Here is a 110,205-nt window from a genome sequence, read left to right as displayed (position 1 = left end):
CGATGTCGGTGATCCTCAAGGAGTTGGGGGTCTCGAAGGCTCAGGCGAGGGTGTGGCGTCAGGCTGAGGGACTTAGCCGCGGCAAGCGCCATCGGAGCCTGAATGAGGATAAGTACAAAGATCAATACCAAAAGCTCGTTGCTCTTGTAGAAAGCGGCCAGTCTGCGTATAGCGCACTGAAAGAGACAGGTTTCCCACAGACGGCTTACCGATACCTTGCGCAAGACGGTATTGAACTCGCCAACAACAGTCGCGGTGGAGCCATACAAATTGAGCGGGATCGCATTGCTAAAGCTTTGAAACTTGTTGATGCTGGCAAAAGCTATAAGGAAGTCGGCCAGGTAGTTGATCGTTGCGCTGACACGGTGAGAACGTGGCACCATAATCGCATGTCTGGGCGTTTGGTACTCAATGATCATCCCACTGAATCCGAATCGAAGGTAGGACGCGGAAAGCGTCTTATTCGCCATGACCGGATAGCGATAGCCTATCTGCTGAAGCAGGGCCATTCTCATCGTGAGATTGCAGCCCAGCTTGGCCGGAATCAGTCGACGATTAGTAGAGAAATCGCTCGTGGGATGACTGAGCATGGCTACGATGCCCTCGTGGCGCAAAAGCGGGCTGTAGACCGTTTAGCCAGGCCTAAACCCCGTAAACTCGATACCAACCCGCAGTTGCGTGCCTTTGTCATCGAGGGGTTGAACACGAAGTGGTCACCAGAGCAGATTTCGAACTTTCTTGCCCGCTGCTTCGGTAAAGGTGGGGATATGTCGATTAGTCATGAAACCATCTACCAAGCTCTCTACATCCAAGCTAAAGGTGCCTTGCGCCAGGAGTTGAAGGTAGAAAAAGCCCTGCGTTCTGGGCGTACCGGCCGAAGGCCGCAATCGCGCCTGCCAGCCCGCGGTAATCGAAGCTGGATTGGTGAGGACTACCGCATCAGCAAGCGCCCTGCCAGCGTTGAAGACCGTGCTATTCCAGGGCATTGGGAAGGCGATCTCATCATCGGGCAAGGAGGCACAATGAAGCGTCCTGGGTTTAGTTCCGCTTCTTTTACGCCCCTGTGTTGATGGGCTGGGTGAGATAGTACTCGGTTTCGACTTCTTGTGGGGTGGCGTAGTCCAATGCTTCGTGGAGCCGCTTAGTGTTCCACCAATGCACCCACCGCAAGGTGGCCAGTTCGACTTCTCCGACCGATGTCCACGGGCCTTGGGCATGAATCAGTTCCGCCTTGTAGAGACCGTTGACGGTCTCAGCTAGAGCATTGTCATAAGAATCGCCGACTGTTCCTACACTCGGCCGGATTCCGGAATCCGCGAGAGCGGTGGAATACTTCAGTGACACGTACTGGCTGCCCCGATCACTGTGGTGAATCAGCTGGTTTCCATGGATTCGCCCTGCAGTCGTTAACGCATGCTCCAAAGCCTCCATCGGCAGCGCGTCGGTGCGCATCGTCGAGCGTGTAGCAACACCAACAATTTTTCGACTGTAGACATCCACAACAAACGCGGTGTAGGCGAATCCTGACAGGGTGCGAACGTAGGTAATGTCAGCAACCCACAACCTTCCTGGTGCTTGTGCACGAAAGTTTCGCTGCACTAGGTCTGGGCGATGATCCGGTTTCTTCGGGCTAGTCGTTGTCACGGGGGTTCGTCCACGTCTGCGGCCGGAAACACCAGCTAGCTTCATCAGACGTGCAGTCTTATCGCGACCAATATGAAAGCCTTCACGGTTCATCGCGTGCCACATTTTGCGGATACCGTAAACCGAGAAATTCTGCGCATGCACACGCTGTATCTCTGGGATGAGAAGGCTATCGCTTAAGGCCCTTGCACTGGGAACACGTGTGGTGGCTTTGCGGTAGCCGCGTGAAGTAATGAATCCACGATCTGCTTGTTTAAGGACTCGGCAGATGGCCTCGACCCCAAACTGATCCTTATACGCGTCGATGTAAGAGATCATTTGGTCGTGGGTCGGTCGAGTTCCGCTGCGAAAAAAGCCGAAGCAGTCTTAAGAATCCCGTTTGCTCGTTTCAGCTCACGGTTTTCGCGGCGCAGACGCTTGAGCTCTTCTTCCATTGTTTCGCCGCCTGAAGCGCCAGAGTCATCACGTACTGAAGCGCTGTCACGATACCAAGCCCGCAACGTGTGGTGAGATACTCCAAGCAGCTCACCGACCTCCGTGTAGGCGCGTTGCAGTGAGCAGGACTCCAAGCGGACCATTTCGATGATCTGATGGACCGCCTTCTCCTTGAACTCGGCGGAATACTTTCTAGGCATAGTTCAATCCTTCCTTAGCTGAGGTAGGAACTAAACCCAGAACGCTTCACAACGGCCCTTGTGACCTGCGTGGAACGCAGTACGCGCTACACCATGATCCGCAAACTTGATGTGCATGATTCCGCCACGACTGTCGATAAGTTAATCGAGATGTTTACTGGCAAAATACGCAACATCACCAAAACACTGACCTGGGACCAAGGTGTGGAACTAGCCCAGGTAGACAGGCTGAGCATCGAGCGTGGGCTCGCAGTCTATTTCTGCGATCCGCACTCACCCTGGCAGCGGCCTACCAATGAAAACACCAACGGGCTAGTCCGAGACTTCCTACCAAAAGGAAGCGACTTTAGTACCCTGACCGATAAGGGCGTTCAACACATTCAAGACCTACTCAACGGGCGCCCCAGAAAAGTCCTCAACTGGTACACACCAGAAGAGAAAATCCAAGAACTATTCAAGTGATGCATCCACCACTTGAAACCGCCTGAATCAGAAGCGATAACTTTGGCAGCAATGGCAGTTGCTCAGCACTCAGTGGTGAACCGTGTTACCTTGGAGCTTAACGGGGGAAATGACATGAAACACGGCATTGTGCGCGATCTGTCTAAAGGTGCGCTTGCAACTCGCGTGCGCCGAGGAGAGGTAACGCGACTGGCCAAGGGGCTCTATGTCTGGGGCAGGCCCGAGCCATTAGAACTATTGAAGCTGTTACAGGAGCACCGGCCATTCCTTAAGGCGACAGGAACAACGGCTGCGCAGGTGCTCCTTGGCGAGCCTGTCACTTTTCCGCTGAGGCTAGCCAGCGTGGAGAGAATGCCGGCATCAACTTTTTATGTGCACTCGCGGGTGAGCATCGAAAGTTTTGTTACCTCGTCTGGGATCCGGATTCTTAATCCTCTTGTCGCTATGAAGTCAGTTAGTCCTGAACTGGGGATTCGCGTGTTTGAGTCCATCTATTCCTCGAAGGCAGGACGTGCTCGCTTGGATAGTCACCGCGAAGCGCTCAAAGTTGTCCCCGTTGCCAGTCAGCGCATGCTGGAGCAAGCTGCGTTGTTCACAGATTCTGGTGCGGAGGTCAAGGTGGCAAGAGGCTTGAAAAGGCGCGGGCTCAAGGTCGAGTGCAACGTTGTTATCGGTCACTACACTTGGGACATCGTGCTCCCAGAGCTCAAGGTCGCGGTAGAAATCAACGGGATGAAATTCCATTCCCAGCAAGCGTCATGGTTGCGGGACCATTGGAAGAACAACGAGGGCGCACTGATTGGGTGGTTAACGCTGCGCTACACAGGTCATTGCGTGGCTCATCATCTGGACTATGTCATCGACCAGATAGCTAATGCCAGGAATCCGGACTTTGAGAAGCGCTACTTCAAATTTATTGGTTTCTGGCATGAGGGCGTGCTGCCTCCTAAACCAAAGCCATGGGAATACAGCGAGCACTTCGGGTATTTACCGCCCGACTTGCCTGAGCCGCCCGATTACCCGCAACCGCCAGACTTTCCGGAGCCACCCAACTGCCCTAGGTGACGAAGTTATTGCCAGATCTTGAGGCGTAGGCGAGAACTTTGTCAGGACGGGCAGTGTGAAGCGTGAGCCCGGCAGTTGAACCCGAAAGCGGGTCGCGGGCGCTAGGCAGCAACCAGCCCCTCAACAATGAGCGCCAAGGCCGCGCTGATCGCCACGACGAGGACGATGCGGTTGAGCACCTTGGCGTTGATGAAACGGTTGAGGTAGCCGGCGGCGATGAGGCCCACGATGGCTACCGGCAGGTAGGCCGCGGCGGCGGTGAGCTGTACGCTAGTGATTTGCCCTCTCAAGCCCAAGATTGCCAGCGAGATGGTGCAACCGATGATGAAGGTGCCCGACAGCGTGCCGCGTATGCGGGCTGGGTCGTAGCCTTTAAGCACCAGCGCCATGGGCGGTCCACCGATGGACGTCGACGTGCCCAGAAACCCGGAAGCAGCACCCGCGACAGCAATGTTGGCGGTGGTGCGCTTGGGAGACCAGCCGAGGCTGGACAAGGTCATGGCAAAGATGACGGCGCAGCCGATGAAAAGGGAGAGCCCGCGGTGGGAGAGGGAAGCAATCGCCCACGCACCCGCGAGCGAGCCGGGAATGCGCGCGATGGAGGAAATGGCCACAATGTCCCACGACACTGCCGAGCGCGCTTTGAGCATCGTCGTGGTGGAAATGACAAAAGCCAGCAGGAGGATGAGCGTGGGAACAAGCTCCGGCTTAATCAGCGCCAAGATCGGGGTGGCGATGGTGCCTAGGCCGAATCCGATGGTTCCTTGGCAGATTGTGCCCACGAGGATGAGCAGGCCGATGAAGACGTAGAGCCAGCTGAACATTGCTCTACTATCTCACGACAAGCTTTAGGAGCGGACGGTGACCTTCTCGTTGTCTGCGATGTCCTCCAAGCGGTCGGCCGAGCACAGGCCCGCCACAATGACGGCGGAGCCGCCCGCAGCCAGTGGTTCGAGGACGGCCCGCTGGAAGGAAGCGCTGTCCGTCCAACCCTGTGAAAGCACGCGCTCAGCGCCCAACTCGGTGGGGAAAAGCTCCGGTAGTGGGGTAGTGGTGCCATAGAAGTGATCGCCATAGAAGCGCACGGTGGGGCCGAAGTCGATGGTGCCCAGCGGCAGCTCGCCGCCGCTTTCGACAACGCCGCGGCCAAAAGGATCCTGCGTGACGAGAACCGTGTCGACCAGTGGGGCCGATGCAGAGCCGGTGCCCGCGTCCGCCGCAGCCTTGAGGTAGGCCTCCGGAGAGGTGAACACCACGGCGATATCGTCGGCGTGCGGCTCTGTAGCGGCCGCACCGTCGGTTATGTCGAAGGAGATGCCCGTGGCTAGAGCCCCAAGTGCAATGACGGCCGCCTGCCAGGACACCGGAAGGTCGATGAGGATGCGGGAATCCGTGTCTGGTTCGAGGTCGAGCTCTTCCAGCAGCATGTTGGCGATCTTGGAGGTCCAGTTCTCCAGTGTTTGCGCCGAGAAGTCCATGCGGGTGCCGTCAGATTCGTTATAAACACTGAGGCGGGGAGCGGAGGCATCGGCGGACAGGAGATGCTGAAGGAGTTCCATGTCCGCCCATCGTAGGTGGCGGGCGCCAAGCCCGCCACGGCGCTCTTAATTCACGCAGCGCGGGCCATCGCCGCCCGCGTCGATCTCAGGCGAAACCTCCGCGGTACCAAAGTCATCGCCCGGGGTGCCGACCTGCTGGGTGTCGCCGCCTTGGTCGGGCTCCGCAGCAGCCTCTTCTTCCTGCGCGGAGTCATCCTTCGGGCCGGAGTAGTCATCCGTAGCCACCACGATGAAGGTATCCGGCTCGAGCTCTTCGTTGGCCGTGACCGGCAGGCCACCGAGCTGCTCGGCTAGGGCTAGGGCGCGCTCGTCGTTGGCATCTGCGGCAACAATCTGCGATTCGGTGTATAGACCCGACTGCGCGTTGGCGGTGCGCTCAACGGTGTAGCCCACGTTCTTCAACCAGGCGCCGATTCCACCGGCCATGCCGTCGACGGTGCCAGCGTTGAGGACGTGCAGGTTGAGGTCCTCCGCCACGGGTTTCTCGCCTTCCTCGGCAGCCTTGTCGGTGGCGGCGTCTTCGGACTTCTCGTCCTCCTCAGCCTTCTCCTGGGACTTGGCCAAATCATCCATGAAGCGGTGTACCTCCGCGGTATCGATGGTCACCACCGATTCGCCGTAGTCGCCCACGCCGGTAATGGAGGTCACCGGGATCGTTGTAAACGTCACGTTGCCGCCGGCTAGCCCGGCCAGCTGGGTGACAAAGCCCATGATGTCCCAACCGTCGTCGATGACTACGGAGCGCTCCACGGCATCAGCAATCTTGTTGAGCTTGCCCGGAGAGGTCAACGTGCCCGAATCCAGCACCTTCGACGTCAGCGATGCCATGTAGGCCTGCTGGCGCACGATGCGGTCAAGGTCACCGCGCGGTAGCTCATAGCGCTGGCGCACGAAGGACAGGCCCTCGGAGCCCTGCAAGGTTTGGCGCCCAGCCGGGAATTTAGCGCCCGACATCGGATCATCGACGGCGTCGTTGAGGCAGACGTCGACGCCCCCGACGGCGTCGGTAAGCAGCACGAAGCCCAAGAGGCCCACCTCAGCATAGTGGTCGACGTTGACATCGGTGAGCTTGTGCACCATCGAAATGAGACCAGCGCGGCCGGCCTCGGTGCTCTCCTTCTCCATCTCCTTTTCGGTGTGGGGCGGCTTCTCACCAGCTGCTTCGGCTTCCGCGTTTTCCTGTTGCAGCTGTTCCATCTTGTCTGCTTTGTGCAGGGCAAAGATGGCGTTGATTTTGGTGTTTCCGAAGTCCTCGTCGTGGACGTAGGTGTCGCGCGGGATGGATACTGCAGTAGCTCGCGAGCCATCGTTGGGGATGCGGATCACCATGATGGTGTCGGTGTTTTCCTCGCCCTCATCCACACCGGCATGCAGGTCCGCCAGCTCCTGTTCGGAAAGCGGATTCCCCTTGGCATCCGTGCGAGAGTCCTTGCCCACGAGCAAGATATCTACCGCGCCATCGAGACCGTTGTCCTTAAAACCGCCCTGATTGCCGAGTGCCAGATTGGAGGCAGAGGAGATGTCATTTCCTAGTTTTCCCACGGTGAAGTAGCCCACGCCGGAGAGCACCAGGACGACAGCAGACAGGAACGCGACGACGGCTTTCACCGGCGTCGATCCTCGTTGGGCGGTGGGCGCGGACTGCGAGGGCGCGGCCTGGATATGGCGGGCGGCGCGCGGGGAGTTCGGGGAAGTCACGGGACTAGTTTAGGTGAGCTCGCTGCAAAAACGTGAAGCAGTGTCGCGGGCGCGTGCGCACGCTGGCGTTGGGTACGCTCAAATTCATCGTGAAGAATATACAGAAACCCCTGGCCGTGGTCACCGTGACCTTTTCCCCTGGCCGTTACCTCAGCGATTTCTTGTCATCGCTGCGCTTGGCGACGTCCCTGCCTACCCTCACCATCCTCGCCGATAACGGCTCGACCGATGGGGTGCCGGAAGCTGCCGCGCGGGAGCACGCGGACGTGGAATTCCTCGATACTGGGGGAAACCTTGGCTATGGCGCCGGAATGAATGCCGGCGCGCGTTTCGCTAGAGCGAAAGGCGTCGATGAAGAGTTCTTTCTCATTGCTAACCCGGATGTGACGTTTAGCGAAGGCTCCCTGGATGAGCTGATCGCGTGCGCGCGCCGCCACCCGGATGCCGCGGCGGTAGGCCCGCGCATCGTGGAGCCGGATGGCAGTAACTACCCCTCGGCGCGCGCCGTACCGACGCTGCTCACGGGTATCGGCCACGCGCTGTTCGGAACTATTTGGCCGTCCAATCCGTGGTCGCGCGCCTATCGCGATGACGCCGATATGGACAGCGAGCGCCCGGCAGGTTGGCTGTCTGGTTCCTGCCTTCTGGTGCGGTGGGAGGCCTTCGAGCAGATTGGTGGCTTTGATGAGCGCTACTTCATGTACTTGGAGGACGTGGACTTAGGGGACCGCTTCACTCGCGCCGGCTGGCGCAACATCCTGTGCCCGACGGCGGTGATTACCCACGCCAAAGGCCACTCGACGAAAGCGCATCGCGGCGCGATGCTGCGCGCCCACCACGATTCGGCTTACCGCTTCCAAGCGGATAGGCACCCGCACTGGTACCAGGCGCCGCTGCGCGCGGCCTTGTGGTTGGGGCTGCGGGTGCGCGGGCTGATTTTAAGCGCGTGCCGCGACGGCTCCTGAGTCAGGCGCGCCTATACACTAACGGTGACTTATCTGAAAGAGATTAAGGAACGATATGACTGAATCAGCGCCCCAGTGGGGATCGACGGCCGATGCCGTCATTCTAGTGGGAGGTCGCGGCACCCGCCTGCGCCCGCTGACGATTGGCACGCCGAAGCCGATGTTGCCCACGGCCAACTACCCATTCCTCCAGCACCTGCTCGCCCGTATCAAGGAAGCCGGGATTGAGCACGTGGTGCTCTCCACTTCTTATAAGGCGGAGGTCTTTGAGGAGTACTTCGGGGATGGCTCCGATCTGGGCCTGGAAATTGAGTACGTGGTGGAGGAGACCGCGCTGGGTACCGGCGGCGGTATCCGCAACGTCTATGACAAGCTGCGCCAGGACACGGTCATGGTGTTCAACGGCGACGTTTTGTCCGGCATGGATCTCAACGGCATCCTCGATACGCATCATTCCAAGGACGCCGACGTGACGATGCACCTGCTCAACGTCGCTGATCCCCGTGCCTTTGGCTGCGTTCCTACCGATTCCGAGGGCCGAGTAACGGCCTTCTTGGAAAAGACCGAGGATCCGCCGACGAACCAGATCAACGCCGGTTGCTACGTGTTCAAGAAGGATGTCATCGAGACGATTCCGGCTGGCCGCGTGGTCTCCGTGGAGCGCGAGACCTTCCCGCAGCTGCTGGAGTCCGGCCGCCTGGTGGTAGGCCACGTGGATAACTCCTACTGGCGCGATATGGGCCGCCCGGATGATTTCGTCCGCGGCTCCTCCGACTTGGTGCGCGGTATCGCGCATTCGCCGCTGCTGGTGGGGCGCACGGGTGAGTCCGTGGTGGATGAGTCTGCGGGTATCGCCGGTGGCGTCCTGCTGCTGTCCGGCACGGCCGTGGGCCGCGGTTCCGTAATTGGGGCGGGCTGCCGCTTGGACGGCACGGTGGTCTTCGATGGCGTCACTATCGAGCCGGGCGCCATCATTAACAACTCCATCATTGCCTCGGGCGCGCACATTGGTGCCAACGCACACATCGACAACTGCGTCATCGGCGAAGGCGCCACCATCGGCGCGCGTTGCGAACTGCAGGGCGGCATGCGCGTCTTCCCAGGTGTCAGCATTCCGGACGCCGGCGTGCGTTTTAGCTCGGATGCCTAAACACCTCAGCTAGCTGGGGCAAAGCCAGGGGATAGGCACAGGTCTTGGCGCTGGGAAGTTATCTTCCCGGCGCCTCTTTTCATGCCGTGACGCATGGTTTTTATGGTGCGAATGAGATCCATGTGTTTTGCCCGACTGGGTGGCGACACGCCGAAGAAACCTTGGAATTGTTCACAGGGTCGGGGGTGGCCACTACATGTAGTACCCCCAATGATCACCCCTTAACTAGGAGATCTGTGACTGATGTGAAAGTTGGGGATGCTGTACAGCGTTTTCGCTGGAGCCCAACAAAAATCTTCCGCGACAGGTTGACGATATTTAGTGATCCGGTGTGAAATGACATCAGTGTAATCAACGGCACGGCGGGCGCGGCACCGAGAAATTGTTTCGGTGTAGGGTCGGTGCCACTGAATCAAGAGAGAAACGACCTCGGAGAAAGGAAGCGGCGTGGACAATACAACGAATAACAGCGCTATTCTCCGTGGCGGTGCTGCTGCAGAGATGTCGCTCGATGAACTCTTTGGTGCCGTCGAGCAGGAGTGGCAAGACCAGGCGCTGTGCGCCCAGACGGACCCGGAAGCTTTCTTCCCAGAAAAGGGAGGATCGACGCGCGAGGCTAAGCGCATTTGCCAGGCCTGTGCAGTGCGGGATGAATGCCTCGAATATGCTTTGGAGCACGATGAGCGCTTTGGAATTTGGGGCGGCTTGTCAGACCGTGAGCGCCGCCGATTAAAGCGTGAGATCGGTTAAGCGCAGCGGATCTAGTAGTGCAGCGTCATCGCTCCCCCTATCGTTTGGGCCCTCAGTCCCAGCGGTGAGGGGGAGCGATGGGTTTTCAGGAGTGGTTTACCAGGTAAAGCGCGGATCGATGTCTCCGGGATCGACGTTCAGGTAATTGGCCACTAGTGCGGTAAGCACGGTCGATAGCAGTTCCTCGCGCTCCTGTGCCGACTGCACGCGCTCCTCAATGGGCATGCGGAAAATGACCAGGCGGGCGCGCGTAGGCTGACCGGCGGAATCCACGCCCGCAGGCACGATGCGCCCTAGTGGAACGGGGCCGTCGGCGATGATCTCATCCGGCATGACCGTCATGTCTACCGACAGGCGCATCCGGGGCACGGTATCAACGGCAAGGTCGAGCCCGGTGAGCTGTTCAGTAAAGGCGTTATGGATGGGGGCGTAGGCCTCGAGCACCGCCATATCGAAGCGCTCGGCGCTGCTGCGATAGCGCGGCGTGTTGTGTGGCAGCAGCGGCCCACGTGCACCGCGGCCGTGGCGGTGGCGGGCCGGGCGGATATGCGGGCGGGGCGTGCTCATGCGGCTTAGTTTAGGCCGGGCTGAAGGAGGGTTGTGGCGAGGCGCGCCGCGTTGGACTATCTAAATCTCAAGTTAGGGTTTAGACTTGGGCGCGTGACTAGCTCTCGCCATTGCTCCCGCCCCGGCTGCGGCCGTCCCGCCGTGGCGACGTTGACCTATGCCTACGCGCAGCAAACCGCCGTCGTGGGTCCGCTCTCCGAAGAAACCGATCCCCACGCTTGGGACCTGTGCGAAAAGCACAGCGCCCGCATCACGGCCCCGCAAGGCTGGGAGATGGTGCGTGTTGACCGCATCGAGCTTGATGAGGATGATGACCTCACTGCGCTCGCCGAAGCCGTCCGGGAGGCCGGGCGCGTGACCACTGGCCTGGTTGATGATTCCACGGCCGGCTCCGGTGCCGATCCCATTGACTACTCCGCTACCTTCGACGGCGCCGATCCGCGTAACTCAAACCATCCTGTGTTCCGGACCCGCCGCGTCCACGACGCCCGCCAGCGCCGCCGCGCACACCTGACGGTGGTGCCGGACGCCGAGTAGCCCGTCGGACGCGGATCACCGCGTCCGACCGGGGTATGCTTGTGGGCTATGCGAACTCGTGAACAGCTCAATGCAGTGATCAAGGCCTATGACGTCCGTGGCGTCGTGGGTGAGGACATCGACGAAACCCTCGTGCGCGATACTGGCGCGGCCTACGCCGCCATCCTCCGCGGGGAAGGGGAGACCACCGTGGCGGTGGGCCACGATATGCGTCCGTCCTCCCCGCAGCTGGCCGCCGCTTTTGCGGAGGGCGCTGCCGCGCAGGGCCTCAATGTCATCCAGCTCGGCCTGACGTCGACCGATGAGCTGTATTTTGCTGCTGGCCACCTGAATTGTGCGGGCGCTATGTTCACCGCATCCCACAACCCAGCTAAGTACAACGGCATCAAGCTGTGCCGCGCGGGCGCTGTTCCGGTGGGCCAGGAGACCGGCCTGGAGCAGATTAAGGACATGCTGATCGACGGCACCCCGGCCTTCGACGGCGAGCCAGGCACCGTGACTGAGCGCGAGGTGCTCGGTGATTATGCCGACTTCCTGCGCGGCTTGGTGCCGCTGGAGAATTCTCGCCCGCTCGTCGTCGCGGTGGATGCCGCGAACGGCATGGGCGGCCACACCGTCCCGGCGGTCTTCGAGGGGCTGCCTTTCGACGTGCGTGACCTCTACTTCGAACTGGACGGTACCTTCCCTAACCACGAGGCCAACCCGCTGGATCCGAAGAACCTGGTGGACCTGCAGAAGTTCACCGTTGAGCAGAAGGCGGATATTGGCCTGGCTTTCGACGGTGATGCCGACCGCTGCTTCGTGGTGGACGAGAAGGGCCAGCCGGTGCCGCCGTCCGCCATCTGTGCGCTGGTGGCGGAGCGCTACCTGGACAAGTTCCCCGGTGCCACCGTCATCCATAACCTGATTACTTCGAAGACGGTTCCGGAGCTCATCGCTGAGAAGGGCGGCAAGGCCGTGCGCACCCGCGTGGGCCATTCCTTCATCAAGGCCCAGATGGCCAAGGAGAAGGCGGTCTTTGGTGGCGAGCACTCCGCGCACTACTACTTCCAGGAGTTCTGGAATGCGGACTCCGGCATGCTCGCTGCCATGCACGTACTGGCTGCTCTGGGTGAGCAGGACAAGCCACTGAGCGAGCTCATGGCGCAGTACTCACGCTACGAGGCCTCGGGGGAGATCAACTCCACCGTGGATGACCAGAAGGCTACAACGCAGCGCGTGCTCGATGAGTTGGCGGACAAGATTGAGTCCGTCGACGAACTCGATGGCGTGACCGTACAGCTGAAGGGCACCGACGCGTGGTTCAACGTCCGCGCCTCCAACACTGAGCCGCTGCTGCGCCTCAACGTTGAGGCCAAGACCGCTGACGAGGTACAGGCCATCGTCGACGAGGTCCTCGCCATTATCCGCGCCTAGTGTGAAGGCACGTGCCTTCACACGAATTCCTTGAAGAAAAACTGCCCTATCTGACGATCTTCCCCGCGTTCATTGCGGCGGGAGCGATAACTTCGTCAGATAGGGCAGTTTTAATTTGGGTCGAGCCGGCTTAGCCGCGCGAGTGGTTGACCATCTCTTCCCACTCGACGAACTTCTTGCGCTCGCGGCCCTCGGCCTCACCCAGTGCGCGCTCGGCGGCGTCGAGCTTCTTCCAGCCCTCCCAGGTCAGGTGCTCCAGCCCCTTGGACTCGAAGAGCTCGACGATGTCCTCGTCACGGGAGTGGGAGAGGTTGCCTGCTTCGGCGTCGGCAAGCAGCATGCCGATGGTCTCGGTGGCATCGGACTTGGTGTTGCCGATAAGCCCCACCGGGCCGCGCTTGATCCAGCCGGTGGTGTACAGGCCCGGCACGACCTCACCGTCGAGGTCAACCACGTGGCCGCCGTCGTTGTTGATGACGTTCTTCTGCTTATTGAAGGGGACACCCTCAATGGCATCGGAGCGGTAGCCCACAGCCAGGTAGACGGCCTGAGCCGGCCACTCGGTGAACTTGCCGGTGCCGGAGACGGAACCATCGCCGTTGAGTGCGGTGCGCTCGGTCTTCACGGCAGTCACCTTGCCGTTTTCGCCGATGAACTCCACCGGCTGCTCGAAGAGGTGGATCTGCAGGGTGTGCGGGGCGTCCTTCGGCTCGCGGATGGCGTAGCCTTCCAGGGTCTGGCACACCAGGTCGCAGGACTTGGCCTCTTCGCGGGCCTTGAGGGAGGCTTCGTCGTAGTCGATATCCTCCGGGTCCACCACCACGTTGATGGTCGGGGAGTGGTCGAGCTCCTTGAGCTCCAGCGGGGTGAACTTGGCCTGAGCCGGGCCGCGGCGGCCGAAGACGCGGACGGTGGTGGCCTGGTTCTTGGCCAGGGACTCGTAGACGTTGTCGGGAATCTCGGTGGATTCCTTGAGTTCATCGCCGGTCTTGGCCAGGATGCGGGCCACGTCGAGGCCGACGTTGCCCACGCCGATCACCGCGACGTCAGTGGCGGAGAGATCCCAGGAGCGCTCAAAGCGCGGGTTGCCGTCGTAGAAGCCGACGAATTCGCCGGCACCATGAATGCCCTCTAGATCGGAGCCCGGGATGTTCATACCCAAGTCGCCGACTGCGCCGGTGGCGAAGACGATGGCGTCGTAGTACTCCTCGAGCTCGGACACGGTGACATCGCGGCCCACGTTGATGTTGGACAGGAGGCGAATCTGCTCGGTGTCGAGCACACGGTGCAGGGAGTTGATGATTCCCTTAATGCGCGGGTGGTCCGGAGCCACGCCGTAGCGGATGAGCCCGAAGGGAGCGGGCATCTGCTCGATGAGATCGATCTGAACGTTGCCGCCGGTTTTCTTCACCAGGATGTCGGAGGCGTAGATGCCGGCTGGGCCGGCGCCGATGACGGCTACTTTCAGGGGCTGCTGGGTCATGATGGCCTTTCGGAATGTTGTGGTAACTAACGAAAGCTTAGGTTTAAAACAAGCGTGGGTTTCATTGAACCGGCTTGTCTGCTGTAGGGCAACTAGGCCTAATTACATTCGGAGAACATTGTGGCATAAACCCAGCGTGCTTTGCATATTCGGAAGAAAATAAAAAAGACCGCTTTGTCTGTTTTAGCTAGACCGGTAGGTTTTCACTATCCGACGAAAGGCAGCAAACATGACCACCGCGACGAAGCGGCCACCCCGCGCGAAGAAGCCGGAAGGCCAGTGGAAGATCGATGGCACCGCCCCGCTGAACTCCGACGAGGAGATCAAGCAGGCCGACGATGCCCTGGCCGTGCGCCAGCGCGTTATCGATATCTATTCCAAGCAGGGATTTTCTTCCATCCCCGCCGAGGATCTCGCTCCCCGTTTCAAGTGGCTGGGCCTGTACACCCAGCGCAACCAGAACCTGGGCGGGGAGATGACCTCCAAGCTCAGCAATACCGAGCTGCAGGATGAGTACTTCATGATGCGCGTGCGCTTCGACGGAGGCCGCGCGGATCCCGCCAAACTGCGCGCGGTAGGAGAGATTAGCCGCGATTATGCCCGTTCCACCGCGGACTTTACGGACCGCCAGAACATCCAGCTGCACTGGATCCAGATTGAGGATGTCCCCGCGATCTGGGAGAAGCTGCGCTCCGTCGGGCTCGATACTCTGCTGGGCTGCGGTGACGTGCCCCGCGTCATCCTGGGCTCACCGGTAGCGGGTGTGGCGGCTGACGAGATTATCGATGCCACCCCAGCCATCGAGGAGATTAAGAACAACTACCTCCCGCGCGAGGAGTTCCACAACCTCCCGCGCAAGTTTAAGACCGCCATTTCTGGCAACTCCCGGCAGGACGTGACGCACGAAATCCAGGACATCGCTTTTGTTGGCACCGAGCACCCTGAGTACGGGCCCGGCTTCGACTGCCTCGTGGGCGGTGGCCTGTCCACCAACCCGATGCTCTCGCAATCCCTCGGCGCATGGATCCCGCTCGAGCGCGTGCCGGAGGTATGGGCCGGTGTGGCGCGCATCTTCCGCGACTATGGCTTCCGCCGCAACCGCAACCGCGCGCGCCTTAAGTTCCTCGTAGCGCAGTGGGGCATCGAGAAGTTCCGAAAGGTATTGGAAGAGGAATACCTCGACGCGCCGCTTCTCGACGGCCTCCCGCTCCCCATCGCACCCGGCAACCGCGATCACGTGGGCGTGCACCGCCAGCAGGACGGCAAGTTCTACGTCGGCGTGAAACCCACCGTGGGGCATGCCACCGGCGAGCAGCTCATCGCCATCGCCGACGTGGCCGAGAAATTCGGAATCACTCGCATCCGCACGACCCCGATGAAGGAGCTGCTCTTCCTCGACGTAGAAGAAGAGGATATCCCCGCCCTGTCCCGTGCCTTGGATGAGACGGGCCTGTACTCCCAGCCCTCGGAGTTTCGCCGCGGCGTCATCTCCTGCACCGGCCTGGAATTTTGTAAGCTCGCGCACGTGACCACCAAGGCCCGCGCCATCGAGCTCGTCGACATCCTGGAAGATACCCTCGGCGATCTCGACGTCCCCCTGTCCGTCGCCCTCAACGGCTGCCCCAACGCCTGCGCACGCTCGCAGGTATCGGATATTGGCCTCAAGGGACAGATTGTCACTGATGCTGACGGCAACCGCGTCGAAGGATTCCAGGTCCACCTAGGCGGCGCCCTCGGCCTATCCCCGGACTGGGGCCGCAAGTTGCGCGGACACAAGGTGGTGGCCGATGAAGTGCCCGACTACGTCATCCGCTTGGTCAATAAATATAAGGAGCAGCGCGAAGACGGCGAACAGTTCCGCCACTGGGTCCTGCGCGCGGACGAGGAGGACCTGCAGTGAATTTCCGCCGCCAGCCCAACCCCAACCGCAACCACCCAGCCTTTTGTCCCTACTGCGCCGGAACAAACCTGTTTCCCGATGAGGAAGATGATTTTGCCTGGAAGTGCGAAGAATGCCTCCGCATCTTTTCCGTACGCTTCCACGGCCAAGACGATGCCCCCGTAGCGCCTGCGCCGGCGGTCTCCTCCACGGAGGCGCTGCAGCGCTCTCTCGCTCGCCGCGGCCACTCCACCGCGAAAGCTCACACTTGAGGAAGCACACCATGACCGCCCCGACCGCTACTACTGCTTTACTAACCCTGTCTCACGGCTCACGCCACCCCGAGGCCGCAGCGAACGTTATGGCCCTGACCCACGCCGCTGGCGAGCTAGCCGGGGTGCCGGCTACCGCCGCACACTTGGAATTCAATGACCCGCCGCTCGATGAGGCGGCGCGCAGCCTAGCAGCGCAAGGGGTACGCGAGGCGGTCGTTGTGCCTCTGCTCTTTACCGAGGGCTACCACCAGCGCATCGATGTTCCTGCAGCTTTGGCCCAGGCCTCTGCGGCGTCCGGAGTGCGCCTTCACCAAGCCCGTGGCCTCGGTACCGGCGAGGACATGGCGCGTCTGTTGGCTAAGCGCGTTCCGGAGGGGACAGATACCGTTGTGCTCTATTCTGTCGGCTCCTCCGATGAGCGTGCCAACGCTGACGTCGCGGATCTAGCACGACGCGTCGGTGAGCTCACCGGCTGCACAGCGAAGGTTGCCTACGCCACGCGTGGTGAGCGCGAGCCCGTTGGCTCAGATGGCAATCAGGAGGTCGTCGTGCCACTCTTTGTGAGCCCCGGCCTGCTCTTAGATCGCCTCGACGAGGATGCAGGGCACAGGGGCGGGGAGTCCCGGCAGGTTCTCCCTCCGCTGGGTGAGGCGCTCGCCGGCATTGTTTCCCACCGTTATGCGGAGGTGGCCCATGCGTAGCCTCATCCTCATCGCGATTGCGGGTGCTGCCGCGCAGCTTGTCGACGGCGGCATCGGCATGGGCTTCGGCGTCACTTCCACCACCATCCTGCTGCTGGCGGGTTTGGGACCGGCGACGGCCTCCGCCGTGGTGCACACCTCGGAGCTAGGCACCACCTTGGTCTCGGGAATCAGCCACTGGCGTTTTGGCAACGTGCATTGGCCCACGGTGCTCAAGCTCGGCGTGCCGGGAGGTTTGTCGGCCTTCATTGGAGCGACGGTTCTGTCTAACCTCTCGCTCGAGGCTGCCGCGCCCGTGACCTCCGCTATTCTCGTGGTCCTCGGCATCAACCTAGTCTGGCGCTTCTCACGCCCACGGATCAGTACATCGCAGGAGACCCGACAGCACTCCACTCCTTTTCTCGCGGGGCTCGGCGTGGTGGGAGGCTTCGTCGATGCTTCGGGCGGCGGTGGCTGGGGCCCGATTTCCACCTCGACGCTCATGGCGGTCGGCCGCGAGCAGCCGCGGCGCATCGTCGGCACCGTCAACACCGCAGAATTCCTCGTCACTTTTGGCGCCACGGCGGGCTTCATCGTTGGCCTCTGGGAGGAGATCGTGGCTAACGCTGCCGCGGTTGTAGCGTTGCTTATCGGTGGGATGATCACCGCACCGATTGCGGCGTGGCTCATCTCCCGCATTAACCCCACGCTCCTTGGAGGCTTCGTGGGCACGGCTATCGTGACGCTCAACATTCCGAAGGCCCTAGGGTGGGCGCTGGCGCATCAGCAGATCCTTCTTCTGCAGGTCGCTGCGCTGGTCCTCGGTGTTGCTCTCACGGTCTGGGCGAACCAGCGCCGGGCCCAGTCTGCACAGAGCTCGGAGGGGGATGCTGCTTCGCAGCAACGCGGTGGCAGCCGTGTCGTTGAAACGACGGAGCCGACCGGCCGCGAGGGCTCCGAAGCTGGCAGCTCTTCGGAATCGGAGGAAGAGCGCGTCGGAGTTGAGTAGAACTCGGGGCTAGAGCCCAGCAACCTCACCGATGACGATGACCGCCGGGGGAGCCACCGAGTGCTCCTCCATGGTGGCCCCCAGCTCCGCGAGCTCGCAGCTGAAGGCCCGCTCACCATCGAGGGAGCCTTCCTGGATGATGCGCACGGGGGTGTGGGGGGAGAGGGAGGCGTCGATCAGCGCGGCGGCGATGGCGGCCGCGTTCTTGACACCCATAATGACGGATAAGGTAGCCCCGGAACGTGCCAGCGCTGCCCAATCCACCAAGGACTTGGGGTGGCCTGGCGGCAGGTGCCCGGAGACCACAGTGAAGGCATGGACCACCCCACGGTGGGTCACCGGCGTTCCCGCCAGGGCGGGCACCGCGACGGCCGAGGTCACCCCGGGGACGACCTCCACCGGGATGCCCGCTTCGGTAAGCGCCGTGAGCTCCTCGAAGCCACGCCCAAACACGTACGGGTCCCCGCCCTTGAGGCGGACCACGCGGCGCCCCTGGCGGGCATTCTCCACGAGGATCTCGTTGATACGCTCCTGGGCTACTTGGGCGCGGTAGGGGATCTTGGAGACGTCGATGAGCTCCTTGGCGTCAATATCGCACAGCTTATCCAGCTGGGCGGTGGGGCCGAGGTGATCGGCCACGATGACCTCGGCTTCCTGCAGCGCGCGCATGCCGCGCACGGTGATGAGATCCCACGCGCCTGGGCCGCCGCCGACAAGGACTACCGGATGAATGCTCATGGCCACTCATCCTAGCTATGCTCGGGCCTATGACTTCCTATGACCCCGAAACCGTGGGCTTCTTTGACATCGCCCACGAAGGCGCCCAAGCGCGCGTGGTGGCTGCATCCGTGCCGGAGCTTGCTCGCGTGCTGGGCGGACTCCGTCCGCGAAGCCTCGTCATCCTTGCCGCCGACCAAGTTTCCCGCGCTGCCGCTCACGTTGCTGTGGGCCTAGCCGAGCCCGCTGAGGTTCCCATCATGGTCAGCGAATCGCTGCCGCGCTTTACTGGTGCCCTCGACGTCGTGGTGGTGGCGGGGGATAGCCCGTGGGCGGAGCGCGCGCTGCATACTGCTGCGCGCCGGGGTGCCACGACCGTCCTCCTCAACGAGATCGAGGACGCGCCCGAAGACACCATCGTCATCGACAACCTACCCACCGCCGAAGGGATTTCCCCGGTGCGCATGATTACAGCTGTGCACGCGGTGTACGCGGTGCTGAGCGAAGACCCAGTTCTCGTTTCTCGTCGCGTGGAGGACGTCGCCGATGCCGTGGACCGTGAGCTGGAAGCGCTGTCCCCGCAGCGCGATTCCACGACGAACCCTGGGCGCGCGTTGCGTGAATTCGCAGAGGGCGGACGAGTCATCCACAGCTGTGGGCCCGATCCTTATGCGCTGTCAGAAGAGCGCACGCGCGTACACCTCGGCGCGCTTGTTGCCCGCATGGCCGGCGCGTTGTGGGCGGCCCACGGTCTGGGCGGGACCGTTGTTGATGCGGAAGGCTTAGGGCCAATCTTGCAGACCGCTCCGACGGACATCTTTTATGACCCGTTTGAATCGGAAGAGCCTTTGGTACCCTTGAGAGTTGTTTTATGGGGACAGGAAGAGGCGAACCTTCCCCACTCTTTCGCAGCAGCGAGCGCCGATACCTCCTGTGGGGAATTGGCCCGCGCGCTGCAGCTGATTACGCGCAGTTATGCCGCGACCGCCTACGACGTGAAATAGAAACAGAGGAAGTCAATGAAGTTGCTCACCAGCGCTGCCCGCAACTACTCGTGGGGCTCGCGCACGCTGATTCCGACGCTGCTCGGCGAGCCCGAGGCTCAAAGCCCGGTTGCTGAGCTGTGGTTTGGTGCGCACCCGGCGGATCCCTCAACGATTGAGGGAGAAAAGCTGGATGAGATCATCGCGGCGGATCCGCAAGGCCAGCTGGGGCAGCGGGTGGCTGACAAGTATGGCGCCGGCCTTCCCTTCTTGCTGAAGATTTTGGCGGCTGCAGAGCCGCTGTCGCTGCAGGCGCACCCTTCGAAGCAGCAGGCCGAGGAAGGTTTCGCCCGCGAGAACGCGGCGGGAATCGACCTCACGGCGTCAAACCGCAACTACAAGGATGACAACCACAAGCCAGAGCTCATCGTGGCGCTCACGGAGTTCTACGCCATGGCGGGTTTCCGTCCGCTAGCGCAGACCCGCAGCCTCTTTGCGGCCTTGGACTGCGAAGAACTGGCTCACTACGAGGGCATGCTCGACACCGATCCTGCCGCTGAAGGCGACAGCCTCCGCGCGCTGTTTACCACGTGGATTACGATCCCGGGTGCCAAGCGCAAGGAGCTGATCAGCGCGGTGGTAGCGGCGGGCGAGCGCCTGCGCGGCAACCAGGCGGGCGAGCCGTGGATGGCCACCGTGATGGCAACCGTGGCCAAGCTCAACGAGCAATACCCGGGGGATATCGGCGTGTTGGGCGCGTTGCTGCTCAATCACATCGTCCTGCAGCCAGGGGAGGCGATTTACCTTGACGCTGGGCAGCTGCATGCCTATGTCTCTGGCCTGGGCGTAGAGATCATGGCTAACTCCGATAACGTGCTGCGCGGTGGCCTGACCCCGAAGTTTGTTGACGTCCCCGAGCTGGTTAAAGTCCTCACCTACCAGGCGGCAGAAGATCCGCGCGTGGACCTGAAAGACGCAGCCGAGACAGGAGGCATAAAGGGTGCAGAGGCATGGTCCTACCCAGTGCCGATTGAGGAGTTCCTGCTGGATCGCGTCGAGCTTTCTGGTGAGGAGAGTGTCGAGGTCGACAGCGATGGCCCCATGATTGTGCTGTGCACCTCCGGCTCGGTGGCATTGAGCAATGCCGAGGCAGAAAACGTCAGCCTTGGCGCGGGTCACGCGGCGTGGATTCCCGCTAGCGACCCGGCCGCCTCTGTTCGTTCCACCGGTGGCGAAGGCGCCGAGGTATTTATCGCCCGCGTTTAGTCTGCGGCCGTTTTGTTAACTCTGCTGCCGTTTAGTTAACGGCGCGGGTAATTAGGCGGACTGCGTCAATGCTGATGCGGCGGTAGTTTCGCCGTTGTCGGCTAAATGAGCAGCGGTGGGGGTCGCTGCGGAAGGCTCTTCCGCCGCGGGAGCATCATCCGTCGGCGCGGCGGGAGTCGGGGCGGCCTCGTTGGTGCGGTAAGCCGCGGATTCGCGCTCCACTGCTTCCACTACATCGGCGCCTTGTACCTCGCCGCCCTGTGGAGCGGCATCGATAGGCTCGCCCTGTTGCGCTTTCGGCTCCGCATCAGGCGCGGGCGCGTTCTGAGTGAACCCGGCGGGGTGCGGGATGAAGGAGCCAAGCGGTTCAGGAACTCCAGTGTTCTGCGAGGGCGTAGGTTCCTTGGGTTGCGGCTGCTCAGCGGGCTGGCTGCCGTCCTGGTCCTCCACTGGGCCCTCTTGCGGCACGGCGGTCTGAGATTCCGGCGTGGCCGACGGCTGAGTGGGCTCGGAGCTTTGCTGAGGAGTACCCGGAATCGGTGTTTCGGAGGCCGGAGTAGAGCCGTCCGTTGGCGGCACGGCAGGGGCCGTGCTGACCGGCGCCTGCGGGTACGGATTGTTCGGAGTTGCCTGCGGCTGCTGGTTCTGCAGTGAGGAAACATTGTCCGGGCGGTAGACGGCCGTGGGGCCAACCGGCTCCGTGCGATTCACCACGGCATTCGGCGCCAGGTAGGGATCCTCTGCCGGCGCGGCGACATTAGTTTTCGATTGCTTCGGTTGCGTGGATGTCGGGGCAGCCGTGGTGGTATAGGAATGCGTTGTCGAGGGAGCGGAAGATGCGGTGCTCGACACGGCGGTGGCAGCGGAGGGCTTCGACACGACGGATTCGGGCGCGCTCATGCGCCACACTGCGACGCCTACGGCGACGGCACAGAGGAGGCCGGCCGCGACAAAGACCAAGATGCGGCGTGAACTGCTCGTCATGCGGGGCGCTCTCCTTCCTGCACAAAAGCCTGCGTAAATGTCACAAGTCGGTAACAACGATAACACGAATCTGGAGATAGTAAATGGCCTGGGCAAAATTCCCCGTTCAGGCGTGGTATAGGGCAGTGGGTGAAATGCAACATATGGAGGAGGACAGGAGGAGGGGGCAGTCGGAAGACGGCGCGGATCGGTGTGACCGTAATAAAACAGCGCTCTTGACCGAAGCCTTGCATGAGGGCATCTAAAGAATGGTAGAAATTGGATTAGATACCGGCTGCGCGGAGCGCCCGCCCGTAAAGCTGCACCGGCCCGCCGTGGACACAGGAACGCGGTTTAAAACACAGACCCCTAATTCACTTAAGGATGAAGGAGAAAGCAATGAGCTCATGGGATGAGGACATCTTCGCCGACGAGGTCAACGTCGACTTCCTGGATGAACTGGCAGACCTCGAGGATGAAGAAATCGTTGCCGCGGTAGATGACGCCTGCGCGCTTGCGGTCTCGGGCGAAGAACAGACCGAGGAGGAGCAGCGTAACGCCTTGGCGGCGGCCACGATAGCCGCGATCTGGGCAGGCGCCCCGTTCAGCGCCGGAGAAGTCGTCGAAGACTATCCCTTCATCCGGGATCTCGCCGGATCCGGCAGCGAAAACCTCAACGAACATGCCCTGGAGTTGCTCGAAGAGGTCGAGGAAGACTACGACCTCGAGCCCTTCATCGAGGCCTTGTCCTAACGGCAGCACTAGGTACACGCTAGATATAACAGCATGCTGATCAGTATTGAAGGAATCGATGGCGCGGGTAAAAACACCATTACCCAGCGCCTGCGGGAAGAACTAGCCTGCGATGTCGAAGTCTTGAGCTTTCCCCGCTACGAAGAGTCCATCCATGCGCAGCTCGCGCAGGAGGCCCTGTATGGGCGTATGGGGGATCTGACCGATTCGGTCTATGGAATGGCTACGCTCTTTGCGCTGGATCGGCACGGAGCCAAAGAGCAGCTCCTTGCCGCCGCTGAGTCCACGGATAGCCTGCTCATCTTGGATCGCTATGTGGCCTCCAACGCTGCGTATTCCGCCGCGCGGGTCGGCGGTGAGCTCATCGTCGATTGGATCTATGAGCTCGAGTTTGAACGCTTCGGCCTGCCGGTGCCGCAGCTGCAGATCTTTTTGGATACCGACGTCGCCCTTGCCGGTCAGCGTGCCGTGGCCCGTGCAGCAGAGGATGAAGGGCGCAACCGCGATCGCTATGAGCGCGATGCCGCGTTGCAGTCTCGCACGGCGGCCGCCTACCGTCGCTTAGCAGAGCAGCAGTGGGCAGGGCGGTGGATCGCCACCGCGGATGCCGATATGATTATCCAAGCTGTCAAGGAGCTTGTAGGAGAACAATAAAGTGGCACCGAAAATCTTGGTCGTGGATGATGACCCGGCAATCGCCGAAATGCTCACCATCGTGCTCGAGGCAGAAGGGCTGGAGCCTATTGCCGTTAACGATGGAAATGAGGCGATCCCGGCCTTCCGCGAGCATGACCCGGATCTGATCCTGTTGGATCTCATGCTTCCGGGCATGAATGGCGTGGATATTTGCCGCGCCATTCGTACTGAGTCCTCGGTGCCCATCGTCATGCTGACGGCGAAGACAGACACCGTTGATGTGGTTCTCGGCCTCGAATCGGGTGCGGATGATTACATCACCAAGCCCTTCAAGCCGAAGGAGCTCATCGCCCGTATCCGCGCGCGCCTGCGTCGAATCGATGGGGGCACGGGAGAAATTATTGAGGTGGGGGACCTGCTTATCGACGTCCCCGAGCACACCGTTACCCGCAAGGGCGGCGAGGAAATCTCGCTGACTCCGCTGGAGTTCGACCTTCTTCTGGAGATGGCGCGCAAGCCCGGCCAGGTGCATACTCGCGAGGCGCTGCTTGAATCTGTCTGGGGTTACCGCCACGCATCCGATACGCGCCTTGTCAACGTGCACGTCCAGCGCCTGCGCGCGAAGATTGAGCACGACCCCGAGGATCCCCGTATCGTCCTCACCGTGCGCGGCGTGGGGTACAAGACTGGAAAAACCGCCGAGTAAAGGACTGCCGCTATTTTTGGTTGGTTAGGGCGAGCCCGGGATGGCATCGTCGAGCGCTGGCGTACGTCCCTGCAGACACGCGTGCTGGGCATGATGCTGGTGGCCTCCACGGTGGTCATGATCATCCTGGCCTACGCTCTGGTGTCGGTGCTCACGCAGCAGCTGGTGAGCCAGAAAGAGGACACCGCGCTGCAAGAGCTTGACCGCGCCCGCGTAGCCGTGGAGCAACAGATTGATGCGACAGGAACGGCTAACTCAACGCAGGTGCGCATCAATTCTGCACGCGCCGCCTTGGGCCAATTATCGGCGCAACAACCCGACGCCCAGGCCGTGTATGAACCGGTCATCGTCGTGGAGAATTCCGACGGCACGGCCACAACGTCCCCGGAGGGCTACCGCATCCCCGGCGGGATGCGCGAGCTCGTTGGCCGGGGCCAAGTCGTGCAGCAATACGCCACGGTGGACCAGCAATCGGGAGCAACCTATAACGCGCTGATGGTGGGCACGCCCATTGAAAGCGACATTCCGAATACCCAGGTCTACCTCGTGTTGTCCATGGAATCTGAGGAATCCACGATGGCTCTCATGCGTGGTTTGCTCTCGGCTGCCGGAGTGGTGGTGGTTGTCCTCCTCGTCGGCATCGCCTGGCTGGCAACCCAGCAGGTGATCGTCCCGATTCGCTCCGCCTCGCGCATTGCGCAGCGCTTTGCTGCCGGCCACCTGCGTGAGCGCATGGTGGTCAACTCAGACGATGAAATGGGCCGCCTCGCCTCCTCCTTTAACGACATGGCAGATAAGCTGTCTAAGCAGATCACCCAACTGGAGGAGTATGGCGATCTCCAGCGGCAGTTCACTTCCGACGTGTCCCACGAGTTGCGCACGCCACTGACCACGGTGCGCATGGCGGCGGATGTCATTGCGGCGGACGCGGATGAGTTCAACCCTTATACCAAGCGCTCGGCGGAGCTGCTTATTAAGGAGCTGGATCGCTTCGAGGACTTGCTCGCGGATCTGCTGGAGATCTCTCGCCACGATGCGGGCGTGGCGGATCTGTCCACGGCCTCCATCGATATTCGTTCCTGCGTAGACTCCGCACTGAGCCAGGTTGAACACCTCGCCGCCGAGCTCGATGTGGAGGTCATCGTCCATGTTCCGGAGGAACCCGTGGCCGTCGAATGCGATTCACGGCGTGTCGAGCGCATCCTGCGCAACCTGCTCGCGAACGCCATTGATCACTCTGAAGGCAAACCCGTCACCGTGGATATCGGGGCGACGGAGGACGCCGTCGGCATCGCTGTCACCGACTCCGGTGTCGGCCTCAAGGAGGGCCAGGAGGAGTTGGTGTTCAACCGCTTCTGGCGCGCGGATTCTTCCCGTAAACGCCATTCTGGCGGAACCGGTCTGGGCCTTGCCATCGCCCGCGAGGATGCGGTGCTGCACGGCGGTACGTTGGACGCTATTGGCTACTTCGGCGTGGGCTCGCGCTTCCGGCTGATCCTGCCGCGCACACCAGGCCAGACGGTTGAGTCTGAGCCCATCGCTCTGGAGGTGCCGGGCGCCCCGGAGCAGGTCGAGGCAGAAGAACAATCCGCGCTCGAGGTGACCTCGGAGCCGGGCATGCCTGTGTTTAAAGGTGAGTCGGACACAGGAATCGTGTGGCCTTCAGAGCGCGAATCCCGTGGCGTGGACACGCCTTTCAATCACAACACCGTTCCTGATTTCGAGGAGGAGGCCCAGCGATGATGCCGGCCCGCCGCCCACTCGCAGTGTTCAGCTGCGTTGCGCTCATAGCCCTCGTCGGGTGCTCGACCTTGCCGAACAACACGGATCCGCAAGTGATCGGGACTTTCGAACCGCATGACCGGGCAGACGATGCTGTCGTCGAACCGCGTACAGATAGCGAGCCTGATCTCCTCGTGCGTGACTTCTATTCGGCGGTGGCGATTCCCACCGGTAACTACGCCGCCGCCCGCACCTTCCTTTCGACGAATATAGCTAATTCCTGGGACCCCACGGATACCGTTCTGGTGGTGGATTCCATCGATCTCGTGACGTCCAATATGGAAGACGGCGACCTGGAATACTCGGTCCGCGGCAATATTATTGGCCGTTTGGCCAATGGCGGGGCTTATGTCCCCGATAATTCGCGCATCGAAGCAACCGTCCGACTGCGCCAGTTCAATGGGCAATGGCGCATCACGGATTTGCCCACTGGTGCTGTGATTGAGCGCACCGAACTGCGCAACCGCTACCGGCCGCAGTCGCTGTACTTTTTCGATACAACCCAACGCCTGCTGGTGGCGGACCGTCGTTGGCTCTATTCGGGGAAGGAGTCAATCGCCTCGGAGCTAGTGACCCTGCTGCTGCAGGGGCCGTCCTCCGATATCGCGCCGGCGACGTCCACCTTAAGCCCCAAGGACGCTACCTTCTTGGGAATCAACGATGGCGTCTACGAGTTCAGTGGGATGGCAGGAATGACCCAGGAGGAGCGCCTCAAGTTCGCCGCCCAGTTGGTCTGGACCCTCAACAACGCAGAGATCACGAATTCAGTGCGCGCCACCATCGATGGCAGCCCGCTTGTCGACGGCATGGAGGAAATGACCATCGATGACTTTGCTGAGTTCAACCCAGAGGTGGCTGCCCAGTCCGTGCCTAAGCTCTACGCGGTCAATGACGGCTCACTCCTCGAGGTTAAAGGTGAAGGCAGCACCGAGGTGCAGGGAATGGCCGGGCAGATTCACGATATCCAGTCCGCGGACGTCTCCGATGAGGGCATGGTCGCCGCGGTACGCAAGCGCTCTGAGAAGGAGTCACAGCTGGCGATGGGCGAGCTCGGCCACGAGCTCAAGGATTCGGTCAAGGGTGAAACTTTAGCCCGCCCCACCTTCGAGGTGGGAGGACAGGTGGCGTGGACCGTCGTCGACGGCAAGCACGTGGTCCGCGTGACACGCTCGCCGGCCACCGGCGAGCTGAGCACCGCGGAGGTGGACACCTCCGCATTAGAGAACGTGGAAGGCGAAATCTCCGTCATCCGGCTGTCCCTGACGGGAGCGCGTATCGCCATGATTATCGATGGCAGCATTTATACCGGTGTGGTTGCCCGCGCGACGTCGGGTGAGCGGCGCATCGTCAACGTTCACCAGGTGGGCCCAGAGCTGGCCGGCTCTGCTTTGTCGGTGGAGTGGCAGACAGACGGCTCCCTGCTCGTGGGTACCTCGGCGTCGAGCTCTCCGGTGTGGCGCATCGAGCAAGACGGATCTTCGGCCACCACACTGCCCACCGGAAATATCACCGCACCCGTGGTCGCGGTGGCCTCTTCGCCGTCGACGCTTTATGTCACCGATGCGCATGCGCTGCTGCAGCTTCCCGCGGGTGGATCCGAGCGTTCTTATTGGCGTGAGGTCGAAGGCCTGCAGGGAGTGCGTTCCTCTCCGATCATCGCGCGCTAGAGGACAGCTCAGGAGTCAGGCTAGAGTAGGGCGCATGCCGAAACATCGGGGGATAGGGGAGGCCACCGCCGCGCTCGTGGAGCTGTTCCTACCGCGCCCGTGCGCCGGGTGCGGGGGCGAGACCTCTGCGGGTGGGGTGCTGTGCGCAGCCTGCCAGCACCACCTGCGGCAGATACCGCGCCGCGTGGAACGTCCCCAGCCATTAGGTTTTCCGGCGTGGGCGCTCGGACCGTATTCCGATACCCGCCGCGGGGTCATCATCGCGATGAAGGAACGCGGACACCAGGCGGTGCGCGCGCATTTGGGCGCGGTGCTTGCCGCTGGCATCGACTACCTGCGTGCTCGCGGCGACATTCCGGAGACCGCGCTGTTGGTTCCCGCCCCGACACGAGCATCGTCGGCCCGCAAGCGTGGTGGTGATCCGGTGGCCGCGCTGTGCCGGGCGGCGTCTGCTCGGCTTCCTGGTTGGGACGTGGTTAATGCCTTGATGACGGTCGAAGGCAGTGCGGATCAGTCGCAGCTCAACGCCGCGGAGCGCACAGACAATATGCGCAGTGCCGTGCGCTTGCTGCCGTCCGCCCGGATGTTGGCGGGGCGCAGCGTGCTGCTTGTCGACGACGTCATCACGACCGGCGCGACACTCCGCGCCAGCGCCGCTCGCGTGTGGGCCGTCGGGGGTGACGTGGCGGGGGCGATTGCCCTGGCAGACGCGTAGGGTGGAGCGACATCAAGCCTCTGTAGAGGGGGCCAGTGAACCCGTTGGTTATGACCAGTGGTAGCATGAGGGGTGTCACAGGGAAGCGGACACTAAGCCTCGAATCACAGGCTTGAATAAGGTCCGCAGAATGTGCAGTCATTCAGTCCCCACGAGTAAAGGGAGGCATTACATGTCCCAGCAGACCAACGCTCAGGTCACCATCACCGGTCGTAACGTGGAGGTTCCGGAGCACTTCCAGGAACGTGTCACTGAAAAGCTAGCCAAGATCGAGCGCCTTGATCCGACCCTGACCTTCTTCCACGTGGAGCTGCAGCACGAGCCGAACCCGCGCCGCGAGTCTGAGGCAGAGCGTCTGCAGATTACCGCTACCGGTAAGGGGCACATCGCCCGCGCTGAGGCTAAGGAAGATTCGTTCTACGCGGCACTCGAGACCGCTCTGGGCAAGATGGAGCGCTCCCTGCGCAAGGTAAAGGTGCGCCGCGAGAACGTGAAGTCCGGCCACCGCGCTCAGAAGGGTACCGGTCAGATTGCTGCCGAGCTGGTCGCCGAGGCTGAAGCGGCTAAGCCCGGTAAGGAAGAACGCTACATCGACCCGTACGCAGAGACGGTCGAGGACGTTCGCCCGGGCCAGGTTGTGCGCTTCAAGGAGCACCCGGCCACCCCGATGTCCGTGGATGATGCACTCAGCGAGATGGAGCTGGTCGGCCACGACTTCTACCTCTTCATCAACGAAGAGAACAACAAGCCGTCTGTGGTCTACCGCCGCCACGCCTTTGACTACGGCCTTATCTCCCTGACGGACGCTTAAGGGCTAAGCGTCCTAAGGACTAAGTCTTAAGCCCTTCGGGAAAATTATCCCGGCTACAACACGTTTCCCCGCGCTGAACATGCAGCGCGGGGAAACGTGTTTTCCGTTTATCGCGACGGATCTATACCCCGAATTGGCTGGACAGGTGTACTTCGGCCTCAGCTAGCTTTTGCAGTGGCAGCATGAGCAAGGCCACCGGGGTGACCAGAATCAGATCCAGTCCGAAGTTTTCGGTGGGATGCGACCCCGGGCGGTGGGAAGTGGCGACGGCATCCATGGTTCCGGTCATGATCGCGTTATAGGTCCACATGGCGCTACCACCGCGCGGCGCTTCGGAATCATCAGCCACGGCGGCGGGGGCGGTTATGGTGCTCAAAGCTAGGGCTGCGGAGGTAGCGGTAGCTACGGCAATCTTGGAGAACTGCATAGTCATTCCTTTTCTGTCTCGCTCTGCGTCCGGGTGAGTTAGGGAACTTCGGGTTGGGGAAGTGGGCGCCCTTGTCGCGCCCTTACATAAACCTTCGTTGTGAGGCGCGCAACTGTTAGCAGTTGGTTGTTAGCGGTTGGGTGTTGGTGGTTCGTTGCGGTGCCTCGCTCTGTGGTTCTGAGAAAACACAGGATGGGCGCACGAGTGGGCGCGGGCTAAGTATCGGATTTTGCGTTTTGGGTTGGGTGGCGAATCGATACGGAAAAGCTAGTGAGTACAATGGCGACGAGTTAACTTTATTGTCGCGACCAGAAGGACTATCTAGACGTGTTTGGACTTTCCAAGCTGCTCCGTGCCGGTGAGGGACGCACCGTCAAGCGCCTGGCTAAAATTGCTGATGATGTTATTGCCCTAGAAGATAAATTCGCGGCGCTGTCGGATGATGAGCTTAAGGCTAAGACAGACGAGTTTAAGAAGCGTCTGGCGGATGGCGAAAAGATGAATGACATGCTTCTCGAAGCATTCGCCACCGTGCGTGAAGCCGCCTGGCGCGTGCTCGACCAGAAGCACTACAAGGTACAGATCATGGGTGGTGCCGCCCTGCACTTTGGCAACGTTGCCGAGATGCGCACGGGTGAAGGTAAGACCCTGACCTCGCTGCTGCCGGCCTACCTCAACGCCCTCGAAGGCAAAGGCGTCCACATCGTGACCGTCAACGACTACCTGGCTAAGCGTGACGCCGAGATGATGGGCCGTGTTCACCGCTGGCTGGGACTGTCCGTCGGTGTCATCCTCTCCGAGATGCGCCCTGCAGAGCGCAAGGAAGCCTATGCCTGCGACGTTACGTATGGCACGAACAACGAGCTGGGCTTTGACTACCTGCGCGACAACATGGTCCGCTCACTCGATGAAACTGTCCAGCGCGGCCACAACTACTGCATCGTGGATGAGGTTGACTCCATTCTGATCGATGAGGCGCGTACCCCGCTCATCATTTCCGGCCCGGTCGATGGGTCCTCTCAATTCTACGGAGTCTTTTCCAAGCTGGCCCCGAAGATGCGCGAGGGCATCCACTACGAGGTGGACCACAAGAAGCGCACCATTGGTGTGCTTGAGGAAGGCGTGGAATTCGTCGAAGACCAGCTGGGCATTGAAAACCTCTACGCACCTGAGCACTCCCAGCTGGTGTCCTACCTCAATAACGCTTTGAAGGCGAAGGAGCTCTTCACCCGCGATAAGGACTACATCGTCCGCAATGGCGAGGTCCTCATCGTGGATGGATTCACCGGCCGCGTGCTGGCTGGTCGCCGTTACAACGAAGGTATGCACCAGGCTATTGAGGCGAAGGAAGAGGTGGAGATCAAGAACGAGAACCAGACGCTGGCGACCGTTACCCTCCAGAACTACTTCCGCCTTTACGACAAGATTTCCGGCATGACCGGTACCGCAGAAACTGAGGCGGCCGAGCTGCACTCCATTTACGGTCTCGACGTGGTGCCGATTCCGACCAACAAGCCGAACCAGCGTACCGACCACTCCGACCGCATCTACAAGACCCAGGAAGCGAAGTTCGCTGCGGTGGTCGATGACATCGAGGAGCACGTGGCTGCCGGTCAGCCGGTGCTCGTTGGTACCACCTCCGTGGAACGCTCCGAGTACCTCTCCCAGCTGCTGAGCAAGCGCGGCGTCAAGCACTCGGTGCTCAACGCCAAGCACCACGAGGAAGAGGGCCAGATCGTCGCCCGTGCTGGCCGCCCTGGCACCGTCACCGTGGCCACCAACATGGCCGGTCGTGGTACCGATATCGTGCTCGGTGGCAACCCCGAGGTCATCCTGGATGAGAAGCTGCGGGACCGCGGCCTCGATCCCTTTGAGGACGAGGAGAAGTACCAGGAAGCCTGGGACGCTGAGATCGAACAGGAGAGGGAACGCTCCAAGAAGATGGGCGATGAGGTCCGTGAGGCCGGCGGCCTGTACGTGCTGGGCACCGAGCGCCACGAGTCGCGCCGTATTGATAACCAGCTGCGTGGCCGTTCCGGACGTCAGGGTGACCCGGGCGAGACCCGCTTCTACCTGTCCATGCGCGATGAGCTCATGGTGCGCTTCGTGGGCCAGTCCATGGAGAACATGATGAACCGCCTCAACGTGCCGGATGACGTGCCGATTGAGGCCAAGATGGTGTCGAACTCTATCAAGGGTGCGCAGGCACAGGTGGAGAACCAGAACTTCGAGATGCGTAAGAACGTGCTCAAGTACGACGAAGTTCTTAACGAGCAGCGCAAGGTGGTGTACGCCACCCGCCACGACATCCTTGAGGCCAACGACATCAAGGACAACATCCGGACGATGATCAATGACACCGTGTCTGCCTACGTGGCAGGGGCTACTGCCACCGGTTACGTGGAGGACTGGAATCTCGATGAGCTGTGGAATGCGTTGGATTCCCTGTACGGGCCGACCATGACACATGAGGAGCTCGTTGACGGCACCGAATACGGCGCTGCCGGCGAACTGACCGCGGAGCAGCTGCGCGATGCCCTCCTAGCTGATGCCAACTCCGAGTACGACAAGCTCGAAGACGCTGTGACTGCCATCGGCGGAGAGAACCAGATGCGCAATACCGAGCGCATGATCATTCTGCCGATCATCGACCAGAAGTGGCGCGAGCACCTCTATGAAATGGATTACCTCAAGGAAGGTATTGGCCTGCGTGCTATGGCGCAGCGCGATCCCCTGGTGGAATACCAGAAGGAGGGCGGCGACATGTTTAACGCCATGAACGACGCAGTGAAGGAAGAAACCGTCCGCCAGCTGTTCATGTTGCGCAAGCAGTTCAAGGCCCAGGAAGAGGCGAGCGCAGCGGGTGAAGCAAACGCGGAAGCGGAAGCTTAATCTGCCGCGGCTTGAAACTGCGCTGACGCGCGGGCGCTAGAAAGCGCGGAAAGTGATGAGGCGCCGTGTGGGAAGAACTCCCCACGGCGCCTTTTTATTGGAAGCAGTTAGGTATATACTGTCAAATTATTAATTGTTCTGCTTCGGAAGGTTGAGTTAGTATGCGCCGCTTGTCTCTGCGAGTAGGTCTCTCCGTGTTCGCATCTGCCACCCTGTTGGGCGGCGGCGCAGCTGCGTCAGCTATCGAGCTTGCTCCCGAGGAGCAGTGCCAGCTCTCTTCCGTCTTGAGCTCGCAGGACGATGAGTCCTCCAAGGACGCCGTGCTCAGCTCCCAGGACACCGTGGCCAATCAGTGCGGCGCTGCGTCTGCTCCGGAAACCTCCGAGGAAGCTGCAAAGAACCTGCCTGTGGTCGGAGCCACCATGTTTGGCGGTATCAGCTTGGCCCTGGTGAGTGCGTCCGCGGCGTTCGCCGGCATCGATTGGACGCCCATCTTGATCAAGCTCGGTTCGCTTTTTTAATCTCCCGCAGTTTCCAGCCAAGGTTATCCCTTGGCTTTTTGTTTAGCCTCCCGTAGCTTGCCGGTCGCTTCCAGCGATACTGGGGCTGGGGCCGACTGAGAGTAACCGGAAGGAACGTATGTGCCGCCCGGCTGCGGAGCCGGTGAAAGCACGCTGGTGCGAACCTATCAGCACTGAACCGAAGAACTCGCCGTTTGCGCGCGCATGCAAGCTGGTGAGTGCCATGCCCCCGCGGAGCTCTGCCGCTGCATGGGCCTTCCGCCACGCGCGTACATGGGTGATGATTTCTGGAGCAAAGCGCGGGTTGTTGAGATGGCTCATCGGCCGCAAAGCGGCGGCAACTTCTAAAACAATGACGACGAGCCCGTGGATCTCGTCACGCGTGGCGAGGTCACCAGCGGTAGGCTCGCGCTCATAGCGGATACGCTGTGGAGCAACATAGAGCTGCAGATGGCTCATGCCGGGGATGGGGGTATACATGCGGAATCCGGTCCTTATCCGCGATGAGCAGCGCGGAGAAAGGCGCTCAGGCAGGCGAAGGCGAGCGGAGGGAAGGAAGCTGGACGCACGTTCATTGTGCCATGCTGGAGCCATCCGCGGCTAGAAGGCGCTGCGCCTTGGCCTTTGGGAGCAGGCGAGCGGTATGTTCGCTATACTTTCGGACGATAAACACAGCTCAATGCGAAGGGTAGATAATATGCGTGGACTCATCGTCGATTTTGTAGGCGTGCTTGACGGCACCGAAGAAGACGTCAAGCGCTGGCGGGAGCTGTTCGCCGCCGCGAAATCTAACGGAGTCGCCACCGCTATTCTCTCTAACGATCCGGGCGGCCCAGGCGCGGAGCATATTCGCGAGTGGGAATACCGGGGCATCGTTGATGCCGTCGTGCTTTCCGGTGAGGTCGGTGCGGAAAAGCCGGATCGTGCTGCCTTCCAGGCTGCAGCGGACGCTATCGACCTGCCGATTAATGACTGCGTCATGGTAGATGATTCCATCGTCAACGTCCGCGCCGCGGTGGAAAATGGCATGGTGGGCATGCTCTACACGGTCTTTGACCGCACCAGCGTGGAAGTCCAGGCAGTCTTCGACATTGAAGGTGAGTTCTAAGTGTCGAAGGATGTGCGCGTCTTCCTGCCAGCTACTTTTGCCATGCTGACAGAGCTGGAAGAAACCGGCCAGCTTGCTGCCCGCAGTGGTTGGGGATTTACAGTAACCCCGGCGCTGCGCGAGTTCTACACTGAGGGCGACGAAGAAGAGATCGAATACTCTGCCTTCCTCGAAGCTTCCATGGCCTCCCTGCGGCTCTTGGCCATCGGCGACGAGGAGAAGTTCCCGCACCGCCGAGTGGTGATCTCCGTCGATGTTGATGATTCAGTAGTGACCCCGAAGCCGGACATGGGTGAACCAGTCGTGGCGCTCAACCCGGCCACCATCACGAAGGACAACCTGCAAGCCATCCACGTGGACATCGAGGAATCCGAGGCTGCCACCGCCAAGGCTATCGCCGCCATCGACAATGCTGACCTCGGCGACGAAGACGCCGAGCTTGCCGTCGGTGATGCCCTGGATAACTTCATGGCCTTCTATGATCCCACTGAGCTGCCCATCCTCGTAGAACTGCTCTAGGATCACCAGCGTTAACAGCCCTAACGCGAGTGGTGGTGCTACTCTAAGCCCTTATTGCCATTGCTTGAGAAAAGGAGCACCATCATGAAGGCAACTCGCCTTGCTAGCCTTATCACCGCTGCAGCCCTGAGCGTCACAACCCTCGTTTCAGCACCAATTGCCGGGGCAGAGGAAGCAGTAGCGCCGGCAGCGCAGAAAAATCAGACCGCGCAGGGGAGCTCTGCTCAGGAAGCGGCTCCCAGCGAACCTGACCCCAACAATCCGGACCCCAACATGGCCGTGATGCCTAAGACTCCGTGGCTGCGCATCGTTGAGGGCTCCTCGCAAGGACCGATGGGGGTTATCGTCGCCATTCTCTTCGGAATTATCAGCATCGGCTTCGCTGTGTACAAGGAGTTCGGTGATTACCTGCCCAAGTTGGGCTAAATGCTGATAGTCTGCTGGAGTAAAACTCAGCTCGATCGAAAGGTCCCCTCAGCATGACTTCCTCTCGTCTTCGCCGCGTAGTTGCTACCTCCACCTTGTCCGTCGCACTTGTTGCTGGCGGAATCGCTGCCCCCACTGCGGGTGCGGTGACCACCTCCATCAAGAATGACAAGTGCACCATCACGTTGAGCGAGGACGAAGCCAGCGACCTCAAGAACGCGGAGTCCAAGGACAACGACGTCGACAGCAGCCTGCTGAAGGATGGCCTTAAGATTTCGCCCAAGGACGCGGAGAAGCGTGCTCGCGACGTAGAGAACCAATCGGACGAGCTCTACCGTGCTCTGGCTGGCTATGAGGCAGAGGTCGAGCTCGGTGACGAGGACGCCGTCAAGCGCGCTAAGAACAACATCAAGGTAGCCGAGACTTTCCGCGACATCGCGCCGGAGTACGTCAAGGCTCTCGATGCGTGTGCCAAGAAGGAAGAGTTCAACAAGAAGGCACCGAGCGGTGATAACACCTCCTCCAACATCGACAAGGGTGGCGCCATCATCCTCGGTGTATCCGGCGCCCTGACGGTGTTCTTTATGGCTCTCCGCGCTGCCAGCCCCTTCCTGAAGACCGTCCTGCCGCCGCAGCTGGCGGCTATGCTTCCGGCCTAAGCTTGAGGGCTTAAGGCCTAAGCCCAATCGACGTTGGTGCGCAGGGAAGCCAACAGGCCGCGCACTGCATCGCGACGGCGTGCAGAAGCAGTGCCTTCCTCGATGCTCAAGTCCAGGCCGCACTCAGGGTCCGCGGGCGGCCCAGCATGTGTGCAGCCGCGCGGGCAGTCCTCGATGGCTTCGGCCAGATCATCGAAGACCTCGATGACGTTCTCGGCATCAATGTGGGCCAAACCAAAGGAGCGGATGCCGGGCGTATCAATGATCCACCCGCCATTCGGGGTGCTTCCTTCCGCCGGCAGGCGCAGTGCCACCGACTGCGTCGAGGTGTGGCGGCCCTTGCCCACCGCAGACACCTCACCGGTTTCGCGGTTGGCGTCCGGGACAAGCCGGTTGACCAAGGTTGATTTACCCACACCGGAGTGGCCGATGAGGGCCGTGACATGTCCATCAATTGCGGCACAGACCTGCTCCAGTCCATCGTCGACGCCGGCCTCCACCACCGTGACATCCAAGTCCGCAAACTCTTGGGCAAACGGAGTGGGGTCGGTGAGGTCGGTCTTCGTTAGACATAGGACCGGCTGGATATTGCCGGCAAAGGCCGCAATGAGTGCACGTTCCACGAATCCGGAACGCGGCGGCGGATCCGCCACGGCGCTGACGATGAGTAGGCGGTCCGCATTCGCCACCACGATGCGCTCATAAGGATCGGTATCGTCCGCGGTGCGCCGGAGGACGGAGCGGCGTTCCTCCAGCTTGACGATGCGCGCCAAAGTGTCCTTGCGCCCGGAGGTATCGCCCACGACGCCGACGCGGTCGCCGACCTCGACGGGCGTGCGGCCCATCTCGCGGGCGCGCATGGCCGTGACGACCGGGCCATCGTTATCCAGCGCGACTCCCCAACGGCCGCGGTCCTTGGTGATGACCATGCCGAACTTGGCATCCTTGTGCTTTGGGCGGTCCTTCGTGCGCGGGCGCGAGCCTTTGCCGGGCCGGATGCGGACATCGGATTCGTCATAGCTGCTTGCGCGCCTAGCCACGGATCATGGCCTCCCACATCCCGGCGAAGCCGGGCAGAGTCTTGGACGTGGTATCGATGTCCTCGACCTCGACCCCTTCGACTGCCAGGCCGATGATGGCGCCGGCGGTGGCCATGCGGTGGTCGGCGTAGGAGTGCCATACCCCGCCGTGGAGTGGGGCAGGGGTGATGCGGAGGCCGTCGTCAAGCTCGGTGACGTTGCCTCCCAAGCCGTTGATCTCGGTAGCGAGGGCCGCCAGACGGTCCGTCTCGTGACCGCGCAGGTGCGCGATGCCGGTCAACGTCGAAGGCGTGGAGGCCAGCGCGCACAGCGCAGCCACGGTCGGGGTGAGTTCACCGATATCGCCCATGTCGAGATCGATACCGCGCAGGCCTGCTAGACCCTCCTCTGGGCCGGTGACCTTCAAGTAGGGATCCTGGTGAGGTGCCTGCGGGACGTACTCAACCTGAGCTCCCATCTGTTCCAGGATGCCGCGGAAAGCATCACCCGGCTGGTCCGTTTCCTCCGGCCAGTTCGGGATGCTCACGCTTCCGCCACAGGTGGCAGCAGCGGCAAGGAAAGGAGTGGCGTTGGAGAGGTCCGGCTCGATATACCACTCGCGGCCTTCAATCTTTCCAGGGCGCACGACCCAATTATCTTCGCCCGCGACCACATGCACGCCGGCGTCACGCAGCATGCCGATGGTCATCAGGATGTGGGGCTGGGAAGGTACGGTGCCGCCTTCGTGGCGCACGCTGAGCCCGTAGCGGTAGCGCGCACCGGCCAAAAGCAGGCCAGAGACGAACTGGGAGGAAGCGGAGGCGTCAATGATGACCTCGGCGCCCTCTGGGACACCATGGGGCGTGATGGTCAGCGGCAGGCTATCGCCCTTGATGTCGACGCCCAGCTCACGCAGGGCCTTCGTCATGGTGGACATGGGGCGCTTGCGCGCATACGGGTCGCCATCGATGATGACGGGGCCATCCGCCAACGCGGCTACCGGTGGCAAGAAGCGCATAATCGTGCCGGCCAGGCCGCAATCGACGGTCGCCCCATGCAGCTGGCCCGGGGTCACGCGCAGGTGCGGGCCCCAGTCGGAGATACCTACGCCCATGGCCTTCAAGGCTTCCTTCATCAGGTCGGTATCGCGGGAGATCAGTGGGTTGTAGATGATAGAGGGGGAGTCAGCCAGCGCGGCGAGGATGAGGGCGCGGTTGGTCATCGACTTCGATCCGGGGACTTCTTGAGTCCAGGACAGCGGGCCGGTGGGTTGGGGAGCACTCCAGTAAGCAGACATGTAGTCCATAATAAAGGGCATGTGCGGAAGATTTGTTCTGTTCACCGAGTCCCTACTGGAGGAAGTCGGAGCGTGGGAATCCATTACGGAAGTTCATGCGCCGGAAGGCCTGCCGCCGGCACGCTATAACATTGCTCCGACCCAGCCCATCGCCATCGTGCGGGTTGCGGAGGAGACCGCCCGCGTGGAGCCAGCGCGCTGGGGGCTTATCCCGCACTGGAAGAAGGACCTCGACGGCCCGCCGCTGTTTAATGCCCGCGCGGAGACTGTGGCGCAGAAACCTTCCTTCCGGGATGCCTTCAAAGCACAGCGCTGCGTTATCCCGCTGGATGGTTACTACGAGTGGAAAGCCGGTGAAGATAAGAAGGCCAAGAAGCAGCCCTATTATGCGACCGGGCCCGACGGCCTGCTGTGGGCGGCTGGTTTGTGGGCCACGGGGATGGAGAGGCTCTCGGCCACGATGGTAACCACAGATGCCACGGAGGAGATGGCGTGGCTGCATCACCGCCTGCCCAAGTTTCTGACTACAGATGAGATCGCACCTTGGCTGGCGGGGGAGGCGCTGTTGGAGCCGAGCTCTGTGCGCGGCTTTCAGGCACACCCGGCCGACCCCGCGGTGGGTAACGTCCGCAACGACTACGCAGAGCTTATCGACGAACCACCGGCCGCCACCCTGTTCTAGTACGCGAGCTCTAGTCGGCAGCTCTAGTCGGCAGAACTAGTCGGCGAGCACGTCGGCGAAGGAGAGCTCCAGGACGCGGGGGAGATCCTCCGGGTTCATCTCGATGTCGAGGCCACGCTTGCCGCCGGAGAAAAAGATGGTGTCGAAAAGCAGTGCCGTTTCATCAACCACTGTCGGGAGGATGTGCTTGTGTCCCAGCGGGGAGATGCCGCCGGGGATGTAGCCGGAGGATTTGGAGGCGTCGGCAGGCGCGGCCATCGTGGCCTTAGAAGCGCCGAAGGCAGCGGCGGCCTTCTTGAGGCTGAGCTGGTTGGTAACCGGAAGGACGCACACGGCGAGCTGGCGCTTGGGGCCTTTGCCGGCGCTCAGATCGATGACGAGGGTTTTGAAGATGCGTTCAGGCGCAACATCGAGGGCCGCAGCGGCTGCCTCGCCGAAGTTTTCGCGACCGCCCTCAAAGGTGGAGACGTGGTGGTCAATACCTGCCTCTTCGAGGAGTTTGAGAGCGGGGGTAGCGGCACGCGGGGTCTTCTTGGACATATAAACCACCCTAGTCCGGAGCGCTAGGATGGTCGGTATGGCCACAGAAACGACGAGCGAGACGCTTCAGAAACAGCGGTTGTTTGAGGAGCAAGCCTTGCCCTTGCTGGACCAGCTCTACGGCGGAGCGATGCGTCTGACGCGCAACCCGCAAGATGCAGAGGATTTGATCCAAGAGACCTACCTCAAGGCCTTTAGCAACTTCGATTCCTTCAAACAGGGCACGAACTTGAAGGCGTGGCTGTACCGCATCATGACGAATGCCTACATCAACTCCTACCGGAAGGCCAAGCGCCGCCCAGTGGAATCCTCAGCGGATGAGCTTAGTGACTTTCAGCTGTATACCACGTCCGGACATGACTCCACGGGCCTGGAATCAGCGGAGGTCGAAGCGCTCAAGCAGATGCCGGACTCGGAGATTTCCGAGGCCATGAATGACTTACCGGAGGATTATCGCATGGTGGTGTACTACTCGGATGTAGTGGGTTTGGCCTATAAGGAAATCGCAGAAGTGATGGGCACCCCGTTGGGGACGGTCATGAGCCGCCTCCACCGCGGAAGAAAATTACTCCGCGCGGCGTTGAAGGACGTAGCACGAGAAAAAGGCATTGGTCGCAACCACCCAGAGATGGAGGAGAAGTAATGGAACGCGCAACAGGACGCAATTGCGGTGCGTGTAACTCTCCCGAGGTTGAAGCGCTCTTTCGGGAGCTGTTCGATGAATCAACGAGCTATGCGCGAGCACTGGAAATCCGCGAGCACCTCGCGCAGTGCGATGCCTGTCAGCAGCGCGTCGAGAGTGAAGAAGTAGTCCGAGCGCTTGTGCGCAAATGTTGCGGGGGACAGGCTGCACCGCAGTCACTGCGCCAGCGCATTTGCGTGGAGATTACGCGGACTGAAATCACCTGGGGCTAGGGCCACCGAGGCCAAGTTAACGCCTAGGCTACGTTAATTAGGTGTAGGCGCATACGCAAAGGGCTCGTTCCCGTCCTCGGAATGAGGAAGGAAACGAGCCCTGAATGCTGACGTTATGCGTTAGGACGCTTGCCGTGGTTAGCGGACTTCTTACGGCGATCCTTGCGCTTACGGCCACGCTTGCTCATCGCGTACTCCTTCTGTTAAGGGTAAATGAACTTATTTAACTGTAGCGGCAGGGTATGCCGGAGTGTTAATCGGGGGTGTGCCTTCTGAGGGTTCTTTAGGCAGAAACGCGGGCGCGGGCGCGGCTGCGGTTGCGGCGCTTGATGGCGCGGCGCTCTTCCTCAGAGAGACCGCCCCAGACACCGGCGTCCTGGCCGGATTCCAGGGCCCACTTGAGGCAGGAAGAGGCAACTGGGCAGCGGTTGCAGACCAGCTTGGCCTTAGCGATCTGGGTGAGTGCAGGGCCGGAATTACCGACGGGGAAGAAGAGCTCCGGGTCTTCGTCGCGGCAAACAGCTTCGTGGCGCCAATCCATGATTGAAATCTCCTAACAAATTTTTGACAGCAGTGGGTGAAAGTAGGCGCACCTAGGGCAGTTCACAGCTGTGAACTGTTCCGAGTGCTACGGGGTGAAGTGGACTGGTCTGCGGTCAGTGGGGCCCTGTCTCGAGTTGGGGCCAGCGTCGACGCCGCCGTGGTTCACTTTCTGTTAACTCGAAGTTTGCTCCGAGTTATGAACTGATTTAACAGCTCGTTGTTTTTGCTACCTGAGAATAATGACACGTTTACTCAAAGTCCGCTAGGGGTAAAGGGTAAAAAGTGTCCAAAGTCACTAAAGAAATGCAGTCGGTTTAGGATTTACTAATGGATTGGAGGCTGTAAGAAGGCTGTCAATAATCCGTCTACCAGCGTTGATGGGGGTAAAACTGTGAGTGTGGTGACCTGGATCGCGTCAAATCCATATTCAGTCCTCTGCCCCCGAAGACTGGGCGTGTGGGAAGGTCTAGCTGAATGCCGAGGACTGTGTCTGCGGGGCGGGGGAGTCTGCGGTGTGGAGATGTCCTAAACCGAAGGGGTAAGAAGTAGACTAAGCGGCCGTGAACAAGAAGAAGAAACAGTCATCGGCTACGTCTCCCCGGACCGTAGGGAATGGCGCGCCGGCTTCGGTCATCGCGGCTGCGGGAATCGCGGTGGTTCAGTCCATCGCCGTTATCATCTTTGGCATTTTCCTCATCGTCCGTGAGGTATCTGGCGCTGAAAACGACTCGATGGTTTCCGACTCAGGCGCGACAGGCTTCGTCGGCCTGGGCACGGCCATCTTCATTTTTATCGTCTTCGGCTTTGTCATCGTTGGCTCCTGGGCCTTCGTGAAAGGCAAACGCTGGGGGCGCGGGGCCATCGTGCTCGTGGAATTCATCCTGGGCGCCATCGCCTTCCAGATGTTCAGTGGGGGCTCAGCCCTACTCGGTGCACTAACCCTAGCGAGCGCCGGACTGGTGCTGTACCTGCTCATGGTGCGACCCGAGGCGGCGCAATGGGCTGAAAGCCACTTCTAGGATGCCTTGAGCGCCACGGCCGTGTCCCCGCGCTGTTCAACGATGACCGTGCCGGACAAGGTCAGCGAAATCGGGCCTGAATAGCCATCACGGTCGACGGGGATGGTGCGCTCCGTCTTACCGGTCGACCAATCCACCACGTCGATCCCTTCTTCAGTGGGCACGAGAACGCGTTCGTCAACGGCAATGCCAGTGCCCAGCGCTTGCTCTAAAACGTGGTCAACCTTGAGCTGAGTTGGCGTGAAGAGGTAGAGGCGCTCGCCATCAAACCACGTCATGTGGTGGGGCAGATCGGCTACGGCAGGAGCAAAGGGGGAGGCGGAGTTGATGATGGACGTCGAAGGTTCCACGTCCGTGGACGACAGCGCTTCACCCTCAAAGTTATAGGACACGATGCGAGGTGTATCGCCCGGCAAGAAGACTGCGGCCGCCTCCTGACCGTAGGCGACGAGGCGCGCGCCCGGATCCTCGATCTTGATGTCTTTGGAAATCTCCGGAGAGCGGGAATCCTCCGGTGTGGCGGTCTGGATACGCAACCACGTGGCATCCGGGGAATCCGGGCAGGATTCGGTCACTGCCATCGTCTCGGTACGGGTCAGCGCTGATGTGATGGCGCAGTCCTCGTGGGGCTGCATGTTGGGTTCCTGCTTGGCATCGACATCGCCGTACTCCACCGTGCGCACGAGGTCGGAGCGCCACAGCTCTACCCGCTCGGCGGAGACAGTTCCCACGCGGTCGTTCGAGACGATGGGGACCACCTCGTCGGAATTGCGGGCGCTGCGGGTATCGGAATACTGGCCGGAGGCAGCATCGATCGCCACCACATCACCGCAGCCGTTGCCCGCATCATAGGAAGCGACAATCTTGTTCCACGCCGTGCCGAGCGAACACAGGTCGGCATCGCGGCGCTCATAGGTCCACACCTCATCGCCGGCAGCATTCGTGGCGCTCAGGGCGTCGCCGTCATGAGTCACCAGCAGACCCTTCGACGACACAGCCCGGGCTTGGCCCGGGACTAAGGCGTTGGGCAGGCTGAAGGATTCGGTGAGGGAGTTCGGGACGGCGGTGAGAAGCGCTGGCTCGGCGTTGGCAGCAGCGTCGACTGCCGGGGTGAGCTCAGCCTTGTGGATCGGTGCGGTGATGACCGCACCGCCGATGGCGATGGCGCATACCGCGCTGATCGCGCCCACGGCAATCCAGTCCGCCTTCGTGGAACGCAAAATGGGTGCCTTCTTCGCAGCGGCGTTGTCGACCGGGGATTCTTGGGCGTGCTCGGTGCTCATCGGCGTCCTCCTTGGCGGGGATTGCGTTTACGGGAACGGGTGCGGCGCGAAGCGCGGGCTGAGCGCGTGGATTCGCCACGCGGGGAGTCTCCGCGCGGGGAACCCGAGCGCCGGGGTCCACCCAACACCTTGGTGGGTGGGCCGACCGTATCGGCAACCCCTTCCGGAACATCAAGTGCTTCCATAAGCTCCGGAGAAGTGCTGAACCACTGTGGTGGCTCCGGCTGGCCCAAGTCGAGTTCGTCGTTGATGACCTGCCACTTGCCCAGCTCGTCGTAACCGACGAGGGTCACCGCCGTGCCCGTATGGCCGGCGCGGCCGGTACGGCCGATGCGGTGAACAAACGTCATTGGATCGTCCGGAACCTGATAGTTGATGACGTGGGTGACATCATCAATGTCGATGCCGCGGGCGGCGACATCCGTGGCCACGAGAATTTCCACGGTGCCGTCGCGGAAGGCATCGAGCGAGCGCTCGCGTGCTTTTTGATCCATGTCGCCATGAACCGCGCCCACCGCGAACCCGCGCTGCGCCAGCTCCTCCGCGACGGCGGCCGCCGAGCGCTTCGTGCGCGTGAAAATGATGGTGCGCCCGCGGCCGTGAGTCTGCAGGATCTTTCCCAGTATCGCAACCTTGTCCATGCGGTGCGCTTGGAAGGTGACCTTGCGGGTGGAGGCATGGGTCTGCTGGGCGTCGGCAGATTCGGCACGGATATGCACCGGCTGGTCCAGGAAGGTGCGAGCCAGCGTCACGATGGGGCCAGGCATAGTGGCGGAAAAGAGCATGGTCTGGTGCGGATTGCCGTGCAGCAGGGAGAGAATCTTCTCGATGTCCGGAAGGAAGCCTAAGTCCAGCATCTCGTCGGCTTCATCCAATACAAGAACGCTGACCTGATCGAAGGATAAGTGCTTCTTCTGACAGAGATCGAGGAGGCGGCCCGGGGTGCCCACGACGACGTCCGCGCCTGCGTTGATCTGTTTGATCTGCTCCTCATAGGGGCGACCGCCGCACAAGGTGATGACGCTGAGCGGCAGATTCGCGGCAGCGACCTGCAAGTCCCCGCTGACCTGGATGGCTAGCTCGCGCGTTGGTGCAATGACCAGCGCGCGGGGGGTTCCGTCAAGCTCCGGGATGTCGGCATCATCGAAGACGCGATCGAGAAGCGGTACACCGAAGCCGTAGGTCTTTCCCATGCCGGTGCGCGCTTGGCCAATGAGGTCCTGGCCATTGAGCGCGATGGGGAGCGTGAGCTCCTGGATGGCGAAGGTGTGCGTAATCCCGTTGTCAGCGAGGGCATCGCAGATCTCTACGGCGACGCCGAGCTCGGCAAAGGTAGGGGATTCGCGGGAATCGCGGGAAGATTTCGGGGCAAGCACACCTTGATAGTAGAGGACGTGGCTATAGTGGGGCCATTAGAGCGCCGGGGGCGCAGGCCTCACGGCACCGATTAATGACAACGATCTAAGGGAGACACACCACATGGACATCAAGTTTGGTTTTGCCGATACCGCCCGCGAACTGGTTATTCATGCCGAAGGCGAGCGCGAAGAACTGACCCAGACCATTAACAATGCCTTGGCGGAGAACTCCACCCTCGAATTGAAGGACACCAAGGGTCGCTCCTACATTGTGCGCACCGAGCGAGTCGTCTACGTAGAAATCGGCACTGCACGCGCCCACACCGTCGGTTTCGCGGGCTAAGTACGCGCGCGCCGTCTCAGCGGGTAGCCTAAATGGCCATGGAGAATCCCGCGGATCTTGGACAGCACCCACAGCGCCTTTCAGCGGTGGAGCGTTTCGCTCGCGAGTATGGCTGGTGGCGCGTGGTGGCGATCCCCGTCATGGTCGTCATCACCGTGTGGGTGCTCGTTGACGTTTTCCGCTCCCCAGCTCAGGAGGCGGACGTGACGGCGGCAGGGGAGACGTCGACAAGCAGCGCTACCGCAACCCCGTCCCTGCCCAAGGGGCCCGATCCTGCCAACGCCAGTGCGGTCGCTGCTGCCAAGGATGGCTTGCCTGCCGGCGGTGCCTTCACGGAACAAGGTGATGAAACCTACCGCGATGCCGGCCCTTCCACCATGCACGCGGGCAAGGGTGGAAAACAGACCATCCGTTTTTCCGTGGAAATTGAAAATGGCGTGGACACCTCTGCCTACGGTGGGGATGCTGCGGTGGTCTCTCTGGTCGACGCCACCCTGTCCGACCCCCGCGGGTGGACCGCCAACGGAGACTTCGAATTCATCCACGTCAAGGCCGATGACAACCCGGATACGCACATCCGGCTGACCTCACTGGGGACCACCGCAAAGCTGTGCGGTGCGCAGCTGGAATCGGAAACCTCGTGTCACACGACGATTACCGGTGAATCCGCGGTCAACCTCAACGAGTCTCGCTGGGTGCGGGGCGCTGCGCCGTTTGAGGGGGATTTGGGCAACTACCGCCAGTACCTGATCAACCATGAGTTCGGCCACGCCATTGGTTACGCGGCCCACCAGCCCTGTGGTGGCGAGGGTAAGCTCGCGCCCGTCATGATGCAGCAGACGCTGAGCCTCAACAACGGGAAGCTCTTTGAGAAGGAACCAAACGAGGTGTATCCGGACGAGGACGTCACCTGCGAGCCGAACCCGTGGCCCTACCCGAATCCGGCTAATTCTGATCACGCCAAGCCCGAGTAAGCCGCTCGAAATTTAAGGACTATTTCCCATGCCACTGCCACCTGAGCCCGTTCTCGCCGCCTTCAACGCCGAGTTTCACCCGCGCCGAACGCAGGGAGAGCTCGTGGGGCCTGCCTGGGATAACGGGATTCGCGTCGGGGATATCGTCTTTGCCGAGGCGCGGCCGTGGACTGGTTGGTCCGCCAAGGTACGCGAGAAACTCAGCGTGCCGGGAGCGCGTATCGCCCGCCCGGTTCTGACCGCCGATGGGCGCTACACAGCCGCTGGGTGGAAAGCCACACAATTCGTGGACGGTCAGTTGCGAGGCCGCATCGATGAAACCGTGCAGTTAGCGCTGCGCCTTGATGACGCCCTCGATGTGGCCCCTCTGCCCACCATGGACCGGCGCGAGGATGTGTTTGCGCGGGCGGAGCGGGCCGCGTGGGAGGAGAGCGGCGAGGCCTATTCTGATGCCGAGCTTGCGCACCTCCCGTTGGTCACCGCTCACATGGATCTTCTGGGAACCACCATTTTTTCCGGGGCTAATCCGCCGGCGCTGATTGATATCGTGCCTTCTGCCGCTCCGCGTCCGGCGGGCTGGACTGCAGCGATAGTCATGGTGGATGGTCTGATCGCGGGGGCGGTGGATGGTGATATTTGCACCCGCTTTGCGTCGGTGCCTGGAATACAGCAGCTCTTGCTGCGTGCAGTGGCGTATCGCCGGTACGTCAATATCCTGCACCCGCGCTCCAAGGCGACCGTGCGTTCGAACATAGAAAGGGTGGAAGAGGCCCTCGTGTCCGCGGCATCTGACAGACTGTAGGGCGTGAAGTACAGCAGCGAATCCCCCACACGTTCCGGCGTCACGCTTCCTCCCTCGCCGGATGTCCGCCTTGTTCCCCGGAACCGCCGGGCCACGTCGCGCACATGGGATGTACCGGTGCCCACGGAAGGCACGTGGCGGGTGCTCGGCGCGGCCGGGTCCGGAGTATCGAGCCTGCTGATCGACGTGGTCTTGGGCCAGCTCAACGCCGGGGCCGATGCCTCCGGCATCCTCGTCGTCGCCCCGTCCAAGGAATCCGGTTCGCTGCTGCGCAGGGAATTAGCAGAAAACCTCGATGATTATGCGGCGCAAACATCGATGGTGCGCTCGGTGCACTCTTTGGCCTTTGCATTGCTGCGCCAGAGCAGCGAGGAAGAGCTGCGCCTGATTACCGGCGCAGAGCAGGATGCGGTCATCCGCGAGCTGCTCCAAGGCCATGCTGCGGATGGCAGGGGTGCGTGGCCGGAGGAGATGCGGCCGGCCCTGGAGTACGTGGGTTTTGCGCGCCAGTTGCGTGACTTGTTGTTGCGTGCCATCGAACGGGGGCTGGGCCCGACAGAGCTCGAGGAGCTCGGGGAGCGCCATGCTCGGCCCATGTGGACTGCTGCCGGCGAGTTCCTGCGCGAATATGAGCGGACTCAGGCTCTGGCGGGTTCGCATTCCTATTCCGCGGCAGAACTGGTCAGCCAGGTGCTTTTGCGCCCTGAGCTACTGCGCGAGCACCCGTGGCACACCATCGTGGTCGATGACGCCCAGTTGCTCGACCCGACCTCCGGCCAGCTGATCGCGGAGTTGGCGAAGACCGCCCGCCTCACCGTGATTGGTGGTGACCCTGACCAAGCGGTCTTTGCTTTCCGTGGTGCTAATTCGGAATTCCTCACCACGTGGGAGGCAGAGAACGAGCTGCGCTTAGACTCGACGCACCGCACTCCCTCCCCGGCCTGCGTGAGCGTCGTGGAGTCCCGCGGCACCTTGCGCGATGTCCTGGCCAACACGGTTCGCCGCCGGCACCTCGAGGACGGCGTGGACTGGCGTGATATCGCTGTCATCGTGCGCTCTACCGGGGATATCGGCCCCGCCCGGCGCACGCTGCTGTCTGCTGGCGTGCCAGTGCACATCAACCCCACGGACGTGGTGCTGGCGGAACAGCGCTTGGTCAAGGCGGTGCTTCTGGCTCTACGTGCTTTGGAGAATGAGCTTGAGCCCGTGGAGCTCGAGGACCTGATTACCGGTCCTGTCGGCGGTGCGGACCCAGTCACGCTGCGGAGGCTCATTCGCGGCCTGCGCCGTTGGAAGCCGGAGCAGCGCGGTATGGACACGCTGCGAGAGCTGCTGGATGGTGAGTTGCCGGACTTCAACAACCTCCTGACTGAGCGCGAAGAAGCGATCCTGGCCCGCATTCGCGGGGTGCTGTCGGCCGGGCGTGCGGCCTTGCAGCAAGGCGCTGCTGTTGAGGAAGTCCTCTGGGAGGTGTGGCAGGCCACCGGTTTGGACACGCGCCTGCAGGCGGCAGCCTTGCGCGGCGGTGCCGCGGGTTCGCAGGCGGACCGAGACCTGGATGCCATGATGGCGCTGTTCGATGCCGCCGGTGACTATGCCGAGCGCCGCCCGGCGGCCTCCCTAGAGTCCTTCATCCTGCACATCACGGAGCAAGAATTGCCCACCGGCGTGCGGGATCGTCGCTCGGCGCTGCCTGATGCGGTAGAGATCCTCACCGCGCACGGCGCGGTGGGCCGCGAGTGGGACACCGTCATCGTGGCGGGCGTTCAGGAAGGAACGTGGCCGTCGGTAGGGGAGACCGGCTCTCTCTTCGGGCAAGAGGACCTCATCGATCTCCTAGATCGCGGCATCACACCCGGCACCCCAGTCAGCCACGTGTCGGGGCGCTTGGCGGAGGAGCGCCGGCTCTTCCACGTGGCCACCACGCGTCACCGATGCCGCCTGCTCGTCCTCGCGGTGGATTCGCCGGAGAGCGATGTGGCCGAGGAGCCGTCGCGCTTCATCGATGAGTTCCTGTCCGCCCGCGGTGTCGATGTCCCAGGAGCACAAGCGCGCCGGGAAGCAGGTAAGCGGCTGGCGCGCCAGGCCTGGCCACGCGAGCTGGGCCTCGAGGTTCCGGAACCGAATCCAGTGACGTTGCCCAGTGCGGCTAGTGGGGAGGAAGAGCTCGATCCCCTTGACGTCTCCGTGCTCTCGGTTCCCGCCTTCGTGGCGCAGCTGCGGCGTTGCGCTACCGATCCGGAGACGGGTGAGGCCGAGCGCTCCCAAGCGGTGCGGCAGTTGGCCCGTCTGGCCGAGGCTGGGGTTCCGGGGGCGCACCCGGATCAGTGGTGGGCCGCCCGCGGCATCGCCTCGGAGCTGCCTCTGCATGGTTCCAGTACCGTGTCGCCGTCCCGGGTCGATGCCCTGCTCACGTGTCCGCTCAATGCGGTGCTCGGGCAGCTCGTCGAGGATGACTCAGCGGATATCAACCTTCTGCGGGGAAATTTGGCGCATGCTTTCCTGGAGGCGCTGGGCCGGGGAGCTGCCGCTGAGCCTGCGAAGCAGCTCGTGGTTGATGCCTTCGCCGCGCTGCTTGATGGCCCCGCGTGGCGCCGCGAGGCTGAGCGCGCGGACTTTGAGCGCCTTATCGACCGCACCCACAGCTGGGTGCTCTCGAGCTCGACGTCACTCGAACCCGTCGGCGTTGAGGTTCCCGTCACCGTGGACATCGGCCTCGATGTCACCATTCGTGGGTTCATCGACCGGCTGGCGAAGGCCGGTGAGGACTATGTGGTAGTGGATCTCAAGACCGGAACAACGGTTCCCTCGAAGGCCAGCGCCCAGGACAATACCCAGCTCATGACGTATCAGCTGGCCCTGGCACACGGTGAACTCGTCACGGCACCAGCGGACTCTGACGGCGAGCCTCAGTCTGTATCCATCCGGACCGGTGCCGGCCTGCCGCGTGGCGGCGGCGTGCTGGTGTACCCGCGATCCAGCGCTGCCTCCGTGTCCACCCGGGAACAAGCGACCAAGCCCCCGGAGGAACTCGAGGAATTTGCGCAGGCGCTACCTGCACTCGTGGCCGAGCTGCGCGGACCGGGGCTGACCGCGCGTGAAAACGCCGATTGTGATCGGTGCCCGATCCGCCCTATTTGCCCTGTGATGAATGAAGGAGCTCTGGTGACCGATGCCTAAGAACACCACCCAACACTTCAGTCCTGAGGAGCTGGCCAGCGCGCTGGGGAAGCCTTTTCCTCCCACCGCAGAGCAAGCCGCAGTCATCGACGGTCCACTCGGGCCGAAACTGGTCGTGGCCGGCGCGGGCGCTGGTAAGACGGAGACGATGGCCTCGCGCGTGGTGTCGCTGGTCGCAAACGGGTTGGTGCGGCCCGAGCAAGTCCTGGGCCTGACCTTTACCCGCAAGGCAGCCCAGCAGCTGGAGCAGCGCATCCGCCGCCAGTTGCTGACCCTGCGCTCCTCAGGAATCCTTGCTCCGGGCAGCCCAGCGGCAGAGGCAGTGGAGAATATCGCGCCTAACGTCTCCACCTATGACTCCTACGCGGGTGATCTGGTCCGCGAGTATGGCTTGCTCATGCCGGTGGAGCCGAATGCCCGCATTATCACTGAGGCGGAGCGCTATGCCATCGCCCACGAGGTCGTCAGCAACTACACGGGCTCGCTGAGCACCGATAATGCCGTGGCCACGGTCACCGCCACCTTGCTCAAACTGGCAGAGACCATGGACGGGGAGCTCAAGGATCCCCACGATCTGTATGAGCACGAGGACATCTTCCGCAAGACCGCAGAGGACCTAGAGAAGAGCAAGAGGACCAGCGGTGAGTACAGCCAAAAGCTGCAGGGATACCTGGATACCCAACGCCTGCGCCTGGAGTACCTGCCCTTGGTGGAAGCACTGAAGAAGGAACAGGCGGAGCGGGGCGTCATCACCTTCGGCGAGCAGATGTCCATCGCTGCCACCCTGGCCAAAAACTTCCCCCTCTTGGGCGAGCAACAAAGCGCGCGGTATCGCGTGGTCATGCTGGATGAGTACCAGGACACTTCCCACGCGCAGCGCATCCTGCTGCGTTCCCTCTTCGGTGGTAGGCGCGAGGGGCTCTCGGTTACCGCGGTCGGTGACCCCATGCAGTCCATCTATGGCTGGCGCGGGGCGACGGCGGAAAACCTCGAGGCCTTCGTCACGGACTTCCCGCAGGCTGACGGCACCCCGGCGCCCAAAGACCAGTTGACCACCTCCTGGCGCAACCCCTCGACGGTGCTGGGGATGGCCAATGACGTGGCCTCGAAGCTCTTCTCCGAAAGCCCGGGCGAGCGGCCGGTGGATGAGCTATCGCCGAAGCCCACCGCGCCGGCAGGCACGGTAGAGCTGGGCTATTTCGCCTCCGAAGATGAGGAACGAGACTTCATCGCAGAGCACCTGCGTCAGCTCTATGAGTCCACGCCGGAGGGTGAGGACTTCAGCGCCGCAGTACTCGTGCGCACCAATAAACAGTCGCCGTTGATCGCCGCGGCCCTGGACAAGGCCGGGGTCCCCAACGAAATCTTTGGTCTCGGCGGGCTGCTCTGGCAGCCGGAGATCCAAGACCTCGTAGCGGTGGCCACCTTGCTGGTGCGTCCGCAGGACACCGCGGCGGCGCTGCGCGTGCTGACCGGGCCGATGTGTGGCCTAGGTATCGCCGACATCCAGGCGCTGCATTCGCGTCAGCGCAACCTTGCCGGTGCTGCGGAGGGGCGCACACGCTGGGAGGGCGGTGATCCCCTGGAGCACCTGGCTACCCAAATCGAGGACATCACCGCAGAGGGGCCTGACCAGGTGCTGGGGCTTGCCGACGCCCTCGCAGACCTCGGCGAACGCGAGCGCTACAGTGCCGAAGGCCTAGAGCGCATGGAAGAGGTTTCCTCCAAGCTGCGCTACCTCCGCACCTATTCCCTGGGAAAGTCGCTCAACGACATTGTCGCCGATATTGAGTTGCTCTTTGGTCTGCGTACCGAGGTCTTAGCCTCCGGGAAGCCAGGCGGGGCAACACACCTCGACGCCTTCGCCGACGTCGTCGCTGGTTTCCACGGGGAGGGCCTAGCCGGGCTCCTGGACTATCTTGAGCTGGCTAAGGAGAAGGAAGACGGCCTTGAGTTGGGAGAGGTCCCGCTCGTGCGCAACCGCGTCCACATCATGACGGTGCACAAGGCTAAGGGCTTGGAATGGGAACACCTCTGCGTGGCACACGCGGATTCCACAAGCTATAAGGCGCAGGCGGAGACTTTCCTGACCAAGATCGAAAAAGCACCGGGTGATGAGGATGTCATCGATGTCCCCGAGGACGCGGTGACACGCTCCGACTTCGACAAGGCGTGTGAGGCTTTCAAGGAACAAAACCGCGAGTTCCAAGCAGAGGAAGCAGCCCGCCTGTTCTACGTGGCAATGACCCGCACCGAGTCCACCCTGACGGTGACTGGCTCCGGAACCAATAAGGCGAAGGGCAAGAGCAAGAAGGGCCCGTATTCCTACCTGCAACTGCTGGCGGATAAGCACCCAGAGCTCGTCGTCCACTGGGAGGTCCCCGAGAACCCCGTGGAAGACGAAGAGCGTTCTGTTACGGAGGCCTCCTTCCCTGCACTAACCCCGCAACCGGAAGCGCTCAAGGCCGCAGACGCGGTGCGCGCGGCAATGGAGAACCTGCCACCGCTGCGCGATGGCGAGGTCTTTGGACTCTGGGAGCAGGAGGCGAGCGCGCTCATCGAGGAACACAAAGCCCTCCAAGCCCCGGTGGTCGATGTGGAGCTGCCTGGCGAGTTGACAGCCTCCGACATGGTGGCGATGTCAGCGGATCCCACTCAGTTTGCCCGCCGCCAGCGCCGCCCCATTCCCTTCAAACCTAACTCCTATGCCAAGCGCGGCACCGCCTTCCACGCCTGGCTGGAGGATCGGTTTGGGGCGCCCGCCTTGCTGGGGGAGGACGAGCTGCCCGGCTCCCACGATGAGCCGGACCACGACCTGGAATCACTCAAAGAGTCTTTCCTAGATTCGGAGTGGGCGCAGCGCACACCTGCCTATGTGGAAGCGCCTTTTGAGATCACCATTGGGGACTCGGTCGTCCGCGGCCGCATGGACGCGGTCTTCCAACAACCGGATGGTTCCTGGCTCATCGTGGACTGGAAGACTGGCCGCCGCCCGCAGGGCGCTGCACTGAACTCGGCGCAGATTCAGCTCGCCGTGTATGCGGAGGCATGGCGGCGTATTCACGGCGTGGAGACCGTCCGCGCGGCGTTCTTCTATGTGCATGAGAACTACCTTTTGGAGCCGGAGAACTTACCCACTGGAGCACGGCTGGCTGAGCTTTTAAGCTCTGCAGTTTCCACGCCACCAGGGTTGAGTCTAAGGTAGTCTCACGAGGAAATCCGCATCATCTAGGGAGGTTGGCGCTTCGTGCCCAAGCACTTAAGAAAACGCATTACGTCGCGTTTTTTATCGCAGGTTGAGCTGACCTCGCAGCCTGACCACGCGTTGCTCGATGTCATCACGATTCCGCGCACGCAAAGCACCAGCCCGTGGAAGCAACTGGCGCGCCGCGTGATATGGGCCATGGGGCTGATGGTCTTTGTCACCATCATCGTCTTTTTCGACGGTGACGGGTATAGCGAGGATTTGTCTTTCTTGGATGCGGCTTATTACTCGGCGGTGTCGCTGACCACTGTGGGCTACGGCGATATTGTCCCTGTGACTCCCACCGCGCGCTTCATTAACCTTATTATCGTTACCCCGGCCCGCCTGCTCTTCCTTGTTTTGTTGGTCGGTGCTACCTTGTCGGTTCTGACGGATCGAGCCCGTCGCACGTTTGAAATCCAGAATTGGAGAAAGCAATTGCGTAACCACACCGTCGTCATCGGCTATGGCACCAAGGGCGCCGGTGCGGTCGCCGCGCTGATCGCCGACGACGTCCCCGCCTCCCAGATCGTTGTTGTTGATAACAACCGTGCAGCCTTGGCCAGTGCCGAGCACCACGGCCTCGTCACCATCTATGGCTCCGGAACCAAGCAGGACGTCCTGCGCATCGCCGGCGCGCAGCATGCATCCTCCGTAGTGGTGACTCCGTCCACGGACGATACCGCGGTGCTGTGTACGTTGTCCGTGCGCGAGCTTAACCCTAAGGCCAAGGTGGTCGCGTCTGTGCGTGAATCTGAAAACCGCCACCTTCTCCTTCAATCCGGCGCTGATTCGGTGGTGACCTCGGCGGAGACGGCCGGCCGCCTCCTGGGCCTCGCTACCGTAACGCCAACCGTGGTGGAGATGATGGAGGATCTCCTCTCACCAAATGAGGGTTTCTCCGTGGCGGAGCGCGCGGTGCGCGAATTCGAGGTGGGCTCCAACCCGCGCCACCTCGCTGACATTGTCCTGGCCGTCTTGCGCAACAACGAGCTGCACCGCGTCGACACGGCAGATGCGTACGCGCTCAAGCCCGGTGACCGCCTGCTCTACATCAAGCACGAGATGCAGCAGGCCGCGGAAGATTCCGATGAAGACGAGGACGAAGGCAACTAATGTTCCTTCCTGTCACCGAGACCGGCCGCGTCCCGGTTACGCCACAGGGCCAGCCGGTCTTTCTGGCTGAGCCGGCGGGGGACATCGTGGTCACGGCCGGGGCCATCCATGCTTTCCTACTGGGCACCGAGGCCGCCGAGCGGCTCGGCTCGCTGCGTGATGCCACCTTCTTTAACGGTCAGCGCGACATCCTCAAAGCCCTGCACCTGATCCGTAACCGTCGGGAAGCGCGCTTTGATCCGCGCAGCGGCCGCGAGCTGTCTTATCCTGCGCCCGGGGCGGTGGGGCGCGACGGCGAGCGCCTCGTCTTCCCACGCCTTGATCCCGCCGTCATCGGTATTATCCGTCACGCAGACTCGGACCAAATCCTGTTGGCTCGTAACCGCCACCGTCCTAACTTCTTCTCCTTGATTGCCGGCTATGTGGATCCCGGTGAGACCCTCGAAGAAGCGATGATCCGGGAGGCACTGGAAGAGACCGGCCGCCGCGTGGAGTCAGTCAAGTACTGGGGTTCACAGCCGTGGCCGCCGAGCGGTTCGTTGATGGTGGGCTTTTCCGCGGTCACGGAGGATGTCCAGCCCGTGTGCGATACTGACGACGAGCTCGCTGAGGTGCGGTGGGTGTCCCGCGCCGAGCTTCCAACAATGACCATTGCCCGCCAGGGCTCAATTGCACACACGATGATTATGGAGTGGTTCCACGGTGATGAGACCGGATCTGTCCCTGCTCGATGAAGACCAACGGGCCGCCGCCACGGCGCCGCGCGGCCCGGTCTGCATCCTGGCCGGTGCCGGAACGGGCAAAACTCGCACGATCACCTATCGCATCGCCCACATGGTGGATCAGGGCTTCGTCAACCCGCAGCGTGTTCTGGCCGTCACTTTTACCTCTCGTGCCGCGAGTGAAATGCGCGAGCGTCTCAACCAGATGGGTGTCGGGGGAGTGCAGGCTCAAACCTTCCACGCCGCGGCGCGCCGCCAACTGAAGTACTTCTGGCCGCAGGTCGCCGGGGATCTGCCGTGGCAGCTCATCGATAATAAGTTCAGCCTGGTTGCACGTGCGGTGCGTTCGCTCGGTCTGGACAATAACAAGGACACCATCCGTGACTTCCTGGGGGAAATCGAATGGGCGAAGTCTTCGTTGATCAGCCCCGAGGGCTATCCCGGCGTCATCGAGTCCACGGACCGCGAAGCACCGGGGGATCCGGCCAAGGTGGCAGAGGTCTTCCGCCGCTACGAGGACATGAAGGCCACCCCGGATCTCATGTACCTTGATTTCGATGATTTGCTCATGCACATCGCGGGCGCCATCGAGAACGTACCGGCGGTGGCGGAGGTCTTCCGTGAGCAGTACCGCACCTTCGTGGTGGATGAGTACCAAGACGTGACGCCGCTGCAACAGCGCGTGCTGGAGGCCTGGCTGGGGGAGCGCGATGACCTGACGGTCGTGGGCGATGCTAACCAGACCATTTATTCCTTCAACGGAGCTTCCCCGGAGTACCTGCTGAATTTTTCCCGTACGTATCCGCAGGCCACGGTGGTAAAGCTGCAGCGAGATTACCGCTCCACTCCGCAGGTGACGGATTTGGCCAACGAGGTCATCTCGAAGGCCACGGGCCGCGCGGCGGGGACCCGCCTGGAGCTGCAAGGTATGCGCGAGCCTGGCCCCGAGCCCACTTTTAAGGCCTATGAGTCTGAGGAGATCGAAGCCAAGGAGGTCGCGGGCCAGGTTCTGACCCTGCTCAACCAGGGCGTGAAGGCCTCTGAAATCGCAATTCTTTACCGCATCAACGCGCAATCGGAGCAGTTTGAGCAGGCGCTTGCCGACGCCGGAGTGGTCTACCAAGTCCGCGGCGGCGAGGGATTCTTCCGCCGCCCAGAGATCTTGGAGGCCATCCGCGTGCTCATCGCTGCCACGCGCCGTGATGATCTGCCGAATGACCCTGTGGCCGTGGCACGTGCGGCCTTCGTGGAGCTGGGGCTGTCCGCCACGGAGCCGCAGGGCGCGCAGGCGCGTGAGCGCTGGCAGTCGCTCACGGCGTTGGTGGATCTCATCGCGCAGATCGTGGAGGACCACGAAGGGATCGACCTGCCTGGCGTGCTGGGGGAGCTGCACCGCCGCTCCGAAAACAAGCACAACCCCACGATGGAGGGCGTGACCCTAGCGACCATCCACGCTGCCAAGGGCTTGGAGTGGGATGCGGTCTTCCTCGTTGGCCTCACCGAAAAACTCTTGCCCATTAACCACGCCATCAAGGCCGGCGATGAGCACGTGGAGGAGGAGCGCCGGCTGTTCTATGTCGGCATTACCCGTGCGCGCGAGCACCTGGCTTTGTCGTGGGCGTTAGCCAAGACGACCGGTTCGCGGGCTTCGCGTGAGCGAACTCGCTTCCTTGACGGCGTGGTGCCGGGAATCGAGGAGAGCCAGTCATCGAACCGTCGCTATCGCCCGCGCCGCTGCCGCGTGTGCTCGGGCCAGCTCAGCAGTCCCGCCGAAAAGGTTCTGGGGCGCCACGAGTGGTGCGAATATGAGGGCGATGAGGATGTCTTCAACGCACTGCGCGCGTGGCGCGCGTCCGTGGCGAAGGACTCTCAGGTACCTGCTTATGTCGTGTTCTCTGACGCCACCCTGCAAGCGATCTCGGAGGCGCTTCCCACAAACGAGGCGGAGCTGCTCGATATCTCCGGGGTGGGCCCTTCCAAGCTGGAGCGCTACGGCGCGGAGGTGCTGCAGATCATCGCCTCGACCCGGGGTTAGGCACCGGCGCAGAACGTACAGCGTGGGTGCTCCATCAACAGCCGGTGTTGCTCGATCCCGTAGGGGTCTATCTCCTTAAGCTCCCCGGCTAACGGCTTGCCGCCGGGAGCCCCGGGCGGGGCGGGCCTTCCCAAAAGGCGGCGGATGGTGACCACAGCATGCATCACTATTGCGGTGCGCACGATCGGATCCCCCGGCGGTTCTACCGCGGCGGCGCGGCGCGCCACCTCGTGCCACTGCTCGTCCGCATCGATGCGGTGCAGATGCGCGCACAGTGGGCAAGGCCCCGCGCCGGCTACGCGGACCGGACCGATGATGCCGCGGGCATCCAGCATCGATACCGGTAGCCACGTCGCCGAGGATTTGTGCAGGGCTTGTGCCCATTCCGTCGCGCCGTCCAGCATGTCGACGGCGACAATCGGCAGGTGCCCGGCCACGTTCGCGATGTACTCGGAGGGTGTTTCGCTGTGGAGAGGGGAGCGGGGCTGGAAGGAATCGTTCAGGAGGACGTCGCGTAGCTCGTTAGCGAGGGCCGACGTACCCAGCACGGCCACGCGCTGCGGCTGGGGCGCTGGCCACAGAACGCGGTAACTGATCAGATCATCAACCAGGCTGCGGGCAGCAGACGGGCTGGTGCCGGTATTTTCGATGGATTTTTCAATGGTCTGCCGGGTCAGCGGGGTGCGCAACCGATTGAGCAGGCGTGCCAGTTGTGGGTGGGCCTCGAACACGCCGACGCGCGTGGCATCCATCCCACACTGGAGCATCCCGGGCTCGCGCTCCAGGATTGTGGTTTCCGGCGCCAGCATATACGTCTGTGCAGACATGGTTTCCTCCCCGTTGATGACCCACCCCAGCTGTGCTTAGCCATCATTGCACCACAGGTAGAATGCCCTGTCATGTCGAACAACCCCGAGGTCCGTGTCATTCGCTCCGCCCGGCGCCGTCGCACCGTCCAAGCCCGCGTTGTTGATGGCGTTCTCGAGGTGCGCATTCCTGCCTGGATGTCGGCAGCAGAAGAACAGAAAGCAGTGGATGAGATCGTGGCGAAGGTGCGCAAGAAGCACACCTCGTCGCAGCGTTCCGATGCCTCTCTCACCGCCCGCGCACGCACGTTGAACACTCGCTATTTGGACGACCGCGCCACGGTGGGATCCATTCGGTGGGTCAGCAACCAAAAATCCCGCTGGGGTAGTTGCACTACCTCAACGGGAGATATTCGGATTTCTGACCGGCTGCAGGACGTCCCCGACTATGTGCTCGATGCGGTCATCATCCACGAGCTGACACATACCTTCATTCCGGGCCATGGCCCGGACTTTTGGGAGTGGGCCGACCGCGCCCCCAAAGCAGAACGCGCGAAGGGGTACCTCGAGGCCTACCAGCGTTTCCGCTAGTTCTCTTCCTCCGGCCCGTCCTTTTTGTCCTCGTCGCCGTCGGCGTCTGCGCCCTCACCAGCGCTATCGCTGGCATCGTCCCCGGCATCCTGCTGGCGGAGCATCTCCTCCAGCTTGGAGAATTCTGCCTCAAAGCCCTCATCGGGATTGTCATCGAGCAACCCGTCGATGAAGGACGCCGGGTTCTCCAAGTGCTCGGCCGTGGGCAGAAGATCCGGATGGTCCCAGGCGGAATCGCGCTTATCGGCGCCCACCGCGATGGTGGCGCGGCGCCACAGCTCAGCGGCGGCCTCCACCTTCGGGGCGTTGAGTTCGATGCCGACGACCTGGGAGAAGGCCTTCTCCGCGGAGCCGCCAGTGGAGCGGCGGTGCGCCCACGCCTCAGTCATTGCCTTCGTAGACGGGATGCGCTCTCCCAGGGCCTCGGTCACCACGTGCTCAACCCAGCCCTCGACGAGTGCCAGGAGGGTCTCCAAGCGGGAAGCCGCTCCCGCGTTGCGCGAGGTGATCCGCGGGGACAGGTCCATGCCCTGCAGCTTGTTCATCGCGTCCTGGATGGCCTGCGGGTCACCGGATTCCAGGTTGAGCTCGCGTGTGGCTTCCTCGATATGGGAGGTATCGATGACCAAGCCCATGGCGTATTCCTCGACGGAGGAGACGAGGCGCTCGACCAACCACGGCACATGCTTGAACAGGCGCTGGCGGGCGGCTTCACGGGCGCCGATGTAGACGAGTACTTCCTGGCCCGGAACGTTGAGATCGCGCGCGATGGCCTGAATATTGTGCGGCAAGAGTGCGGTGGTGCCTGCGGGGGAGACCGGCAAACCGAAGTCAGAACCGGTCAGCGCCTGGGCAGCCAGATCACCGAGGGCGTGGCCCAGCTTCATGCCGAAGTTCATGCCGGACATCGAGTTCATCATCGAGGTCATCGGGCCCATCATCTCGCGGGCCTCCTCCGGCAGGGATTCCAGCTGCGCGGAATTCATGTGTTCGGCTACCGGAGTGACCATGCGTTGCCACATCGGCAGCGTCTCATCCAGCCACTGCGCGGAATTCCACGCGGTGACGGTGCCGGACGCGGTGGGCAGGATCGTGGCATCATCCAGCCACAGTTCCGCCAGGCGCACGGCTTCTTGCACGGCGGTGCGGTCCTGCTCGCTGACCTCTTTATCGCGGGAGATCTGCTGGTGTGCGATGCGCTTGGCCAAGTCATAGTTGACCGGGCCAGCACCCTCCGGGGAATTCATGGAGGAACCCATGCCGGACAGCATCTGGCCGAACTGATTCAACAGGTCTCCTAGGCCACCGTTGCCCGCGCTGAAGCCGAAGGCGCCGAACGGGTTCTGGTCGCGACGATCGTTGTCATCGTCATCGTCGTTATTGGGGAAGGAAAAACCGAATCCGTTGCTCATGGGCCCTAATCTACTAGGTTTCCTAACGCGGATTCTAGGACCACGGCAACGCTGAGAGCGAACAGGCACCCCAAGGCTGTAGGCTGATCCTCCGTGAAAACTCCGCAGAACCCCCGAGCCCGCCGCCTGTCCACCCTCACGTGGGGAGCCATTCCGGTGGTGTTGACGGGAGCCCTGCTCAGCATCGACCACATTCCCGGCACCGATATCACCTTGTCCGTTCCCTACGCCGCCGAAGGACCAGGGCCCACCGTGGACACTTTGGGCGAGGTGGAAGGTGAGCCGGTGGTCAACGTCGAAGCCCCAGAGACGTTCCAGCCGAAGGGGCATCTCAACATGACCACGGTCTCTGTGCGCACCAACATGACGCTAGCCCAGGCCCTGGGCCGGTGGCTGTTGACGGATGACACCATCGTCCCCATCGAGAATGTTATCCCGCAGGGCAAGACAGATAAGGAGGTCCAAGAGGCCAATCAGCAGGCCTTTACCCAGTCCGAGTCAGCCGCCACGGTCGCTGCCATGGACTATCTGGACAAGCCCGTGCGGATTGAGGTCGCACAAGTCCTCGACGACGGCCCCGCAGCAGGCGCGCTTGACGACGCCGACATCATCACCACCGTCAACGGTGACAAGGTCACGGAGCCTGGCCAAGTGCAAGAGAAGATTCGTGCTCTTCAGCCTGGCGATGAGGTGGAGCTAGGCATCGTTCGCAAGGGCGAGGAAAAGACTGTCGGGGTCACCCTCGGCTCCCACCCAGAGCAGGGGGACGTGGCCCTGCTAGGCATCCTTATGACCTCGGTGCCCACCGAGGACATCACGGTGGACTATAACCTGCAGGACATTGGCGGGCCCTCGGCCGGCATGATGTTTACGCTGGCGGTGATTGACAAGCTTTCCAGTGAGGACCTCACCGGCGGCCGCTTCGTTGCCGGCACCGGCACTATCGGCGAGGACGGAGAGGTCGGCCCCATCGGTGGCATCGTCCATAAGGTAAATGCAGCGCAGGAGGCGGGCGCCGAGCTTTTCCTCGCCCCAGCCGATAATTGCGCGGAGGCGGTTAGCCGCAAAACGGGCGACATGGTGGTGGCCAAGGTCCACACGCTGGATGATGCCATCGAGGCTATGCACAACTTCGCCGAGGGAAGCCCCGTCGAGACCTGCGAAGGCTAGACCTTAAGGAAGTTGCGGCCCTAGACCAAGCCAAGCTCCTTGAGGCGCTCTTCCGGATCGTCCTGGTCCGTGGAAATCATCTGCTGCATGATGAGGCCCTCATCGTTATCCACCACGGTGAGGATGGCCGTGTTGCCCAGCATGGACCAGCCCACGACGCGGCTACCGCTGTCCTCGAGGACGCGGGAGCTGCGCAGCTCGGTGAGCACCTGGGTGGTCTGGGAAGCCTTGGTCTTCGACTTGAAGAACTGGAACTGGCCTACCTCCGATCCGGAGCAGTTGAAAGAATCCGTCACGCCATTGGGATCGCAGCGGTCGAATTGTGCGAAGATCTCTTCCGGCACGAGGCCACCGAAGATCTCATAAGCCTGCTCCACGGATTCATTGAAGTCTCCGCTGGGCTCAGCGGACTCGCTGGCGTCTTTGTCTTTGTCCTTCCGAGCAACGGAGCTTCCTGCTGTCGCGGATTCATCCTCGGCCTCCGAGCTGTCAGCAGACTCGGACGTGGCGGGAGTAGTCGTCTCGGATTCCTCGGCGGAGGTGGCCGGGGCCGGCGCGCTGGTCTTCTCCGCGGCGGTGGTTGCTTCGCTCGCAGGTGCCGGCTCAGGGGAGGGCACATCGTCCTTCCCACATGCGGTGAGCAGGCAGCCGGTGGCAAGCACGGCCGAAGCTGCGGCGGTGAAGCGGGATGTCAAGCGCACGAGAGACTCCTCTATCAATTGCGTGCCCAGCCCCGAGAGCTGAGCGCTAATGGCCACTGCATTCTGAGTTTAGTCGATTAGAGTATTTCCTCCGGATCCTGCTCCAACCCGTAGCGCAAGGCAGCGATGACCCCCGGTGCCACATTCGGACCGCCGCGCAGCTGAATATCATCTTCCGCGAAGGGACCGGCCTCCGCTAGTTCCTCCTCGGTTGGACGCAATTGCAGCAGGGTGAGCTCGGCGCCGTTCTCCTCGAACTCCGTGGCGCCGTCCGCGGAGCTACCGTCCATAGCGGTAGCGCGCAATACCCCGGAGAAGAGGCGGGCGGGGCGGGCGTCGGCAAGCGCGGCGTCTGAGGTGTCCTTAAACGTGATCTCCTGTGCCAGGATGACCCCGGCGATCTCCTGTGGCCAGGCCAGGCGGGAGACGTAGTCCGCGAGGTGCTCGGAACCCGGCTCGATGCCTTCCGGCAACTCTTGCACCACGAGCGTGAGGGGAGAGGAGTCGTCGACGTCACCGAGCTGTGCGGCCACCAGCTCAGTGGGGACGAGAGCAAAAAGGGTAGGAGGCGCATCCCAGCCCTCGGCGTGGATGAAGTCCACGGCTTCGCGCATGGCCTTGTTGAGCGCGCGGTGTACAGCGGGCTGGGAGGAAGGTTGGGAACTCATAAGCGTCCTTGTTCGTTGACGGTCATAGTGCTTCTCTAGACTAGAAGCTTGATACCTCTATATTCGCACGACACTTGATTGGAGCTGGAGTTGGCTTCCGGACTCAACCGACCCACCGCCCCGATGAAACGTCCACCCAAATTTCTCTCGTGGGTTGTCGCCATCATCGCGGTCCTCTTGTTCATTGGCCCCATGCTCGTGGGCTTTTATACAGATTGGAAGTGGTTCGGCGCGATTGAGTACCGCGGGGTCTTCACCAAGACCCTGGTGACGCGCATCGTGCTTTTCTTCCTCTTCGGCCTCGTAGCGGCAGCCATCACCTACGTGGCAGGCCTCGTGGTCTGGCGGGGGCGCGGGGACTCGATGGACATGGCGGATTTCAATTCCCCGGTCTACCAGTACCGCAAATCCATTGAGAGCACGATGAACGTGTTCTTGAAGGTTATCCCGGTACTCGTCGGTGTCGTCTCAGGCCTGTTGGGGCAAGCAAACTGGCGGACCGTCATGCTCTTCCTCAACTCCCACGATTTTGGGGTAAAGGATCCGCAGTTCAACCACGACCTCGGCTTCTACGCCTTCAGCCTGCCGGTGTGGACGATGTTGGTCAGCGCCTTCTCCATGCTGCTGGCAGTGTGCTTCCTCATTGCGTTGGTGGGGCACTACATTCTCGGCGGGATTCGCCTGGGCAACCGCGCCGCTGGCGTGCGTGGTTCGCTCTCGAAAGCCGCACGCACCCAGCTGGCCGTGACCGCCGGCCTGTGGATGTTGCTGCAGGTGGCTGGGTACTGGTTAGGCCGCTACCAGCTGCTCTACACCGAGCACTCGCTGTTTACGGGTGGTTCCTACACCGACATCAACGCCTACCTGCCGGCCAAGATCATCCTCATGATCATTGGCGTCTTCGTGGCCGTGGCAATCTTCTCTGCAGTGGTCATCAAGGACCTGCGTATCCCTGGCCTGGCCGTGGTGCTCATGGTTCTGTCCTCGTTGGTCATCGGCCAGGGCTGGCCGCTCATTATGGAGCGCTTCTCCGTTAACCCGAACCGTCAGGCCAAAGAGGCGGAGTCCATCTCCCGCAACATCGAGTCCACCCGCTTTGCCTACGGCCTTACCGATGACAAGGTGACCTACGAGGAGAACTGGGGCGCGGAGGACGTCGCCGATGACAAGGTTGCTTCCGATGACTCCACCATTTCCAACCTGCGCCTGCTGGACCCGGATATTTTGGCGCCGACGTTTACTCAGATGCAGCAGCTGAAGAACTTCTACGGTTTCCCAGAGACGCTGGCGATGGACCGCTATGAAATCGACGGCGAGCTGCGTGACTTCGTGGTCGCGGCCCGTGAGCTGGATCCGAATGAGCTGCAGGAAAACCAGCAGAACTGGATTAACCGCCACACCGTGTACACCCACGGCAACGGTTTCATCGCGGCGCAGGCCAACACGGTCGATGAGGTGGCTCGTGACGCTGGTTCCGCCCGTGGTGGTTTCCCCATCTTTACTGTGGCTGACCTGCAGACACAGGCAGGCGAGGACGCTGAAGGTGAGGGCGAGACCCAGAGCGCTGAGGAGTCGCTCGGCATCAAGGTGGACCAGCCGCGCATTTACTACGGCCCGGTGATCGCCAGCGCCCAAGACGGCATGGACTACGCCATCGTGGGCCAGACGGGCGACGCCGCCGTGGAGTACGACACCGATACCGCCACCTACACCTACGACGGCAAGGGTGGCGTGGACATCGGCAACATTGTCGACCGCACTGCTTTTGCCCTGAAGTACCAGGAACTGAACTTCCTGCTCTCGGACCGCGTGGGCTCGGAATCCAAGCTGCTCTATGACCGCGATCCGCGCGAGCGCGTAGAGAAGGTCGCCCCGTGGCTGACCACGGATTCCTCCACCTACCCGGCGGTCATCGACGGCCGCATCAAGTGGATCGTTGACGGCTACACCACCCTGGATTCCTTGCCGTACACGCAGCGCACCTCCCTGACAGAGACCACCCAGGATGCACAGAACCCGACGGGTACGACGCAGCGTTTGGTCAACGATCGGGTGGGCTACATCCGTAACTCGGTCAAGGCGACTGTCGACGCCTACGATGGCACCGTCGATCTCTACGAGTTCGACACCGAAGACCCCGTGCTCAAGGCATGGGAGGGTGTTTTCCCGGGCGTCGTCAAGCCCGAGTCGGAGATTTCCGACGAGCTGCGTCAGCACATGCGTTACCCGGAGGACATGTTCAAGGTGCAGCGCAACCTGCTGGCCAAGTACCACGTGGATGACCCGGGCGTCTTCTTCAACAACGACGCCTTCTGGTCCGTGCCGGAAGACCCGACCGCGGGCGAGGCTCAGGGCCTGAACCAGCCGCCGTACTATGTGCTGGCTTCCGACCCGGAGACCAACAAGCCGAGCTTCCAGCTCATCACCTCCTACCGTGGTTTGAACCGTCAGTTCCTGTCCGCCCACATGGCGGTGTCTTCCGACCCGGACACCTACGGTGACATCACCGTGCGCGTGCTGCCGACGAACACCCAGACCCAGGGCCCGAAGCAGGCGCAGGATGCCATGATGTCTTCTGATCAGGTGGCGCGTGACCGCACCCTGTGGGAAGGCTCGAATGACCTGAAGAACGGTAACCTGTTGGCCCTGCCGGTCGGTGGGGGAGAGATCCTCTACTTGGAGCCGATTTACTCGCAGCGTAAGGGCCAGGAGTCTGCGTTCCCGAAGTTGCTTCGCGTGCTCGTTTCCTACAAGGGCCGCGTGGGCTATGCGCCGACGATTGGTGAGGCCCTAGAGCAGGTGGGCATCGACCCGAAGGCCGCCCAGGACATCACCGAGATTGAGGGTGACTCCGGCAATGAGACGGAGAAGGATGGGCAACCTGCCGATGGAGACAAGAAGGACGCAAAGGACTCTAAGGAGTCCGAGGCTGCCGCACCGGCATCCGCTCCGAAGGCATCTAGTGAAGGCGAGGCTATCGACGCCATCAACAAGGCTCTCGATGGCGTGGACAAGGCCAAGAACGGATCCTTCGAGGAGTACGGCAAGGCCTTGGACGAGCTGGACAAGGCAGTGGAGGACTACCGCTCCCTGCAGTCTCAGTAACTCCGAATTGGCGCCGGTGTAAGAGCCTGGCGCCTTACCTTTGAAATGGCGCCTGCCCAGGGGATTTGGGTAGGCGCCAAGGTGTCTGTATAGTTACATCCGTCGCCAGCACACGGGACAGTGTGCAGAGCGCTTGATGTTTGGAAGTACATCTCGACGCGGGGTGGAGCAGCTCGGTAGCTCGCTGGGCTCATAACCCAGAGGTCGTAGGTTCGAATCCTGCCCCCGCTACCAACTTCCAAGCCCCTACCAGGAGAAACACTGGTAGGGGCTTTAGTTATTTCTCTTAAGGCGCACGTCCTGGGACTCAAATCGGGACTTTAGCGATGGCATTTTGTCACTTAAGCCGGTTTGGAAGTGATGGGGTTAAGTGACAATTTTCGATTTTGTGACCTTGGATGACTGTGTCGTTTTGAGGAGTCGTCTGCACGGATTTCAGAAGTCCTCTGTACTATCGCCATCCACTCCGGAGAGGCCGCGGGCGTTCGTCCACTTCATCTGGAACGCGATTCGACAGAGCGCATTCAATACGATGGTCTTTTTCTCCCTGCGAAGGATGGGGGCAGTTTAGGGTGCCAGGGTGTTGACCAGATCGAGGAATTCCTCAGCGTAGGCAATTTGCTTGCGTAGCTTTTCGTAGCGGGTGCGCGTCTCCTCACGAATGTCGGCAAGGGTGGCCTTGGCATTACTCCGTGCCTGCTGTGCGGTATCACTGTCCTGCCCGCCATCTGAACTATGAAGAATCTCCGCAGCTTCCAGGAATTCCCGCATCTGATCCAGAGTAAACCCCAGCGGTTTCATCCGTCGCACCAGCAAAACACGACGTACATCAGCCTCACTATAAAGCCTGAACCCACCAGGGCTACGCCCCGATGGGGTAATCAGGCCGACGTTGTCATAATAACGCAAGGTGGGAATCGACAACCCCGTCTGGTCAACGACCTCGCCGATCTTGAAATTACTGTTTTGCATTGCCTGTTCTCCTTCACGGTGATGTTGCCCACGGGTTCCTGTGCCTGGGTTGGCGGTTGAGTAAAACTCCCGCTACCATGACCACCATCACCAAACCTAAAGTTACTAGAGGGTTGGATTCCTTTCGGGCGTTCGCCCAGTTACCTATCCCCTCAAAGATTGGACATCTATGACTGAAACTAGCACGGCGGCCCCCCGCCCCCTCCTGAGTCCAGACGGCGCTGATGCCCCTACCGGGATCATCGCATCCTTCCGTTACGCATTTTCTTCCCCCGCCCGTATCCGTATAGAGATTCTGGCCGGACTGGCGGTATCCCTGGCGCTGATCCCTGAGGCCATTGCCTTTTCCATCCTTGCCGGTGTTGACCCAGCCATGGGTCTGTTTTCCTCGGTAGTCATGGCCATTGCGATCGCCTTTACCGGTGGCCGCCCGGCAATGATCACCGGCGCCACCGGGGCTATTGCCCTAGTCATTGCTCCTGTGGCGCGTGGTTACGGGATGGATTATTTCATCGCCACCGTCCTGTTGGGCGGTGTCCTACAAATCGTGCTCGGCGCCCTCGGTGTGGCGAAACTTCAGCGTTTTATCCCCCGATCGGTGATGCTGGGTTTCGTCAATGCACTGGGCATTATGATTTTCACCGCCCAACTCGAACACCTCATTGATGTGCCTTGGATAGTCTACCCACTCGTCGGCTTGGGTGTGGTGATCATGATTTTCTTCCCCAAGCTCACCAGTGTGATCCCCGCCCCGCTGGTCACGATTATCGTGCTCACCGGTTTGGTCATTGCCGCCGGTTTGACTGTCCCGACGGTCTCGGACATGGGCAAGATGCCGGAGACCTTACCGTCCCTGTTTATTCCGAACGTGCCGTGGACGTTGGAGACCCTGCAGATCATCGCGCCTTATGCCCTGGCCATGGCCGTGGTCGGTCTCATGGAATCGTTGATGACCGCCAAGCTCGTCGATGACATCACCGACACTCATTCCGATAAAACTCGTGAATCCTGGGGACAGGGGGTGGCTAATATTGCCTCCGGTTTCTTCGGCGGCATGGGTGGCTGCGCGATGATCGGTCAAACCATGATCAACGTCCGCGAATCCGGGGCACGTACCCGCCTATCCACCCTGTTAGCCGGTGTGTTCCTGCTGGTCCTGGTCCTGGCACTGGGCGACATCGTTGGCATGATCCCGATGGCTGCGCTGGTGGCAATCATGATCATGGTCTCGGTCGGCACCATCGACTGGCACTCGGTGCATCCACGCACCCTTAAACTCATGCCGGTCTCTGAGACCATTGTTATGGCCGTGACGATTATTGCCACCCTAGCCACCAGCAACCTGGCCATTGGTGTGGTGTTGGGTGTGGTCACCGCGATGATCATGTTCGCCCGTCGGATGGCACATATCGCTTCCATTGAAAAGGTCTCCGAGATCGACGGCGACGGCGATGGAGAGATTGATACTCGTACCTACCGGGTGCATGGCCAGTTGTTTTGGGCATCAAGCAATGACCTGGTTTATCGCTTTGATTACACCGATTCTGCCCGTCATATCACTATTGATCTCACTGAGGCGGAGATCTGGGATGCCTCCACGGTCGCGACCTTTGACGCGATTACGCAGAAGTTCCAGGACAGAGGCAAAACCGTGTCCATTATCGGGCTCGACGGTCCCAGTCAGGACCGGCTGAACCGCCTGTCTGGCCGGCTTGGCACCGGCCACTAACATCCCCCGACTCGAGCACATCGACTTGGCGCCCCAACTTATAACCGGGGCGCCAGTTTATTGGTGCTGTTGCAAAGTTGGGGCATAGGAAGAGCATAAAAGAAGCGTAGCGGTTAACCGCTACGCTGTGTTGTGGGGATTTTTACTTTTTACGGTGCACGTGTTCTAGTTAGTGGTTCGTTTCTTTCCTCGGGTGATTGCGACGGTATTCCTCGACTAAGTGAGCAATACCCGGCGCAGCCTGGGACAACATCCAGGTCATAAGCGCTATAAGAACCCCTATGACGATAAGTGTTAACGCCAACCATCCCAGTGTTGGGCCGATGCCGTTGGCCTCCTGGACGTGACCCCACAAGGCAGACACGCCGTCGGGTATGCCGAGCATACTTAGCAGCCCGTTCCCCAAGGCTCCGACAGCAACGAGTGCGATAGCAACGAAGAGAACACTGGCTGCAATCCACGAGGCAGACATGCAGGCCTTAATAAAGTTCGTGTTCGACTTTTCCATGTCGTCGTTGTACTTTTTGCGCTCTGCACGTATCTTCTCCAGCAGCTTTTCGTTGGACTCCTTCTCCTGGAGCAGGGCGCTGCGAGCCTTCTTAGATGCTTCTGCTGCCTTGTGCAGGCTTTCGGACTCTTTCGACATTGCCTCAGATACAGCTACTTCTACCAGCGGTTCCAGGCTAGAAGTCAGGCTCGAAGTCATCTGAGCGTTCAGGCTCTGGGCTACTGCTTGGCTGGAATCCTTGTCGAGATGGATGGGGCTTTCGGCTGCTTTGAGTACCAGCTGTTGCATCCTTGTCAGACGCGACATCTGCTCGCTTATCTCGATTAGGTACCCTTTTACCCCCTCCAGGCCGTTGGGCAGATCCTCGATGTTCCTTATCAGCCCGGTGATCATCTGCTGCACTTCCATCATCGTTACTTGGAAGTGACTGCTGCTCACGTAGTTCTTGTTTGCGGCGAGATTGCTTTTTACGTTCCTTAATTCGCTTTCCGCTTGCGTCAACCTCGTCGAGAAGTCGCTGGGCAGAGAACTGAGAATGTCCCCTGTATTCTCCGGCAGACTCTTCAGTTTCTCCTGCAGCGTCTTGATAGCCTTCTCCGCCTTGTCCAGGCGTGGGCTGAGAACCTTCAAGACGCTGTCCATCTTGCCTTTCGCCGCTGCTTGGGCTAGCTTCGTCATCTCGGTCACTGACACCATGATTGAATACCTCCTGGTTGTTATAGTTTTCTTCCTCCTCGTCATCGAGAAGGCTGGAGCCGTATTTCGCCTCCAGGTCGTCATCGGTTGAATTGGCTTGAAGTGCTGCAAGCTGCCGCGCAAGAAGGGCTGATTGGGCCTCGTTAACGCGTTCGGTCACACCCTCTAGCGAGTAGCTGCGGCCCAATTTTGAGCCAGCTTTAGCTGCTTTACGCTTTCGAGTACGTCCGGCCTTCGTGGTGTTCGTGAAGTAGGCATCCTCGCCGTCGTCGTCGACCAGGGCCACGGTTAGCGACTCACCCTCGGTTTTTGAGTTGGGCTGCACTTTTAGAGACAGGTTGTATTTGCCAGCAATCTCTACTGCCTTCGCCAGTGGGTCGTCAGCATCTGCCACCTGTTTATCCGCGCACAGCTCATCAATGCGCTTGCGGGCAAAATCAGCCCACGTGGCTGCGGTCAGCTCATCCACGCCCAGGCCCGTCGAGTCTGTGGACTTGCCCTCCTTGCGTGCCCTGCGCTCAGCAGGAAGCAGCGATATTTCCGGCTCTCGCTCCAGGACACGCATCCCCAAATCGCGCATCAGCTCGTCGTTGATATTGCGCAGCTTGTACCAGTTGCGCATATCCCGAGGGGCAGCCTTCTTTGTCTGCGTATCGTGGTTGGCAAAGACGATATGGTTGTGGACACAGCCGCTTTTACTGTCGGTGTGCGTAGCCACGGTAAACGGAACTCCCGTGCCCTGCGTCAGCCGCATCGCCAGCTCTGAGCCAGCCGCATTAGCCCGAGCTACATCGGCCGGGTTATCCTTATCCAGCTCGTCTTTAGCCCACGATTGGATATAAATAATTGCTTCGTCAGTGCGCTGAGCCGGAGCATATCGCTCCATTTCTTCCACACTGGCTTCCATGAAGTCCACACCCGACCAACGGCCAGCCGTAGCCTCCGGAGAAAACGATTCAGCGTTAGGTTGAACCGTGCATAAAGCATCGGCTCGCACCTCACCCTTGCGGGCATTGTCTGCCGTTCCATAGACGGCGTAGACCGTTGCCGCGCGGATATTCTGGCTGTAGTTAATCTTGATTGTGGACAAAGTCCTTCACCTCTTTGCGAAGAGAAGAAACCTCGGAGCCAATGCTTTCTACAGCCTCAGACACGGGGGCCACGCCGTCGATATTCGCGCGGCGAGCCAACTGGTTTAGATTGACGCCAATCCGCCGCAGTTGGTCGTTCATCTCGTCCAGGCGGCGCAGCGTGTCCGGGGGCCAAACGCTTTTGCGTCAGCACGCTCTCCTCCTCCGCGAGGACATAGAGAGCTTCCCGGAACACGACGGCCTTTTGCACCCCTACGACCCGTGCGACCTCCTCGACAAATCGGTCTAAATCCTTATCGAGGCGCACGGTGGTGCGCGAATATGTCGAGAACTTGTCTCGCATATCCACCTCCTACTTATCGTGCTTACTGTGGCAGGGTGGCCCCGACTGCTGATGCAGCCGGGGCCACAGTCTGTTTGTAAGGGTCACGCTTCTCCGGTGTCGGCCCCCTGAATCTGCTGCGCATCTTCAGGCGTACTCGCCACCGTCAAAGACGGCCCTCACAAACAGGCGGCAAGCAAATACGTGCCGCCAGAACGAAACTAAGCCCTGGGGAAGATTCCATCGATCGCGTCGTTGATGCTTTACCGCCGCGCGGTCCATACGAAGCGAAAATCACCGTCCGACTATGGGGCGGAACGACTTACCGCCCGACAATCCGGGCAAGGACAAAGGGGGAATTCCGGCGAATTGCCGTCGAGAAGCGGGACAGCAAGCTCAACTCGACGTCGACCAATTGGGATAAGAGTAAGAACTTCTCGGCGTTCATTACCGACGTTTCTAAGCCGGCCATCCAGGCGGCACGGCTGCGGCCGAACACGCGCGCCCGGTATGAGCTCGCATTGAAACAGGCCGAAGCACAGCTTGGAAAACATGCCATTGGCGAGGCTGTGAAATTCCGAACTCTCGAACGCGCATTGCAGGCCATCGCCACCGCAAACGGGTCGGAATCCGCACGGCAGGCCCGTACTGTCGTGAGCAAGTATATTCTGGATCAACTCATCCGCGAGGGTGTTATCGACCACAACCCGTTACGCGGAATCAGTATCGACCTCGGCGAGGTCAAGAAGGGCAATAAACCGCAAGGCGGTCACGCCCTGACGAACGCACAATACGACGCCGTTGTAGACCATCTCATTGCACGCGATACGGCCAGACCGTTACCACCGGGTACGGACAGACGAGCAAGCTCCATCGCAAAACATGGCAACGTGGTTGCGCTGGCACTACTACAAGCGGGGACGGGACTTCGCATCTCAGAGGCGCTGGCGGCGACGAGACAATCTGTAAAAGTCGCTAATGGGCAAATCGCGATCAGCATTACATCTGATCAATCCAAAACGCACAGAGGCCGTTCTATCCCGTTCCTGGACAAGCGTGTCGAAAAGTTTTGGTTAAACCGGCTCGACGGACTAGGAACGACCGACCCACTGATCCCTTCGCCAGGAGACAAGCAGGCGCACTGGCGCACCGACAACGCCGTGAAAGCGTCAGCGGCTCTGTTTAAAGATGTCGGCGCGCAGCTCCAGGACGACCACATCGCTTTAATGAGATCCCATGACTGGCGCACGGTGCTCAATAACCGGGCCATCGCGCGAGGGGTGCCCGCCCAGGTGCGTGCAGCCTACTTCGGGCATGACGTCGACGTGAACACGCGCAACTACACGGATTGGACTGATGTCGACGCTATGCGGGGAGCCTTGAATCTCGGTGAAGAAAGTGGGACTCAAAACGGGACTTAAGAGTCGGTAATCTGCGGTAAGGCGCAGTAAGGCCCAGTATGCTTATACCTCTCTAATCAGCAGGTAAAAGGGTAATAACTGCAGGTGGCTCGAACTTGAGGGTGAGAACCCAGAGGTCGTCGGTTCGAATCCGGCCCCCGCTACCAACTTCCGGAACCCCACCAGTCAACATGGCTGGTGGGGTTCTTTTTCATTTTCCCTGGTAGGAGCTAAATGGATAGAGTGGGTTCACATCTAAAACGCACGGTAATGGAGGATTATCATGTCTGCTTCGGCTCCACGAGTCTTACTCCTTGGTTTTGGTGCAATCGGACGTCAATTGGTGACACTTTTTGACCCATCGGAATTCGAAGTCAGTGGATTTGTTCGTGATGCTGCCCCGCACCGAGAACGCGGCGCCTTGGGAGTATCGCTTCACAATGATAACCTTCTAGAGCTCATCGATGCCCACGATATTGTGGTTGAATGCGCGGGCGTTGCGGCGGCGAAAGAACATGGACCGGCAGTGATTGCCCGCGGCAAGGATTTGGTGCTGACCTCGGTAGGCGCTTTGGCCGATCCTGACACGCGCCAGGCGCTGCTGTCTGGGCCTGGGAAAGTGCATGTTACCTCCGGTGCGATCGGAGGATTCGATCTGTGGGCGGCATTAGCAGAGTCGAATGCCGTGGATACCGTAAAGATTCGAACCACCAAGAATGCAGAGTCTCTCATTCAAGGCTGGATGAATGATGCTGAGCGCGCTCAATTAGAAAGCCCAACAGAACCGTTTGTACTTTTCAGCGGTAGGCCTAGTGACGCGATTGCAAAATTCCCTGGCAACGTCAATGTTTCCGTCGCTCTTGCTTGGGCAACTCGCGGCAGAGGCTCCAGCGATGACGAGTTGCTTGCGCGATCACTTGAGCGCGTATCGGTGGAACTAGTTGCTTCTCCGAATCTGATTAAAACACGCCATGACATCGAGGTATCAGGCTCCGCCGGCGCTTTCTCTCTGGTTAGCGAATCTTCTCCACATCCAGTGAATCCCAAAACCTCTGCCATTACGGCGTTGTCGGTTGCGCACACTTTGAGGCAGGCGGTGGGCTCGCTTCAGTAGCGGAGGGCTCTGCCCTACAGGGTGGAGTACTACGTCACGACAGTCACCGTAAATAAGCCCCGAAATCTTTGCAGATTCGGGGCTCTAATTACCGTGAATGACGTTCGTGGTCAGCGGGGCTAGCGGTTGAGGCTCCTGATAACAACAACCAGAGCAACGACGAGGCCGAAGAGGACGAGGAGCCCGAGCCCTACCAAGAGGAAGGGGAATCCGGAGAAGAGTGAGGAGTCATCGTCTTCTTGCGCGTGGTTCTCCGTGTCTTCTTTAGCGTCTCTTTCCGCTGGCGCAGAAGGCTTCTCAGTCTCAAGCTTGACTGGCGCAAAGGTCGGCTCCGGAACGGGATCACCCACGGCGTCCGCCACGAGGTCATAGGTCAGCACCGGTAGCTGCGTATTTTCGTCGATTTCCTGGTCGGTCAGTAGCTTCTCGTAGTTGACGGCGATGTATTGCTCGCCGCCCTGCCATACCTTTTCAATTCCTAGACCTCCCGCACCATCGTTGTGTGAGCCACCGTAACGATTAGAGAAGAGGATGGGAGCTGGGTAGCTGAAATCGATCTTGCTGTCCTTTTGAATGGTTGCGTGGGAACCCTCAACGTCAATTTGTGCACGGGCTTTGTTGTACGCGGTAACGATCAGGGCGTCACCCGGTCCATTGTTGTCAAAGTCATCGGCTTCTTCGACCATGGCGATGTTGCCAGCAAGCTGTTGCCCATGTTCGACGGACATGCGGTAAAAGTGGGTTTCGCCGGGGACGATCTGTGCGTGCACCGGCTGCTGCGGGGTGAGCTCAGCTGCGTCGGTGAACCACGTTCCGGGAGTAATCTCGGTGGGGTCACCGGAAGCCGTGACGGTGTCTGGTTCGGTCTTTTCTTCGGCCGGATCTGGTTGGCCCTCCATATCCGGCTCACCGAAGCGGGTAATGGTCACTTCCACCCCGAGCTCTTCATCTTGCTTCCAGTCACCTTTTCGCTGAATCGAAAAAGCGAGCTGATCGGAGTCGCACCCCTCTTCACCACCTTGGGTGCTGTACAAGGTTGCGGTCTGGTACTGGTTCACTGAGGTATCAGTGGCGGAAGCGGAGTCGAGTTCACAGGATAGTTCAGCTGCATCAATACCTAAGTGGAATGATCCGCCTTTTCGGAAATTGTTGATACTTGGTGTTTGCGTCGTGTTGGCGCTGATGACGACGCGCTCGCCTTCAGCAATCGGGGTGGTGAAGAAGGTCTCGGATTCAGCCGAGTGGCCTTTACCTTCCGTGGGAAGAAGAGTGGTGGAGAAGGCCTCTACGTCACGGTCTATTTTGGCGGGAGAGCCCTCGGTTTCGCCACCGTCAATCTCCTCCAAGTCTGACTCATAGGCGTTGAAGGTGCGCGGGGCCGCACGGTTCAGCTCCTTGGCCAAGCTATCGGCGTCGGAGGCGTCGGCGTAGGTGCCGCCGGTGGCGTCGGCAATGCACTGCAGTTCCTGCTGTGCTTCAGGTTCCACGTTGAAGCCGACGGTGTTGATGACTAGGTCGATGCCCTGCTCCTTCAGCTCCTTCGCCACATCGCACACCGGTGGCGGGGTACAGGTGGCAACGCCATCCGAGACCAAGATGATGCTGCGCTGGCCTTCTTTGGGGAGTTCTGCCGCGGCCTTGCGCAGGGACTCGCCGATGGGCGTAAAGCCGCGCGGTTGCAGGCCGTCCATGTGGGCGATCATCTTCTCAGAGTTGCCGGCCTCGGGTGGTGTGACCACGGTGATGTCCTGGCAGCCGGCCGCCTCATCTTCAGGGGCCTCGCCGGTGTTGCCGCCGTAGGTGACAAGCCCCAGAGGGGCGTCGTCACCAGCCTCCGTGATGAAGGTGCGGGCGGCATTTTTGGCGGCATCAATGCGGGTCTGCCCGCCGGCATCGTTTGTGATCATCGAGCCGGAGGAATCGAAGACCACCATGGTTGGGGCCATGGTGCTGGAAGAGGAACCGGAGGCGTTCGTCTCTTCTTCAGCAGTGGCTACTGGAAGGAGACCTGATACAACGGCAAGAGCGGTTGTTCCAAGAACAGCGATCAACGCCGTTAACAGGGGCGTTAGAGAGAAGCGTGACGTGTTTTCCATGTGAGCCAAGCTACATTGAACGCCTGCGTGCCGCTTGCCATCGGAAAGGCGGTGGGGAATATCCCCCGAGCTACCTGCATGATTCTTTTTTAAAATCGCCCCCATGACAGCAGAAGATGACTTTTATGCCCTGAAGTATTCCTTCGACAGTGTCCCCACGCGCCCGATCATCGACTTTGCGGAAAGCTCCCGCCCAGATTCGCCTACCACCTCCAAGCTGTGCGGAACCCCGTACCTGCCAGAGCACGCGCCGTACCCCGAGTACGACGACGAGCCCATGTTCTTTATTGCCCAGTTCAATTTCGCTGAGTTTGAACCGCTTCCCGGTTTCCCTACCTCCGGCCTCCTTCAGCTTTTCGTACCCGGTGAGTACGGATGGGGAATGGAACTCTGTAACAAGTATGTGGCGACAGGTGAACGCACTTCCACGCCCTTCGCTCGATACCTTGAAGACATCTCCGCCCCACACGTAGGCGAGGTGCCGGAGGAAGTAGAGGATTCAGGAGAGCACCCAGCGGAGGAACCGCTGGAGGCTACGACTATCGACGGGAAGCTGAGCGAGCTGAGCGTTACCGAAAACGCGCACGAGTTCGGCCGCACCGCCTTTTGGAACAACGACCTTAGGGCTCTCCTGCGGCGCGGCGAGGACCTGGTGGATGTTCACACATACGGCTGGGACATTATCACGCGGCGCGTTATCGACGGGGAAACCACAATCGAGGCGACCAAGCTCCCCGGCGACACTAAGGCCGGCCAGAAGGAATTGTTCGATGAGATTGTGGCCCGCGTTGAAGCCGAGGGGTTCAGCGTTGATCCCACCGCTGAGGAATCAGAGGAGCGCGTAAACCTCGAGGACGGGCAGTGCGAGGTTCGCCTCGGCGGCTACGCTACCTACTGGAACCCCAGCAAACTTCCTATTAGCGATGAACACATCGCACTCGCGACGGTGGATAATGGTGGCACATTCGAATGGGGTGATGGAGGAATCGGAAACTTCTACATCCACCCCGAGGATCTCGCCGCACGTAACTTCGACAAGGTTCTCTTCGACTGGGACTGCGGCTAAAGCGGCTGCCATCCCTATCGCTCATCCAGCGCCCGCAGATAAAACCACCGGATCAGTGCGCGCCGGGGAATATCGAGCAGCGGGCGCAGGAAGGTTAGGTGGGCGGGCTGGGAGGAGGCGTCGACAAGCAGCAGCGTGCGCCCATCCCGCAGGCGCTCCAGCGTAAAGGTTTCCTCGCCGCGCTCGATATGGCCGGGTAGGGTGCCGTAGGTAAAACCGCAGCGTCCCTCCTCGTGGAACACATCCACCACTCGGCAGCGAAACTCCCACGGCCCCAACCCGAGGCCGACCTCCGCGCCTTCTTCCACCGTGGCGTGGCTCGGGCGAACCCGAAAAAGACCGCTGCGCTGCAGGCCCCAGCGGAACAGTTTGTCTGCGGCAATATCGAAATCGGCGTCTATGACACGGGACATGTGTAGATGCGGGAAGCCCTCAGCGGAGGAATAGGACAGTGGCTCAGGCATGGGGCTTAGCCTAGTCAAACGGCCTTTAGATGATGCTTGAGAAGAGTAAAATAGGGTGTATGCAGGAGAAACAGCAACGCCTTATCGTTCCCGACTTAGCGCGCGGCACGGCGCTGTTGGGGATTGCCATGGCGAACGCCGTGCAGAGCTGGGTTGTGAACGAGTGGTCCTTGGGGCCCAGCTCCACCGTGGGTGGTGTGCGCCCCAGCAGCACTTTAGACATTTTCTCCGCGGTGTTCACCGGCATGTTTGTACGTGTGCGAGGCCTGCCCATGTTCTGCATGCTGCTGGGATTCGGCATTGGTCTCATTGCTGCGAGCCTGCAGCGCAAGGGCTACACCACTACAGAATCACGGCGCGTACTCATCCGCCGCTACGGCCTGCTGGCGGTCTTTGGTCTGGCGCATGGCTTCGTGCTTTTCGACGGCGACATCATGCTGGTCTATGGCCTCATGGGCATCGCTCTGGCGTGGTGTTTTACGCTCTCGACGCGCACTCTGCGGCGCATTGCCTACTGGTTCTTTGGCGGCTATGCGGCTTTCGCCGGTTCGGGTGCATTGGGAGCCTATTTTGGTTACTTCAATCCTCTGCCCAGTTCGCGGCCGATGACCGGTGAACTTGTCACATTCGGCGACTATTTCGCCCGCAACCTGCGCGGTGAGGTTGCTGCCTTGGGGCAGGTCCCCATCGCCTTCGTGGGGCTAGTAGGCGCCTTGCTCATCGGGTACATCTGGGCGCGGGAGGGCGTGCTGGCCAACGTTTCTGCACACCGCCGCACTCTCATCACCTGGGTTGTCATTGCAGGTGTGGTCATCGTCGTTGTGGGGCTTCCGTGGGGGGCTTGCGGCTGCTGGTGTTGTGTCAACCGAATTGGAACCGGTGTTCTTCATGCTGAACCAAGCCTTCGGTTTCCTTACCGGCCCGGGGATCGTGGCAGTGTTGGCACTGCTCACGGAGAAACTCAACAACCGTGTTCCCGGGTGGGCCTATGCTTTCGTGGCGCTGGGCAAGCGCTCGATGTCGGGCTACATTGCGCAGTCGGTCTTCTTCATCATTCTGGTTACCCCGGCTGGCTTCGGGCTCGGTGCGGATGCTTCGGTGAGCGGCAAGTTAGGAATCGGTCTGTTGGTCTTTGTTCTCACGCTGCTTCTTGCCGCTCTGCTTGAGGCTTGGGGCAAGCCCGGCCCGTTCGAGTGGGCGCATCGCCGGTTGGCATACGGTCCAACGGGCCGCATGGATCCCAAATCAGCACCTGCACCGGCCTGATGTTGGTCTAAGCGGCTGATTCCTCACACAGGAGCCAACCGCAGAGCTCCTTTTGGGCGCGGTCGACGCCCCCGGGGTAGCTCTCCTCGAGCTCCAGCTTGACGTTATCAAAAATGCGCTCTGAGATAAGCTCCGCGCGTTCTCTGCTCAGCTTCCCCTGCAGTTCGTCGAGCGGCACCTTGAGTTCCGTATAGGGACTGGGACGGAAGTACCAGGATCGCATGTCGTCGGCGTAGACGACGATAATCGTCTTCGTCATCTGCGATTCCAGCACAACATTTCCAAATACCAGTGACGTCAGCGTCTTCGATTCCATGCCGCGATTGTAGGCTGTCGTCACTGATCTAGCTGCCGAGACAAAAGAAAAGACCCAGAACTTACACGTTCTGGGTCATCGAGAAACTAGTAATTAGCGGTGGAGGCGTGCGTTAAAGATGGCCAGGCCAGGGCCGTGGATTGGCTCCACCTCAACAAGCACTTTGTCCAGCCCGCTGATGTTGATGGGGCCGGAGTTAACCACCTGACCGGGTTTGACGACATAAGACTTCGCGTACTCTGCACGGTTCTTGCCGAGGTAGACCTTCACGACGGCAGAGTCGATGCCTTCCCTGCGCTTGATGTTGTCATCCCAGGCGAGGCTGAAAGTTAGAGTCTTGTACTTGCCGTCCAGATCATCCCGTCCGACGTAGGCTTCAATGTCCGATGTGGTGCGGGTACGGACCATGGTGTCGGAAATGGTTTGGCCATTGACCGTAATACTGTTGACGTAGTCCATGTTCAGCAGGTACTGGCTCGAGTTTGGCTGAACAAGGTTTTCACTCGACACCGATGGGCGCGGAGCCGGTTGGGTCGTGCTGCCGGGGCCAGAGTGCGAGCTGCCAGCGCCGTTAACGGCACCGGTGATGATGGCGATTATCGCGATAATGGCACCAATAATCTGCGGCAGGGTTTGCTCAAGCCTGTAGATATGAATCATGAAAGCTCCTTGAGAGAGAAGAGAATTTGCCAGTATGTGGCAGATTTATAATGCCCCCTGTGTGATTGCTGTGCAATAGCTTGGGGGATCAACTTTAAGGCTTGTTACCTGAGGGGCGTGAGTTTCATGATTTGCGGCCAGTTACATTGAAAGGTCTATTTTCTCTTCCCCCGGGGGTGGGCTCTAGGCGGCGGCGACGGGCTGGATGGAAAGGTAACTCGCATCGCCCGCGCAGCCTTCGAGGCCCTCGACGCGGATGAAAGCGCTGGCGGTTTCGCCGGGCGGGTACACGCGCAAGCCGTCGGCAGACTGGGGCTGGCAGGAAGCGGGGTCGAGGACGCCAACGTTGGTCATCTTGAGGCCCGCGCGGGCCGACTGGCCGGGCTGAAGCGTGACGGTTGTTGCTTCCTTGCCGGTTTCGCGTACGGCGGCGGCGCCAAGCTGGGTGCCGTCGTCGTTGGTGACGGCGGAAACACCGGGGAAGCCGTGCAAGGTGCAGTGCTGAGAGGACGTATTGGTGAAGGTGATGTCCGCTAACCGCGAACCGGCCGCGCCTTGCTCGTTGGCTAGGCCGATATCGAGCTGGGCCGTTGCGCAGGATTCGTTGCCAGCTGCGGCCGGGTCGGTGTTCTGAGTGGATTCAGCGTCGTGGTCTTCCGCAGGTTGGGAGTCCTCTGGGGCCGGAGCATCGGCCTCGGGCGATTGCGGAGCCGCGGGTGCTGGAGCCCCGGATTCGGCGTCGGCGGCCTGGGTGGTTGTAGGGGAGACGTCAGAAAGCGTGGCGTCGGTGCTGTCATCGGTGGCGCAGCCGGCCAGCGCAAGGGCAAGGGAACCGGCGGCGAGAACGGGGAGTAGTCGCTGCGTAGTCATGGGGTGGAGTCTAAGGCTTGGGAGGCTAGAGTTCCTGCAAGGCGGGGAATACCCTCTCCTTGAGTAACGGGGCGACATCGACGTCCGGGGCAGCGGGATCGACCCACGCTAGCTCGGCAATCTCCTTGTCGGGGTGTACAACAGAGATTTCTTCTTCGTAGACATACACGTGCGCGTGGATAGTCTGTGGGGCGTCGTTAGCGGCTGGGGAGATATAGGTGGCAAGCCGGCGCAGCTTGGACATATCGACCACCGCGCGTATGGCTTCGTGGGCGATGAGCTGGGCCGCGCGGGCGGGATTGAGGGTGCTGTCAATGGAGCCGAAAGGCAGGACGAATTCTGGGGTGGAGGTGATGCGGAGGACTAGCACGCGGCCGTGGGTATCACGTAGGACAACGGCGACAATTTCCTCAATGTCTGCAGCGGGTGAAGGAGAATTGGAGGTCTCAGACATGCCTCCATAGTAGGGCCGCCCCGGGGCGGGGAGGCGGTGAAAGAAGAGAGGGGGCACCCGAAAACTGTCAGTAATGTAACGGGTTGGACACAGTCTCACACGTTAGAAACGGCCGCTTCGATGCGCGTGCCATCATGGGTAGGTCTTATAGACCAATACGAGAAGAAGTGAAAGAGGAATTGCTCAATGCGAAAAATTCCGCACCTTAAGAAAGTCCTCGTGGGCTCGGCTTTCGCAGGTGCGTTCTTCCTGGGTAACCCAGCGGCGGGTGCCCAGGATCTCCCCACCATCCCGGAAATCGATTCGGCCGGTTTTGTTGACCAGGTGCGCGCGGACCTGAAGTCCGTAGGTATTGAGACCAAGCCTGTGGACGCAGCGCTGACCGACGCCGTCGACACCGCCGTCAACGGTGCCGCCGCAGCGGCATCGAAGGATGTGAACCAGGCGGTCGAAGGAGCCGTGAACTCTCCTGCGGCGCAGCGCGTCGCGGAGCAGGCGAACCTGCAGACGCAGCTGCCGGCCCCGTCCGAGCAGCAGGATTATGCCGGCGCTGATGCCATCACGGGTGAACCGCTGACGAACCCGACTCCCATCGGGTTGCTGGAGGAGGCCACGCAGCCGGAGTTCGTGCCCCAGGGCACTGATCCGAACTACGTGTGGAAGAACGACCTGTTCTCCAAGATTGCGGCCGGTAAACCGCACGCGGACTATGTTCTGCACCGGGTACCCGGCTCCTTCTACGATGCACCCCAGATTCCCGAGGAATCTAATGTTGCGATGACTGAAGGAAAATCGCTGTATGGCCCGGGTACCCCGCTGTACATCCGTGAGGACACCATGTGCACGCTGACGGCTGCTGGCATGGATGCTGAAGGTCGCAAGGTCGGTATTACCGCCGGTCACTGCGGCAACGTGGGTGATCCGGTGTCGTCGGCGGACTCCTGGCAGGTAGGTCCCACGGGCACCGTGGTGTCCAAGAACGCGCAGCTGGACTACTCGCTCATCGAGTTCGGCTCCCAGGCAGAGGTGACCCGCAGCTACAACGGTGTGACCGCGTACGGGATTGGTGGGGCCACCCAGCCGGGTGACATCACCTGCAAGCGCGGCGTGGCTACCGGCCGCACCTGTGGCATGACCTTCCAGCACAGCCAGAAAATCACCATCAACCAGGTGTGCGCCATGGTTGGAGATTCCGGTGCACCGGTCTTCCACAATGGCCGCATTGTCGGATCGGTATCCCGCGGTCTGATTCCGGGGCTGCCGTCCTGCCGCACCCCGTGGCAGGGTGCACTGCACAACCCGACGGTCGTGTCCAACACCGATGCCATCATCGCGGATTTGAACCGCCGCGAGGGCGTGGGTTCCGGATTCACGATTCCGGAGAACTAGAAGTACGTTTCTAACATTTAAGGCCCCAGATCGTTAAAGATCTGGGGCCTTATTTGATCGAAATGACCTGCGGAGTGCGGTTCGCAGTTCGGCGCTAGGCTGCGGCACCGGCGTGCGGCGCCGCACGGCGCTAGGAGAGGGCGCTGAGGGCGGCGTCGTGAAGCTTGCCGTTGGAGGCCAGAGCCGAGCCGCCGTGGGGGCCGTCTTCGCCGCGGACGTTGGTGAAGCGGCCGCCTGCCTCGGTCACGAGGAGCGCCGGGGCCGCTAGGTCCCAGAGGGAGACCTCGGGCTCGGCGGCGATATCGACGGCGCCTTCGGCCACGAGGCAGTAGTTCCAGAAGTCGCCGTAGCCGCGCAGGCGCCAGACCTTGTCCGTGAAGGAGATGAAAGCGTCGCGGTTTGGCTGCCACCCAGACAAGGAGCTCATGGCCAAGGAAGCATCCTCCAATTTGGAGACCTCGGAGACGCGCAGGCGCTTCGGCTCTCCGCCAAAGACGCGGAAGGCGCCTCCGCCCTTGGCCGCGTACCAGCGGCGCCGCAGGGCTGGGGCGGAGACGACGGAGACGACCGGCTCGCCGTCCTCCAACAGAGCGATCAGCGTGGCCCAGACGGGAACGCCGCGCACGAAGTTTTTTGTGCCGTCAATGGGGTCAATGACCCACTGACGGCCCTCGAAACAAGCCTCGCCGCCAAACTCTTCGCCCAAAACTTCATCGCGCGGGCGGGAGCGCTTCAGTGCCTCACGGATGGCTTTTTCGCAGGCCAAGTCCGCATCGGAGACCGGGGTCATGTCCGGCTTTTCTTTGACGGACAGGTCTGCAGCCTCAAAGCGGTGCATCGTGATGGCGTCCGCATGGCCCGCCATCTCCAATGCCAAGCCGAGATCTTCTTTGTACTTACCCACGGAGCCATTCCTCCATCTGATCAACTACCTGTTTATTACCCGCGATACACCATTCCACACCGCCGGCCTCAACCTTGCGCGCCGCGCCGCCCGCGGCCAGCACCAGCGCCTGGCCGGGATACCAATCCCAGTCCTTGACCGAGTGCTGCATCCACGCGCCCCACGTGCCATCCGCCACGCAGGAGAGATCCACGGAGCCCGCACCCAGCATACGCACGGTGGCGAAGTGCGGAGCTACCTTCTCCCAGGCAGCAGCGATTTTCGGGTCGATCATGGACGTAGGGTGCAGGTACGTCGACAAGCACAGTTTGTCGGCGGGGGTGTCGGCAAGCTTGGCAACGTCCTTGCCATCCAGGCTGGTGGGGAAGTCGCGGCCACCAAACCAGGTGTAGCCCATAGCGGGGCGGTGAACGGCGCCGAGGATGACCCCTTCAGCGTCGATAAGCGCGAGTGCAGAGCACCAGTAATCGAACCCGGAAGCGAAGTTGTAGGTGCCGTCGACGGGGTCGATGACCCAGGTGCGGCCGGAGGCCGACTCACGGTTCGCACCCTCCTCGCCCACGATGCCGTCCTCGCCGCGCAGGGCTTCGAGGACACCAGCGACGAAGCGCTCGGCGGCGAAGTCAGCGTCGGTGACGACATCGGAGACGGAGGTCTTTTGCTCGACGTCTACTCCCTGCTCGCGCAGGCGCCAGGCCAGGCGGCCGGCGTTATAAACAAGCGCCTGGGCAAGGTGGGCGTCGGTATCGTCGGCATGGGCGACGATGAAGGTCTTGATGATGGCATCGATCATCTCGGTGAGGCTTGGCTGGTCACTCATGCCGCCTATTGTCGCGCTAAACGCGGCCGATGGCTAATCAGGGAGAAAGAATAAGTAGAGTAGGGGGCTATGCGTCCGGAACAAACAGCACGACTTGAGGAACTCAGCGCCACCTTGACCTCCATTGAAAAGGTGATGGACCCGGAGGCGGTGTCCGAGCGCGTGCGCGAGCTCGAGGCCCAGGCAGGGGACCCGTCGCTGTGGGATGACCCTGACCATGCACAGAAGGTGACCTCGGAGCTCTCGGCGCAGCAGGCAAAGCTGCGCAAGTTACAGTCCCTGCGCGGGCGGATTGAGGATCTGCCGGTGATGGCGGAGCTGGCGGAAGAAGAGGGCGATGAGGCCTCCCAGGAACTCGTCGACACAGAGTTGAAGGAGCTTGGCGCCGCCATCGAATCGCTCGAGGTGACCACCATGCTCTCTGGCGAGTACGACCAGCGCGAAGCGGTGATTAACATCCGCTCCGGTGCCGGTGGTGTGGATGCCGCGGACTGGGCGGAGATGCTCATGCGCATGTACACGCGCTGGGCGGAAAAGCACGGCCACAAAGTCGATGTCTACGACATTTCCTATGCCGAGGAGGCTGGTATTAAGTCCGCGACCTTCGTGGTGCATGGCGAATACATGTATGGCCAGCTCTCCGTGGAGCAGGGCGCGCACCGCCTCGTGCGCATCTCGCCTTTTGATAACCAAGCCCGCCGCCAGACCTCCTTCGCTGAGGTCGAGGTGCTGCCGGTGGTGGAGCAGACCGACTCCATCGAGGTGCCGGATTCAGAGGTGCGCGTGGACGTCTACCGCTCTTCGGGCCCCGGTGGTCAGTCGGTGAACACGACGGATTCGGCGGTGCGCCTGACACACATCCCGACCGGCATCGTGGTGACCTGTCAGAATGAGAAGTCCCAGATCCAGAACAAGGCCTCTGCCATGCGCGTGCTGCAGGCGAAGCTGCTGGAGCGCAAGCGCCAGGAGGAGCGCGCGGAGCTCGATGCACTGGGCGCGGGTGGCAATGCCTCCTGGGGCAACCAGATGCGTTCCTATGTGCTGCATCCGTACCAGATGGTCAAGGATCTGCGCACTAACTATGAGGTAGGAGACCCTTCCAAGGTATTGGATGGGGATATCGATGGCTTCCTGGAATCCGGGATCCGGTGGCGCATGGCGCAGCAGGAGCCCTAGGCCCGAGTAACAAATGTTGCTAATGTGGCTTAAGTGATCACTTTCGAGAATGTGTCCAAGGTCTATTCGACCTCCACTAGGCCCGCACTGGACAAGGTGTCCTTTGAGATAGAAGACGGAGAATTCGTCTTCCTCATTGGTCCCTCCGGCTCCGGTAAGTCGACCTTCCTCCAGCTCATGGTGCGCGAGACCAATGTCAGCTCGGGGGATATTTATTTCGGGGACTTCCACGTCAACACGCTGAAAGGCCGCGAGGTCAACCGCTTGCGCCAATCCATCGGCTATGTCTTTCAAGACTTCCGGCTTCTGCCCAAGCTCAATGTCTACGACAATGTCGCCTTTGCCCTCGAGGTCATCGGCAAACGCAAGGCGCGGATTGCCAAGCAAGTCCCCGAGGTCCTCGACATGGTCGGCCTGGGCGCCAAGCAGCACCGCATGCCGCATGAGCTCTCGGGCGGCGAGCAGCAGCGCGTGGCGATCGCGAGGGCCTTTGTCAACCGTCCCAAGCTGCTGCTTGCCGACGAACCGACGGGCAACCTTGATCCCTCCACTGCTGCGGAGATCATGTCGCTGCTTACCAAGATCAACCGTCGCGGGACGACGATCGTGATGTCGACGCACAACGCGCGCGCGGTCAACGAGGCCCGCCAGCGCGTCATTGAGCTACACAACGGCACGCTCGTGCGCGATGAGAAGAATGCGATGTATGGGGAGGCGGTTTAGGTGAATCTGGGCTTTGTTTTTAGAGAGGCTTTCAAGGGGCTTGGGCGCAATATCACCATGACCATCGCCATGGTGATTACCACGGCCATTTCGGTGGCCCTGGTGGTGGCCGGTGTTCTGGTGACCCAGATGACCAACGAGACCAAAGACATCTACCTCGAGCGCGTCGAGGTCATGGTCCAGCTCAACGAAGATATTTCCGCGAACGATCCGGAGTGCAAGGACTCTGCCTGCGCGGGGCTAAGGAAGAAGCTGGAAGCAGATGAGGATATTGAGTCTGTCAACTACCGCAACCGTGCGGATTCTTATGAGCGCTTCGTGGAGTTGTTCAAGGAAACCGATCCAGTCATGGTTGAGGAGACATCCCCGGATGCGCTGCCGGCGGCCTTCCATGTGCGGCTGAAGGATCCGACGGATACCGCGCCTATCGACGCCATCGCGTCCGACCCCGCCGTCAGCGACATCATCGATCAGCAGGAGGAGGTGCGCAGCGCCGCCGGCAACCTCGACGCCATCCGGAATGCCACCTTCGTCCTGGCAGCGGTCATGGCGCTGGCCGCCATCATGCTGATTGCGAACATGGTGCAGATCGCCGCCTATCAGCGCCAGCGAGAGACCGCGATCATGCGCATGGTCGGTGCCTCGCGGTGGATTACCCACGCGCCCTTCATCATGGAGGCGGTCCTTGGTTCCCTCGGCGGTGTCATCCTCGCCGGGGTCGGTGTCATCGTGGGAAAGAACACGGTGATCGATCCGGCACTGAAGGACTTGTACCACAATCAGCTTTTGGCCCCGGTGACCGCAGGCGACGTGTGGACGGCTCTGCCTATCGTGGGGCTCGTGGCAATCTTGTGCGCTGCACTGACCGCACAGGTGACCATGCGCGCCTATGTGCGGACATAGCCCAACAGGCCTGTTGTGGGTTGTGCCTGGCAGTAGCGTAATATAGTGCGAACTATGGCGAAGAAGGCAAAGAAGAAAAAGGCGGCCGTCGACAATAACTCGACCTTGGCCACCAACCGACGTGCCCGCCACGACTACACCATCCTCGACACCCTGGAATGCGGCATGGTGCTCGTGGGCACCGAAATTAAGTCGATGCGCGAAGGCAAAATCTCCTTGGCAGATGCCTTCGCCACCATTGACGACGGCGAGGTCTACATCCGCAACCTCCACATCCCGGAGTATTCCCAGGGTTCGTGGACGAATCACTCACCGAAGCGCACACGCAAGCTACTGTTGCACCGCAGGGAGATTGATAAGCTTATGGGCCAGGTGCGCGACGGCAATAAGACGCTGATCCCGCTCAAGGTGTACTTGAAGGACGGCCGCGCCAAGTGCGAGCTCGGCTTGGCCAAGGGTAAGCAGGACTATGACAAGCGCGAGGCGATTAAGCGCCGCGACCAGGATCGCGACATTACCCGCGAGCTGGGCCGCCGCGTCAAGGGGATTAACGCCTAACCTGGAAGCCATGATTTACACGGCTAAGGTGCATGACGTTATTCGGGAAGATGAGCAGCCGCGTGGGGCAGCGGTGCTCGTCGATAAGCTCTGGCCCCGTGGCGTGGCCAAGGAGCGTCTGTCCTATGACCACTGGTTCAAAAATGTCGCGCCCAGTCCAGGGTTGCGTAAGTGGTGGGGGCACGATGCTGACACCTTTGAGGAATTTGCACGGCGCTACCGCGCGGAGCTCGACGAGAACGACGGCGAGGAGTTGGCGCGCTTGCGCCAACTAGCAGAGGATGGTGACGTCACCCTTCTCTTCGCCGCCAAGGACCGCGAGGTCAACCACGCCACTGTGTTGAAGGCATGGTTAGAGGAAAGCTAGACGAATAGTCCCCAGATGGTTGCTCCCACGGCGATGAGGCCCGTGATGACGACGAAGACGTTGCTGGCACGGCCGCGGAATTGCTTGAGAGCGTCGATGCGGTGGATGGCATACATCGGTAGCAGGTAGAGAATCGAGGCGATGAAGGGGCCGCCGATGGCCTCAATGAGGCCCAGGATCGACGGATCGATGATGGCCACGATCCACGCACAGACAAAGATGATGCCGTGCATGATGGAATTGAGTTGTTTCTCCGAGAGCTTCTTGGTGGCGCGCGGAGCGGCGCTGCGCAGCAGGAAGTTGCCGCCCTCGGTAGCTCCCAAGACGTGGCCGAAGTAGGAGGAGATGATGGCAACCATCGCGATGATCGGGGAGAGGAATGCCAGGACCGGAACACCGGTGACGTTGGCCAGGTAGGACAGAACCGGCAGGTTTTGCTCGCGGGCCTCGGCGAGGCCGTCCGCACCAAGCGTGAGGGTGCAGGACCACACGAAGAACATGGTGAACACGGTGAGCAGAATGGCGGTCAGCGCCAGCGCGCGCGAGGCGTTCTCCGAGCTCTTCTCACGGCCGTGTGCGGCGACCATGGCCAAGGAGAACTGGGAAATCGCGGGGGAGTGGTTAAAGGAGAAGACCAGCACGGGGATGATGAGGGCGACAGCGCCGACGACGCGCCAATCATTGTTGCCCACCTCCATGAAGGAAGCGACGTCCCAGCGCGGGATGAGGTAGATGGATAACGCGCCCAGGCAGAAGATCAGCGGGTAGACCAAGAACTGCGTCACGGCGAGCACGATGCGTTGGCCAAAGGCGAAGACGATGGTCATGATGCCCACGAGGAGGAAAGCCAACAGCGGGCGTGAAATCGTGGGTCCATTTAATTGGTTGACGATGAAGCTGTTGACCGTATTGGTGATCGAAACGCCATAAATGAGGACGATGGGGAAGATGGCGCAGAAATAAATCACCGAAATGATAAAACCTGCGCTCTTGCCGAAATAGTCCGTGACCACTGCGGTGATGTCCTCGCCCTGGCGTGGTGACGCACAAATCATGCGGGCCAGACCGCGGTGGGAGAAGTATGTCATCGGCCCAATCAGAATCGTGGCCGCGAGGAGGGGCCAGAAGCCGAAGCTGCCCGCGTTGATGGGCAGGAAAAGGATGCCAGCGCCCACGGCGGTGCCGAAGAGCGAGATGGCCCATTCGGTGTTGCTGACTGGACGTTTAGTGTCTTCTGGGGAGCTAGTGGTTTCGGTATGTGTGCTCACTTTGCAGCCTTTAACAACGTAGGGGGATAGGACTCACACACCTTAACAGCGCTTAAGTAGATGTTAATCACAAGGGGGTGCTTATGAAAGCTATGCCTCACGTGGCCTGCGGCGGAGCTTGCGGGAATAGGGGCGGCTGCAGTAGCGTTGAACAGACCGTAGGGCGCAATAAAGACGCGTTCTGCGTAGCTTTCACAGCAATGTGTCACTGAGGGGTCGACTTGGTTTCGACTTCGTACATTGAGCCAGGGGAAGCGTGCCGGTGCAGGCTAGAGACCACCGTTAAGCGTCGTAGCAACCAATAAACGCAGAGAAGAACTCTCAGCGTGACTACGCCCTCGCTGCCTAATTACAGCGACGCGTGTCTGTCAGCCTAGGTTTGGTTCCTGACCTAGATCCTGGCATCGACTAAGGAACTTGCCTGACCGGTTTGTTGTTCGGCCGGTTGGGGACTTTGAGAGCAACTGGGCCCATCATCCGGAGCGAGTTTGCCCGAGCCGGAGGGCCGAGTAGAGATCCTGTGCAGACTGCGCACGGAGAAGCCCTGGCGAGGTGACGAAGGACCCGGGTTCAATTCCCGGCGGCTCCACAGATAGCATTTCCCCTGGTGAGCGTTCACCGGGGGATTTGCTGTATCTGTGCAGGTCATTGGCATGATACTGTGTTGCCACAGGTGGCCACGAGTTGCCACTAAATGACTCTGATTAGGGAAAGATTAGGGAATGAATAGGGAACGTTTCCCTAGTCCCTAGTCCCTCGTTGTGGAAGGTGTGGCAATGGCACGGAGGAAGGCTGAGCGCACGCGCCGGGCATTCGGCAAGGTGTCGGTTAAGTGCAAGCGCGTCTATGCGGAATACACCGGGCCGGATGGTGCGTTTCACCGCCCTGGGCATTCCTTCCCCTCAAATATTGATGCGGAAGGTTGGCTAGCGGAGGAATCCTTAGCTGAGGGAGGAACTAAACCCAGGGCGCTTCATTCTGAGTGGAACGATGAGCGGATCTCCAGTCTCCGGATCCTCGATCACCCGTGCCCGCAGATCAAAAGCCTGCTGCAGCAGCTCTGCGGTGATGATATCGGCGGGTGCGCCGGAAGCTATTACCTGGCCTTCCTTCATAACCACAAGGTAATCGGAGTAGCGCACCGCCAGGTTTAGATCGTGCAGCACCATTACTACGGTTCTTCCTAGTTTCTGACGCAGGCTATCGACAAGTTCGAGGATGTCCACGGAGGTAGCCAGGTCAAGGTAAGTGGTCGGCTCGTCTAGGAAGAGGATGTCGGTGTTTTGCGCTAGCACCATGGAGATCCACGCCCGCTGGCGCTGGCCGCCGGAAAGTTCATCCAACGTACGGCTGGCAAGATCCGCAGAACCGGTTTGCTTTAGGGCCTCGAAGACCGCGTCTTCGTCCGTGGAGGACCACTGGCGGAACCATGCCTGATGTGGGTGCCGCCCGCGGGCCACCAGATCGGAGACCAATAGCCCTTCTGGGGCCACGGGGGATTGGGGCAGCATGCCCAGTATGCGGGCGACGTCCTTGCGCTTCATGTCCGAGATATTCTGGCCATCCACGCTCACGGTTCCGGTATCAAGGTTGAGCAGGCCAGACATGGCGCGCAGCAAGGTTGATTTACCGCATCCGTTGGGCCCCACGATGGTGGTGATTTTGCCGGCTGGGAAAGTGGCGCTGAGATCCCGGATGATGGTGCGCTGGCCGTAGCCCACGGTGACCGAGGAAGCATCCACGCCACCGGCGGTATTCGGGTGGTCTGCGCTTGGCTGGGGGATGGGGGAGGTCATGCGTCTGTGCTCCTAGTGCGTTGAACGAGTAGGTAGATGAGGAAGACGCCGCCCAGTGCGGAGGTGACAATACCCACCGGAAGCTCCACCGGCAGGACAGCCTGGGTCACGATGTCCGCACCGAGCAGTAGCACTGCGCCGGTAAGAGCCGAGGCCGCAAGCGGTGGGCTGGGTACCCCGCACAGCCGTAGTGCTACTTGGGGTGCTACAAAGGCGATGAAACCGATGGGGCCGGCAGCAGAAACTGCTACTGCAGCTAGAGCTACGGCCAATGCCAACATCGCCACCTGCACGGCGTTGACGCGCTGGCCCAGCGCTCGGGCGAGGTCGGGCCCCAGAGTGGTGGCCAGTGCTTGGTAGGCGATCCAGGCCAGCAACGGGGCGCAGACAAGCACAAGGACAACCATGGGAATGGTGGTGCTCCACTCCGACTTGGCCAGGGATCCTGTGAGCCAGAACTGTGCTTGGCTTGCATCCCGCAGTTCCGCGCGGACCATGAGGAAATTGATGTAGGAACTCAGCAGCGCGGTGATGATAATGCCTACGAGCACGAGGCGGTAGGAATCAGCTTGGCGTCGCCAAGCCAATGCCCAGATCACCATGGCGCTAAGAATCGCACCCAGCAATGCGGCTAGGGGAATTCCGATTCCGGCAAGCCAGCCGGCGAATCCACTGCCGCCGGCGCCAAGGACGATGACCGTTACGGCCATGGCCGAGGCACCCGTAGTGATGCCGAGGATATCGGGGCTGGCCAGCGCGTTGCGGGTGACCGTTTGGGTGAGCGCACCGGAAAGCCCCAGCGCGCAGCCGACCGCGATGGCCGTGGCCACTCGGGGCATGCGCCACTCCAAGACCACGAGTTTTTCCACGCGGGATCCTTGCCCTTGGAAAATCACCTCTAGTACTCGGGGAACGGAAATAGGGTAGTCACCCAGCCCGATGGAAAGCGCGCCTAAAAAGACGGTGAGCGCCGCGGCGATGATGCATACCAGCACCACCCGTGGGCGCCAGAGGAACGAGATGGGCCCAGCCCGGAATGGTACCCCGCCCGGCATCTGCCACGAAGCGCTTTGTTTATCTTGTACGGCCTGCGCAGCCTTGTTTCGTCGCATCACAGCGTCATCACCTTCTTTCGGTAGATCAAGGCGATGAAGAACGGCGCGCCAACGAAGGCCAATACGATGCCCACTTGGAGCTCGCCGGGGCGCGCGATGAGGCGGCCCACTACGTCAGCACATAGCAACAGCGCCGCGCCGGCTAGCGCAGAGTACGGCAAAATCCACTTATAATCTGGGCCGGTAAGAGCCCGGACGATATGGGGCACTACCAGGCCAATGAAGCCTAGCGGGCCCGCTGCAGCCGTGGCCGCGCCAGCCAGCAAGGCGATGATGCCCATGCCGGCCAGCCTTGCGGCCGCGGTATTGATGCCGAGCCCTGCGGCCACGTCGTCGCCTAAGTTCAAAATATTCAACTGCGGGCCGGTAGCGAACGCCAGGATCAGTCCCACCACTATGAACGGCAGGATTCCTAGCGCGATGTTCATATCCCGGCCGGCGAGGGAGCCGACGGTCCAAAAGCGCATCCGGTCCAGGTTATTCTCATTGGTGAGTACGAAGGCGCTGGTGATGGCGCTTAAGACCGCCGACAATGCGGCGCCGCCCAGCACTAAGGTCAAGGGATCGACGGCTGCCTTGCCTGCGGAGGCGAGGCCGAAGACCAGTGCCGTGGCAGCGATAGCGCCGAGGAAGGCTATCACCGCGGTGGCCCACGGGGCGGTGATGCCAAATAGCGCGAAGCTGACTACAACGCTTAGCGCCGCGCCGGAACTGACACCCAGGATTCCCGGATCCGCCAGGGGATTGCGGGTGTGGCCTTGGATTAGAGCACCGGCGACTCCCAGTGCCGCCCCCACGATTATGGCCAGGATGGTGCGCGGCAGCCGCAGCTCAGCTACCACGCGTTGGTTGGTGGAAACTTCGTCCTGGGCACCGCGTGCGGCCGGCAGTTCCCGCAGCGCGGCCCACACGTCCTCCGCAGGAATGGAGCGGGCGCCATACAGCAAACTGCAGATAGTGCCAACGAGGACCAGCAAGAGCAGAGCTCCTAGGCCCAGGAGGCGGGTAGTGCGCACACTCATGGCGTGGCCTCCAATCGCTGCTGCCGCTTGCCGATGCCCCCACTCCCAGCCAATAGTGCCCAGCGAGCACCGGCGCTGCGGCGGGTTGCCTTGGAGAGCTTCGGCTCACAGGTAGCGATGAGAATCCCTGAGCCGCGGGGTGGAGACAGGTACCTAGCTACTCCCGCTGGGCGGGGAGAGGAGCTGCGCCCGAGGCGTGGCTCAGGCAGTTGCTGGGTGTGATTGTCAATCATGGACAAGCATATTACCGTTTTCATGTAAGGTAAGCCTTCATTTAATTAAAAGACTGTAAAAGTGAAGGGCTGCAAGTCATCGCAACTGGCCCTAGGCGCCCACTATTTAGGTGAAACTCTATGCGGCACCTTTTGTAGTGCCTGTCTCAAAGTTGAGTGTGCTGCATGTGCATCGCATAGGCGGTGCCTGGAAATCTTTTGGTGACCAGCGTAACATTGATTATTTAGGCAAGCCTAAGTTATCCTTTTAACGTGCGAGAATATGTCATTGTCTCCAACGATTGGGGAACTTGGTTGCCCCCCCCATTTGGGTATAACCAACCAAATATTCTGACCTTTCCCCATTCGTGAACGGGCTAGGCCTTGCGCTGAGATCCGTCACCAGTAATAACGGAGAAAAATGACATTCAAGAAAATTCTTGTCGGTACTGCTACTGTGTTGGCTCTGGGCACCGCGGTGACGGCGTGTTCGACTGATGACCAATCCGAAAACTCTGCAGACTCCCAGGCGGTCAACGCCGAGCAAGGTGCATTCCCCACCACCATCGAGCATCGCTATGGTTCCACCGAAATCAAGGAAGCCCCGCAGCGCGTGGTCTCCCTAGGGTATACGGATCAGGACGCGCTGCTGGCGCTCGGAATCACGCCGGTTTCCGTGAAGTATTGGGATAGCATGACCCCAGACGGGCAGGCTGCGGGCAACTGGTCTAACGACAAGATCGAGGGCGATACTCCTCGAATCGACAAAGACACAGAGGTCAATGCGGAAGCTATCGCTAAGGACAAGCCAGATCTCATCGTTGCCGTGTACTCGGATATTGATGAAAATACATACAAGAAGCTGTCCGATATCGCCCCTGTCGTTGTGCAAAAGGGTGAATATAAAGAACTGCAGCAGCCATGGGACGTGACTACGGAAGAGATTGGACAAGCCGTAGGCAAGCCTAAAGAGGCAAAACATCAGGTGGAGCAGGTTAAAGCGAAGTTTGCAGACCTAAAGGACCGTCACCCAGAGTGGGCCGAGAAGGAACTCGGTGTGGCCACCGTCTCTGCCGACAGCCTGGCCGTCTTTGCTGAAGAAGATCCGCGCAGCCGCTTCTTTACCGAGCTGGGGTTCAAGATCAACCCCGCCTACGCGGCAATCACCAAGGATAAATTCTACGGCGAGGTCTCCAAGGAGAACGCTGATCAGGTTGATTCTGACGTACTGGTGTGGGATCAGTTGTCCTACGCTCCGACGCAGGACAAGGCTTCTGTTACCGAGGATCCAATCGTGAGCAAGCTACCCGCTGTGAAGGATGGGCACAGTGTCTACTTGGAAGGCGACCTAGAAAAAGCCTTTGGATGGCAAACAGTGCTGAGTCTGGACTACCTGCTGGATAAGATCGAGCAGCCGTTGGCGGACGCCACGAAGTAAAAGGACTCAATCGCTGAACCGTCCCCCGCGTTGAACTGCTCCCCATTAGTTGGACTGAGAAATCAGTTGCCAACAACTAGTGGGGAGCATTTTCTTTGAGAGCACGTAGTTCGCTGAGTGAAGTTCAGCGTGAGCAGTTAGTGGAGCTTTTCGAGCAGGGAATGGGTTGCCGAGCCGCTGCTCGTGTTGTCGGTGTCTCGAGAGACGCAACGCGTAGACTTTATCGCCGTTTCCAACTGCGTGGCAGACTATGTCTCGTGGAGAAACCAAACAAGCAGCACTACTCCTTCGAGGCGAAGAAGGAAGTTGTAGAACGTCATCTTGCGGGTGAGTCGATGATGGATCTTGCCCGAGAGTTCAATCTTTCATCCGACCACCTCGTCAAGGACTGGGTGGCTAAGTGGCGCAGAGGCGGCGACGAGGCTCTGCGCCCGAAGCCGAAGGGCAGGCCCAAAGGATCGGCTGCGCCGAAACGCCTCACGGAAGAGGAAAAGCTTCGCCGCCAGGTTTAGCGGCTGGAAGCGGAAAACGCCTACTTAAAAAAATTGCGAGACTTGAGGAACCAGGGACACGCCTGAAAGCCCAGGCAATCGTCATCCTCAAGTCACACCACCGCTTGGACTACCTCCTGGATGCGGCCGGCATGGCACGCTCGACATTCTTCTACCACCAAAAACGACTCACCGCACCGGATAAACATGCCGAGCTCAAACAAGCGATCCGGGACAGTTTTCAGCGCAACAAACACCGCTACGGCTACCGGCGGGTACTGCTCGACCTGCGTAACCAGGGCTGGGTGGTCAACCACAAACTTGTCTACAAGCTCATGCGCGCCATGGGCTTGAAAGCCAAGATCCGCCAGCGCAGGCCCTACATCTCCTACACTGGCACAATCAGCTACATCGCTGAGAACACACTCGAGCGCAACTTCACCCCCGATAGGCTCAACACTGTCTTCGTCAGCGACGTCACCGAGTTCAAAGTCGCTGGCCGCAAGGTGTATCTCTCACCGGTGATGGACCTGTTCGACCGCTCAATCGTCGCCCACACAGTGGCCACATCGCCGTCTACGGCGTTTACCTCGGCTTCGTTGGCGCAGGCGATCAAAGCGTGTGCTCCAGAGCCGGGCTGGATGATCCACACCGATCAAGGATTCCAATACAAGCACTCATCATGGCGCACCCTGATTAGCCAGCACCAGGGAGTCCAATCGATGTCACGCAAAGGCAACTGCTACGACAACGCGGTCATGGAGAACTTCTTCGGCCACCTGAAAACCGAGATGTACCACGGAGAAGCCTTCGACACCGTCGCAGAGTTCAACCAGGCAATCGACGAGTACATCCGGTGGTACAACACCGAACGCATCCAACAACGACTCAAGGGTCTAACCCCGATGCAATATCGAAATCAGACCCTTGAAGCCCTAACCGCCTAGAATTAAACCAGTCCAACTTTCGGGGGTCAGTTCACGTGAATGTGTGGGGGCGGTTTTCGCTTTGTGGGGAGCCGGTCGTTCCGCCGACCCGCCGCCCGGAAGTGCATCGTCAAGCAGCATTTTCTTAGGTCCGCACTTATTTATAGCCGGGGATGAGTCTTGTGCGGGTGTGGGACTAGGAGTCTTGTAAATAGGAAATATCTATAGGAAAATAGTTTAACAAATCTGTTGCAACGTGGCTTAGGTAACGCTAACCTAACTTGAAAGTTGCCTTCGGGTCTACCGGAAAATCCGATGAAAAGAGCTGAAAGGCAACCTCAGGAAACCGACTTTAAGGAAAAGGGATGTCAGTAAAAAGGGGCGCGCGGTCATTTATCGCTGCCGCTATCTGTGCCGGATTGGTTCTGTCAGGCTGCTCGTCGAAGGATTCAACCGATGAAGCGGCAACAACCTCCGAAGTTGCAGAGGACGTGACCATTGAGCACGCCCGCGGTACGGATACGTATCCGGTCAATCCGCAAAATGTGGTTGCAGTGGGGACGGCCGTTGATAACCTGCTGGAACTTGGAATTAAACCAGCAGCTGTTGTGCAGCATAGAATAGACAAGAATTCGCCTTGGCGTGAAGAGAAGCTCGATGGCGTCAAGGTAATCGATCAGACAGATTTCAAAACTCTGCCACAAGAACAAATCGCGGCAATCGAACCCGACTTCATCGTTGGTGACTACTGGACAATTTCTGAGGCTAATTACAAGGAATTGTCTGCAATCGCACCGACTCTCGGCGGAATCTCCGATAAGGGAGAGGGCATCGGCTGGGAATCTCAGCTAGAAGCATTGGGCAAGATCTTCAATAAGGAATCCGAAGCGAAGAAAGCCATTGAAGAGGATCAAAAGCGTTTCTCCGACGTGAAGGAAAAACTGCCTAACCTCTCCGGTAAGACCGGCATTGTTTCCCAATTTGCCCAGGGATCCTTTGGTGCCGTTGCTGACCCCGAGGATCCAGGTGCCTCCTTCATCTACGATCTGGGCATGAAGTTCCCGGACAAGCTGACGGACGGATCCGTTCCAGTTGATAAGGGCCGCGTCACGCTTTCTCCGGAAAACGTGTCCTACCTGGCCGCTGACTTTATGGTTATTTATAACCGCGACGGCTCAATCGAAGAATTTGAAAACATTCCGGGATACAAAGATCTTCCGCAGGTGAAATCCGATGCGACTCTTGCCGGTGATTCAGCCATCGTTGCCGGACTCAACAACCCGACGAGCTTGAGTCGAGCTTGGGTGCTGGATAAGACGATGCCGACGCTGGAAAAAGTTGGAAAGTAGTCAAGGTCCGCACAACTCCGATGCCTGCTAGGTGGGGCTTACTCCACTGCGGCAGGTAGTCGCCAACGCCTTCCGATTTATCGGAAGGCGTTCTCTTCAATGGACTGTATCCAAGGTAGTGGTGCGTCCGTTCTTGCCCTTCCGAAACCGAAAACCTGGCCTCACGCTTCCCGCATATTCGTCCATCGGTGCAGCACGATGACTGCATTAAAGGTATGTAGGTGAGCTGGAAAATGCTTGGCGCTGGGAGAGGCGTTCAAAGCACCAGCAAAAAATTAATAAGAAAATAGGCCATCGAACAAAGTGAATTAAAAGCCATCTAGACCGAGAGGGGAATGGTCTCAAATATGCCAAGGAACAGCCGGAGCAGGGAAATTTATCCAATTTCTTACCGGGAATTATATGTGGAAAACATCGAAGATATATCGCCAGCCATGCGGCGTATTACGCTTAGCGGGGAACAGCTCCAGGAGCACAAACACGATGGTATTTCCGTTCCTGCATTATTAAGCAATGGTTTTGATGACGACGTTCGGCTGATCTTCCCGGATCCGGAAACTGGAGAAAGGCCGCACCCAATCGCCCAAAAAGATGGCAACCTACTGTGGCCAGAAGCTGTCAAAAATCTATTCCGGACATACACGGTCCGCCACTTTGACGCTGCTAACCAGCGGTTAGCAATAGATTTCGCGCGCCACGGTGAGGGCCTAGCAGAAAACTGGTCACAGAACGCTCGAATAGGTGACGCCATTTTTGTGGCAGGTCCGAAGTCTTGTGCACAGTTACCTACGCATACCGATTGGCTATTTTTGGCAGGAGATGAGACTGCGCTCCCGGCAATTGGCCGCTGCGTAGAATCACTCCCGTGCGGGCACCCTGCGATTGCGGTGATAGAGGTTCCTACGAGCGCTGATATTCAGAGCTTAGACATTTCCGATTCAGTACAGGTCCACTGGGCGGTACGCGAACGGGGTGAGGACTTCGTGGAAAAGACTAGGGCGCTTTTTGAAGCTACTTCTCCTTCATTATTGCCTGATGGCGAAGGATACGTATGGGCGGCAGGGGAAGCTTCTCGGCTAAAACCGCTGCGCCGTTTGTTTAAAGCTTCCGGAATTACCCCTGAGCATCAAGAAATCACGGGCTACTGGCGGCGTACTAACCCGAAACACGGCAAAGGAAACGCATCGAGCAGTAGTAATAGTGTTTTGCATAATATCCATGATTTAGCTGAGTTGAACTCGGCCTTTGCGCTTCGCACTGCAGTACGTTTAGGACTATTTCAAGAAATCGATGCGGGTGCCAACACAGTCCCTGCCCTTGCTGTTGCGGCAGAACTTCACGAGGAGGCTTTGGGAAGATTTGTCCGTTACTTGGCCGCTCTTCAACTCGTCGAAATCAGCGGGGACGCCCTCACGTTGACTGCAATGGGAATGGAACTGGCGGACCCAGATTCAAATGCGGTGCGCTGGTTAAGCGGGCCTGCGCATCTTGAGGCGATGGCGCTGATGCGACTTGAGCACAGTCTTCGTACCGGTGAGTCAGCACCTCAAGGGGAAAAGGGATTGCCGTGGTCAGAGTATGTTAGCCGTGACCCACAACTCGTGGCCGAACGCTTTGAGCAAAAGAATGTGAGCGCTGGGTGGACTGCTCCTTCGGCAGCTAAGGCACTACAGCAGTATTTAGATGAAACCGCTCGCGTTCTCATCATTGGCCAGGGAGGCGCGGTATATGCAGATGAAATACTCCGACGATGGGAGCATGCCCAGAGCCGTATTATCAGTGATGCTTCCTCGGAAGCGGTGCTACAGGAAATCGCAGTAAACTCTCGTGCACGATGCGAGACGAATGGCGAGGGAAGCGGTTTTTATCCCACTGAAGTGGACTATGTGTGGGCAACTGATGTAGTTTTCATCGATCCCTGGGGTGTCTTTGGTAGCGAGGAAGTAGCTCACCAATTAAACCGTGCAATAAGTAAGGATACGTTCCGGCGGGTTTATATCTTTACCGAGGTTATCGATACGGTAGGCGGAGATGAGCATTCCTATGAAGAGGACATGGTGAGGCTTTCCATGTTCGGCACCAAGATACCGACTCAGGAAGACATCAACGCTGCTGTCGCTGACAACGGCGCTTTTATTGCCTCCACCACGGCTGTTGGCTGGGGTAAACGCCTTTTCGTTCTTGAGGCAGAGGCGAAATCCTAAAGAGGAACTGCTGAGGTTCCCATCGTGTAGTCGACACCCTGGCTGAGGTCAAAGAAAAATGCCGAAGGAACCACGGTGTCTATGCTGCGGTTCATGCCGGATAAAAGCCGCTGCTGTCCCTGTGAAAGAGAAACCGAGGGCCGGTAATCGCCCAGGAGGGCACCGGTTTCGTCGCCGCTTAGTTGGCGCCAAGAGTTTTCCGCCGTGGGGACGGCGGCGGCGCAGCGATCGGCATCTGGGTCATAAGCGATATGGATATCGGCATCGATCTCCTCAGCGTGCTTGATTCCAAGGTCTAAGGCGCCGGGTTCTTCCGGGTTGGGGAAGGACACCGTAGGGAGGTCAGGGTCGGGTTCGGCCTGCTCGGGCACCAGCGAGACGCGGAAGCCACAGCGGGAAAGCAGTTCCTTGCCGAGCTCGGCCCCCACGCCGTGCATGGCGGTCAGCGCGATGGTGATATCGGTATTGTCACCGACTAGCTGGGCGGCGCGGTCGAGATAGTCCTCGCGGGTATCGACGTCCTCGATGCGCTCAGAAGAAAGCGCAACCTCGTCGGCATAGGGAGCCGCAGCGATAGCGGCGGCAATTTCGGAGTCTGCCGGAGAAATAAGCTGCACGCCCTCGCCTGGGCCGGTGGCGATGCGGCCGCCCAAGTACACCTTGTAGCCGTTATCGGCTGGAGGGTTGTGGGAGGCGGTGACCATAATGCCGGCATCTGCGCCCAAGGAGCGAACCGTAAAAGCCGTCAGTGGGGTCGGGTTCTGTGCAGGCAGAACCAGGGCCTTACCGCCGGCGGCGGAGATGACCTGGGCGGCATCGCGCTGGAACTGCGCGGAACCGTGGCGGGCATCGCAGCCAATGACGACGACCGGAGCATCGACCTGCTGGTTGAGCCAGGTGATAAGCCCGTAGGTGGTGCGGATGACCACGGCGCGGTTCATACGGGTTTCGCCCGCCCCCACGGCGGCGCGCAGGCCCGCGGTACCGAAGTTCAAGGGGCCAGCGAAGGCCGCGGCGAATTCTTCGGAATTGCCTTCCTCGATCCACGTCAGTACCTGGCGGGCGGTGTCCGCATCCGGATCGTGTTCGGCCCAGGTGCGGGCGTAGTCGACATCGAAGTTCGTGTGTGCGGGCATGGCTTAAAGCTCCTCGAGGATCTTGGCGGAGGAAGACAGCCCCAGGCGGGTAGCGCCGGCTTAGATCATTGCCAGTGCATCCTTGCCGCTGCGGATGCCGCCGGATGCCTTAACGCCGAGAGCGTCGCCTACGGTCTCGCGCATGAGCGTGACCGCGTGGGTGGACGCACCGCCGGCGGGGTGGAAACCGGTGGAAGTCTTGACAAAGTCCGCCTGGGCGGCTGCGGCGGCCTTGCAGGCGAGGACAATGGCGTCGTCGGAAAGCGCGGCAGACTCGATGATGACCTTGAGCACCTTGCCAGGGATGGCATCGCGCACGGCCTGGATTTCGGCCTGCAGATCCTCGGCGCGGCCCTCGATGGCCAGGGGGATATTGATGACCATGTCCACCTCTTCGGCGCCATCAGCAACCGCGCGGGCTGCCTCAGCGGCCTTAATCTCCGGCTTTACGGCACCGGAGGGAAAGCCCACGACGGTGGCGATGTGCATGGATTCTGAAACCTCGATGGGCAGGGCGGACGGGGAAACGCAGACGGAGTAGGTGCCCAGCTCGGCCGCCTTATTGACCAAGGCGCGGAACTGCTCCGGGGTGGCCTCCGGCTTGAGCAGGGTGTGGTCGATGATGGAAGCAACGTCGGTGCGGGAAGTCATAATTGTTCTCCTGAGCGGGTTAGGCGGGATTCGGAACGGGCCATCTTGAGGTCAGAGACGACGTACAGGGCAATACCGATGGCGGCGACTGCCGCGAGGATCCACAGCACGGTGTTATAGCTGGTGAGGTCCTGCAGCTTTGCCGTATAGGCAATGCCCAGTGGGATGGCGATATTGATGGTCAGGTTATAAAAGCCAATCGCGATGCCGGACTTGGTGGCGGTGATATTGCGCAGTGCGGTATTGACCAGCGGGGCGTACATAAGCGCAAAGCCGGAGGCAAAGGCCACGATGGCCAGGATGAGTACGGCGACGTGAAGCTGCACGAAGAGCGCGGCCGCCACCAGCGCGCCGGCGACAAGGGCGAAAGCGGTGTAGATGGTGGCGCGAGAGGACAAAACGCCACCGATCTTGCCGGAGAAAATACCAATGAGGATGGCGCAAATATAGCCCGGGATCATCAGCAGGGAGGTCTTATCGATGTTCATGCCGTGCAGGTCATGTGCGGCAAATGGCAGCAGGAAAATGAAGCCCATCTGGGTGGAGTAGACGAAGAAGACCATGAGGATGGTCCACACATAGCGGCCGTTAGTAAAGAACTCCGGGGTGACCACGGGGTGCTTGGCGTGGCCGATGTGGATGATGAAGCCTACGACGCCCCGGTGGTGGCACCCTTATTCTTGTAGAGGCGTTGGCCGCATAGAGTGTGGATTACTCCGTGTGGTTCGATGTGGTGAATGAGGTGCCGCAAGCGTGGCGTGCCGGTACTCCGGCGTGCCGGGTTGGTGGTGGTTTGTGGGGTGGTCATGGTTGCCTTTCCTGGTGCTATTAGGGAAGGATTAGGGAATTTTCCCGTCCTTGTTTCTTGAATTGCGCCTGTGACCTGCTGTGTTGTGGTGTGGGGGTTCAGTCCCCGGCGGCTCCACCGGAAAGCCCCAGCTAGATAACGTTCTAGCTGGGGCTTCTTCTCGTTTTGTATCCCTGGCCTGCAGTAATGGCGCATGTCCGGTGCGTGCAGGTAGGGCCACCCGTGTCCCGCATTAGTCCCACAAAACACCCCACTAGTCCCACACCAGTCCCACAAAAGCCCCGAATCAAGCCCCGACGGCTCCACAAATAGCATGAGTGTTCACCGAGGGGAATGCTGTATCGAGACCGTTTTGGTGGCTAAGCTTGGGTAACAGCTGTCTGGCGGGAAACGCTAGGGGGTTCTGAATAGGGGAAGATGCGTGAAACCGCTTGCAGGCTTTCTTGAGTTCCCTAAGGGGGTAGAAGTGATCGCTTTCGCTGGGGCTATCGCGGCCGTGCTAGGGCTGAATATCGTGGCGAATGAAACTGGTGCGAACTCCGAGGGGTTCGTAGTTACAGCTATTCTGTTGGGGTTCGGGCTCGCACCCTTTGTTGGAGATTCTCTGGAGCGCCATATTCCGGTTTCGATGTGGCGGCGTGTGTCTTTTTCTCGCGTTGCTAGCCGTCGGTGGGGTGTCGAGCTATTTAATGCTGTGCTCACGCGAATCGGATGGAACGGCATGATTTTGGCGATGCGCAGAGAAGAGTCCGCCAAGCGTGAAGGGGCGAACCCCCTTCGGCCGGTGCGAGCGTCGGCAGCTGGGCATGTATGGGGATTGCTGCTCCATATATGTAGCGCTGGATGGTGCGCTGCGGCAGACGGATTGTTTGCGGCTACAGTTCTTCTTGTTGTCGGGGTTGTGGGCCATCTGTATCCGGTTTTGCTTCAATTACGTGTGCTCACGGATGCTCGGGGGAGGTAGTTCAATATCGGTGTCGTTGCAGCCTGCTTTAGGATGGCCGCATGGATACCGAATCTCTCCGCATCACGGTCGTCTTGTTTGAGGGCTTCGAGCTTCTCGACGTCTTCGGGCCCGTCCAGCTGCTTCAAGCGGTGCCTGATGTCGCCGTTGTTTTCGCAGGACCGGATAGTGGGCCAGTTGCTAGCTCGCAGGGCGTGGAAGTGGTGCCGACAATTTCTTATGGGCAGATTGAGCCGGCCGACGTTCTCCTCGTCCCGGGAGGAAAGGGGACCCGGAAGCTCGTGGAAGACGAATCTTTTCTGACGTGGCTTCGTGAGGTGGGTGCGCAAGCGCCGGTGGTTGCCTCCGTGTGTACGGGTTCTGCGGTCCTGGCGGCGGCTGGGCTCTTGGAGGGCTACGCCGCAACAAGCAATAAGCGTGCTTTTAGCTGGGCCACGTCCTTCGGGGGCGATGTGTCCTGGCGGCCGGAGGCGCGGTGGGTGCACGACCGCAATCGATGGACCTCCTCAGGCGTGGCGGCGGGGATGGATATGACTGTCGCGCTCATTGCGCACCTCGTATCAGACAGTGCTGCCATCAATGCTGCCAACTTTGCGGAATATGATGCGCACCGCGACAGCGAGTGGGATCCTTTCGCGCGGCTGAATGGACTGGTGCCTTAGAACCCTGGTAGATGGGGGTAGCCGGTGGGATGGACGTAGTACCGCTGTACGAAAAGTGTGACGCGGAGCGACGCTTGGTGTTACTCAAGTTACAAACGCGTGGTAGCCTTTCCTCAACAGTGTGACGTGGAGCACTGGGACTGACCCCTACGACAGGAGTACCCATGAACAGCCCATCGAATGCAGCGCCACAAGGCGGCGCTGGTACCACGGAGAAGTCGAAAGCAAATCCCGCCAAGGCTGAGCAAAATTCGAGTCAACAGTCCAGTGGGGGAATGCTGGATAAGTTCCTCAATGGTGTCGAGTACATCGGCAACAAGCTGCCGGAGCCCTTCACCATCTTCCTGATTCTTTTCCTAATCACAGGCGTTCTCTCCACCATCATGGCGAAGATGGGCGTGGAGATTAAGATTCCCGGATCGGATGAGATCCAGCCGGTGAAAGGCCTGTTTACCGGTGAGGGGCTGACGTGGTTCACCACCACAATGGGTGAGAACTACATCAACTTCCCGCCGCTGGTAACGGTGCTGCCCATCATGCTCGCAGTGGGAGTGGCAGAGCGCTCCGGAATGCTCTCTGCGTTGATTCGCAAGCTCTTCGGTTCCGCGAAGCCGTGGCTGCTTCCGTACGCCGTCGGCGTTATCGGCGTGACCGCCTCCGTCATGGCGGATGCCGCCTTCGTTATCGTCCCGCCGCTGGCCGCGATGGTCTTCAAGGCCGCAGGCCGTCACCCGGTGGCTGGTCTGATCGGCGGCTTCGCCGCCGTGGGTGCTGGCTATTCGACCGCCTTGGTGCCCACTTCCCTGGATGCGCTCTTTGCCGGTATTACGACCGCGGTTATGGAGACCCTGCCGAATACCGAGTTCGCTCCGGTTAACGCCATGTCGAATTACTACTTCAACGTGGCTTCTTCCATCGTGCTCGGTGTGCTGGCCGGCTTCATCATCGACAAGGTGATCGAGCCGCGCATGTGGAAGCAGGAGGTTCCCACCGAAGAAGACATTGATCCCGAGGATGCCGCCGAGCGCGGCGACCGTGACGAGAACGGCGAGGAGCTCACCGCTGAGCTGCGCCCAGCCGAGGCCAAGGGCCTCATCTGGTCCGGTGTGGCCACGGTCATCCTCACCGCCATCATTCTCTTCGCAGTTCTTCTGCCAGAATCGCCGTGGCGCAATGAAGAAGGCGGCTTCTTGCCCAAGTCCCCGCTGCTAAACTCCATCGTCTTTATCGTGTTCGCCTATTTCTTGGTCCTCGGCGTGGTCTACGGCAAGGTTGTCGGCACGGTCAAGGGAATCACCGATGTTGTGAACATGATGATCGGCGCGCTCAAGGACATGATGAGCTTCCTCATCTTGGCCTTCATCCTGGGCCAATTCGTGGCACTGTTCTCTTGGACCGGTATCGGCACCTTCACCGCGGTGAAGGGTGCTGCCTTCCTCGAATCCATCGGGCTTACTGGCTTCCCAGCTATTTTCGCCTTCATCGCTCTGGCGTCCTGCCTGAACCTGCTGATTATTTCCGGATCCTCGATGTGGACGCTCATGGCCGCGGTCTTCGTGCCCATGTTTGCCCTGCTGGGCTATGAGCCGGCCTTCATCCAAGGCGCATTCCGCGTCGGCGATTCCGCAACCCAGATCATCACCCCGCTCAACCCGTACATGATCGTCATGCTCGGCTTCCTCCAGCGCTACGAACGCGAGGCAGGCTTGGGAACGCTGATGTCGCGCCTCGTGCCCTTCGTGGTCCCATTCTTTACCGCGTGGGCGATCTTGCTGGCCATCTGGTTCTACGTGGACCTTCCGCTGGGACCGGGCAACAACGTCATGATTGGTTAAGCGCATGAACCAACGCAACAATCCATCGACAGCGTATTTGGAAGCGATGGAGGAGGGCGTCGCCAAGCGCGTGGCGTCTGCAGCACCACCGGAAAAACAGGAAGAAGACTACCCAGGCCAAGCGAAGCTCTGGGACGCGGCGGCCGCGCGGGCTGAGGCCTTGCGGGAGAAGGCCGCGCACATCGTCGCGGACCTGCACGCTCACCCTGAAACGGCCTTCGAAGAACATCGTTCCATGGCGGTACTGGCGGACCTCGTTGAAGAGCACGGCTTCTCCACGCGCCGCGGGGTTTATGGCGTGGAGACCGCGTTCGAGGCCTCGTGGCAGAGTGCAGATTTCGACCCTGAACGGCATCCCACCGTGGCCATCCTGGCGGAGTACGATGCCCTGCCCCAGATCGGGCACGCGTGCGGGCATAACGTCATTGCCGCGGCGGGCGTTACTGGATTCTTGGCGGCTACTGCCGTGCTGGACGACGCCCCTCCCATGTCCGGCCGCATCCTCCTCCAGGGGACCCCAGCGGAGGAAGGTCATTCCGGCAAGGAATACATGATCCGCGGTGGCAGCCTCGACGGCGTGGATGCCGCGGTGATGATCCATGGCTTTGGCTATGACATTGGCGCGCATGCCTGGGTGGGTCGGCGCATCCTACGCGTGACTTATCGTGGCGTGGCCGCGCATGCCAGCTCCCAACCCTTCATGGGGCGCAATGCGCTTGATGCTGCGAGCCTGGCCTACCAGGGGATTGGGCTGATGCGGCAGCAAATGCCGCCCTCGGATCGGGTACACGCCATCATGAGCGGCGGCGATCGCCCCTCCATCATCCCGAGCGAGGCGGATATGACTATTTACGTGCGCTCGTTGGGGACGCGCACACTCATGGATCTGTCCGCCAGGGTGGAAGACATCGTTCGGGGCGCTGCACTCATGGCCGGTGTTGAGGTGGAGGTTGATTGGGATGAGCACCCGATGACCCTGCCCGTGCGCAACAACGCGGCGCTGGTGGAGCGGTGGTCGGCCACGCAGGCGCGCCGCGGACGCACCGCGCTGCCCGCTGGGACGGTGCCGGATACGGTGGCCGCCTCGACTGACTTTGGCAATGTCTCTCACCTCGTGCCCGGCCTGCATCCAATGGTGAAGGTATCGCCAACCGACGTGGCCCTGCACACGGAGGACTTTGCACGCTGGGCTGCCACGCTGCAGGCGGTAGATGCGGCCGTTGATTCGGCGGCAGGTGTGGCACAGGTTGCCCTCGATTTCTTGGCGGATCCGGATTTCCGCCGCGCGGCGCAGGAGGATTTTGATAGGGAAGGGCCAGTGTCGGTGAGTGATCTCATCGCGGAGAAGGGGGAAGGCTAAGCGTAAATATTTTGTTCTAAAAGGCATGTCACGGGGTGGCAGGTGGTGGTCTGCTACCCCCGTCGTGAATTAGGAAACATAAGCGTGCTTGAAAGGTAAGCGTTACTTGAGTTAGGTTAGGCGCTGTCCTTATTTGCCAACTGTGGTTAGCCACACCTAATATGCAAGGAAGCTATGTTTAACCTTTCTCGCCGTGCCTCGCGCACGACCGCCGCCAAAGTTGCCGCAACTCTCTCGGTCGCAGCGCTTGCTCTCACCGGCTGCTCTTCCAGCCAGTCTGAGGAGACCGCTGAGCCGACCGAATCCGCGGCGGCAGGTGCCTCCACCATCACCCTGGAGGATAACTTCGGCTCGAAGGAAGTCACCCTCCCGGTGGAGAACCCTGCGGTGACGGATAACCGCGCCTTCTCTGTCCTGGCGCAGTGGGATATCGACCTTGCTGCCGCACCGCTGAGGCTGGTGCCGAAGTCCTTGCGTGACACCTACAACGAGGACACGGTCGAGGTTGATCTGGGCTCCCACAAGGAGCCGGACCTTGAAGGTCTGGTAGCTGCAGAGCCGGACGCCGTGTGGAACGGCCAGCGCTTCGAGCAGCACCAAGAGGATATTGAGAAGCTGCTCGAGGATGTCCCAGTGCTTGACTTCGAGCCGCGCGATGACGAAGACTTCTTCGACGAGCTCAAGCGCCACACTGAGGCTCTGGGCCAGGTTTTCGGCCATGAAGAGGATGCTGCGAAGCTCATCGAGGATTTCGACGCCGCTGCTGAGCGTGCTAAGAAGGCCTACAACCCAGAGCAGAAGGTCATGGCTGTGAACACCTCTGGCGGTGAAATCGGCTACATCGCTCCCGGCATCGGGCGTGTGTACGGCCCGGTCTTTGAGCTGCTTGGCCTGACCCCGGCCCTGGAGGTGTCCAACGCCTCCGATGACCACGAGGGCGACGATATCTCCGTTGAGGCCATTGCCGAATCCAACCCGGATTGGATCCTCGTCATGGACCGTGACTCCGCTATCTCCAAGGAAGGCCAGGATGTCACGCCGGGCGAGAAGCTGGTCAAGGACAACGCGGCGCTCAAGAACGTTACCGCTGTGAAGGAAGGCAACGTTTACGTGGCGCCGAATGACACCTACATTGATGAGTCCATCATTACCTACACCGAGATCTTGAACGCGCTTGCCGACGCCTTCGAGAAGGCCAACGCCTAAACAACTCTCTCGGCAGCCAAGGAGGAGACTAAACCGTGACGGTGAAGAGCAGCGCTGCGGCCGAGCACTCAGCTGTCAGCCCGCGCAACTCCCGCGGACCTGTGCTGACCTGGAAGCTGGGCCTCGGCGTACTCGGCGTCATCGCGCTGCTCCTCCTTTCCCTCATGGTGGGGGAGTACAGCATCCTCGATAATGAGGACGGCTGGTCCATGTTCTTCACCACCCGCGTACCGCGTACCGTGGCGCTCGTCTTGGCGGGCGCTGCGATGGCGATGAGCGGTTTGGTCATGCAGTTGCTGACCCAAAACCGTTTCGTGGAACCCACGACGACGGGAACCACCGAGTGGGCCGGATTGGGTCTGCTCTTTTCGCTTATCCTTTTCCCGCACTCATCCGTGCTGGTGAAAATGGTCATTTCGGTTTCCTTCGCGTTTGTGGGAACCATGGTCTTCTTCGCTTTCCTTCGCCGCGTGGCGTTGCGCTCCTCACTCATCGTGCCGATCATCGGCATCATGCTGGGCGCTGTCGTTAGTGCCGTATCCTCCTATGTGGCGCTAGCCACGGATACCTTGCAGCAGCTCGGAATCTGGTTCATGGGATCCTTTACCTCTGTCTATGAGGGGCAATACGAGGTCCTGTGGATCGTCCTGCTGGTTCTGATGGCGGTGTATTTCTACGCTGACAAGCTCACCGTCGCTGGGCTGGGTGAGGATATCGCCACCAATATTGGGTTGAACTACCAGCGGATGATTCTGCTGGGCACTGGGCTCATCGCGGTGGCGACGGGTGTAGTCACCGTCGTTGTCGGCGCATTGCCGTTCCTTGGGCTCATCGTTCCCAACGTAGTGAGCATGATGCGCGGCGACGACCTGCGCTCTAACCTCCCGTGGGTCTGCCTGCTCGGTATCGCCACGGTGACCTTATGCGACCTCATCGGCCGCACCATTATTTCCCCGTTTGAAATGCCCGTATCAGTCATCCTGGGCATTGTGGGTGCTATCGTGTTCGTCGTCTTGATCGTGAGGTCGACCAAGTGAGCGTACGTATCTCTATCCCTAAGACGAAGGAACCTGTGCAAACGTCACGTGCCCGGCGAAACGTGGGCAGCTTCCAGTCTGCTGCTGCGGCGCGAAAGTACTGGATCATCCTTGCAGCCTTGATCGTTGCCGGGCTGGTTTTCGCCTTCGGGCTCTTGGCCTATGACAACCCCATGGATTTTGGTACTCGCAAGTGGTGGTTGATCGCGCGTCGCCGCGCTGATGCAGTAACGGCCATGGCCATCGTCGCCGTATGCCAGGCCGTGGCCACGGTGGCTTTCCATACGGTGACGAACAACCGGATCCTTACTCCCTCCATCATGGGGTTTGAATCCCTGTACGTCGCGATTAATACAGCCACGATCTTTTTCCTTGGCGCCTCCGGCCTTACTCAGGCCCGCAACATGGGGACCTTCCTTCTTCAGCTTGTACTCATGGTGGGCCTATCCCTCTTGCTGTACTCGTGGCTGCTGACCAGCCGCCGCAACAATATGCATGCGATGCTGCTCGTGGGCATCATTATCGGTGGTGGCCTGGGTTCGCTCTCGACGTTTATGCAGCGCATGCTCACGCCCAGTGAATTCGACGTGCTCACCGCGCGGCTCTTTGGTTCCGTAAACAACGCGGAGAGCGAGTACTATCCCATCGCGGTACCGTTGGTCGTCGCGGTGACGCTGCTGATGTACCTGAACTCCCGGCAGCTTAACGTGCTTGCGCTAGGACGCGATGCCGCGACGAACCTTGGTGTTAACCACAAGGTCAATGCAATCTACACGCTGATTTTGGTCTCCATTCTTATGGCGACAAGCACCGCGCTTGTAGGGCCCATGACCTTCCTCGGCTTCCTTGTTGCAACCCTGGCCTACCAGGCGGCGGAGACCTATGACCACCGTTTCCTCTTCCCGATGGCTATTGCCACTGCCTTCGCCGTACTCACCGGCGCCTACTTCCTGATGGAGCACGTCTTTTATGCACAGGGCGTGGTCTCCATCATCATTGAGTTGGTGGGCGGCAGCGTCTTCCTTCTGGTCATTCTGCGAAAGGGCAAGCTGTGATCAAGCTTTCCAATGTTTCGAAGTCCTACTCCGGCGAGACCAACATCGGTCCCATCGATTTGGAAATTCCCTCCGGTGGCATCACGGCCCTCATCGGTCCGAATGGCGCGGGCAAATCTACGATGCTCACGATGATTGGCCGGCTTCTCGACGTCGACGAGGGCACCATCGAGGTCGCCGGCTACGACGTCGCTTCCACGAAATCGCAGGATCTGGCAAAGATCCTCTCCATCCTGCGCCAAGAAAACCACTTCATTACCAAGCTGACCGTGCGCCAGCTGGTGAGCTTCGGCCGTTTCCCTTACTCGAAGGGGCGTCTGACTGCGGAAGATGAAGAGATAGTCTCGCGCTACATTGATTTCTTCCACTTGCGTGAATTGGAGAACCGTTACCTCGATGAGCTGTCCGGCGGCCAGCGCCAGCGCGCCTACGTGGCGATGGTGCTCTGCCAAGAGACGGATTACGTGCTTCTCGACGAACCCCTCAACAACCTCGACATCTCCCACTCCGTGGAGATGATGAAGCATTTGCGGAAGGCCGCCAAGGAATTTGGCCGGACGATCATCATCGTCCTCCATGACATCAACTTTGCTGCTCGTTATGCCGACTATATTTGTGCGGCCAAGGACGGGAGCATCGTTTCCTTCGGAAGCCCGGACGAGATCATGCGCGATGAGATTCTTACTCCTATCTTCGAAACCCCCATCACTGTTATCGATGGCCCGGACGGGCTGTTGGCCTGTTACCACTAGCTATTAGCATTCAGGTGGACTGCCCGATAGCCAGAGAACTGCCCCAGGACGAGCATCAAAAGATGCGTCTACCTGGGGATTTGTTGTTTGTTGGGGGTGTGCGTATATTTATCGAAGTCGCCGCGAGATAGCCGGGAGGTTAACTGGTGGTAGATGTTCGGGCAATGTTTGTTCGGCGGGTTTGACTTTGGTTGAGCTTGTTGG

103 protein-coding genes, 1 tRNA gene, 1 other RNA gene and 3 pseudogenes are annotated in these 110,205 nt (G+C 60.5%); 66 read left to right on the top strand and 42 right to left on the bottom strand.

Translation table 11 applies throughout. From position 1 onward, the window contains the following. Positions 1–1,070, top strand: a 1,070-nt coding sequence (locus HMPREF2565_RS13530) for an IS30 family transposase (RefSeq protein ID WP_084738730.1), incomplete at its 5' end; no start/stop codon positions are given. Here the strand turns inward: HMPREF2565_RS13530 and HMPREF2565_RS09845 are convergent. Then, a protein-coding gene (locus tag HMPREF2565_RS09845; protein WP_141745905.1) for an IS3 family transposase occupies positions 1,054–2,279 on the bottom strand; the annotation gives its coding sequence in 2 pieces (ribosomal slippage) (positions 1,054–2,000 and positions 2,000–2,279; 1,227 coding nt in all). The genes HMPREF2565_RS13530 and HMPREF2565_RS09845 overlap by 17 nt on opposite strands. Before the next feature lie 60 nt (positions 2,280–2,339). On the opposite strand from HMPREF2565_RS09845, the gene HMPREF2565_RS09835 reads away from it, so the two are divergent. Together HMPREF2565_RS09835 and HMPREF2565_RS09830 are read left to right on the top strand one after the other, a co-directional pair. Beyond that, positions 2,340–2,741: an IS30 family transposase gene (locus HMPREF2565_RS09835; protein WP_071407257.1), complete on the top strand. Its 402-nt coding sequence runs from the start codon at positions 2,340–2,342 to the stop codon at positions 2,739–2,741. Positions 2,742–2,855: 114 nt separating this feature from the next. Beyond that, positions 2,856–3,806 carry an endonuclease domain-containing protein gene (locus HMPREF2565_RS09830; protein WP_070821593.1) on the top strand — a complete coding sequence of 317 codons (951 nt, stop codon included), beginning with the start codon at positions 2,856–2,858 and terminating at the stop codon, positions 3,804–3,806. A gap of 101 nt (positions 3,807–3,907) precedes the next feature. On the opposite strand, the gene HMPREF2565_RS09825 is transcribed toward HMPREF2565_RS09830, so the two are convergent. The 3 genes from HMPREF2565_RS09825 to HMPREF2565_RS09815 are packed head-to-tail and all read right to left on the bottom strand — an operon-like array spanning position 3,908 to position 7,063. Beyond that, positions 3,908–4,630, bottom strand: coding sequence for a sulfite exporter TauE/SafE family protein (locus tag HMPREF2565_RS09825; protein WP_071407256.1), 723 nt, complete (start codon positions 4,628–4,630; stop codon positions 3,908–3,910). A gap of 24 nt (positions 4,631–4,654) precedes the next feature. Next, positions 4,655–5,365: a TIGR03089 family protein gene (locus tag HMPREF2565_RS09820; protein ID WP_070545221.1), complete on the bottom strand. Its 711-nt coding sequence runs from the start codon at positions 5,363–5,365 to the stop codon at positions 4,655–4,657. A gap of 45 nt (positions 5,366–5,410) precedes the next feature. Continuing rightward, a complete protein-coding gene (locus tag HMPREF2565_RS09815) occupies positions 5,411–7,063 on the bottom strand; it encodes an LCP family protein (protein WP_246819139.1) in 1,653 nt (550 codons plus the stop codon). Positions 7,064–7,116: 53 nt separating this feature from the next. Between HMPREF2565_RS09815 and HMPREF2565_RS09810 the strand changes: the two genes are divergently transcribed. The 3 genes from HMPREF2565_RS09810 (at position 7,117) to HMPREF2565_RS09800 (ending at position 9,928) form a co-directional block, all read left to right on the top strand. Beyond that, positions 7,117–8,028, top strand: coding sequence for a glycosyltransferase family 2 protein (locus HMPREF2565_RS09810; RefSeq protein ID WP_198531350.1), 912 nt, complete (start codon positions 7,117–7,119; stop codon positions 8,026–8,028). Positions 8,029–8,083: 55 nt separating this feature from the next. Next, the gene (locus HMPREF2565_RS09805) at positions 8,084–9,178 is read left to right on the top strand and encodes a mannose-1-phosphate guanylyltransferase (protein WP_049156050.1); all 1,095 of its coding nucleotides are present in this window, start codon (positions 8,084–8,086) and stop codon (positions 9,176–9,178) included. A 501-nt stretch (positions 9,179–9,679) separates the two neighbouring features. Next, positions 9,680–9,928, top strand: coding sequence for a WhiB family transcriptional regulator (locus HMPREF2565_RS09800; protein ID WP_005528147.1), 249 nt, complete (start codon positions 9,680–9,682; stop codon positions 9,926–9,928). 96 nt (positions 9,929–10,024) lie between these two features. Here the strand turns inward: HMPREF2565_RS09800 and HMPREF2565_RS09795 are convergent, their stop codons facing one another. Further along, positions 10,025–10,495 carry a metallopeptidase family protein gene (locus tag HMPREF2565_RS09795; RefSeq protein WP_049156053.1) on the bottom strand — a complete coding sequence of 157 codons (471 nt, stop codon included), beginning with the start codon at positions 10,493–10,495 and terminating at the stop codon, positions 10,025–10,027. A 93-nt stretch (positions 10,496–10,588) separates the two neighbouring features. On the opposite strand from HMPREF2565_RS09795, the gene HMPREF2565_RS09790 reads away from it, so the two are divergent. Together HMPREF2565_RS09790 and HMPREF2565_RS09785 are read left to right on the top strand one after the other, a co-directional pair. After that, complete coding sequence (locus HMPREF2565_RS09790) at positions 10,589–11,032, top strand: DUF3499 domain-containing protein (RefSeq protein WP_080975101.1); 444 nt, start codon at positions 10,589–10,591, stop codon at positions 11,030–11,032. 48 nt (positions 11,033–11,080) lie between these two features. After that, positions 11,081–12,448 carry a phosphomannomutase/phosphoglucomutase gene (locus HMPREF2565_RS09785; RefSeq protein WP_071407254.1) on the top strand — a complete coding sequence of 456 codons (1,368 nt, stop codon included), beginning with the start codon at positions 11,081–11,083 and terminating at the stop codon, positions 12,446–12,448. Between the two features lie 130 nt (positions 12,449–12,578). Here the strand turns inward: HMPREF2565_RS09785 and HMPREF2565_RS09780 are convergent, their stop codons facing one another. Continuing rightward, complete coding sequence (locus HMPREF2565_RS09780) at positions 12,579–13,931, bottom strand: FAD-dependent oxidoreductase (RefSeq protein WP_071407253.1); 1,353 nt, start codon at positions 13,929–13,931, stop codon at positions 12,579–12,581. 229 nt (positions 13,932–14,160) lie between these two features. Here HMPREF2565_RS09780 and HMPREF2565_RS09775 point away from each other — a divergent pair, with 229 nt between their 5' ends. Genes HMPREF2565_RS09775 through HMPREF2565_RS09760 form a run of 4 tightly spaced genes read left to right on the top strand, consistent with a single transcriptional unit; the run spans position 14,161 to position 17,774 of the window. Next, positions 14,161–15,831 (top strand): nitrite/sulfite reductase, encoded by a 1,671-nt coding sequence (locus HMPREF2565_RS09775; RefSeq protein WP_071407252.1) that lies wholly within the window; start codon positions 14,161–14,163, stop codon positions 15,829–15,831. Further along, entirely contained in the window at positions 15,828–16,082 is a 255-nt protein-coding gene (locus HMPREF2565_RS09770; RefSeq protein ID WP_070754060.1) for a hypothetical protein, read from the top strand. Before HMPREF2565_RS09775 ends, HMPREF2565_RS09770 begins: the two co-directional genes overlap by 4 nt. A gap of 11 nt (positions 16,083–16,093) precedes the next feature. Then, complete coding sequence (locus HMPREF2565_RS09765; protein ID WP_049156062.1) at positions 16,094–16,786, top strand: sirohydrochlorin chelatase; 693 nt, start codon at positions 16,094–16,096, stop codon at positions 16,784–16,786. Beyond that, on the top strand, positions 16,779–17,774 hold the full coding sequence (locus tag HMPREF2565_RS09760; protein WP_071407251.1) for a sulfite exporter TauE/SafE family protein: 996 nt from the start codon (positions 16,779–16,781) through the stop codon (positions 17,772–17,774). The genes HMPREF2565_RS09765 and HMPREF2565_RS09760 overlap by 8 nt, the downstream gene beginning before the upstream one ends. Positions 17,775–17,783: 9 nt before the next feature. On the opposite strand, the gene cobA is transcribed toward HMPREF2565_RS09760, so the two are convergent. Then, positions 17,784–18,512: a uroporphyrinogen-III C-methyltransferase gene (gene cobA / locus HMPREF2565_RS09755; protein ID WP_053089090.1), complete on the bottom strand. Its 729-nt coding sequence runs from the start codon at positions 18,510–18,512 to the stop codon at positions 17,784–17,786. A gap of 29 nt (positions 18,513–18,541) precedes the next feature. Between cobA and HMPREF2565_RS09750 the strand changes: the two genes are divergently transcribed. After that, on the top strand, positions 18,542–19,495 hold the full coding sequence (locus HMPREF2565_RS09750) for an exopolyphosphatase (protein ID WP_246819138.1): 954 nt from the start codon (positions 18,542–18,544) through the stop codon (positions 19,493–19,495). A gap of 15 nt (positions 19,496–19,510) precedes the next feature. Further along, positions 19,511–20,740 (top strand): mannose-6-phosphate isomerase, class I, encoded by a 1,230-nt coding sequence (manA, locus tag HMPREF2565_RS09745; protein ID WP_071407249.1) that lies wholly within the window; start codon positions 19,511–19,513, stop codon positions 20,738–20,740. 51 nt (positions 20,741–20,791) lie between these two features. Here manA and HMPREF2565_RS09740 read toward each other — a convergent pair whose 3' ends face one another. Beyond that, a complete protein-coding gene (locus HMPREF2565_RS09740; RefSeq protein WP_071407248.1) occupies positions 20,792–21,724 on the bottom strand; it encodes a DNA-directed RNA polymerase II in 933 nt (310 codons plus the stop codon). Between the two features lie 378 nt (positions 21,725–22,102). On the opposite strand from HMPREF2565_RS09740, the gene HMPREF2565_RS09735 reads away from it, so the two are divergent. The 7 genes from HMPREF2565_RS09735 (at position 22,103) to hpf (ending at position 28,773) form a co-directional block, all read left to right on the top strand. After that, positions 22,103–22,456, top strand: coding sequence for a DUF4259 domain-containing protein (locus HMPREF2565_RS09735; protein WP_070522555.1), 354 nt, complete (start codon positions 22,103–22,105; stop codon positions 22,454–22,456). 33 nt (positions 22,457–22,489) lie between these two features. Next, positions 22,490–23,110 (top strand): dTMP kinase, encoded by a 621-nt coding sequence (locus HMPREF2565_RS09730; protein WP_070530849.1) that lies wholly within the window; start codon positions 22,490–22,492, stop codon positions 23,108–23,110. A 1-nt stretch (position 23,111) separates the two neighbouring features. Then, positions 23,112–23,798, top strand: a complete 687-nt coding sequence (gene mtrA, locus HMPREF2565_RS09725) for an MtrAB system response regulator MtrA (RefSeq protein ID WP_070522560.1) — start codon at positions 23,112–23,114, stop codon at positions 23,796–23,798. A 69-nt stretch (positions 23,799–23,867) separates the two neighbouring features. Further along, positions 23,868–25,541 (top strand): MtrAB system histidine kinase MtrB, encoded by a 1,674-nt coding sequence (mtrB, locus tag HMPREF2565_RS09720; protein WP_305764380.1) that lies wholly within the window; start codon positions 23,868–23,870, stop codon positions 25,539–25,541. Further along, positions 25,538–27,247 carry an MtrAB system accessory lipoprotein LpqB gene (gene lpqB / locus HMPREF2565_RS09715; protein ID WP_046647445.1) on the top strand — a complete coding sequence of 570 codons (1,710 nt, stop codon included), beginning with the start codon at positions 25,538–25,540 and terminating at the stop codon, positions 27,245–27,247. Before mtrB ends, lpqB begins: the two co-directional genes overlap by 4 nt. A 34-nt stretch (positions 27,248–27,281) precedes the next feature. Continuing rightward, on the top strand, positions 27,282–27,962 hold the full coding sequence (locus HMPREF2565_RS14295) for a ComF family protein (protein WP_046647446.1): 681 nt from the start codon (positions 27,282–27,284) through the stop codon (positions 27,960–27,962). A 172-nt stretch (positions 27,963–28,134) separates the two neighbouring features. After that, positions 28,135–28,773 carry a ribosome hibernation-promoting factor, HPF/YfiA family gene (hpf, locus tag HMPREF2565_RS09705; RefSeq protein ID WP_046647448.1) on the top strand — a complete coding sequence of 213 codons (639 nt, stop codon included), beginning with the start codon at positions 28,135–28,137 and terminating at the stop codon, positions 28,771–28,773. A gap of 121 nt (positions 28,774–28,894) precedes the next feature. On the opposite strand, the gene HMPREF2565_RS09700 is transcribed toward hpf, so the two are convergent. After that, entirely contained in the window at positions 28,895–29,200 is a 306-nt protein-coding gene (locus HMPREF2565_RS09700; protein ID WP_070517841.1) for a hypothetical protein, read from the bottom strand. Between the two features lie 327 nt (positions 29,201–29,527). On the opposite strand from HMPREF2565_RS09700, the gene secA reads away from it, so the two are divergent. Both secA and HMPREF2565_RS09690 read left to right on the top strand, forming a co-directional pair. After that, positions 29,528–32,092, top strand: a complete 2,565-nt coding sequence (secA, locus tag HMPREF2565_RS09695; RefSeq protein ID WP_070517842.1) for a preprotein translocase subunit SecA — start codon at positions 29,528–29,530, stop codon at positions 32,090–32,092. 161 nt (positions 32,093–32,253) lie between these two features. After that, positions 32,254–32,613, top strand: coding sequence for a hypothetical protein (locus tag HMPREF2565_RS09690; RefSeq protein WP_046647451.1), 360 nt, complete (start codon positions 32,254–32,256; stop codon positions 32,611–32,613). Positions 32,614–32,655: 42 nt separating this feature from the next. Here the strand turns inward: HMPREF2565_RS09690 and HMPREF2565_RS09685 are convergent, their stop codons facing one another. After that, complete coding sequence (locus tag HMPREF2565_RS09685; protein ID WP_046647452.1) at positions 32,656–33,093, bottom strand: hypothetical protein; 438 nt, start codon at positions 33,091–33,093, stop codon at positions 32,656–32,658. 217 nt (positions 33,094–33,310) lie between these two features. Between HMPREF2565_RS09685 and HMPREF2565_RS09680 the strand changes: the two genes are divergently transcribed. The 4 genes from HMPREF2565_RS09680 (at position 33,311) to HMPREF2565_RS09665 (ending at position 35,325) form a co-directional block, all read left to right on the top strand. Next, positions 33,311–33,721 (top strand): HAD-IA family hydrolase, encoded by a 411-nt coding sequence (locus tag HMPREF2565_RS09680; protein WP_010189184.1) that lies wholly within the window; start codon positions 33,311–33,313, stop codon positions 33,719–33,721. A 12-nt stretch (positions 33,722–33,733) separates the two neighbouring features. After that, a complete protein-coding gene (locus HMPREF2565_RS09675; protein ID WP_185963766.1) occupies positions 33,734–34,240 on the top strand; it encodes a DUF6912 family protein in 507 nt (168 codons plus the stop codon). A gap of 84 nt (positions 34,241–34,324) precedes the next feature. Then, positions 34,325–34,666: a hypothetical protein gene (locus HMPREF2565_RS09670; RefSeq protein ID WP_070517843.1), complete on the top strand. Its 342-nt coding sequence runs from the start codon at positions 34,325–34,327 to the stop codon at positions 34,664–34,666. A 53-nt stretch (positions 34,667–34,719) separates the two neighbouring features. Continuing rightward, positions 34,720–35,325: a hypothetical protein gene (locus tag HMPREF2565_RS09665; RefSeq protein WP_070512186.1), complete on the top strand. Its 606-nt coding sequence runs from the start codon at positions 34,720–34,722 to the stop codon at positions 35,323–35,325. A gap of 17 nt (positions 35,326–35,342) precedes the next feature. Here HMPREF2565_RS09665 and rsgA read toward each other — a convergent pair whose 3' ends face one another. Both rsgA and aroA read right to left on the bottom strand, forming a co-directional pair. Next, positions 35,343–36,365: a ribosome small subunit-dependent GTPase A gene (rsgA, locus tag HMPREF2565_RS09660; protein ID WP_046647457.1), complete on the bottom strand. Its 1,023-nt coding sequence runs from the start codon at positions 36,363–36,365 to the stop codon at positions 35,343–35,345. Further along, positions 36,358–37,662 carry a 3-phosphoshikimate 1-carboxyvinyltransferase gene (aroA, locus tag HMPREF2565_RS09655; protein ID WP_071407246.1) on the bottom strand — a complete coding sequence of 435 codons (1,305 nt, stop codon included), beginning with the start codon at positions 37,660–37,662 and terminating at the stop codon, positions 36,358–36,360. The genes rsgA and aroA overlap by 8 nt, the downstream gene beginning before the upstream one ends. On the opposite strand from aroA, the gene HMPREF2565_RS09650 reads away from it, so the two are divergent. After that, the gene (locus tag HMPREF2565_RS09650; protein ID WP_071407245.1) at positions 37,661–38,323 is read left to right on the top strand and encodes an SOS response-associated peptidase; all 663 of its coding nucleotides are present in this window, start codon (positions 37,661–37,663) and stop codon (positions 38,321–38,323) included. The genes aroA and HMPREF2565_RS09650 overlap by 2 nt on opposite strands. Positions 38,324–38,359: 36 nt before the next feature. On the opposite strand, the gene ybaK is transcribed toward HMPREF2565_RS09650, so the two are convergent. Next, positions 38,360–38,863: a Cys-tRNA(Pro) deacylase gene (gene ybaK / locus HMPREF2565_RS09645; protein ID WP_071407244.1), complete on the bottom strand. Its 504-nt coding sequence runs from the start codon at positions 38,861–38,863 to the stop codon at positions 38,360–38,362. 37 nt (positions 38,864–38,900) lie between these two features. Here ybaK and HMPREF2565_RS09640 point away from each other — a divergent pair, with 37 nt between their 5' ends. Together HMPREF2565_RS09640 and rsrA are read left to right on the top strand one after the other, a co-directional pair. Then, complete coding sequence (locus HMPREF2565_RS09640; RefSeq protein WP_046647460.1) at positions 38,901–39,506, top strand: sigma-70 family RNA polymerase sigma factor; 606 nt, start codon at positions 38,901–38,903, stop codon at positions 39,504–39,506. Next, a complete protein-coding gene (gene rsrA, locus HMPREF2565_RS13525; protein ID WP_080975102.1) occupies positions 39,506–39,778 on the top strand; it encodes a mycothiol system anti-sigma-R factor in 273 nt (90 codons plus the stop codon). The genes HMPREF2565_RS09640 and rsrA overlap by 1 nt, the downstream gene beginning before the upstream one ends. A gap of 113 nt (positions 39,779–39,891) precedes the next feature. Here the strand turns inward: rsrA and HMPREF2565_RS14425 are convergent, their stop codons facing one another. Beyond that, positions 39,892–39,966 carry a 50S ribosomal protein bL37 gene (locus tag HMPREF2565_RS14425; RefSeq protein ID WP_012714902.1) on the bottom strand — a complete coding sequence of 25 codons (75 nt, stop codon included), beginning with the start codon at positions 39,964–39,966 and terminating at the stop codon, positions 39,892–39,894. Positions 39,967–40,061: 95 nt separating this feature from the next. Beyond that, positions 40,062–40,319, bottom strand: coding sequence for a WhiB family transcriptional regulator (locus tag HMPREF2565_RS09635; protein ID WP_042529827.1), 258 nt, complete (start codon positions 40,317–40,319; stop codon positions 40,062–40,064). Positions 40,320–40,881: 562 nt separating this feature from the next. Here HMPREF2565_RS09635 and HMPREF2565_RS09630 point away from each other — a divergent pair. After that, a complete protein-coding gene (locus HMPREF2565_RS09630; protein WP_071407243.1) occupies positions 40,882–41,340 on the top strand; it encodes a hypothetical protein in 459 nt (152 codons plus the stop codon). Here HMPREF2565_RS09630 and HMPREF2565_RS09625 read toward each other — a convergent pair. Continuing rightward, positions 41,337–42,623 carry an Rv3212 family protein gene (locus tag HMPREF2565_RS09625; protein ID WP_071407242.1) on the bottom strand — a complete coding sequence of 429 codons (1,287 nt, stop codon included), beginning with the start codon at positions 42,621–42,623 and terminating at the stop codon, positions 41,337–41,339. The genes HMPREF2565_RS09630 and HMPREF2565_RS09625 overlap by 4 nt on opposite strands. Then, positions 42,620–43,999 carry a DEAD/DEAH box helicase gene (locus HMPREF2565_RS09620; RefSeq protein ID WP_071407241.1) on the bottom strand — a complete coding sequence of 460 codons (1,380 nt, stop codon included), beginning with the start codon at positions 43,997–43,999 and terminating at the stop codon, positions 42,620–42,622. Before HMPREF2565_RS09620 ends, HMPREF2565_RS09625 begins: the two co-directional genes overlap by 4 nt. 103 nt (positions 44,000–44,102) lie before the next feature. Here HMPREF2565_RS09620 and HMPREF2565_RS09615 point away from each other — a divergent pair, with 103 nt between their 5' ends. The 8 genes from HMPREF2565_RS09615 to HMPREF2565_RS09580 are packed head-to-tail and all read left to right on the top strand — an operon-like array spanning position 44,103 to position 56,397. Then, positions 44,103–44,324 (top strand): DUF3107 domain-containing protein, encoded by a 222-nt coding sequence (locus HMPREF2565_RS09615; RefSeq protein WP_046647465.1) that lies wholly within the window; start codon positions 44,103–44,105, stop codon positions 44,322–44,324. A 32-nt stretch (positions 44,325–44,356) separates the two neighbouring features. After that, the gene (locus HMPREF2565_RS09610; RefSeq protein ID WP_071407240.1) at positions 44,357–45,298 is read left to right on the top strand and encodes a DUF3152 domain-containing protein; all 942 of its coding nucleotides are present in this window, start codon (positions 44,357–44,359) and stop codon (positions 45,296–45,298) included. Positions 45,299–45,326: 28 nt separating this feature from the next. Continuing rightward, positions 45,327–46,100, top strand: a complete 774-nt coding sequence (locus HMPREF2565_RS09605; RefSeq protein WP_071407239.1) for a hypothetical protein — start codon at positions 45,327–45,329, stop codon at positions 46,098–46,100. A gap of 3 nt (positions 46,101–46,103) precedes the next feature. Next, entirely contained in the window at positions 46,104–49,280 is a 3,177-nt protein-coding gene (locus HMPREF2565_RS09600) for an ATP-dependent DNA helicase (RefSeq protein WP_084738729.1), read from the top strand. Continuing rightward, the gene (locus HMPREF2565_RS09595; RefSeq protein ID WP_071407237.1) at positions 49,273–52,485 is read left to right on the top strand and encodes an ATP-dependent helicase; all 3,213 of its coding nucleotides are present in this window, start codon (positions 49,273–49,275) and stop codon (positions 52,483–52,485) included. The genes HMPREF2565_RS09600 and HMPREF2565_RS09595 overlap by 8 nt, the downstream gene beginning before the upstream one ends. Positions 52,486–52,527: 42 nt before the next feature. Continuing rightward, positions 52,528–53,640 (top strand): potassium channel family protein, encoded by a 1,113-nt coding sequence (locus tag HMPREF2565_RS09590; protein ID WP_049156104.1) that lies wholly within the window; start codon positions 52,528–52,530, stop codon positions 53,638–53,640. After that, positions 53,640–54,374, top strand: coding sequence for an NAD(+) diphosphatase (locus HMPREF2565_RS09585; RefSeq protein ID WP_046647468.1), 735 nt, complete (start codon positions 53,640–53,642; stop codon positions 54,372–54,374). Before HMPREF2565_RS09590 ends, HMPREF2565_RS09585 begins: the two co-directional genes overlap by 1 nt. Beyond that, on the top strand, positions 54,346–56,397 hold the full coding sequence (locus tag HMPREF2565_RS09580) for an ATP-dependent DNA helicase UvrD2 (protein WP_210385901.1): 2,052 nt from the start codon (positions 54,346–54,348) through the stop codon (positions 56,395–56,397). Before HMPREF2565_RS09585 ends, HMPREF2565_RS09580 begins: the two co-directional genes overlap by 29 nt. On the opposite strand, the gene HMPREF2565_RS09575 is transcribed toward HMPREF2565_RS09580, so the two are convergent. Then, positions 56,394–57,224 (bottom strand): hypothetical protein, encoded by an 831-nt coding sequence (locus HMPREF2565_RS09575; RefSeq protein WP_070512163.1) that lies wholly within the window; start codon positions 57,222–57,224, stop codon positions 56,394–56,396. The genes HMPREF2565_RS09580 and HMPREF2565_RS09575 overlap by 4 nt on opposite strands. Positions 57,225–57,296: 72 nt before the next feature. Here HMPREF2565_RS09575 and HMPREF2565_RS09570 point away from each other — a divergent pair, with 72 nt between their 5' ends. Next, the gene (locus HMPREF2565_RS09570; protein WP_071407235.1) at positions 57,297–57,794 is read left to right on the top strand and encodes a M48 metallopeptidase family protein; all 498 of its coding nucleotides are present in this window, start codon (positions 57,297–57,299) and stop codon (positions 57,792–57,794) included. Here the strand turns inward: HMPREF2565_RS09570 and HMPREF2565_RS09565 are convergent. Beyond that, positions 57,791–59,206, bottom strand: coding sequence for a zinc-dependent metalloprotease (locus HMPREF2565_RS09565; protein WP_071407234.1), 1,416 nt, complete (start codon positions 59,204–59,206; stop codon positions 57,791–57,793). The genes HMPREF2565_RS09570 and HMPREF2565_RS09565 overlap by 4 nt on opposite strands. A gap of 93 nt (positions 59,207–59,299) precedes the next feature. Between HMPREF2565_RS09565 and HMPREF2565_RS09560 the strand changes: the two genes are divergently transcribed. Further along, positions 59,300–60,376 (top strand): YlbL family protein, encoded by a 1,077-nt coding sequence (locus HMPREF2565_RS09560; RefSeq protein WP_071407233.1) that lies wholly within the window; start codon positions 59,300–59,302, stop codon positions 60,374–60,376. Positions 60,377–60,396: 20 nt separating this feature from the next. On the opposite strand, the gene HMPREF2565_RS09555 is transcribed toward HMPREF2565_RS09560, so the two are convergent. Together HMPREF2565_RS09555 and HMPREF2565_RS09550 are read right to left on the bottom strand one after the other, a co-directional pair. Further along, positions 60,397–61,077, bottom strand: coding sequence for a beta-N-acetylglucosaminidase (locus HMPREF2565_RS09555; protein ID WP_071407232.1), 681 nt, complete (start codon positions 61,075–61,077; stop codon positions 60,397–60,399). Between the two features lie 77 nt (positions 61,078–61,154). Next, the gene (locus HMPREF2565_RS09550) at positions 61,155–61,745 is read right to left on the bottom strand and encodes a PPA1309 family protein (protein ID WP_071407231.1); all 591 of its coding nucleotides are present in this window, start codon (positions 61,743–61,745) and stop codon (positions 61,155–61,157) included. Positions 61,746–61,868: 123 nt separating this feature from the next. Between HMPREF2565_RS09550 and HMPREF2565_RS09545 the strand changes: the two genes are divergently transcribed. Further along, a complete protein-coding gene (locus HMPREF2565_RS09545) occupies positions 61,869–64,850 on the top strand; it encodes a UPF0182 family protein (RefSeq protein ID WP_071407268.1) in 2,982 nt (993 codons plus the stop codon). Between the two features lie 157 nt (positions 64,851–65,007). Beyond that, a tRNA-Met gene (locus HMPREF2565_RS09540) sits at positions 65,008–65,084 on the top strand. A 333-nt stretch (positions 65,085–65,417) separates the two neighbouring features. Here the strand turns inward: HMPREF2565_RS09540 and HMPREF2565_RS09535 are convergent. Next, positions 65,418–65,822 (bottom strand): MerR family transcriptional regulator, encoded by a 405-nt coding sequence (locus HMPREF2565_RS09535; RefSeq protein WP_005293770.1) that lies wholly within the window; start codon positions 65,820–65,822, stop codon positions 65,418–65,420. A gap of 169 nt (positions 65,823–65,991) precedes the next feature. On the opposite strand from HMPREF2565_RS09535, the gene HMPREF2565_RS09530 reads away from it, so the two are divergent. Next, on the top strand, positions 65,992–67,551 hold the full coding sequence (locus tag HMPREF2565_RS09530; RefSeq protein WP_034664651.1) for a SulP family inorganic anion transporter: 1,560 nt from the start codon (positions 65,992–65,994) through the stop codon (positions 67,549–67,551). A 169-nt stretch (positions 67,552–67,720) separates the two neighbouring features. Here HMPREF2565_RS09530 and HMPREF2565_RS09525 read toward each other — a convergent pair whose 3' ends face one another. The 3 genes from HMPREF2565_RS09525 to mobC are packed head-to-tail and all read right to left on the bottom strand — an operon-like array spanning position 67,721 to position 69,987. After that, complete coding sequence (locus tag HMPREF2565_RS09525; RefSeq protein ID WP_012359769.1) at positions 67,721–68,197, bottom strand: hypothetical protein; 477 nt, start codon at positions 68,195–68,197, stop codon at positions 67,721–67,723. Between the two features lie 37 nt (positions 68,198–68,234). Continuing rightward, a complete protein-coding gene (locus HMPREF2565_RS13520) occupies positions 68,235–69,845 on the bottom strand; it encodes a relaxase/mobilization nuclease domain-containing protein (RefSeq protein ID WP_084738728.1) in 1,611 nt (536 codons plus the stop codon). Further along, positions 69,826–69,987, bottom strand: a complete 162-nt coding sequence (gene mobC / locus HMPREF2565_RS14290) for a plasmid mobilization relaxosome protein MobC (RefSeq protein WP_246819137.1) — start codon at positions 69,985–69,987, stop codon at positions 69,826–69,828. The genes HMPREF2565_RS13520 and mobC overlap by 20 nt, the downstream gene beginning before the upstream one ends. A 702-nt stretch (positions 69,988–70,689) precedes the next feature. On the opposite strand from mobC, the gene HMPREF2565_RS14285 reads away from it, so the two are divergent. Both HMPREF2565_RS14285 and HMPREF2565_RS09510 read left to right on the top strand, forming a co-directional pair. Further along, a complete protein-coding gene (locus HMPREF2565_RS14285; protein ID WP_232760996.1) occupies positions 70,690–71,589 on the top strand; it encodes a site-specific integrase in 900 nt (299 codons plus the stop codon). A 262-nt stretch (positions 71,590–71,851) separates the two neighbouring features. Continuing rightward, on the top strand, positions 71,852–72,682 hold the full coding sequence (locus HMPREF2565_RS09510; protein WP_010189137.1) for an aspartate dehydrogenase domain-containing protein: 831 nt from the start codon (positions 71,852–71,854) through the stop codon (positions 72,680–72,682). Between the two features lie 119 nt (positions 72,683–72,801). Here HMPREF2565_RS09510 and HMPREF2565_RS09505 read toward each other — a convergent pair whose 3' ends face one another. Beyond that, positions 72,802–74,778 (bottom strand): vWA domain-containing protein, encoded by a 1,977-nt coding sequence (locus tag HMPREF2565_RS09505; RefSeq protein ID WP_246819136.1) that lies wholly within the window; start codon positions 74,776–74,778, stop codon positions 72,802–72,804. Positions 74,779–74,881: 103 nt separating this feature from the next. Here HMPREF2565_RS09505 and HMPREF2565_RS09500 point away from each other — a divergent pair, with 103 nt between their 5' ends. Further along, positions 74,882–75,844, top strand: a complete 963-nt coding sequence (locus HMPREF2565_RS09500) for a YwqG family protein (protein WP_071407229.1) — start codon at positions 74,882–74,884, stop codon at positions 75,842–75,844. Between the two features lie 14 nt (positions 75,845–75,858). Here HMPREF2565_RS09500 and HMPREF2565_RS09495 read toward each other — a convergent pair whose 3' ends face one another. Then, a complete protein-coding gene (locus tag HMPREF2565_RS09495) occupies positions 75,859–76,308 on the bottom strand; it encodes a DUF1990 family protein (protein WP_071407228.1) in 450 nt (149 codons plus the stop codon). A gap of 804 nt (positions 76,309–77,112) precedes the next feature. Between HMPREF2565_RS09495 and HMPREF2565_RS14280 the strand changes: the two genes are divergently transcribed. Further along, positions 77,113–77,574: a DUF418 domain-containing protein gene (locus HMPREF2565_RS14280; protein ID WP_371441014.1), complete on the top strand. Its 462-nt coding sequence runs from the start codon at positions 77,113–77,115 to the stop codon at positions 77,572–77,574. Positions 77,575–77,581: 7 nt separating this feature from the next. Here HMPREF2565_RS14280 and HMPREF2565_RS09485 read toward each other — a convergent pair whose 3' ends face one another. The 4 genes from HMPREF2565_RS09485 to HMPREF2565_RS09470 all read right to left on the bottom strand — a co-directional run bounded on the left by HMPREF2565_RS09485 (position 77,582) and on the right by HMPREF2565_RS09470 (position 79,874). After that, entirely contained in the window at positions 77,582–77,890 is a 309-nt protein-coding gene (locus HMPREF2565_RS09485; protein ID WP_071407227.1) for a hypothetical protein, read from the bottom strand. 93 nt (positions 77,891–77,983) lie between these two features. Beyond that, positions 77,984–78,550, bottom strand: coding sequence for a hypothetical protein (locus tag HMPREF2565_RS09480; RefSeq protein WP_071407226.1), 567 nt, complete (start codon positions 78,548–78,550; stop codon positions 77,984–77,986). A 183-nt stretch (positions 78,551–78,733) separates the two neighbouring features. Then, the gene (locus HMPREF2565_RS09475; RefSeq protein WP_071407225.1) at positions 78,734–79,420 is read right to left on the bottom strand and encodes a DUF4232 domain-containing protein; all 687 of its coding nucleotides are present in this window, start codon (positions 79,418–79,420) and stop codon (positions 78,734–78,736) included. Positions 79,421–79,445: 25 nt separating this feature from the next. Continuing rightward, positions 79,446–79,874 (bottom strand): NUDIX hydrolase, encoded by a 429-nt coding sequence (locus tag HMPREF2565_RS09470; protein ID WP_070512073.1) that lies wholly within the window; start codon positions 79,872–79,874, stop codon positions 79,446–79,448. Between the two features lie 186 nt (positions 79,875–80,060). Here HMPREF2565_RS09470 and HMPREF2565_RS09465 point away from each other — a divergent pair, with 186 nt between their 5' ends. After that, positions 80,061–81,263 carry a S1 family peptidase gene (locus HMPREF2565_RS09465; RefSeq protein WP_070512070.1) on the top strand — a complete coding sequence of 401 codons (1,203 nt, stop codon included), beginning with the start codon at positions 80,061–80,063 and terminating at the stop codon, positions 81,261–81,263. A 130-nt stretch (positions 81,264–81,393) separates the two neighbouring features. On the opposite strand, the gene hisN is transcribed toward HMPREF2565_RS09465, so the two are convergent. Continuing rightward, positions 81,394–82,167 carry a histidinol-phosphatase gene (hisN, locus tag HMPREF2565_RS09460; protein WP_070512067.1) on the bottom strand — a complete coding sequence of 258 codons (774 nt, stop codon included), beginning with the start codon at positions 82,165–82,167 and terminating at the stop codon, positions 81,394–81,396. Beyond that, the gene (locus HMPREF2565_RS09455) at positions 82,160–82,987 is read right to left on the bottom strand and encodes an inositol monophosphatase family protein (RefSeq protein ID WP_070512064.1); all 828 of its coding nucleotides are present in this window, start codon (positions 82,985–82,987) and stop codon (positions 82,160–82,162) included. The genes hisN and HMPREF2565_RS09455 overlap by 8 nt, the downstream gene beginning before the upstream one ends. A 69-nt stretch (positions 82,988–83,056) precedes the next feature. Here HMPREF2565_RS09455 and prfB point away from each other — a divergent pair, with 69 nt between their 5' ends. Genes prfB through HMPREF2565_RS09430 form a run of 5 tightly spaced genes read left to right on the top strand, consistent with a single transcriptional unit; the run spans position 83,057 to position 86,714 of the window. Beyond that, a complete protein-coding gene (gene prfB / locus HMPREF2565_RS09450; RefSeq protein ID WP_070821264.1) occupies positions 83,057–84,163 on the top strand; it encodes a peptide chain release factor 2 in 1,107 nt (368 codons plus the stop codon). Between the two features lie 33 nt (positions 84,164–84,196). Then, positions 84,197–84,886, top strand: coding sequence for a cell division ATP-binding protein FtsE (gene ftsE / locus HMPREF2565_RS09445; protein WP_049156155.1), 690 nt, complete (start codon positions 84,197–84,199; stop codon positions 84,884–84,886). Next, entirely contained in the window at positions 84,887–85,789 is a 903-nt protein-coding gene (ftsX, locus tag HMPREF2565_RS09440) for a permease-like cell division protein FtsX (RefSeq protein ID WP_049156157.1), read from the top strand. A gap of 54 nt (positions 85,790–85,843) precedes the next feature. Further along, positions 85,844–86,347 carry an SsrA-binding protein SmpB gene (gene smpB, locus HMPREF2565_RS09435; RefSeq protein ID WP_010189093.1) on the top strand — a complete coding sequence of 168 codons (504 nt, stop codon included), beginning with the start codon at positions 85,844–85,846 and terminating at the stop codon, positions 86,345–86,347. Positions 86,348–86,357: 10 nt separating this feature from the next. Beyond that, a complete protein-coding gene (locus HMPREF2565_RS09430; protein ID WP_049156159.1) occupies positions 86,358–86,714 on the top strand; it encodes a DUF488 domain-containing protein in 357 nt (118 codons plus the stop codon). Here the strand turns inward: HMPREF2565_RS09430 and HMPREF2565_RS09425 are convergent. Beyond that, positions 86,711–87,982 (bottom strand): SLC5/6 family protein, encoded by a 1,272-nt coding sequence (locus HMPREF2565_RS09425; protein WP_049156162.1) that lies wholly within the window; start codon positions 87,980–87,982, stop codon positions 86,711–86,713. The two genes, HMPREF2565_RS09430 and HMPREF2565_RS09425, sit on opposite strands and share 4 nt — an antisense overlap. Before the next feature lie 212 nt (positions 87,983–88,194). Here HMPREF2565_RS09425 and ssrA point away from each other — a divergent pair. Beyond that, positions 88,195–88,574: a transfer-messenger RNA gene (ssrA, locus tag HMPREF2565_RS09420) on the top strand. Positions 88,575–88,923: 349 nt separating this feature from the next. On the opposite strand, the gene HMPREF2565_RS09415 is transcribed toward ssrA, so the two are convergent. The 4 genes from HMPREF2565_RS09415 to HMPREF2565_RS13765 are packed head-to-tail and all read right to left on the bottom strand — an operon-like array spanning position 88,924 to position 92,148. Continuing rightward, positions 88,924–89,778: an ABC transporter ATP-binding protein gene (locus HMPREF2565_RS09415; RefSeq protein ID WP_049156165.1), complete on the bottom strand. Its 855-nt coding sequence runs from the start codon at positions 89,776–89,778 to the stop codon at positions 88,924–88,926. After that, positions 89,775–90,890 carry a FecCD family ABC transporter permease gene (locus HMPREF2565_RS09410; RefSeq protein WP_049156167.1) on the bottom strand — a complete coding sequence of 372 codons (1,116 nt, stop codon included), beginning with the start codon at positions 90,888–90,890 and terminating at the stop codon, positions 89,775–89,777. The genes HMPREF2565_RS09415 and HMPREF2565_RS09410 overlap by 4 nt, the downstream gene beginning before the upstream one ends. Then, positions 90,890–91,915 carry a FecCD family ABC transporter permease gene (locus HMPREF2565_RS09405; protein WP_049156169.1) on the bottom strand — a complete coding sequence of 342 codons (1,026 nt, stop codon included), beginning with the start codon at positions 91,913–91,915 and terminating at the stop codon, positions 90,890–90,892. Before HMPREF2565_RS09405 ends, HMPREF2565_RS09410 begins: the two co-directional genes overlap by 1 nt. Continuing rightward, complete coding sequence (locus HMPREF2565_RS13765; RefSeq protein WP_141745903.1) at positions 91,912–92,148, bottom strand: hypothetical protein; 237 nt, start codon at positions 92,146–92,148, stop codon at positions 91,912–91,914. Before HMPREF2565_RS13765 ends, HMPREF2565_RS09405 begins: the two co-directional genes overlap by 4 nt. 400 nt (positions 92,149–92,548) lie before the next feature. Between HMPREF2565_RS13765 and HMPREF2565_RS09400 the strand changes: the two genes are divergently transcribed. From HMPREF2565_RS09400 to HMPREF2565_RS09380, 4 genes and pseudogenes are all read left to right on the top strand, one after another. Beyond that, on the top strand, positions 92,549–93,565 hold the full coding sequence (locus tag HMPREF2565_RS09400) for an iron-siderophore ABC transporter substrate-binding protein (RefSeq protein ID WP_049156171.1): 1,017 nt from the start codon (positions 92,549–92,551) through the stop codon (positions 93,563–93,565). A 177-nt stretch (positions 93,566–93,742) separates the two neighbouring features. Continuing rightward, positions 93,743–95,003: pseudogene (locus HMPREF2565_RS13760) on the top strand (IS3 family transposase). 470 nt (positions 95,004–95,473) lie between these two features. After that, positions 95,474–96,331: an ABC transporter substrate-binding protein gene (locus HMPREF2565_RS09385; protein WP_239663622.1), complete on the top strand. Its 858-nt coding sequence runs from the start codon at positions 95,474–95,476 to the stop codon at positions 96,329–96,331. A 347-nt stretch (positions 96,332–96,678) separates the two neighbouring features. Continuing rightward, positions 96,679–98,535, top strand: coding sequence for a siderophore-interacting protein (locus HMPREF2565_RS09380; protein WP_049156228.1), 1,857 nt, complete (start codon positions 96,679–96,681; stop codon positions 98,533–98,535). A 128-nt stretch (positions 98,536–98,663) separates the two neighbouring features. Here HMPREF2565_RS09380 and HMPREF2565_RS09375 read toward each other — a convergent pair. The 4 genes and pseudogenes from HMPREF2565_RS09375 to HMPREF2565_RS13960 all read right to left on the bottom strand — a co-directional run. Next, positions 98,664–99,671 (bottom strand): annotated as a pseudogene (locus HMPREF2565_RS09375) (phospho-sugar mutase); the annotation flags it as partial. 60 nt (positions 99,672–99,731) lie between these two features. Further along, entirely contained in the window at positions 99,732–100,322 is a 591-nt protein-coding gene (deoC, locus tag HMPREF2565_RS09370) for a deoxyribose-phosphate aldolase (protein ID WP_071407224.1), read from the bottom strand. Next, positions 100,319–100,981, bottom strand: a pseudogene (locus HMPREF2565_RS09365) (MFS transporter); the annotation flags it as partial. The gene deoC and the pseudogene HMPREF2565_RS09365, both read right to left, overlap by 4 nt. Continuing rightward, positions 100,972–101,130, bottom strand: coding sequence for a hypothetical protein (locus HMPREF2565_RS13960; RefSeq protein WP_158010535.1), 159 nt, complete (start codon positions 101,128–101,130; stop codon positions 100,972–100,974). The gene HMPREF2565_RS13960 and the pseudogene HMPREF2565_RS09365, both read right to left, overlap by 10 nt. Before the next feature lie 1,005 nt (positions 101,131–102,135). Between HMPREF2565_RS13960 and HMPREF2565_RS09355 the strand changes: the two genes are divergently transcribed. From HMPREF2565_RS09355 to HMPREF2565_RS09325, 7 genes are all read left to right on the top strand, one after another. After that, positions 102,136–102,756: a DJ-1/PfpI family protein gene (locus tag HMPREF2565_RS09355; RefSeq protein WP_049156299.1), complete on the top strand. Its 621-nt coding sequence runs from the start codon at positions 102,136–102,138 to the stop codon at positions 102,754–102,756. Between the two features lie 164 nt (positions 102,757–102,920). Beyond that, positions 102,921–104,591, top strand: coding sequence for an AbgT family transporter (locus HMPREF2565_RS09350; protein WP_049156302.1), 1,671 nt, complete (start codon positions 102,921–102,923; stop codon positions 104,589–104,591). 4 nt (positions 104,592–104,595) lie between these two features. Beyond that, positions 104,596–105,951 (top strand): M20 family metallopeptidase, encoded by a 1,356-nt coding sequence (locus HMPREF2565_RS09345; RefSeq protein WP_071407223.1) that lies wholly within the window; start codon positions 104,596–104,598, stop codon positions 105,949–105,951. Between the two features lie 174 nt (positions 105,952–106,125). Beyond that, positions 106,126–107,157 (top strand): siderophore ABC transporter substrate-binding protein, encoded by a 1,032-nt coding sequence (locus tag HMPREF2565_RS09340; protein ID WP_070680337.1) that lies wholly within the window; start codon positions 106,126–106,128, stop codon positions 107,155–107,157. A 41-nt stretch (positions 107,158–107,198) separates the two neighbouring features. Continuing rightward, positions 107,199–108,194 carry an ABC transporter permease gene (locus HMPREF2565_RS09335; RefSeq protein WP_369799710.1) on the top strand — a complete coding sequence of 332 codons (996 nt, stop codon included), beginning with the start codon at positions 107,199–107,201 and terminating at the stop codon, positions 108,192–108,194. After that, positions 108,191–109,249, top strand: a complete 1,059-nt coding sequence (locus HMPREF2565_RS09330) for an iron chelate uptake ABC transporter family permease subunit (RefSeq protein ID WP_371441013.1) — start codon at positions 108,191–108,193, stop codon at positions 109,247–109,249. Before HMPREF2565_RS09335 ends, HMPREF2565_RS09330 begins: the two co-directional genes overlap by 4 nt. Continuing rightward, positions 109,246–110,001 (top strand): iron ABC transporter ATP-binding protein, encoded by a 756-nt coding sequence (locus HMPREF2565_RS09325; RefSeq protein ID WP_071407221.1) that lies wholly within the window; start codon positions 109,246–109,248, stop codon positions 109,999–110,001. Before HMPREF2565_RS09330 ends, HMPREF2565_RS09325 begins: the two co-directional genes overlap by 4 nt. Positions 110,002–110,205 lie beyond the last annotated feature (204 nt).

The organism is Corynebacterium sp. HMSC072A04 (assembly GCF_001809235.1).
Taxonomy (GTDB): Bacteria; Actinomycetota; Actinomycetes; order Mycobacteriales; family Mycobacteriaceae; genus Corynebacterium; species Corynebacterium hiratae.
Note: the sequence above shows the minus strand (reverse complement) of the source record. Positions and strands in the feature narration are given on the sequence as shown.

Bases quoted from the DNA above. Each gene is read 5' to 3' on its own strand.
- HMPREF2565_RS09465 (WP_070512070.1), top strand. From the start codon at position 80,061: ATGCGAAAAATTCCGCACCTTAAGAAAGTCCTCGTGGGCTCGGCTTTC.
- hpf (WP_046647448.1), top strand. From the start codon at position 28,135: ATGTCCCAGCAGACCAACGCTCAGGTCACCATCACCGGTCGTAACGTG.
- HMPREF2565_RS09565 (WP_071407234.1), bottom strand. From the start codon at position 59,206: ATGAGCAACGGATTCGGTTTTTCCTTCCCCAATAACGACGATGACGAT.
- HMPREF2565_RS09415 (WP_049156165.1), bottom strand. From the start codon at position 89,778: ATGACCTCCCCCATCCCCCAGCCAAGCGCAGACCACCCGAATACCGCC.
- HMPREF2565_RS09570 (WP_071407235.1), top strand. From the start codon at position 57,297: ATGTCGAACAACCCCGAGGTCCGTGTCATTCGCTCCGCCCGGCGCCGT.
- HMPREF2565_RS09740 (WP_071407248.1), bottom strand. From the start codon at position 21,724: ATGACGAGCAGTTCACGCCGCATCTTGGTCTTTGTCGCGGCCGGCCTC.
- HMPREF2565_RS09470 (WP_070512073.1), bottom strand. From the start codon at position 79,874: ATGTCTGAGACCTCCAATTCTCCTTCACCCGCTGCAGACATTGAGGAA.
- HMPREF2565_RS09680 (WP_010189184.1), top strand. From the start codon at position 33,311: ATGCGTGGACTCATCGTCGATTTTGTAGGCGTGCTTGACGGCACCGAA.
- HMPREF2565_RS09475 (WP_071407225.1), bottom strand. From the start codon at position 79,420: ATGACTACGCAGCGACTACTCCCCGTTCTCGCCGCCGGTTCCCTTGCC.
- HMPREF2565_RS09635 (WP_042529827.1), bottom strand. From the start codon at position 40,319: ATGGATTGGCGCCACGAAGCTGTTTGCCGCGACGAAGACCCGGAGCTC.
- HMPREF2565_RS09830 (WP_070821593.1), top strand. From the start codon at position 2,856: ATGAAACACGGCATTGTGCGCGATCTGTCTAAAGGTGCGCTTGCAACT.
- HMPREF2565_RS09480 (WP_071407226.1), bottom strand. From the start codon at position 78,550: ATGATTCATATCTACAGGCTTGAGCAAACCCTGCCGCAGATTATTGGT.
- HMPREF2565_RS09780 (WP_071407253.1), bottom strand. From the start codon at position 13,931: ATGACCCAGCAGCCCCTGAAAGTAGCCGTCATCGGCGCCGGCCCAGCC.
- rsrA (WP_080975102.1), top strand. From the start codon at position 39,506: ATGGAACGCGCAACAGGACGCAATTGCGGTGCGTGTAACTCTCCCGAG.
- HMPREF2565_RS09820 (WP_070545221.1), bottom strand. From the start codon at position 5,365: ATGGAACTCCTTCAGCATCTCCTGTCCGCCGATGCCTCCGCTCCCCGC.
- HMPREF2565_RS14295 (WP_046647446.1), top strand. From the start codon at position 27,282: ATGCCGAAACATCGGGGGATAGGGGAGGCCACCGCCGCGCTCGTGGAG.
- HMPREF2565_RS13960 (WP_158010535.1), bottom strand. From the start codon at position 101,130: ATGACCACCCCACAAACCACCACCAACCCGGCACGCCGGAGTACCGGC.
- HMPREF2565_RS09670 (WP_070517843.1), top strand. From the start codon at position 34,325: ATGAAGGCAACTCGCCTTGCTAGCCTTATCACCGCTGCAGCCCTGAGC.
- manA (WP_071407249.1), top strand. From the start codon at position 19,511: ATGAAGTTGCTCACCAGCGCTGCCCGCAACTACTCGTGGGGCTCGCGC.
- HMPREF2565_RS09735 (WP_070522555.1), top strand. From the start codon at position 22,103: ATGAGCTCATGGGATGAGGACATCTTCGCCGACGAGGTCAACGTCGAC.
- HMPREF2565_RS09535 (WP_005293770.1), bottom strand. From the start codon at position 65,822: ATGCAAAACAGTAATTTCAAGATCGGCGAGGTCGTTGACCAGACGGGG.
- HMPREF2565_RS09495 (WP_071407228.1), bottom strand. From the start codon at position 76,308: ATGCCTGAGCCACTGTCCTATTCCTCCGCTGAGGGCTTCCCGCATCTA.
- HMPREF2565_RS09665 (WP_070512186.1), top strand. From the start codon at position 34,720: ATGACTTCCTCTCGTCTTCGCCGCGTAGTTGCTACCTCCACCTTGTCC.
- HMPREF2565_RS09380 (WP_049156228.1), top strand. From the start codon at position 96,679: ATGCCAAGGAACAGCCGGAGCAGGGAAATTTATCCAATTTCTTACCGG.
- HMPREF2565_RS09700 (WP_070517841.1), bottom strand. From the start codon at position 29,200: ATGCAGTTCTCCAAGATTGCCGTAGCTACCGCTACCTCCGCAGCCCTA.
- aroA (WP_071407246.1), bottom strand. From the start codon at position 37,662: ATGCCCTTTATTATGGACTACATGTCTGCTTACTGGAGTGCTCCCCAA.
- HMPREF2565_RS09730 (WP_070530849.1), top strand. From the start codon at position 22,490: ATGCTGATCAGTATTGAAGGAATCGATGGCGCGGGTAAAAACACCATT.
- HMPREF2565_RS09595 (WP_071407237.1), top strand. From the start codon at position 49,273: ATGCCTAAGAACACCACCCAACACTTCAGTCCTGAGGAGCTGGCCAGC.
- HMPREF2565_RS09355 (WP_049156299.1), top strand. From the start codon at position 102,136: ATGGATACCGAATCTCTCCGCATCACGGTCGTCTTGTTTGAGGGCTTC.
- HMPREF2565_RS09760 (WP_071407251.1), top strand. From the start codon at position 16,779: ATGCGTAGCCTCATCCTCATCGCGATTGCGGGTGCTGCCGCGCAGCTT.
- HMPREF2565_RS09775 (WP_071407252.1), top strand. From the start codon at position 14,161: ATGACCACCGCGACGAAGCGGCCACCCCGCGCGAAGAAGCCGGAAGGC.
- HMPREF2565_RS09825 (WP_071407256.1), bottom strand. From the start codon at position 4,630: ATGTTCAGCTGGCTCTACGTCTTCATCGGCCTGCTCATCCTCGTGGGC.
- HMPREF2565_RS09430 (WP_049156159.1), top strand. From the start codon at position 86,358: ATGATTTACACGGCTAAGGTGCATGACGTTATTCGGGAAGATGAGCAG.
- HMPREF2565_RS09340 (WP_070680337.1), top strand. From the start codon at position 106,126: ATGTTTAACCTTTCTCGCCGTGCCTCGCGCACGACCGCCGCCAAAGTT.
- HMPREF2565_RS09800 (WP_005528147.1), top strand. From the start codon at position 9,680: ATGTCGCTCGATGAACTCTTTGGTGCCGTCGAGCAGGAGTGGCAAGAC.
- HMPREF2565_RS09690 (WP_046647451.1), top strand. From the start codon at position 32,254: ATGCGCCGCTTGTCTCTGCGAGTAGGTCTCTCCGTGTTCGCATCTGCC.
- HMPREF2565_RS09610 (WP_071407240.1), top strand. From the start codon at position 44,357: ATGGCCATGGAGAATCCCGCGGATCTTGGACAGCACCCACAGCGCCTT.
- HMPREF2565_RS09650 (WP_071407245.1), top strand. From the start codon at position 37,661: ATGTGCGGAAGATTTGTTCTGTTCACCGAGTCCCTACTGGAGGAAGTC.
- HMPREF2565_RS09345 (WP_071407223.1), top strand. From the start codon at position 104,596: ATGAACCAACGCAACAATCCATCGACAGCGTATTTGGAAGCGATGGAG.
- HMPREF2565_RS09525 (WP_012359769.1), bottom strand. From the start codon at position 68,197: ATGTCGAAAGAGTCCGAAAGCCTGCACAAGGCAGCAGAAGCATCTAAG.
- deoC (WP_071407224.1), bottom strand. From the start codon at position 100,322: ATGACTTCCCGCACCGACGTTGCTTCCATCATCGACCACACCCTGCTC.
- mobC (WP_246819137.1), bottom strand. From the start codon at position 69,987: ATGAACGACCAACTGCGGCGGATTGGCGTCAATCTAAACCAGTTGGCT.
- HMPREF2565_RS09410 (WP_049156167.1), bottom strand. From the start codon at position 90,890: ATGCGACGAAACAAGGCTGCGCAGGCCGTACAAGATAAACAAAGCGCT.
- HMPREF2565_RS09545 (WP_071407268.1), top strand. From the start codon at position 61,869: ATGAAACGTCCACCCAAATTTCTCTCGTGGGTTGTCGCCATCATCGCG.
- HMPREF2565_RS09400 (WP_049156171.1), top strand. From the start codon at position 92,549: ATGACATTCAAGAAAATTCTTGTCGGTACTGCTACTGTGTTGGCTCTG.
- HMPREF2565_RS09625 (WP_071407242.1), bottom strand. From the start codon at position 42,623: ATGAGCACCGAGCACGCCCAAGAATCCCCGGTCGACAACGCCGCTGCG.
- HMPREF2565_RS09530 (WP_034664651.1), top strand. From the start codon at position 65,992: ATGACTGAAACTAGCACGGCGGCCCCCCGCCCCCTCCTGAGTCCAGAC.
- lpqB (WP_046647445.1), top strand. From the start codon at position 25,538: ATGATGCCGGCCCGCCGCCCACTCGCAGTGTTCAGCTGCGTTGCGCTC.
- HMPREF2565_RS09685 (WP_046647452.1), bottom strand. From the start codon at position 33,093: ATGTATACCCCCATCCCCGGCATGAGCCATCTGCAGCTCTATGTTGCT.
- HMPREF2565_RS09510 (WP_010189137.1), top strand. From the start codon at position 71,852: ATGTCTGCTTCGGCTCCACGAGTCTTACTCCTTGGTTTTGGTGCAATC.
- HMPREF2565_RS09605 (WP_071407239.1), top strand. From the start codon at position 45,327: ATGCCACTGCCACCTGAGCCCGTTCTCGCCGCCTTCAACGCCGAGTTT.
- smpB (WP_010189093.1), top strand. From the start codon at position 85,844: ATGGCGAAGAAGGCAAAGAAGAAAAAGGCGGCCGTCGACAATAACTCG.
- HMPREF2565_RS09350 (WP_049156302.1), top strand. From the start codon at position 102,921: ATGAACAGCCCATCGAATGCAGCGCCACAAGGCGGCGCTGGTACCACG.
- HMPREF2565_RS09585 (WP_046647468.1), top strand. From the start codon at position 53,640: ATGTTCCTTCCTGTCACCGAGACCGGCCGCGTCCCGGTTACGCCACAG.
- HMPREF2565_RS09550 (WP_071407231.1), bottom strand. From the start codon at position 61,745: ATGAGTTCCCAACCTTCCTCCCAGCCCGCTGTACACCGCGCGCTCAAC.
- HMPREF2565_RS09485 (WP_071407227.1), bottom strand. From the start codon at position 77,890: ATGGAATCGAAGACGCTGACGTCACTGGTATTTGGAAATGTTGTGCTG.
- prfB (WP_070821264.1), top strand. From the start codon at position 83,057: ATGCGTCCGGAACAAACAGCACGACTTGAGGAACTCAGCGCCACCTTG.
- HMPREF2565_RS09640 (WP_046647460.1), top strand. From the start codon at position 38,901: ATGGCCACAGAAACGACGAGCGAGACGCTTCAGAAACAGCGGTTGTTT.
- HMPREF2565_RS09795 (WP_049156053.1), bottom strand. From the start codon at position 10,495: ATGAGCACGCCCCGCCCGCATATCCGCCCGGCCCGCCACCGCCACGGC.
- HMPREF2565_RS09805 (WP_049156050.1), top strand. From the start codon at position 8,084: ATGACTGAATCAGCGCCCCAGTGGGGATCGACGGCCGATGCCGTCATT.
- HMPREF2565_RS09615 (WP_046647465.1), top strand. From the start codon at position 44,103: ATGGACATCAAGTTTGGTTTTGCCGATACCGCCCGCGAACTGGTTATT.
- HMPREF2565_RS09575 (WP_070512163.1), bottom strand. From the start codon at position 57,224: ATGTCTGCACAGACGTATATGCTGGCGCCGGAAACCACAATCCTGGAG.
- HMPREF2565_RS13765 (WP_141745903.1), bottom strand. From the start codon at position 92,148: ATGATTGACAATCACACCCAGCAACTGCCTGAGCCACGCCTCGGGCGC.
- cobA (WP_053089090.1), bottom strand. From the start codon at position 18,512: ATGAGCATTCATCCGGTAGTCCTTGTCGGCGGCGGCCCAGGCGCGTGG.
- HMPREF2565_RS09500 (WP_071407229.1), top strand. From the start codon at position 74,882: ATGACAGCAGAAGATGACTTTTATGCCCTGAAGTATTCCTTCGACAGT.
- HMPREF2565_RS09505 (WP_246819136.1), bottom strand. From the start codon at position 74,778: ATGGAAAACACGTCACGCTTCTCTCTAACGCCCCTGTTAACGGCGTTG.
- HMPREF2565_RS09455 (WP_070512064.1), bottom strand. From the start codon at position 82,987: ATGAGTGACCAGCCAAGCCTCACCGAGATGATCGATGCCATCATCAAG.
- HMPREF2565_RS09765 (WP_049156062.1), top strand. From the start codon at position 16,094: ATGACCGCCCCGACCGCTACTACTGCTTTACTAACCCTGTCTCACGGC.
- HMPREF2565_RS09580 (WP_210385901.1), top strand. From the start codon at position 54,346: ATGAGACCGGATCTGTCCCTGCTCGATGAAGACCAACGGGCCGCCGCC.
- HMPREF2565_RS09405 (WP_049156169.1), bottom strand. From the start codon at position 91,915: ATGAGTGTGCGCACTACCCGCCTCCTGGGCCTAGGAGCTCTGCTCTTG.
- HMPREF2565_RS09750 (WP_246819138.1), top strand. From the start codon at position 18,542: ATGACTTCCTATGACCCCGAAACCGTGGGCTTCTTTGACATCGCCCAC.
- ybaK (WP_071407244.1), bottom strand. From the start codon at position 38,863: ATGTCCAAGAAGACCCCGCGTGCCGCTACCCCCGCTCTCAAACTCCTC.
- HMPREF2565_RS09785 (WP_071407254.1), top strand. From the start codon at position 11,081: ATGCGAACTCGTGAACAGCTCAATGCAGTGATCAAGGCCTATGACGTC.